The 115,343-nt window shown below is 40.3% G+C and carries 115 protein-coding genes, 2 pseudogenes and 1 riboswitch (2 of these 118 only partly in view); of the genes and pseudogenes, 81 read left to right on the top strand and 36 right to left on the bottom strand.

Annotated elements, in window-relative coordinates; genetic code table 11:
* A protein-coding gene (locus EIZ39_RS15980; RefSeq protein ID WP_129200977.1) for a DMT family transporter crosses the window boundary here: on the top strand, positions 1-8 show its 3' portion. The gene continues 961 nt to the left of window position 1, outside the view; only the last 8 of its 969 coding nucleotides appear in the window; its start codon lies off the left edge, out of view; its stop codon occupies positions 6-8.
* A 243-nt stretch (positions 9-251) separates the two neighbouring features.
* Here the strand turns inward: EIZ39_RS15980 and EIZ39_RS27095 are convergent, their stop codons facing one another.
* Positions 252-641: a hypothetical protein gene (locus EIZ39_RS27095; protein ID WP_205668569.1), complete on the bottom strand. Its 390-nt coding sequence runs from the start codon at positions 639-641 to the stop codon at positions 252-254.
* Between the two features lie 136 nt (positions 642-777).
* Between EIZ39_RS27095 and EIZ39_RS15970 the strand changes: the two genes are divergently transcribed.
* The gene (locus EIZ39_RS15970) at positions 778-1,428 is read left to right on the top strand and encodes a DUF429 domain-containing protein (RefSeq protein WP_129200976.1); all 651 of its coding nucleotides are present in this window, start codon (positions 778-780) and stop codon (positions 1,426-1,428) included.
* Between the two features lie 32 nt (positions 1,429-1,460).
* On the opposite strand, the gene EIZ39_RS15965 is transcribed toward EIZ39_RS15970, so the two are convergent.
* On the bottom strand, positions 1,461-2,363 hold the full coding sequence (locus tag EIZ39_RS15965; protein WP_129200975.1) for a LysR family transcriptional regulator: 903 nt from the start codon (positions 2,361-2,363) through the stop codon (positions 1,461-1,463).
* Between the two features lie 135 nt (positions 2,364-2,498).
* On the opposite strand from EIZ39_RS15965, the gene dat reads away from it, so the two are divergent.
* The 8 genes from dat (at position 2,499) to EIZ39_RS15925 (ending at position 11,014) form a co-directional block, all read left to right on the top strand.
* Positions 2,499-3,392 carry a D-amino-acid transaminase gene (dat, locus tag EIZ39_RS15960; RefSeq protein ID WP_240675831.1) on the top strand — a complete coding sequence of 298 codons (894 nt, stop codon included), beginning with the start codon at positions 2,499-2,501 and terminating at the stop codon, positions 3,390-3,392.
* A 49-nt stretch (positions 3,393-3,441) separates the two neighbouring features.
* Positions 3,442-5,022: an ABC transporter substrate-binding protein gene (locus EIZ39_RS15955; RefSeq protein ID WP_164985128.1), complete on the top strand. Its 1,581-nt coding sequence runs from the start codon at positions 3,442-3,444 to the stop codon at positions 5,020-5,022.
* A 32-nt stretch (positions 5,023-5,054) separates the two neighbouring features.
* Positions 5,055-5,975 carry an ABC transporter permease gene (locus EIZ39_RS15950; RefSeq protein ID WP_129200973.1) on the top strand — a complete coding sequence of 307 codons (921 nt, stop codon included), beginning with the start codon at positions 5,055-5,057 and terminating at the stop codon, positions 5,973-5,975.
* 146 nt (positions 5,976-6,121) lie between these two features.
* Positions 6,122-6,982 carry an ABC transporter permease gene (locus EIZ39_RS15945; RefSeq protein WP_483296044.1) on the top strand — a complete coding sequence of 287 codons (861 nt, stop codon included), beginning with the start codon at positions 6,122-6,124 and terminating at the stop codon, positions 6,980-6,982.
* 20 nt (positions 6,983-7,002) lie between these two features.
* The gene (locus tag EIZ39_RS15940) at positions 7,003-7,893 is read left to right on the top strand and encodes a serine hydrolase (protein WP_129200971.1); all 891 of its coding nucleotides are present in this window, start codon (positions 7,003-7,005) and stop codon (positions 7,891-7,893) included.
* Positions 7,894-7,940: 47 nt separating this feature from the next.
* The gene (locus tag EIZ39_RS15935; RefSeq protein ID WP_129200970.1) at positions 7,941-8,942 is read left to right on the top strand and encodes an ABC transporter ATP-binding protein; all 1,002 of its coding nucleotides are present in this window, start codon (positions 7,941-7,943) and stop codon (positions 8,940-8,942) included.
* Positions 8,939-9,922: an ABC transporter ATP-binding protein gene (locus EIZ39_RS15930; protein WP_129200969.1), complete on the top strand. Its 984-nt coding sequence runs from the start codon at positions 8,939-8,941 to the stop codon at positions 9,920-9,922. The genes EIZ39_RS15935 and EIZ39_RS15930 overlap by 4 nt, the downstream gene beginning before the upstream one ends.
* A 135-nt stretch (positions 9,923-10,057) precedes the next feature.
* A complete protein-coding gene (locus EIZ39_RS15925; protein ID WP_129200968.1) occupies positions 10,058-11,014 on the top strand; it encodes an MBL fold metallo-hydrolase in 957 nt (318 codons plus the stop codon).
* A 75-nt stretch (positions 11,015-11,089) separates the two neighbouring features.
* Here the strand turns inward: EIZ39_RS15925 and EIZ39_RS15920 are convergent, their stop codons facing one another.
* Positions 11,090-11,329, bottom strand: a complete 240-nt coding sequence (locus EIZ39_RS15920; RefSeq protein WP_129200967.1) for an HPr family phosphocarrier protein — start codon at positions 11,327-11,329, stop codon at positions 11,090-11,092.
* A 225-nt stretch (positions 11,330-11,554) separates the two neighbouring features.
* Positions 11,555-12,505 carry a transporter substrate-binding domain-containing protein gene (locus tag EIZ39_RS15915; RefSeq protein WP_240675830.1) on the bottom strand — a complete coding sequence of 317 codons (951 nt, stop codon included), beginning with the start codon at positions 12,503-12,505 and terminating at the stop codon, positions 11,555-11,557.
* Between the two features lie 360 nt (positions 12,506-12,865).
* Between EIZ39_RS15915 and EIZ39_RS15910 the strand changes: the two genes are divergently transcribed.
* Together EIZ39_RS15910 and EIZ39_RS15905 are read left to right on the top strand one after the other, a co-directional pair.
* Positions 12,866-13,561: a YfjL-like protein gene (locus EIZ39_RS15910; protein ID WP_129200966.1), complete on the top strand. Its 696-nt coding sequence runs from the start codon at positions 12,866-12,868 to the stop codon at positions 13,559-13,561.
* Positions 13,562-13,869: 308 nt separating this feature from the next.
* The gene (locus EIZ39_RS15905) at positions 13,870-15,018 is read left to right on the top strand and encodes a metallophosphoesterase (protein ID WP_129200965.1); all 1,149 of its coding nucleotides are present in this window, start codon (positions 13,870-13,872) and stop codon (positions 15,016-15,018) included.
* 48 nt (positions 15,019-15,066) lie between these two features.
* Here EIZ39_RS15905 and EIZ39_RS15900 read toward each other — a convergent pair whose 3' ends face one another.
* Positions 15,067-16,398: an aspartate aminotransferase family protein gene (locus tag EIZ39_RS15900; protein WP_129200964.1), complete on the bottom strand. Its 1,332-nt coding sequence runs from the start codon at positions 16,396-16,398 to the stop codon at positions 15,067-15,069.
* Positions 16,399-16,410: 12 nt separating this feature from the next.
* Complete coding sequence (locus EIZ39_RS15895; RefSeq protein ID WP_129200963.1) at positions 16,411-18,162, bottom strand: sigma 54-interacting transcriptional regulator; 1,752 nt, start codon at positions 18,160-18,162, stop codon at positions 16,411-16,413.
* A gap of 290 nt (positions 18,163-18,452) precedes the next feature.
* On the opposite strand from EIZ39_RS15895, the gene EIZ39_RS15890 reads away from it, so the two are divergent.
* The 7 genes from EIZ39_RS15890 to EIZ39_RS15860 all read left to right on the top strand — a co-directional run bounded on the left by EIZ39_RS15890 (position 18,453) and on the right by EIZ39_RS15860 (position 25,084).
* Positions 18,453-19,625: an amidohydrolase family protein gene (locus tag EIZ39_RS15890; RefSeq protein WP_129200962.1), complete on the top strand. Its 1,173-nt coding sequence runs from the start codon at positions 18,453-18,455 to the stop codon at positions 19,623-19,625.
* Positions 19,622-20,980 (top strand): APC family permease, encoded by a 1,359-nt coding sequence (locus EIZ39_RS15885; RefSeq protein WP_129200961.1) that lies wholly within the window; start codon positions 19,622-19,624, stop codon positions 20,978-20,980. Before EIZ39_RS15890 ends, EIZ39_RS15885 begins: the two co-directional genes overlap by 4 nt.
* A gap of 12 nt (positions 20,981-20,992) precedes the next feature.
* Positions 20,993-22,180, top strand: a complete 1,188-nt coding sequence (locus tag EIZ39_RS15880; protein ID WP_129200960.1) for a M20 metallopeptidase family protein — start codon at positions 20,993-20,995, stop codon at positions 22,178-22,180.
* On the top strand, positions 22,181-23,527 hold the full coding sequence (locus tag EIZ39_RS15875; protein WP_129200959.1) for a glutamine synthetase family protein: 1,347 nt from the start codon (positions 22,181-22,183) through the stop codon (positions 23,525-23,527).
* 17 nt (positions 23,528-23,544) lie between these two features.
* Positions 23,545-24,246 carry a type 1 glutamine amidotransferase gene (locus EIZ39_RS15870; protein ID WP_129200958.1) on the top strand — a complete coding sequence of 234 codons (702 nt, stop codon included), beginning with the start codon at positions 23,545-23,547 and terminating at the stop codon, positions 24,244-24,246.
* Between the two features lie 269 nt (positions 24,247-24,515).
* Positions 24,516-24,809, top strand: coding sequence for a Dabb family protein (locus EIZ39_RS15865; RefSeq protein ID WP_129200957.1), 294 nt, complete (start codon positions 24,516-24,518; stop codon positions 24,807-24,809).
* A gap of 167 nt (positions 24,810-24,976) precedes the next feature.
* The gene (locus EIZ39_RS15860; RefSeq protein WP_129200956.1) at positions 24,977-25,084 is read left to right on the top strand and encodes a sporulation protein YjcZ; all 108 of its coding nucleotides are present in this window, start codon (positions 24,977-24,979) and stop codon (positions 25,082-25,084) included.
* Positions 25,085-25,139: 55 nt separating this feature from the next.
* Here EIZ39_RS15860 and EIZ39_RS15855 read toward each other — a convergent pair whose 3' ends face one another.
* Positions 25,140-25,829: a Na-translocating system protein MpsC family protein gene (locus EIZ39_RS15855; RefSeq protein ID WP_129200955.1), complete on the bottom strand. Its 690-nt coding sequence runs from the start codon at positions 25,827-25,829 to the stop codon at positions 25,140-25,142.
* A 307-nt stretch (positions 25,830-26,136) separates the two neighbouring features.
* Between EIZ39_RS15855 and EIZ39_RS15850 the strand changes: the two genes are divergently transcribed.
* The 9 genes from EIZ39_RS15850 (at position 26,137) to EIZ39_RS15810 (ending at position 35,348) form a co-directional block, all read left to right on the top strand.
* Positions 26,137-27,447: a sensor histidine kinase gene (locus EIZ39_RS15850; protein WP_129200954.1), complete on the top strand. Its 1,311-nt coding sequence runs from the start codon at positions 26,137-26,139 to the stop codon at positions 27,445-27,447.
* Between the two features lie 19 nt (positions 27,448-27,466).
* On the top strand, positions 27,467-28,396 hold the full coding sequence (locus EIZ39_RS15845) for an ATP-dependent DNA ligase (RefSeq protein WP_129200953.1): 930 nt from the start codon (positions 27,467-27,469) through the stop codon (positions 28,394-28,396).
* A gap of 151 nt (positions 28,397-28,547) precedes the next feature.
* Positions 28,548-29,237 carry a M15 family metallopeptidase gene (locus EIZ39_RS15840; RefSeq protein ID WP_129200952.1) on the top strand — a complete coding sequence of 230 codons (690 nt, stop codon included), beginning with the start codon at positions 28,548-28,550 and terminating at the stop codon, positions 29,235-29,237.
* 108 nt (positions 29,238-29,345) lie between these two features.
* Positions 29,346-30,974, top strand: coding sequence for an ABC transporter substrate-binding protein (locus tag EIZ39_RS15835; protein WP_129200951.1), 1,629 nt, complete (start codon positions 29,346-29,348; stop codon positions 30,972-30,974).
* A gap of 21 nt (positions 30,975-30,995) precedes the next feature.
* Positions 30,996-32,000, top strand: coding sequence for an ABC transporter permease (locus EIZ39_RS15830; RefSeq protein ID WP_129200950.1), 1,005 nt, complete (start codon positions 30,996-30,998; stop codon positions 31,998-32,000).
* Between the two features lie 12 nt (positions 32,001-32,012).
* A complete protein-coding gene (locus EIZ39_RS15825) occupies positions 32,013-32,882 on the top strand; it encodes an ABC transporter permease (protein ID WP_129200949.1) in 870 nt (289 codons plus the stop codon).
* 13 nt (positions 32,883-32,895) lie between these two features.
* A complete protein-coding gene (locus EIZ39_RS15820; protein ID WP_205668568.1) occupies positions 32,896-33,876 on the top strand; it encodes an ABC transporter ATP-binding protein in 981 nt (326 codons plus the stop codon).
* Positions 33,869-34,846, top strand: a complete 978-nt coding sequence (locus EIZ39_RS15815; RefSeq protein WP_240675829.1) for an oligopeptide/dipeptide ABC transporter ATP-binding protein — start codon at positions 33,869-33,871, stop codon at positions 34,844-34,846. Before EIZ39_RS15820 ends, EIZ39_RS15815 begins: the two co-directional genes overlap by 8 nt.
* On the top strand, positions 34,821-35,348 hold the full coding sequence (locus EIZ39_RS15810) for a helix-turn-helix domain-containing protein (RefSeq protein ID WP_129200948.1): 528 nt from the start codon (positions 34,821-34,823) through the stop codon (positions 35,346-35,348). Before EIZ39_RS15815 ends, EIZ39_RS15810 begins: the two co-directional genes overlap by 26 nt.
* Before the next feature lie 77 nt (positions 35,349-35,425).
* On the opposite strand, the gene EIZ39_RS15805 is transcribed toward EIZ39_RS15810, so the two are convergent.
* Positions 35,426-36,091 (bottom strand): PspA/IM30 family protein, encoded by a 666-nt coding sequence (locus tag EIZ39_RS15805; protein ID WP_129200947.1) that lies wholly within the window; start codon positions 36,089-36,091, stop codon positions 35,426-35,428.
* Between the two features lie 136 nt (positions 36,092-36,227).
* Between EIZ39_RS15805 and EIZ39_RS27760 the strand changes: the two genes are divergently transcribed.
* The 7 genes and pseudogenes from EIZ39_RS27760 (at position 36,228) to adhP (ending at position 40,053) form a co-directional block, all read left to right on the top strand.
* Positions 36,228-36,740 (top strand): CBO0543 family protein, encoded by a 513-nt coding sequence (locus tag EIZ39_RS27760; RefSeq protein WP_368666326.1) that lies wholly within the window; start codon positions 36,228-36,230, stop codon positions 36,738-36,740.
* 105 nt (positions 36,741-36,845) lie between these two features.
* Positions 36,846-37,232 carry a PilZ domain-containing protein gene (locus EIZ39_RS15800; RefSeq protein WP_129200946.1) on the top strand — a complete coding sequence of 129 codons (387 nt, stop codon included), beginning with the start codon at positions 36,846-36,848 and terminating at the stop codon, positions 37,230-37,232.
* Positions 37,233-37,409: 177 nt separating this feature from the next.
* On the top strand, positions 37,410-37,769 hold the full coding sequence (locus tag EIZ39_RS15795; protein ID WP_129200945.1) for a phage holin family protein: 360 nt from the start codon (positions 37,410-37,412) through the stop codon (positions 37,767-37,769).
* Positions 37,770-37,986: 217 nt separating this feature from the next.
* Positions 37,987-38,211, top strand: coding sequence for a hypothetical protein (locus EIZ39_RS26710; protein ID WP_164985127.1), 225 nt, complete (start codon positions 37,987-37,989; stop codon positions 38,209-38,211).
* A gap of 270 nt (positions 38,212-38,481) precedes the next feature.
* Positions 38,482-38,721 (top strand): PAS domain-containing protein, encoded by a 240-nt coding sequence (locus tag EIZ39_RS15790; RefSeq protein ID WP_129200944.1) that lies wholly within the window; start codon positions 38,482-38,484, stop codon positions 38,719-38,721.
* Positions 38,702-38,899, top strand: a pseudogene (locus tag EIZ39_RS15785) (acyl-CoA dehydrogenase family protein); the annotation flags it as partial. The gene EIZ39_RS15790 and the pseudogene EIZ39_RS15785, both read left to right, overlap by 20 nt.
* 140 nt (positions 38,900-39,039) lie before the next feature.
* Positions 39,040-40,053: an alcohol dehydrogenase AdhP gene (gene adhP / locus EIZ39_RS15780; protein WP_129200942.1), complete on the top strand. Its 1,014-nt coding sequence runs from the start codon at positions 39,040-39,042 to the stop codon at positions 40,051-40,053.
* A gap of 35 nt (positions 40,054-40,088) precedes the next feature.
* Here the strand turns inward: adhP and EIZ39_RS26705 are convergent, their stop codons facing one another.
* The 3 genes from EIZ39_RS26705 to pdxR form a co-directional block, all read right to left on the bottom strand.
* Positions 40,089-40,232, bottom strand: coding sequence for a hypothetical protein (locus tag EIZ39_RS26705; RefSeq protein WP_164985126.1), 144 nt, complete (start codon positions 40,230-40,232; stop codon positions 40,089-40,091).
* A gap of 105 nt (positions 40,233-40,337) precedes the next feature.
* Positions 40,338-40,502, bottom strand: coding sequence for a hypothetical protein (locus EIZ39_RS26700; protein WP_164985125.1), 165 nt, complete (start codon positions 40,500-40,502; stop codon positions 40,338-40,340).
* Positions 40,503-40,655: 153 nt separating this feature from the next.
* Positions 40,656-42,104 carry a MocR-like pyridoxine biosynthesis transcription factor PdxR gene (gene pdxR / locus EIZ39_RS15775; RefSeq protein ID WP_368666325.1) on the bottom strand — a complete coding sequence of 483 codons (1,449 nt, stop codon included), beginning with the start codon at positions 42,102-42,104 and terminating at the stop codon, positions 40,656-40,658.
* Positions 42,105-42,251: 147 nt separating this feature from the next.
* Here pdxR and EIZ39_RS15770 point away from each other — a divergent pair, with 147 nt between their 5' ends.
* The 5 genes from EIZ39_RS15770 to EIZ39_RS15750 all read left to right on the top strand — a co-directional run bounded on the left by EIZ39_RS15770 (position 42,252) and on the right by EIZ39_RS15750 (position 49,888).
* A complete protein-coding gene (locus EIZ39_RS15770; RefSeq protein ID WP_129200941.1) occupies positions 42,252-42,860 on the top strand; it encodes a LysE/ArgO family amino acid transporter in 609 nt (202 codons plus the stop codon).
* 106 nt (positions 42,861-42,966) lie between these two features.
* Positions 42,967-44,580 (top strand): glycoside hydrolase family 13 protein, encoded by a 1,614-nt coding sequence (locus tag EIZ39_RS15765; RefSeq protein WP_129200940.1) that lies wholly within the window; start codon positions 42,967-42,969, stop codon positions 44,578-44,580.
* Positions 44,581-44,726: 146 nt separating this feature from the next.
* On the top strand, positions 44,727-46,697 hold the full coding sequence (locus tag EIZ39_RS15760; RefSeq protein ID WP_129200939.1) for a methyl-accepting chemotaxis protein: 1,971 nt from the start codon (positions 44,727-44,729) through the stop codon (positions 46,695-46,697).
* Between the two features lie 130 nt (positions 46,698-46,827).
* Positions 46,828-49,437: an ATP-dependent chaperone ClpB gene (gene clpB / locus EIZ39_RS15755; protein WP_129200938.1), complete on the top strand. Its 2,610-nt coding sequence runs from the start codon at positions 46,828-46,830 to the stop codon at positions 49,435-49,437.
* Between the two features lie 67 nt (positions 49,438-49,504).
* The gene (locus EIZ39_RS15750; protein WP_129200937.1) at positions 49,505-49,888 is read left to right on the top strand and encodes a gamma-glutamylcyclotransferase family protein; all 384 of its coding nucleotides are present in this window, start codon (positions 49,505-49,507) and stop codon (positions 49,886-49,888) included.
* Between the two features lie 79 nt (positions 49,889-49,967).
* On the opposite strand, the gene EIZ39_RS15745 is transcribed toward EIZ39_RS15750, so the two are convergent.
* Positions 49,968-50,990 carry a DUF1646 family protein gene (locus EIZ39_RS15745; protein ID WP_129200936.1) on the bottom strand — a complete coding sequence of 341 codons (1,023 nt, stop codon included), beginning with the start codon at positions 50,988-50,990 and terminating at the stop codon, positions 49,968-49,970.
* A 166-nt stretch (positions 50,991-51,156) separates the two neighbouring features.
* Between EIZ39_RS15745 and EIZ39_RS15740 the strand changes: the two genes are divergently transcribed.
* Complete coding sequence (locus tag EIZ39_RS15740; RefSeq protein WP_129200935.1) at positions 51,157-51,486, top strand: DUF1904 family protein; 330 nt, start codon at positions 51,157-51,159, stop codon at positions 51,484-51,486.
* A 108-nt stretch (positions 51,487-51,594) separates the two neighbouring features.
* On the opposite strand, the gene EIZ39_RS15735 is transcribed toward EIZ39_RS15740, so the two are convergent.
* Both EIZ39_RS15735 and EIZ39_RS15730 read right to left on the bottom strand, forming a co-directional pair.
* Positions 51,595-52,515, bottom strand: coding sequence for an aldo/keto reductase (locus EIZ39_RS15735; protein ID WP_129200934.1), 921 nt, complete (start codon positions 52,513-52,515; stop codon positions 51,595-51,597).
* Between the two features lie 142 nt (positions 52,516-52,657).
* Complete coding sequence (locus EIZ39_RS15730; RefSeq protein WP_129200933.1) at positions 52,658-52,849, bottom strand: YjfB family protein; 192 nt, start codon at positions 52,847-52,849, stop codon at positions 52,658-52,660.
* A gap of 171 nt (positions 52,850-53,020) precedes the next feature.
* Here EIZ39_RS15730 and EIZ39_RS15725 point away from each other — a divergent pair, with 171 nt between their 5' ends.
* Positions 53,021-54,085: an ABC transporter substrate-binding protein gene (locus EIZ39_RS15725; protein ID WP_129200932.1), complete on the top strand. Its 1,065-nt coding sequence runs from the start codon at positions 53,021-53,023 to the stop codon at positions 54,083-54,085.
* Between the two features lie 37 nt (positions 54,086-54,122).
* Here EIZ39_RS15725 and EIZ39_RS15720 read toward each other — a convergent pair whose 3' ends face one another.
* The 8 genes from EIZ39_RS15720 to EIZ39_RS27755 form a co-directional block, all read right to left on the bottom strand.
* A complete protein-coding gene (locus EIZ39_RS15720) occupies positions 54,123-55,247 on the bottom strand; it encodes a histidine kinase N-terminal domain-containing protein (RefSeq protein WP_129200931.1) in 1,125 nt (374 codons plus the stop codon).
* A gap of 148 nt (positions 55,248-55,395) precedes the next feature.
* On the bottom strand, positions 55,396-56,064 hold the full coding sequence (locus tag EIZ39_RS15715) for an aspartate/glutamate racemase family protein (RefSeq protein WP_129200930.1): 669 nt from the start codon (positions 56,062-56,064) through the stop codon (positions 55,396-55,398).
* 21 nt (positions 56,065-56,085) lie between these two features.
* A complete protein-coding gene (locus EIZ39_RS15710) occupies positions 56,086-57,438 on the bottom strand; it encodes a TRAP transporter large permease subunit (protein ID WP_129200929.1) in 1,353 nt (450 codons plus the stop codon).
* A 45-nt stretch (positions 57,439-57,483) separates the two neighbouring features.
* Positions 57,484-58,656, bottom strand: coding sequence for an NAD(P)/FAD-dependent oxidoreductase (locus EIZ39_RS15705; protein WP_129200928.1), 1,173 nt, complete (start codon positions 58,654-58,656; stop codon positions 57,484-57,486).
* 25 nt (positions 58,657-58,681) lie between these two features.
* Positions 58,682-60,367 carry a sigma-54 interaction domain-containing protein gene (locus EIZ39_RS15700; protein ID WP_129200927.1) on the bottom strand — a complete coding sequence of 562 codons (1,686 nt, stop codon included), beginning with the start codon at positions 60,365-60,367 and terminating at the stop codon, positions 58,682-58,684.
* Positions 60,368-60,458: 91 nt separating this feature from the next.
* Entirely contained in the window at positions 60,459-61,676 is a 1,218-nt protein-coding gene (locus tag EIZ39_RS15695) for an NAD(P)/FAD-dependent oxidoreductase (protein WP_129200926.1), read from the bottom strand.
* Positions 61,673-61,975, bottom strand: coding sequence for a (2Fe-2S)-binding protein (locus tag EIZ39_RS15690; protein WP_129200925.1), 303 nt, complete (start codon positions 61,973-61,975; stop codon positions 61,673-61,675). Before EIZ39_RS15690 ends, EIZ39_RS15695 begins: the two co-directional genes overlap by 4 nt.
* Positions 61,972-62,250, bottom strand: a complete 279-nt coding sequence (locus EIZ39_RS27755) for a (2Fe-2S)-binding protein (protein ID WP_129200924.1) — start codon at positions 62,248-62,250, stop codon at positions 61,972-61,974. The genes EIZ39_RS15690 and EIZ39_RS27755 overlap by 4 nt, the downstream gene beginning before the upstream one ends.
* Before the next feature lie 261 nt (positions 62,251-62,511).
* On the opposite strand from EIZ39_RS27755, the gene EIZ39_RS15680 reads away from it, so the two are divergent.
* Positions 62,512-63,507 carry an NAD(P)/FAD-dependent oxidoreductase gene (locus EIZ39_RS15680; RefSeq protein WP_129200923.1) on the top strand — a complete coding sequence of 332 codons (996 nt, stop codon included), beginning with the start codon at positions 62,512-62,514 and terminating at the stop codon, positions 63,505-63,507.
* 62 nt (positions 63,508-63,569) lie between these two features.
* On the top strand, positions 63,570-64,955 hold the full coding sequence (locus tag EIZ39_RS15675; RefSeq protein WP_129200922.1) for a protoporphyrinogen oxidase: 1,386 nt from the start codon (positions 63,570-63,572) through the stop codon (positions 64,953-64,955).
* Between the two features lie 63 nt (positions 64,956-65,018).
* Here EIZ39_RS15675 and EIZ39_RS15670 read toward each other — a convergent pair whose 3' ends face one another.
* The 5 genes and pseudogenes from EIZ39_RS15670 to EIZ39_RS15650 all read right to left on the bottom strand — a co-directional run.
* Complete coding sequence (locus tag EIZ39_RS15670; RefSeq protein WP_129200921.1) at positions 65,019-65,777, bottom strand: SDR family NAD(P)-dependent oxidoreductase; 759 nt, start codon at positions 65,775-65,777, stop codon at positions 65,019-65,021.
* A gap of 181 nt (positions 65,778-65,958) precedes the next feature.
* A complete protein-coding gene (locus EIZ39_RS15665) occupies positions 65,959-66,447 on the bottom strand; it encodes a GNAT family N-acetyltransferase (protein ID WP_129200920.1) in 489 nt (162 codons plus the stop codon).
* 41 nt (positions 66,448-66,488) lie between these two features.
* Entirely contained in the window at positions 66,489-67,082 is a 594-nt protein-coding gene (locus EIZ39_RS15660) for a hypothetical protein (protein WP_129200919.1), read from the bottom strand.
* Between the two features lie 55 nt (positions 67,083-67,137).
* Complete coding sequence (locus tag EIZ39_RS15655; protein WP_129200918.1) at positions 67,138-68,115, bottom strand: quinone oxidoreductase family protein; 978 nt, start codon at positions 68,113-68,115, stop codon at positions 67,138-67,140.
* A gap of 86 nt (positions 68,116-68,201) precedes the next feature.
* A pseudogene (locus tag EIZ39_RS15650) lies at positions 68,202-68,339 on the bottom strand (EAL domain-containing protein); the annotation flags it as partial.
* A 202-nt stretch (positions 68,340-68,541) separates the two neighbouring features.
* Here EIZ39_RS15650 and EIZ39_RS15645 point away from each other — a divergent pair.
* Genes EIZ39_RS15645 through EIZ39_RS15635 form a run of 3 tightly spaced genes read left to right on the top strand, consistent with a single transcriptional unit; the run spans position 68,542 to position 70,674 of the window.
* The gene (locus EIZ39_RS15645) at positions 68,542-69,174 is read left to right on the top strand and encodes a 5-bromo-4-chloroindolyl phosphate hydrolysis family protein (RefSeq protein WP_129200917.1); all 633 of its coding nucleotides are present in this window, start codon (positions 68,542-68,544) and stop codon (positions 69,172-69,174) included.
* Between the two features lie 8 nt (positions 69,175-69,182).
* Positions 69,183-70,337, top strand: coding sequence for a toxic anion resistance protein (locus EIZ39_RS15640; protein ID WP_129200916.1), 1,155 nt, complete (start codon positions 69,183-69,185; stop codon positions 70,335-70,337).
* A gap of 25 nt (positions 70,338-70,362) precedes the next feature.
* Positions 70,363-70,674: a hypothetical protein gene (locus EIZ39_RS15635; protein ID WP_129200915.1), complete on the top strand. Its 312-nt coding sequence runs from the start codon at positions 70,363-70,365 to the stop codon at positions 70,672-70,674.
* Here the strand turns inward: EIZ39_RS15635 and EIZ39_RS15630 are convergent.
* Positions 70,574-71,782 (bottom strand): S-layer homology domain-containing protein, encoded by a 1,209-nt coding sequence (locus EIZ39_RS15630; protein WP_129200914.1) that lies wholly within the window; start codon positions 71,780-71,782, stop codon positions 70,574-70,576. The two genes, EIZ39_RS15635 and EIZ39_RS15630, sit on opposite strands and share 101 nt — an antisense overlap.
* Before the next feature lie 134 nt (positions 71,783-71,916).
* On the bottom strand, positions 71,917-73,206 hold the full coding sequence (locus tag EIZ39_RS15625) for a Na+/H+ antiporter family protein (RefSeq protein WP_255433974.1): 1,290 nt from the start codon (positions 73,204-73,206) through the stop codon (positions 71,917-71,919).
* A 394-nt stretch (positions 73,207-73,600) separates the two neighbouring features.
* Here EIZ39_RS15625 and EIZ39_RS15620 point away from each other — a divergent pair, with 394 nt between their 5' ends.
* Entirely contained in the window at positions 73,601-74,617 is a 1,017-nt protein-coding gene (locus EIZ39_RS15620; RefSeq protein WP_164985124.1) for a GGDEF domain-containing protein, read from the top strand.
* A gap of 81 nt (positions 74,618-74,698) precedes the next feature.
* Here EIZ39_RS15620 and EIZ39_RS15615 read toward each other — a convergent pair whose 3' ends face one another.
* Positions 74,699-75,310: an AmiS/UreI family transporter gene (locus tag EIZ39_RS15615; RefSeq protein WP_240675828.1), complete on the bottom strand. Its 612-nt coding sequence runs from the start codon at positions 75,308-75,310 to the stop codon at positions 74,699-74,701.
* 116 nt (positions 75,311-75,426) lie between these two features.
* On the opposite strand from EIZ39_RS15615, the gene EIZ39_RS15610 reads away from it, so the two are divergent.
* Positions 75,427-77,535 carry a transporter substrate-binding protein gene (locus tag EIZ39_RS15610; protein ID WP_129200912.1) on the top strand — a complete coding sequence of 703 codons (2,109 nt, stop codon included), beginning with the start codon at positions 75,427-75,429 and terminating at the stop codon, positions 77,533-77,535.
* Positions 77,536-77,573: 38 nt separating this feature from the next.
* Here the strand turns inward: EIZ39_RS15610 and EIZ39_RS15605 are convergent, their stop codons facing one another.
* Together EIZ39_RS15605 and fmdA are read right to left on the bottom strand one after the other, a co-directional pair.
* Positions 77,574-77,873 carry an FmdB family zinc ribbon protein gene (locus EIZ39_RS15605; RefSeq protein ID WP_129200911.1) on the bottom strand — a complete coding sequence of 100 codons (300 nt, stop codon included), beginning with the start codon at positions 77,871-77,873 and terminating at the stop codon, positions 77,574-77,576.
* Positions 77,874-77,929: 56 nt separating this feature from the next.
* Positions 77,930-79,120: a formamidase gene (gene fmdA / locus EIZ39_RS15600; RefSeq protein ID WP_129200910.1), complete on the bottom strand. Its 1,191-nt coding sequence runs from the start codon at positions 79,118-79,120 to the stop codon at positions 77,930-77,932.
* Positions 79,121-79,420: 300 nt separating this feature from the next.
* Here fmdA and EIZ39_RS15595 point away from each other — a divergent pair, with 300 nt between their 5' ends.
* From EIZ39_RS15595 to EIZ39_RS15570, 6 genes are all read left to right on the top strand, one after another.
* Complete coding sequence (locus tag EIZ39_RS15595; RefSeq protein ID WP_129200909.1) at positions 79,421-81,856, top strand: WG repeat-containing protein; 2,436 nt, start codon at positions 79,421-79,423, stop codon at positions 81,854-81,856.
* A 171-nt stretch (positions 81,857-82,027) separates the two neighbouring features.
* Positions 82,028-82,714 carry a response regulator transcription factor gene (locus tag EIZ39_RS15590; protein WP_129200908.1) on the top strand — a complete coding sequence of 229 codons (687 nt, stop codon included), beginning with the start codon at positions 82,028-82,030 and terminating at the stop codon, positions 82,712-82,714.
* Positions 82,715-83,662: a sensor histidine kinase gene (locus EIZ39_RS15585; protein WP_129200907.1), complete on the top strand. Its 948-nt coding sequence runs from the start codon at positions 82,715-82,717 to the stop codon at positions 83,660-83,662.
* A 141-nt stretch (positions 83,663-83,803) separates the two neighbouring features.
* Positions 83,804-84,334: a helix-turn-helix domain-containing protein gene (locus EIZ39_RS15580; protein WP_129200906.1), complete on the top strand. Its 531-nt coding sequence runs from the start codon at positions 83,804-83,806 to the stop codon at positions 84,332-84,334.
* Between the two features lie 5 nt (positions 84,335-84,339).
* Entirely contained in the window at positions 84,340-85,296 is a 957-nt protein-coding gene (locus tag EIZ39_RS15575; RefSeq protein ID WP_164985123.1) for an alpha/beta hydrolase family protein, read from the top strand.
* Positions 85,297-85,351: 55 nt separating this feature from the next.
* Complete coding sequence (locus EIZ39_RS15570) at positions 85,352-85,639, top strand: hypothetical protein (protein ID WP_129200904.1); 288 nt, start codon at positions 85,352-85,354, stop codon at positions 85,637-85,639.
* 74 nt (positions 85,640-85,713) lie between these two features.
* On the opposite strand, the gene EIZ39_RS15565 is transcribed toward EIZ39_RS15570, so the two are convergent.
* Positions 85,714-86,964, bottom strand: coding sequence for a cysteine desulfurase-like protein (locus EIZ39_RS15565; protein WP_129200903.1), 1,251 nt, complete (start codon positions 86,962-86,964; stop codon positions 85,714-85,716).
* A gap of 34 nt (positions 86,965-86,998) precedes the next feature.
* Positions 86,999-87,874, bottom strand: coding sequence for an alpha/beta hydrolase (locus EIZ39_RS15560; protein WP_129200902.1), 876 nt, complete (start codon positions 87,872-87,874; stop codon positions 86,999-87,001).
* Positions 87,875-87,995: 121 nt separating this feature from the next.
* Between EIZ39_RS15560 and EIZ39_RS15555 the strand changes: the two genes are divergently transcribed.
* Positions 87,996-88,886, top strand: a complete 891-nt coding sequence (locus tag EIZ39_RS15555) for a metallophosphoesterase (protein WP_129200901.1) — start codon at positions 87,996-87,998, stop codon at positions 88,884-88,886.
* 97 nt (positions 88,887-88,983) lie between these two features.
* On the opposite strand, the gene EIZ39_RS15550 is transcribed toward EIZ39_RS15555, so the two are convergent.
* Positions 88,984-89,805 carry a methyl-accepting chemotaxis protein gene (locus EIZ39_RS15550; protein WP_129200900.1) on the bottom strand — a complete coding sequence of 274 codons (822 nt, stop codon included), beginning with the start codon at positions 89,803-89,805 and terminating at the stop codon, positions 88,984-88,986.
* A gap of 212 nt (positions 89,806-90,017) precedes the next feature.
* Between EIZ39_RS15550 and EIZ39_RS15545 the strand changes: the two genes are divergently transcribed.
* The 15 genes from EIZ39_RS15545 (at position 90,018) to EIZ39_RS15475 (ending at position 104,201) form a co-directional block, all read left to right on the top strand.
* Complete coding sequence (locus EIZ39_RS15545) at positions 90,018-90,875, top strand: MurR/RpiR family transcriptional regulator (protein WP_129200899.1); 858 nt, start codon at positions 90,018-90,020, stop codon at positions 90,873-90,875.
* 25 nt (positions 90,876-90,900) lie between these two features.
* Complete coding sequence (locus tag EIZ39_RS15540; protein WP_240675827.1) at positions 90,901-91,722, top strand: GNAT family N-acetyltransferase; 822 nt, start codon at positions 90,901-90,903, stop codon at positions 91,720-91,722.
* 12 nt (positions 91,723-91,734) lie between these two features.
* Complete coding sequence (gene menC / locus EIZ39_RS15535) at positions 91,735-92,844, top strand: o-succinylbenzoate synthase (RefSeq protein ID WP_129200897.1); 1,110 nt, start codon at positions 91,735-91,737, stop codon at positions 92,842-92,844.
* 43 nt (positions 92,845-92,887) lie between these two features.
* Positions 92,888-94,003 carry an o-succinylbenzoate synthase gene (menC, locus tag EIZ39_RS15530; RefSeq protein WP_129200896.1) on the top strand — a complete coding sequence of 372 codons (1,116 nt, stop codon included), beginning with the start codon at positions 92,888-92,890 and terminating at the stop codon, positions 94,001-94,003.
* 30 nt (positions 94,004-94,033) lie between these two features.
* Positions 94,034-95,158 carry a M20 peptidase aminoacylase family protein gene (locus tag EIZ39_RS15525; RefSeq protein WP_129200895.1) on the top strand — a complete coding sequence of 375 codons (1,125 nt, stop codon included), beginning with the start codon at positions 94,034-94,036 and terminating at the stop codon, positions 95,156-95,158.
* A gap of 166 nt (positions 95,159-95,324) precedes the next feature.
* On the top strand, positions 95,325-96,065 hold the full coding sequence (locus EIZ39_RS15520; RefSeq protein WP_129200894.1) for an SDR family oxidoreductase: 741 nt from the start codon (positions 95,325-95,327) through the stop codon (positions 96,063-96,065).
* 114 nt (positions 96,066-96,179) lie between these two features.
* Complete coding sequence (locus EIZ39_RS15515) at positions 96,180-96,380, top strand: cold-shock protein (protein ID WP_129200893.1); 201 nt, start codon at positions 96,180-96,182, stop codon at positions 96,378-96,380.
* Positions 96,381-96,515: 135 nt separating this feature from the next.
* Positions 96,516-97,988, top strand: coding sequence for a SpoIIE family protein phosphatase (locus tag EIZ39_RS15510; protein WP_164985122.1), 1,473 nt, complete (start codon positions 96,516-96,518; stop codon positions 97,986-97,988).
* Complete coding sequence (locus tag EIZ39_RS15505; protein ID WP_129200891.1) at positions 97,985-98,392, top strand: ATP-binding protein; 408 nt, start codon at positions 97,985-97,987, stop codon at positions 98,390-98,392. The genes EIZ39_RS15510 and EIZ39_RS15505 overlap by 4 nt, the downstream gene beginning before the upstream one ends.
* Positions 98,393-98,525: 133 nt before the next feature.
* A complete protein-coding gene (locus EIZ39_RS15500) occupies positions 98,526-98,966 on the top strand; it encodes a universal stress protein (protein WP_129200890.1) in 441 nt (146 codons plus the stop codon).
* Positions 98,967-99,221: 255 nt separating this feature from the next.
* Positions 99,222-99,896, top strand: a complete 675-nt coding sequence (locus EIZ39_RS15495) for a YheC/YheD family protein (RefSeq protein ID WP_129200889.1) — start codon at positions 99,222-99,224, stop codon at positions 99,894-99,896.
* Between the two features lie 69 nt (positions 99,897-99,965).
* Positions 99,966-100,165, top strand: a riboswitch (cobalamin riboswitch).
* A gap of 152 nt (positions 100,166-100,317) precedes the next feature.
* The gene (locus EIZ39_RS15490) at positions 100,318-101,007 is read left to right on the top strand and encodes a DUF4430 domain-containing protein (protein ID WP_129200888.1); all 690 of its coding nucleotides are present in this window, start codon (positions 100,318-100,320) and stop codon (positions 101,005-101,007) included.
* Positions 101,008-101,011: 4 nt separating this feature from the next.
* On the top strand, positions 101,012-101,896 hold the full coding sequence (locus EIZ39_RS15485; protein ID WP_164985121.1) for an energy-coupling factor transporter transmembrane component T: 885 nt from the start codon (positions 101,012-101,014) through the stop codon (positions 101,894-101,896).
* Positions 101,869-103,530 (top strand): ABC transporter ATP-binding protein, encoded by a 1,662-nt coding sequence (locus EIZ39_RS15480; RefSeq protein ID WP_129200886.1) that lies wholly within the window; start codon positions 101,869-101,871, stop codon positions 103,528-103,530. The genes EIZ39_RS15485 and EIZ39_RS15480 overlap by 28 nt, the downstream gene beginning before the upstream one ends.
* Positions 103,512-104,201: an ECF transporter S component gene (locus EIZ39_RS15475; protein WP_368666324.1), complete on the top strand. Its 690-nt coding sequence runs from the start codon at positions 103,512-103,514 to the stop codon at positions 104,199-104,201. Before EIZ39_RS15480 ends, EIZ39_RS15475 begins: the two co-directional genes overlap by 19 nt.
* A gap of 42 nt (positions 104,202-104,243) precedes the next feature.
* Here EIZ39_RS15475 and EIZ39_RS15470 read toward each other — a convergent pair whose 3' ends face one another.
* Complete coding sequence (locus EIZ39_RS15470) at positions 104,244-105,002, bottom strand: hypothetical protein (RefSeq protein WP_129200885.1); 759 nt, start codon at positions 105,000-105,002, stop codon at positions 104,244-104,246.
* 156 nt (positions 105,003-105,158) lie between these two features.
* Between EIZ39_RS15470 and EIZ39_RS15465 the strand changes: the two genes are divergently transcribed.
* From EIZ39_RS15465 to EIZ39_RS15420, 10 genes are all read left to right on the top strand, one after another.
* On the top strand, positions 105,159-105,536 hold the full coding sequence (locus EIZ39_RS15465; protein WP_129200884.1) for a co-chaperone DjlA: 378 nt from the start codon (positions 105,159-105,161) through the stop codon (positions 105,534-105,536).
* A 153-nt stretch (positions 105,537-105,689) separates the two neighbouring features.
* Positions 105,690-106,598, top strand: coding sequence for a DMT family transporter (locus EIZ39_RS15460; protein ID WP_129200883.1), 909 nt, complete (start codon positions 105,690-105,692; stop codon positions 106,596-106,598).
* A gap of 174 nt (positions 106,599-106,772) precedes the next feature.
* On the top strand, positions 106,773-107,681 hold the full coding sequence (hprK, locus tag EIZ39_RS15455) for an HPr(Ser) kinase/phosphatase (protein WP_129200882.1): 909 nt from the start codon (positions 106,773-106,775) through the stop codon (positions 107,679-107,681).
* Positions 107,682-107,727: 46 nt separating this feature from the next.
* On the top strand, positions 107,728-108,087 hold the full coding sequence (locus tag EIZ39_RS15450; protein WP_129200881.1) for a Lin0512 family protein: 360 nt from the start codon (positions 107,728-107,730) through the stop codon (positions 108,085-108,087).
* A gap of 86 nt (positions 108,088-108,173) precedes the next feature.
* Positions 108,174-111,098: a SpoIIE family protein phosphatase gene (locus tag EIZ39_RS15445; RefSeq protein WP_164985120.1), complete on the top strand. Its 2,925-nt coding sequence runs from the start codon at positions 108,174-108,176 to the stop codon at positions 111,096-111,098.
* A 40-nt stretch (positions 111,099-111,138) separates the two neighbouring features.
* Entirely contained in the window at positions 111,139-111,687 is a 549-nt protein-coding gene (locus tag EIZ39_RS15440; RefSeq protein ID WP_129200879.1) for a SiaB family protein kinase, read from the top strand.
* Positions 111,688-111,714: 27 nt separating this feature from the next.
* The gene (locus EIZ39_RS15435; protein ID WP_129200878.1) at positions 111,715-112,104 is read left to right on the top strand and encodes a DUF1987 domain-containing protein; all 390 of its coding nucleotides are present in this window, start codon (positions 111,715-111,717) and stop codon (positions 112,102-112,104) included.
* Between the two features lie 434 nt (positions 112,105-112,538).
* On the top strand, positions 112,539-114,080 hold the full coding sequence (locus tag EIZ39_RS15430) for an alkaline phosphatase family protein (RefSeq protein WP_129200877.1): 1,542 nt from the start codon (positions 112,539-112,541) through the stop codon (positions 114,078-114,080).
* A gap of 82 nt (positions 114,081-114,162) precedes the next feature.
* Complete coding sequence (locus tag EIZ39_RS15425) at positions 114,163-115,131, top strand: helix-turn-helix transcriptional regulator (RefSeq protein ID WP_240675826.1); 969 nt, start codon at positions 114,163-114,165, stop codon at positions 115,129-115,131.
* A 21-nt stretch (positions 115,132-115,152) separates the two neighbouring features.
* Positions 115,153-115,343, top strand: the 5' end (the start) of a protein-coding gene (locus EIZ39_RS15420) for an ABC transporter substrate-binding protein (protein ID WP_240675825.1). The gene runs 655 nt beyond the window's last position; only the first 191 of its 846 coding nucleotides appear in the window; it begins with the start codon at positions 115,153-115,155; its stop codon lies beyond the right edge, outside the window.

The raw sequence follows: 115,343 nt of genomic DNA, 5'->3' as shown, positions 1-115,343 counted from the left end.
ATGGATAGACTAGACTCGGTTAGAATAGGCGTTAAGCGGAGAATTTCCGCTTATTTTTAAGAAAGCCATAGAAATCATTCTGATAGCGGGAATCTTTTCCGCTATTTGCTGTTGATGCCCTCAATTTAGGAGCTTTTGTACATATAGCGGAATTACATCCGCTTATTTGGTTCGTTTTTAGCACAAAATTAGAAATAGGCGGAATTTCTCCGCCTATGTAGCCGGGTAATGTGCGGCTATTATTATATAAATTAATATTCTTCTTCATCTAAGTAATCAGTTCTTGGGGTACCGGGTAACTGTCCCCATCCAGGCATCCCGGGTTGTTGTCCCCATCCAGGCATCCCGAGTTGCTGCCCCCATCCAGGCATCCCGGGTTGTTGCCCCCATCCAGGCATTCCGGGTTGTTGCCCCCATCCTGTCATCCCAGGTTGTTGCCCCCACCCGGTCATTCCAGGCTGTTGCCCCCACCCAGGCATTCCGGGTTGTTGCCCCCATCCGGTCATTCCAGGTTGTTGCCCCCAATTAGGGATTCCGGGTTGTTGTCCTGCTCCGGGGACACCAGGTTGTTGCCCCCAACCCGGAAATCCAGGCATCTGCCATGGGTTTGTAGGGACTTGTCGATTAAAATGATCGTTCAACACGATTCCTCCTCTGGGTATTTGTTTAAGAAACAATACATCGTATTATGTCTGATGGATCTATGTGAGCAAAATGGGCTTTAGCCTTCTTTGTAATAACAATTGCTAAACAAAAGTTAAAAAAAGGAGTTATTGTATGAGGGTAATAGGAATTGATTTAGCAGGACCGGCTAATCATCAGGATACCGTGATGACAATTTTTAGAGAGAGTGAAGAGGGTTTGTACTTTGAACAACAATGGAAAAAGGTCTCCGATGATCAAATCATTCGTATCATAACAGAGCTTAGTGCTGAACAAACCCTTTACATTGGATTAGATGCTCCGCTTTCTTATCAAGATGGAGGGGGTCTTCGTGCACAAGACCGCGAGCTTCAGATAGCAATAGGCGATGTAGGTATGAGAAAAAGTTCGATTATGCCACCTACCTTTACAAAGATGGTGTACTTAACGTTAAGAGGTGTTACACTCACAAGAACGTTGTTATCCTTACCTACAAGGAATAGGATCCGAATCGCGGAAGTTCATCCAGGAGCCGTGTTTGGAATGCGAATGACGGACAAGATTGATGTTGTTTTAAATTATAAAACCGATTTTGAGGATAGGAGTAGCATCTTAACTCATTTCCCAATATGGAAAGTTTATGATGTGCCACAAGAAGTGGCACTAGAATCCCACACTCTTGATTCATGTGGAGCAGCACTTGGTGTTTGGAATTGGAGCCGTGGAGAGGCGAAGTGGGAATATCAAGCTTGTCCACCTTATCACCCGTTTCCGGTCGTCTGTTAGTGGGATAAAGGATCTTCATCCTTCATTGTTTTTTATTTGCTGCGTTTTCCTTCTTTTATTGCTTTAATTAAAAATTCCTTAAACAGTTTTGTATTTTCATCGAAGGTTGATTCTTTTAAATAGATGAGTTCAAACGGACGGTTGATTTTAGGAATGTTTGAGATTACTACCTCGCGAAGTTCATTTGACTTTAGCTCCTCTTCTACAGCAAATTTGGGAAGGATAGCGATCCCTGTTTTCTTACTGACTACCTTCTTTGCTACTTCAATGCTATCTACCTCCATAATGACATTCGGCTTGATAGCTAAACGTTTAAAGGCACTATGGATCAGCGTCCAATCGAGGGAGCCACGGTTAAATAAAATAAGCGGCTCAGTTGCAACTTCTTCAATGGATATGGTGTCTCTGCTAGAGTAGTGGTGCTGCGGGTAAACGACAAGAATCATTTCGTCATCTATTAAATGCATGGACTCAATAAGAGGATGACTAATGGAACGTGCGATGCCTAGCGGTACTTGGCGTTCAAGAACCATGTTTAGTATATCCTTGGAGTGACCTGTATGAATGGTCGTTTTGATTTGTGGGTAAAGATAATGGAACTGATGAATAATATCGGGAATAATATAGTTCGCAGCTATTAATACACTAGAAAAAGACAATTCACCCTTATAGTGGTTTTTTACGTTGTCAACGGATAGCATTCCTTCTTGTTGATATTGTAATAATTTTTGAGCATACGGCAGGAATGTCTCTCCAGCAATAGTTAACGAAATCCCTTGTGAAGAACGATTAAATAAGGAACAACCCATCTGATCCTCAAGTGATTTTACCCTTGAGCTTACTGAGGGCTGGGATAAGAAGAGGATGTCTCCCGCTTTACTGAAACTTCTTGTTTCGGCTACATAGATAAAAGCCTCAAGTTGTTCAAAATTCATTTCACACGTGCCCTCCCCAATACCCGTATAGATATTTTTTATACATATATAAAGAATTGCTATTTGATTATCAATAATTTTAATATTAAGATTTTATTAATAATAACATAAATTTCCCTAAACTTGTAGCTGTAAATGATAAATAGACAGGGGGTATTTAAAATTAGTATAGGTTTTATCAACGGTAGATTTATTTCTATTGAAGAAGAAGTTATTCCAATTGATGAGAGAGGACACCAATTTGGCGATGGCGTATATGAAGTGATTCGAGTCTATAACTCGATGCCATTCATGGCAGATGAACACCTAGAGCGCCTAATGCGCAGCGCTGAAGCCGTTCAAATTGAACCCAATCAATCACTAGACCAGCTTAAAGAAATCATTAACCAGGGAATAGAGATTTCTGGATTGACCGATGCAGAGGTTTACATTCAGGTCACACGGGGGATATCCCCTAGGCAACATCATTTTCCTCAATGCCCCGCTTCCCTCAGTATGACGATTCGGCCTGTGAGACTAGTCTCAGAAGAACTTAGAAGAAATGGCGCTTCTGTAACTTTAATGGATGATGAACGTTGGGCTAACTGTTATATTAAATCACTAAATCTACTGCCTAATGTCTTAGCAAAACAAGCCGCTTACTCTGCTGGACATTATGAAGCTGTTTTTATCAGGGATGGGCTGATTACTGAAGGTTCTAGTAGCAACGTATTTGTAGTGAAAGGTCAAGTAGTCTACACGACGCCCCTAAGTAAAAAGATTTTGTCAGGGATAACCCGTCAGGCAGTTATTGGCTTGTGCAAAGAATTAGGCATCGCATTGGAAGAAAAGGAAATGACGACAGAATTTTTTATGGATAGCGATGAAATCTTTATTACAAGTACAACTACAGAACTGTTGCCCATTTGTTCTGTTGATGGTCAAACTATCGGAGATGGTAAGCCAGGTTCGATCACTCAAAGACTCTATACGGCTTACCAGGTATTGTATAAGGGAACAAAGAATAGACAAAACAGGGTTATCTTGTAACTTAAATATACCGAATATTCAAATAAAACGGAAGAGGGGTATGCAATTTATGAGGAAGATAACGAACATCTCTATTGTCTTGACTTTACTTTTCTCGGTTGTTCTTTCTGGATGCGGTTCAACGGATCAAACTTCCACAGATTCAAAAGATAGTCCTTCGAATCGAGAGATTGTCGTTGCGATGGTTACAGAACCAGATTCAGTGGATGTTCATAAGACCTCTTCCATTGAAGATGCTACTGAACCCTTGTATGAAACGTTATTTAAAAGGGATAAAGACGGAAATATCGTGCCGAATTTAGTAGAGGAATACAGCATGTCTTCAGATGGTAAAGAAGGTACATTTAAATTAAAAACAGGGCTGGAATTTCACTCAGGAAAACCAGTTAATGCAGAAGCTGTAAAAAAATCTTTTGAACGAATGATGGCAATTTCTCCCTTTAACTCTAATCTGGGTACGGTAGAGGGCATAGATGTTGTGGATGAAAATACTTTCAAGATCCGATGGGCTGAGCCTTATGCCCCATTTTTCAGTAATGCAACCTCAGAGTTTTTAGCTCCCTTGGATGTTTCCGTGTTAGATAGACAAGGAGAAGGATTTGAGAAAAATCCTAGCGCATCAGGTCCTTTGGAGTTAGTTGAGATTAAGAGGGGAGATTCCTTGGTTTATAAGCCAAATGAAAAAGCGGATTGGGGAGAGAAGGGTGCACCAGGCTTTGATAAGGTGACCTTCAGATTTATCCCAGATGATGAAACGAGATTATTGGAATTTAAGAAGGGGACGGTGAATGTTTTGCTGAATGTCCCCATTCAATATGTGGAAGAACTTGAGAAGGAACCTGGAGTCACGCTCGAGCGGGTGCCAGACTATGTACTCAATTATTTAGGCTGGAATAATAAACTCCCGATATTCCAAGATGTTAGGGTAAGACAAGCAATAGCATTGGCGGTTGACCGTGAACCGATCATTCAGACAACGATGAGAGGGGAAGCTAAACCCGTATTTGGTCCGCTTCCTAGTGTAGTATTTGGGTATAGTCAGACAATTGAGGATAAAGCAAAAGAGAAATATGCTCACAACGTCGAAAAAGCAAAACAACTGCTTGCTGAAGCAGGCTGGAGTGAAACGAATGCGAACGGAATTGTGATGAAAGATGGGAAGCCCTTCTCAGTTGATTTATGGGTCACCAACGAGCCGGCTAAGCAACGTGCAGCACAGATTATTCAGAATCAGTTAAAAGAAGTTGGAATCGAAGTCAAAATAGCGGTTAAAGAATCTGCAGCAATTATTGAGCAAACGCCAAAAGGTGCACACCAGATGATTCTATGGACCTACGGCTGGTTTGACGCTGATGTGATGTACTTCCTATTATTCGGTAAGGGAAGATCGACTAGATTACACTATGAGGTTGATGAATTGGATCATATCTTGCAGCGAGCTAGAGTTGAAACAGACACAAAAGCCCGCCTCAAGCTATATGAGGAAGCACAAGAGTTCCTGCTTGAGCAAACTCCGTTTGTACCTTTATTTGTAAGGGAAAGCATTACTGCCACTCGAGGACTCGAGAAGTTTGAGATGCATCCGATCTCCAATGCCATTCAATGGAAAGAGGTAGAAGTAGGACAGTAATCAACTAGTTGCCAGATTGAGGAGGGATTGCGGTGACAAATTATTTCCTTAAGAGATTACTCGCCATGGTCATGACCTTAATTGGTGTCTCTCTAATCGTATTTATGATGGTCCATTTAATTCCAGGCAATCCTGTAACTTATATACTAGGGGACTTCGCAACGGAAGAAATGGTCAAAGAATTAGAAAGTCGGTTAGGGCTGGATAAGCCCTTACCGATCCAATATTTAAGCTATATGTCTGGAGTGATGCAGGGAGACTTTGGGACCTCATATATTACAGGATATAGTGTCATGGAAGAGATTCTGAATCGAATTCCGATAACTGCGCAACTGGCTATTTATAGTGTTTTATTCGGGTCATTTGTAGGGATTCTCATGGGTACGATTGCTGCAGTTAAACATAACACGATATTCGATCGACTGGCCATGCTAGTTTCTCTGATTGGTATATCTGCTCCTAGCTTTTGGATTGCTCTGTTTTTAATTTTAATATTTTCTTATCACTTGAGCGTTTTTCCTATATCAGGGTACACCGGTTTTTACTCCCTCATACTTCCATCGATTACCCTTGGGCTAGGTTCAGCCGGAAACATTGCTAGGATGACACGTTCTAGTATGCTGGAAGTGATTAAGCAGGATTACATTCGGACAGCGCAGGCTAAAGGAGCAAATTTGTACCGACTGGTGTTTCATCACTGCTTGCAGAATGCTTTGATCCCCGTCATTACATTGATAGGAATGCAATTCGGATACTTATTGGCAGGAGCAGTCGTTACCGAAACGGTTTTTGCTTTGCCTGGCATAGGCAGCCTTGTTGTTTCCTCCATTGCAACTAGAGACATTCCAACGGTACAGGGGTTAATCCTGTTCATGGCTTTTATGTTCATTCTCGTGAATTTAATAGTAGATCTTCTTTATACCAAATTAGATCCGCGAATCCAATTTGACTAACAATGTCACTTCACGGAGACAAGCTGTTGACCTCTGGACACAGAAACAATCCCTAAGGCAGATAGCTTATCTCCCTCATCACACGTTCCGAGGGGAGGGTCACCTTCATGGCACACGTAAAATTGGAAAACGATTCACCGGTCATCATGTCCGAGGAAGTAGAACCGAGATCGCAATCTTTTTTTTACATGGCATGGAAAAAACTTAGACGAAACAAAAGTGCCATGTTTGGAGGTTTCATTCTTTTATTTTTTATCGTAATCTCGGTATTTGCACCTTATATTGCTACCCATCCAGTAAATGAAATGAGATTTGAGGATAGTTTGCAGGCACCTAGCTCTGAACATTGGTTGGGTACAGATGAATTCGGAAGAGATATATTCACCCGCATTCTATATGGAGGAAGGGTCTCTTTGCTTATGGGACTTGTTGCGGTCTCAATTGCAGGGAGTGTCGGAATCCTTATAGGTGTGATCGCGGGCTATTATCGGAAAGTTGATGTCTATATTATGCAGTTCATGGATATCCTTATGTCTTTCCCATCCTTACTTATGGCTATCGTGATCGTGGCTATCCTTGGTGTCGGGCTAACAAATGCCATGTTAGCTGTCGCTATCGCAATTATTCCATCCTTTGTACGGGTAGTGAGAGGATCGGTGCTGGCTGTTCGTGAGAAGGAATACATTGCTTCCGCTGTGGCATTAGGAGTAAGAGATTGCAAGATTATCGTTAAGCACATTCTGCCTAATATCGCTTCTCCAGTGGTCGTGCTAGCAACGCTCGAGTTCGGCGTGAGTATTTTAGCAGCTGCGTCCTTAAGTTTTCTTGGACTTGGCGCACAGCCGCCAAACCCAGAATGGGGTGCATTAGTTTATGTCGGTAAGGCATTCTTAACCCAAGCATGGTGGATGACACTATTCCCTGGTATGGCCATTATGTTGGTCGTGTTAGGCTTCAATTTATTAGGTGATGGATTGCGGGATGCCTTAGATTCAAGATTAAAATAAATGAATTAAAAGGAGTGATTATGATGAGTTTACAGCAGAAGATAGAATCCATTGCAAGTGAAGCTGTGGGGATGTTTGGCGTATCCATTAAACATTTAAATACCCAGGAAGAGGTCAATATAAACGAAAACCGACTATTTCAAACAGCGAGTGTAGTGAAGATTCCGATCCTTGCTGCCCTTATGGAAGAGGCGTATAAAGGGAATATCGACTTGCACAAACGTATGCCTATAAGAGAAGAAGACTTCGTCCCCGGTTCAGGTGTGTTGAAGGAATTTGAAATTGGAGTGGAAGTCACAATTAAAGATATGGCAACGATGATGATCATCGTAAGTGATAATTTGGCAACGGATAAAGTTCTGGGTTTACTAGGAGCAGATCATGTCCAAAGAAGAATGCATGAATCAGGGATGCAAAATATGTACATCAAGCACTCCATTTGGGAACTTTTAAGCCATTGTGTTGGCATCCCTCCAAAATCGTATAACAAGGAAGACTTTAACGAAATTACTCGTCGCTTGAATACTAGCCAATATGATATGGACAATATTGTTTACCAAGAATCTACCGAAAACAACGTAAGCACTCCAAAGGACATGACAAGATTACTAGAAATGATAGCCAAAGGAGAATTCGTCTCTAAAGATTGTTCGGACGACATCATTGACATTCTTTTAAAGCAACAGCTTCGGCAGCGTATCCCGCGTTTAATCCCTTATGGGACAAAGATTGCAAATAAAACCGGAAGCTTGGCAACAATTGTCAACGACGCAGGTATTGTCTACATGCCAGAGAACAAAGGGGCATTTGTCATGAGCGTGTTTTCTAAAGGTGTGGCCTCTTCTTATGACGCAGAAAGAACAATCGTTCAAATGGCTCAAACCGCGTACCAACATTTTTTGGGCGAATAGAAAAGCAGGGTGATATAGAGAAATACCACCGAGAGGAGGAGTGAAAGATGGAACTCAAGACAAGGCAAAAAGAGCTGCTGAGAGTGGAAAACATGAATATTAGATTCAAGGGAGAAGGTGGGAAGCTTATTCCTGCTGTAAGAGACCTGAATTTTTGCATTAATGAAGGAGAAACGGTGGGTCTCGTAGGTGAGTCCGGATGCGGGAAAAGTGTGACCTCTCTTTCACTCATGAGACTCATTCCTCCTCATTCCGGTTTAGCTGAGGGGAAGATTATACTCCAAGATCAAGACATCAATCAATTGTCAGAAAGAGAAATGCGCTCACTACGAGGGAATAGGGTGTCCATGATCTTTCAAGAGCCTATGACTTCCTTGAACCCTGTTCAAAAGATCGGAAAACAAATTGGAGAAGTTATATATCTTCACTCTAGTCTAAGCAAAGAAGAGATCCAGCAGAAATCAATAGAAATGCTAAAAAAAGTAGGAATCCCGAGGGCTGAAAAAATAATAAACGATTATCCACATCAATTGTCCGGGGGCATGAGGCAACGAGTGGTCATCGCGATGGCCATGGCATGCAATCCTAAACTACTTATTGCTGACGAACCGACTACAGCCCTCGACGTAACGATTCAGGCTCAGATACTAGAGCTTATGAATGAATTAAAAGAACAATACAACACATCCATATTGCTTATCACGCACGACCTGGGTGTCATTGCAGAGATGGCTGATCGCGTGATGGTTATGTATTACGGTCAAATTGTAGAACAGGCTGATGTGCGTACACTTTTCAAACATCCTAAGCATCCCTATACCATTGGTCTTTTAAATTCTGTTCCTGATATAGATGATGAAAGTAATGATCCACTAAAACCGATAGAAGGGAATGTTCCAACTCTTGGTATGATCAAGGCAGGGTGTGCGTTTAGGGACAGGTGTCAACATTCGTTTCAGAAGTGTCACGAGCAAAACCCACCACTTTTCAATCATCAAGGTCAATTGGTTAGGTGCTGGCTTTATGAGGGACAGGAGGTAATCTCATGAGTCAAACTTTATTATCCGTTGATCATTTAAAAACCTACTTTCCAACTGGGAAAGGTCTGTTCCAAAGGAACAAGGGTTTTATTAAAGCGGTCGACGATATTTCATTCCAAGTCAATCGTGGCGAGACACTTGGCATTGTAGGTGAGAGTGGATGCGGGAAGTCAACCATGGGCAGAAGTATTCTCCGTTTGATTGAGCCAAGTGCTGGATCTGTCAAGTTTAATGGAATTGAAGTAACCCATTTAAATCAAAATGAACTAAGAAAATTACGAAGTAAGATGCAAATTGTTTTTCAAGATCCCTATGCTTCTCTGAATCCACAAATGACGGTTGGATCAATCTTAAATGAGGCTTTAATTACGCATCACATCGGTGAGACAGATCAAGAGAGAAAAGAGAAGATAGCAGAGCTGTTGATGACCGTTGGGTTAAGGCCTAAGCACGCAAGCTTCTATCCACATGAGTTCAGTGGTGGTCAGCGGCAAAGAATTGGGATTGCCAGAGCGATAGCCGTGAATCCATCGCTTATTATTGCTGATGAACCGGTTTCTGCTCTGGATGTATCCGTTCAAGCCCAAATTCTTAACCTATTTCAAAACTTAAAGGAAGCATACGGTTTAACATATATTTTTATTGCACATGATCTCAGTGTGGTTAAACATGTGAGTGACCGTATCGGGGTTATGTATTTAGGGAAAATAGTAGAGCTGGCCGATAAAAAGCAATTATTTAAGAAACCTCTACATCCATACACACAGGCCCTGATGTCTGCAGTCCCTTCATTAGATCCGGATGTTAAAAAAGAGAGAATTATTCTTCAGGGGGACTTGCCCAGTCCAGCATCCCCACCGGAAGGCTGTTCCTTCCATACTCGATGCAGCTATAGAATGGATGTCTGTAAGACGGTGAAGCCCAGAGAAACCGTCGTTGACAACGGTTTTGTGAGTTGTCACTTGTATGATGATCAGTATAAATCGTAAAGTTTTTGAAGTGTTGCCAGGGGGGTTCCCCTGGTTTTTTCTAGTTAAGGTTACGGAATTACGAAGTTGATTCACCCAAAATGGAAGAGATAAGTTTATAGATTATGGTAATATAGAGGGAAAAGGAGGAGACTCATGGAGAAATATGGTTTATATCAAATAACGATCCCGCTTCCTTTTCGACTTAATCATGTTCACTGTTATCTGGCTCGTCAAGGGAATCGATGGAAGATCATAGATACAGGTTTGAATCGGAAGGAGACGGAGAATGTATGGCAAGAGGCGTTTGAGACGAATGGAATTAATGTGGCGGAGGATATTGATGATATCATTCTGACTCATCATCACCCTGATCATCTTGGGTTTGCAGGTCGAATGGAGGAATGGACCCAAGCTCCAGTTAAGATTAGTAAACTTGCAGGCTATTGGGCGCAATATGTTTGGCAAGACTCAACGTATTCAAAGACTCGCGAGTTTTTTGAAAACAACGGGTTACCAGCTGATTTACTAGTGGATATGGCAGAGTATGATCAAAAATTTCACTCTTACCTCATGCCTTTGCCTAAGCGGTTGGAGACATTTGAAGAAGGTGAATATCTGCAAATTGGGGAATTGAAATATGAAGCTATATCAACACCAGGACATGCGGATGGTCACATGTGCTTTTATAATTTAGAGGAAAAGGTCTTGCTAGGCGGAGATCACATCCTAAAGAAAATCACTCCCAATATCTCTTATTATGGATATGGAGAGGAGAACCCTCTGAAGGCTTATATAGAATCGCTGAATCGAATTCAGAGTCTAGAAATTTCGCTCATACTACCTGGTCATGGGCCAATCATTACGGATGTGGGTGAACGTATCAATGAAATTCTAAAACACCATGAAGAACGATTGGCACAGGTTTTAGACGATGTAATTGGGGAAGAGACCGCCTATGATATCTGCAATCGCTTGTTTAAAAGAGAACTCACTGTTCATGAACAGCGATTTGCTATGGGTGAAACACTAGCGCATTTGAATTATCTAGTAGGGTTAGGTGAAATACAAAAAAGCGTGGATGATGGTGGAAACGTTTTATTTAAAAAATAGTACAAAAGATAAAAGAAGCTTTTCTTATCATGAAGAGAGCCTATGAAGGCAGAAAAGCTTCTTTAGAAATTCTTCTTAATTTAGCAACTTAACAATCTTTTCCTGTGCTTCGTTTGAATCGGTTCCCTCGATGATCAGAAATAGATGGTCAAAGGGGTGCAGGGACAGCGTTATCAAATCTATAAGATTCTTGGCGTTTGCTTTGAAATTTCCCTTCATGAGATAGATCTCCGATTCGAAAGCGGAGCTTTGCACAGCAATCTCCTCTAATAAACGGTATGGCGCTGATTTCTGAAGAATGATGTCAGTAGTCATGTGTTCCACTTCCTTTTCGGTTTGTTATTGTTACTATAAGCGCTGGGAAGATCGAAGGTGTAATGTATGTAATGTTTTCTTACAGTGAAAATCGAAAGGCGTAGCCGATGAAACGGGTGCATGAATCAATGGTCAAATGTGGGGAGATTTTCTGATATCAATAGAAAATAAAACATATACGAAAGCGAACAAAAAAAGGTCGCAAATCTGCGACCTATCTTAGCACTAGTCTAGCCATTTCTTTTCAAGTTTTGTAAATTCACCTTTAAGTTTCATCTCTTGCATCCAAAGATCAACCCAATTCGAGAAGATCGAGTCTCCACGGTGCATTAGGTATCCCATCTGGCTTTTGGTGAATGTACGATCGGCCAAGGCTGCGTAGAGGCGAGGGTTATCTTTTCCATAACGGATAGCTTCAATACTATCCGTGATCATGACGTCCACTTTACCATCTGCAACCATATCAGGAATCTCTAAGTTATTCTCAACGACAATAACTTCAGCTTTCTTTATATGTTCATTTACGAACTTTTGATTCGTACCGCCAGGATTTACCCCAATCTTAACTCCAGGTTGATCGATAGCATCAAGGCTTGTAAACTTATCCTTATCTTCAGGACGAATCAACGGAGATTTTCCATAGTCTAGATATGGAGTAGTTAATTGAGCTTTCTTTTGACGCTCCAAGGTGCGAGAGATCCCACCCATTGCTATATCAAATTTATCTGCCAAGAGATCATCCATCAGTCTTCTCCAAGAAGTTTGTACAAATTCTACTTCTACGCCTAAATCCTTAGCTAGCTGCTTTGCCGTATCAATATCATGTCCTTCATATGTATTGGTTTCTGGATTAAGGTAAGTAAACGGTTTGTAATCCCCTGTTGTTCCAATTCGAATGACTCCTCTTTTAATAATGGTATCCAACCGCGATTCAATCTGCACTGTGTTTTCTTTTGAATCCCAAGTTACGACACGACCGAGAGCATCGGCCATCGCACGAGCAGATACTACCGCATGACCCTCAACCAATTGCCCCGTCACTCCTTTTCCATCAACAATTACCTTTACAGACTGGTCTGAATTAGCATTAGCATAAGGAGTAGCAGCAGCTGCAAAATAACCAGACGCAAATAGAGATAAGGCTAACACTCCTTTTAATAATCTACTTTTATTCATAAAAGCCCTCCTATTTATTGAATTATGGCATATTATTTGGTATTTTATCACATCTTGTTGAGAAATGTAACACAAATCAGAAAAAAGTAAAAACTCTTGATTGGGTTAATGGTACCAATAAAAGTTAGTACTATGTCGTTACGATCGGAGGGGGTAGAATGAACTTATTAAATAACCGATGGCTTCTGAGAATGAAAAGAAATGAATTTCGTCTAAAGGACGTGAGTAAAAGCGCTAAAGAAAAGAGGAATACTTACAACGTTTGTTATGGGTGTCGTATTCATTGGAATTTATCTCCAAGAAGCCAGTGAAGAAGAGAATCGGATTATATGGGAAAATATTCGCTAAGGAGTGAAGAGGGTGAAAGTGAGAAGAAAGAAGTTTATATGGTTGACGATAATAACAATCATTTTGGTGATTTCCGCACTGTTGTACTCTTCCTTGTTCGGACTCCCTTGGAAAAAGGTATCTGTTTCTAAGGATTTAATAAGCTACTTAGATGAACGATATAAAGAGGAATTTAACGTAAAAAAGATGATATACAACTTCAAAGATGGAAAATATGGAATCATTGTCTCACCTCTGCAAAATCAAGAAATAGAATTTCATGCAACACAAGGATATGGACAGTACCTTTATGTTGACAATTACCCCGAACGAACATGGGAATATGAAATGAAGCGAGACTTTGAAACTGAGGTCAAGAAGGTATTTCCAGACCTCATTTATTTTGGGGTAAGTACTGTGCAGGGGGAGAGCCTAGATCAAGTGAAAGAGGCAAGGTTTCCAACTTATCGAGAAACAGATTCTTTGTTATCTGCCAGTGTGAGAATGAACAAGACGTTTGACGATACCGAGGAGATTTGGGAACAGATCTATGCGTTCAGTAAGGTCGTTCAGGAAAACGTCAAAAACGGAGAAGTCTTAATTTTCTTCGATCCAACGGGAGAAGATGGACAAGTGTTCATAAGTTGCGAAATAAAGAATAACGTCTTGGTTAATAAGGAGGAGATCAGGAATATCTGTGAGGTAACGGAGTTTCCCAAAGGGAATTGAGATGGCTCATAAAAAATAAGCGGAGCAATCCCGCTTATTTTTGTAGATGGTACTGATATTGCCCGAATAGACGGATTTTTTTTCGTTATTCAATAAAAATGCCTCAAATTAAGGAAGATTTGATGATTTAGCGGAAAAAAATCCGCTTATTAGGCCGCTTTTTAGTTGTTCATGATCAATAGCGGAAAACTCTCCGCTTATTTGTTCCACCTTGTGAGTACGAATAGCATTTGGGTTAATCTAATGGATAGTTCTTGCTTTCTATTTCTTTTTATTTTAATCTCGGACATAGAAAGGAGATACGAACAATGTGGGGAATAATTACTACAGTATTTTTAGGTTTATATGGTCTAATGAGTTATTACATAGGGAGCAGGGGGTGGTATACCCTTGGCAAACAGGCGCCACGTCCCTACCAGATACTCTATTGGATCTTTTTTCTTTTACTCATTTTATCCTTCCCCCTAGCTGAGCTAGGGGAGGAAGTGTTGCCTATTACCATTGCTCCGGTTCTTACCATCTGGGGAGGGTACTCCATGGTGGCGGTTTCCTATCTATTTTTGCTGCTTCTGGTTACTGATTTAATAAGGTTATTGGATAAAAGGATTGCCTTTTTACCAGTCATAATCAGAGATCATAAAAAAACTCCACTGACCTTAGGTTTTTTGCTTGTGTGCCTCGTGTTAATTGTAGTAGTTTACGGCAGTTGGAATGCTCGAAATCCCATAGTGAAAGAGTATGACTTAACCGTATATAAGAATGCAGGACCACTTGATCAACTACACATTGCATTGGTTTCCGATCTACATTATGGCCCTATTATAGATACGAAGAGAATTGAACGAATGGTGGAAATGGTTAAGGATCTACAACCAGACATCATTTTACTTGCTGGGGATATTACGGATGGGAGTCTTCTACCGGAACAAGGAGCGAAATTGGCTGCTGTATTAGCGCGACTGCAATCCCCAATGGGAACATACATTGTTCCTGGCAATCATGACCGCGACCTCCGGGATGACCAAAGTGAACTTATGAATGAGTTAATAGAATCGGGTATTACTGTGTTAAAGGATAATTATATTACTATAGGAGACCATTTTCACCTAATAGGTAGAGATGATCCTAATCGGCGTAGGGGAGTTGATCGGATGGAACTAGAGGAACTGCTTGTGGGAACAGATCCGTCAAAACCTTTGATCTTATTAGATCATCAGCCACTAGATCTCTCCCGGGCTCAGGAGCTTGGGATTGACTTGCAACTTTCTGGTCATACCCACAGGGGACAGATCTTTCCAGCGAATCTGATCACAGGGCAAATCTATGAAATAGATTGGGGTTTACTTAAAAAGGATGCCTATCATCTAATTGTATCTTCAGGTTTTGGCACTTGGGGTCCGCCTTTAAGAATAGGAAATCGACCGGAAGTTGTAAGTATAAAGATTGATTTTCATTAAACAGAATAGAACAAAAGAGCCAACTAATGGCTCTTCTTCCATGCACATTTAGCTACCATCCTGCGAACTTTTTACCAAATCCATATCAATCTTTCCATAAGCCAGGTCGGTAAAGGCTTGTTCTAACACGGATACAGCATGCTCGATTTCCTCCTTAGTGATGGTAAGAGGAGGAGTGATCTCGATCACATTGCTGTGAATGCCAACATAAAAGACTAGCAAACCAAGCTCATAGCATCGGTAGCAGATTGCGGCTGTTTTCTCCGTTGCTGGGGTTTTTGTGATGCGATCTTCTACTAATTCGATACCGATAGCAAGGCCATGTCCTCGAACGTCTCCTATCCACTCTACCTTCGTTTGAAGTTCTTTTAACAACTTCATAAAATAGTCGCCATTTTCTTGTGCTTGTTTCAGTAAGAACTCTTCTTCAAGGATTGCTATATTCTCTAGGGCTGCGCGACTACAAACAGGATTGCCACTAGTTGTGAACATATGAATACCTGATCCGACATCAAGGATTTCTTGCCTAGCCACAACGGCACTAAGGGGAAGCCCGGCACCAAGAGACTTGCCTAAGACGGTAGCGTCCGGCGTAACACCTGTATGCTCATAAGAGAACCATTTCCCTGTTCGGCCCATACCAACTTTGACTTCATCAAAGATCAAAGCGATGTCATAGTGCTTGCATAGTTTTTCAAGTCGTGGAAGAAAATCATCGGGTGGAACAATTAACCCACCGTCACTTTGAATTCCTTCTATTATCAGCCCAGCAGTCTGTTCTGGCGGACATACAGTACGGAAAACTTCGTCTTCAAGATACTGTAGGACTTGATCAGTCAATCGATTGGTTTCTCCAAATGGAGGTCGATAAGGATTCGGATAAGGAATTTTGATAACGTTTCCACTTCCGATAAACATGGATTGGGCAGGGTGTCCGGATAAGGAGAGCGACCCCATGGTTTGACCGTGATAAGAACCCATAAAGGAGATCATACGTGATCGTTTTTTAGCCAGTGGAACCAGTTTTGCAATACAGTCATTCGCGTCTGAACCGGAATGCCCAAACCATACCTTTTTAGAGAAATTTCCTGGAGTGATTTCTACTAATTTGTTAGCTAAGGCCACCATGGTTTGTTCAGGTGCCGACAATTGTGACGTAAAAGACAAGGTATCGTACTGTTCTTTGATAACCTGACTTATTCGTTGATGACTATAGCCAATTCCGGCAACCGCCCACCCAGCAGTCAAGTCTAAATATTCTTTACCATTGGGATCTGTTAATCTCGTACCTTTTGCAGATTGAACCGTGATAGGGAAGAAACGGATCTTTAGTGCGTTAGCAATAAGTTGATCTTCCATAACTAGAAATGGGTTAGACATGAATCTTCCTCCTTATGATTGGAAGTGAAATTTTTTCAACTTGTAATTCAAATTCTGTCTAGAAATCCCAAGCTGTTCACTCGCTTTGGTTACATTTCCTCTGGAGTCCTTTAATGCTCTGTCAATGATCAGACGTTCTAGTTTTTCTAGTTGTTCTGGCAAGGTACCGTTCGATGGCTCAATGTCTTGTCTTGTGTCAGGCAATGTTTGCTGAAGCATTTTTGTTTTGAGACCAGGGGGAAGGTGGTCATAGCCAATTCTACTTTCGTCATAGATGAGATTTAAACATCCCTCAATAACGTGTTCTAGCTGACGAACATTACCTGGCCAGGAATAATGTAGAAGAAAATGAAAAACATCATCTTCCATGCCATCTACCACAACGTCTAAAGTAGGAGCATGCTTAGCGAGAAAATGGTCGATTAGTATGGGAATGTCATCCTTACGATTACGTAAAGGTGGAATAACAATATTCACAACACCTAGTCTATAATACAGATCCTCGCGCAAGCGCTGGTGGGAAATAGCCTGCATAGGATCTTCATTCATCGTTGCAATAACGCGAACGTCAATATCCAAGATTTTTGATGAGCCTAAACGTTGGATTTTTCGCTCTTGAAGAACGCGGAGCAGTTTTGCTTGCAAATCTGGACTCATGGAGTTAATTTCATCAAGGAGAAGTGTTCCTCCTTGGGCTTGTTCTAACAAACCTGCTCGATCAACTGCGCCAGTGAAACTCCCTGCTGTTGTGCCCAAAAGCAACCCTTCCAGGAGGGTTTCAGGTAGGGCTGCACAATTTTGTGCAATAAATGGCTTGTTCTTTCTTGGACTCTCATTGTGAATGCTCTGAGCAAAAAGTTCTTTACCCGTTCCGGTCTCTCCAACAATCAGGATATTAGACGCCGAGCGTGCGGAGCGACGAGCCTGCTCTACGGTTTGCCTCATTTCTCTGCTAGAGTACTTAATACTTTCAAAGTGAAATCTAGTATTGTTTTTTTCTGACAGAGTTCGGGGGACGGATACCGAATCCTCTTTTGAACCTCGTTTTTGCATTTGCATAATAGTTTCCGTGAGTTGTTTTTGTTCTGTAATATCTTTTGAAATCTCTAGTGCCCCAAGTTTTTTATTCTCTATATAAATTGGGATGGTTTTAGTTAGCGTAGTGACAGCTTTCCCATTGGTGGTGAAATGAGTCTCGCGTTGATTGAGGATACGTCCCGTTCGAAGACAGGTCAGAAGAGTACTGTTTGATTCCTCTACGTTCCAAATCTCTTGTATTCTCCTTGTTCTTACCGATTCTGGTTCAAGCATATCAATTTCGCCCATCTTTCGATTGTAGAAAATGACCGTTCCATGGGGGTCGACCGCACAAATGCCTTCTTCCAAATGATCTAGAATCATATCGAAAGCTTGTTTTTGCTCGTTTGCTTCCATTAGCTGATGTTGGAGCTGATGAACTTGTGTCATGTTTTTAAGTACAAGTAGGTAATACCCAGACTCTAAAAAGGAAAGGTTGCCTACATGTTGTTGGGTGCCGAGAGAAATTGGAATTCCGGTCACGGTAGACTTTTTTAGAAGACTTCTTCTCAACTCCTCTGATGGTATAAGTTCCAATATAGAGGAGCCTATAAGCGATTGCTGCCCCCCTGTAAAAAGACGGCTAGCGGGTCGGTTGAGAGAGTGGACGACTCCTTCCTCAGTGAGAAAAAGGATGCTGTCGAACAAGGAATTCCACATCTCCTGTAAAGATAGGGTAGAGTCCATACTTCACCTCATGTGTAAATAAATTTGCTGAAAAATATTTTTCAGTAATTTTTGTCGCAGGTTGAAAGGTGGAAATTATATCTTCTAAATCATACCAAAACCCATAATAAATTTGGAAGATTTTTTATTATTTTATAATAAGAAAAATAATTTGCTGAAAAAAATTGAGCAATAGCAAAATTATTTTCTCTTATGAATAGGGGAATGAGCGGAATTGTCTGAATCGACACGCAGTTTGTGTTGGCATATATCTTGCAAATAGAGAATTAACATACAAAAGGAGGTATAAAATGTCAAAATCTAGAGTGTCTCTCGCTCATTGTCAGGCTGTAGATGTTCATGCACATCCTTACATTGCCAATCCAGAACCATTTACACCGGAGGAATTTGTTCGAAAGCTCTCACTAGCTGTCATACCAAATGAGATTCCAAAGGATTATCATCGTACTCCAAATCAGCCTTTTCCAGGGAGTAATATGTGGGTGCAAATTCTTATTCAACGGCTTGCCCAATATTTTTCATGCAAGCCATTGCTAGAAGAAGTGGTGGAGCATCGGAATAATAGAGCCATTAACTTTCCCTCGTATACTCGTGAGCTATTTCAAGATGCGAAACTGACTGGAATTGTTGCGGACTTTGGTTATCCACAGCCTATGTTAAACAAAAAAGAGTATGCTGAACTGTGTGGATCAAGACTCTGGGAGGTCTATCGGATTGAGCCTGTTATGGTACGTCTTCGTCAAGAATGTGCTAGTTTCGGTGAATTTCTAGAACAATATCGGGCAGATCTGAATACCACATTGCAAAGGGAAGGTGTGATAGGGCTAAAATCCATTATTGCTTACCGGAGTGGTCTCGAGATTAGTCCAATGGATGAGCAGGCTGCGGCTGAACAATATACGGAATTCCAAGTTAATGAACGAGCGAAGGTAAAGGCTTTACGAGATTACTGTCTACACATTGCTATGGAAGAGTGTACGAAATCTGATAAAGTGATGCACATTCATACGGGTATCGGGGATGGTGATGTTGTACTACCTAAAGCAAGTCCTAGTTTTCTCCTCGATTTCTTACGAGAATATCAGGATACGAAGGTTCATCTTGTGCATGGGGGTTATCCTTGGGTAGAAGAAGCTGCGTTTATTGTAAGTATTCTTCCCAAAGTATATATGGATATCTCACTGCAGAATCCATTCAGTGGGCATGGAGTTCAAAGAATTTTATCACAGGTGTTTGAATTTGCCCCATTTGATAAGGTTATGTATGGATCGGATGCCTTCACCGTTCCAGAAATGAACTGGTTAGGCGTGCATCTGTTTAAAGAGTGTTTTGAAAACGTTTTAACCTCATGGGTGGAATCGAATTATATGGACAGTGCAACGGCTCAGGTTATTGGCGAAATGGTTCTGTACAGAAACTTTGAAAATGTGTACCAAAAACAATTAAAGGAGGCCTTCGCATGAGTCAATCGACGACATTAGAGCTAGCTCCGGAAAGAAAGCTAGGATATTGGCACATTTGGGCACTAGGAGTTGGGGCGGTTATAGGGGATGGAATATTCCTCTTGATGGGTCAAGGAATTGCAACAGCGGGTCCAGGGGCCATTATGGCCTATTTGGTTGCCGGTCTTTCACAGCTATTCCTGATGGTAGCCCTAAGCGAATTGGCTGTGGGGATGCCGAATTCGGGAGCGATGTCTCTGTGGGTTGAGAGATTTATGGGGAAATGGTGGGGCTTTCTAGCAGGATTTACGTTTGCTGTGGGGTGGGTGATTGCGGGTGGTAGTGTAGGGCTAGCACTCGGTCAGATTACCATGTGGTTTTTCCCGCAATTAGAAGGAAGTTACTGGTCTATTATATTTGCTATTTTCTTTATTTCTATCTTTGCACTCCTTAATATCCTAGGTACACAAATTGCAGCGAAGACACAGCTTGTTCTTGTTTTAATTATGACAGGAGTAATGGCCCTTTTCTCTCTTATCGGCTTAAAAGACATCAACACGGAGCATTTTACTCCTTTTCTTCCGAATGGTATTGATGGCTTTTGGGCGGCAGTTCCCCTTGGAACCTATGCTTATCTAGGTGCAGTTACTCTAGCTACGGCAGGTGGAGAATGTAGGAATCCAAGGGATTTACCTAAGGCTCTTATTTGGTCAAGTATGACATTTATCGTATTGTATTCCTTCGCACAAGTCGTTTTACAGGGGTTGATTCCTTGGGATCAGGTATCGATGGACCATTCCCCGTTTACCGCTGCTGCTGAGCAGGTATTTGGTTTTGCAGGTGCCTTCATCATGAATATTGCAGCTTGGATTGCTGCAGCGACATGTATTTTGATGGGGACTTTATACTCCGCCTCTCGAATCTTTTATTCTCAGGCTCGTCGGGGATATTTACCCGCTTTTTTTGGTCATCTTCATCCGAAAACTGGAACTCCTGTGTACGGTATTATTGCGGTTTGGGCTGCATCCGTCGGGTTAGTCTTACTGGGAGCAGTAAATCCAGATTTCTTATACGTTGAACTTTCTACTCAATTGGTTCTGGCCTGGATGGTTTCATGGACCCTAGCGTTAATCGCTGGTGTTTTATACCGGAAAAATAACATGGATGAGGTCAGTCAATTGTCATGGAAACAGCCGTTGTATCCCTTGTTCCCCATTCTTGGTTTTGTTGGGATCGGTATTGTTTGTTATGGAACTTTTGTAGGTTCGCCTATGACCCTTGTACGCGGTGCAATCTGGATGGGTGTTCTCTATGTACTCTTTAAGATGTTTCATAAATCTAAGGATGTAGGAGAATCTCAACAACAAGTGATGTAAGGAGTAGAAGTTATGCTTAGAAAAGAAGTAGAGGTAGCCCCTGAACTAGAGAGGAAGCTCAAGGAGATACGGCACTATCTTCATCAATACCCAGAGCTTTCATTTCAAGAATTTCAAACCTCCGAATTTATTGCATCTTGTCTGGATGATTGGGGCATTGCCTATCGCAGGGTAGGAGAAACGGGAATTGTAGTAGATATAATCGGTGGAAAGGGAGAAGGGCCACATATTGCCATTCGTGCAGATATAGACGCCCTACCCATTGAAGAGAAAACCGGTCTTTCCTTTGCGTCATGTCATCCTGGTGTCATGCATGCGTGTGGTCATGATGGACACACGACGATCTTACTAGGTGTGATTTATCAACTACATCAACATAGAGGACAATGGAATGGTCGTGTAAGAGGGATCTTTCAACCGGGAGAGGAAGCCGATGGCGCAGCACTTCGGATGATTGAGCAAGGTGTGTTGGAACAACCTCGAGTGGATCAGATGTTGGCCCTTCATCTGTGGCCCCATTTGCCTCATGGAACAATTGGTGTTAGGTATGGTGCTGTAACAGCTTCCTGTGACGATTTTGAATTTGAAATCCAAGGGAAGGGAGGGCATAGTGCACGACCTCATCAAAGTATAGACGCCATCATGATCTCGGCTCAGATCCTTCAAGCTCTTTCCTTTTATGTTACAAAAGCTAATAATCCAGTTGACCCGGTAGTGGTTCATGTAGGTGTCATTGAGGGAGGTTCAGCTAGCAATGTGGTGGCAGACCGGGTGGTATTAAAGGGGACCGTTCGTTCGGTATCACAGGCAACTCGCACAAAGATAAAGAAAGAGCTTACCCAATTGGTAGAAAATGTAGCAAAAACGCATGGTGGGAATGCTTGTGTGACTTTTACTGATGGGCACCCACCTGTAATTAATGACGAAGAAATCACAAAAACCCTCGAGAAAAGCGCAAGAGAATGGCTAGGCGAGTCCGTCCATATTCTCAAAGAGCCATCCATGGGGGCAGATGACTTTGGCGCTTTTGCTGAGCGCGTTCCTAGTACTTATTTTCGCTTAGGCGTGGGAAAGGCGGGGTCTCCGGTGGTGGATTTACACCACCCTGGTTTTCAATTCGATGATACGATTATCCCAATTGGAGTCACCCTTGTCACCCGGACTGTTTTAAAACTAATAAATAATGAGGAGAGAGCTTAGATGATGACTGTAGATAAAGTGCTTGAAATCGTAGAGAAAGAACAGGTTGAATTTATTCGGGTAGAGTTCTTAGATTATGCAGGGGTTACACGCGGTCGGACCTTACGCCCGAAGCAATTAAGGGATGCTATGGAAAAAGGGGTTAACTTTAGTACAGCCATTATGTGTTTTGACGTATTTGATGAATATATTCCAAACCCAACTTATGGTCCGAACGATGGTGATTTCTTTGCGGTACCGGATCCGACTACCTTTGCCATCCTACCTTATCGTAAAAATACAGCACGCATGCTCTGTGATCTTGTGGATGTTAATGGTGATCCTTGGCCGGGTTGTCCAAGGAACGCACTAAAGAGGTTGTTGAATGAAGTGGAAACCTTATTGGGCGGCAAGATGTTCATGGCATTTGAACAGGAAGCGTATTTATTAAAGGAAGTGAACGGTGTACTTGAGCCTGCTGATCAAAGTCATTGTTTCTCGTCTGAAGGAACCGATATTCAAGAAGATTTCATCCAAGAATTTGTTTATTCACTAGAGGCGATGGGAGTGGAAACCGAACAGATCTCAAGTGAATTTGGGCCTGGTCAATTAGAGATCAATTTAAAATATGCTCCTGCCCTTAAAGCTGCTGATGATCAAGTGACCTTCTCTCATTTATATAAACAAATAGCACGTGATAAAGGAATGGTTGGTACACTTATGCCGAAGCCTTTTCCGCATCTTGCAGGAAGTGGGTTGCATGTGCATATTAGCCTATATGATCAAGCAGGTGAAAATCTGTTTGAGGATTTAACCGATCAACGCGGATTAGACATGTCGGATAAAGCTTACCATTTCATCGGCGGATTATTAAAGCATGGTCCTTCTCTTATCGCGATTGGTGCCCCAAGTATCAACTCCTATAAAAGAATGCAACCAGGTTCGTGGGCCCCTGCACATGTATGCTATGGAGCTGGGAATCGTTCCGTTCTCGTAAGAATACCAGAGAAGAGAAGAGCACGTCGTTTTGAATATCGTGGAGCCGATGGTACCTGCAACCCTTATCTGTTGGCTGCTTGCCTTGTTGCCGCTGGACTACATGGTGTGCAAAATCAGATGAATCCAGGTGAGCCTGCAGATCTTGATGTAAGTAAGTTAAGTGAAGGACAATTGAAGGAAAGAGGAATTACTTGGGTTCCCCGCAGTCTAAGCCAAGCCGTAGACTATCTTTCTCATGATACGATACTAGCAGAAACCATTGGACGTTCAATCTGGGAGGAATATATTAAAATCAAGAGAACGGAATGGGACAAATACTCTCGGTACGTAAGTGACTGGGAACGAAAGGTCTTTACGTCCAGGTTCTAAGTAGGGGTGAAGAATTAATGAATATTCATTACATCCAAAACGACCCACTAGCTACGCCTGGCTTTATCAAGGATTGGGTTAAAGAGAGAGGGTATACATTAACAGGTACTCAATTCTATAATAGGGATCCTTTACCTATACTTGAGCATGTAGATTTACTCATCATACTCGGGGGAAGAATGGGGGCTTATGAGGAGGAGAAGTATCCTTGGCTGAGGGAGGAAAAAGAATTCATCCGCCAGGCGGTCCAACAGAAAAAAGGGGTCCTTGGCATCTGTTTAGGTGCACAAATGATAGCTGATGCCTTGGGAGGTCGAGCCTATCCCCATGTCCATAGCGAAATTGGCTGGTGGCCGCTTGAATTTACGGAGGAGGTTAGAAATAATCCTTTTCCTCAGGAATTCTGTTCCTCTTTGAACATGTTTCAATTTCATAGCGATACGTTTGACTTGCCAGACGGGGCTGTCCAATTGGCAACGAGTACCGCATGTAAGAATCAGGCTTTCGTCTATGGTGAGCGGGTCGTAGGATTACAGTTTCATCCCGAATTTACATTGGAGATGATTCGTTCCCTTGCTCAACTATTCCGTGATGCACTGCCTAATGGTCCATTCATTCAAAGTCCTGAACAATGGGAGGAGAGAGGGAGTGAACTCGAACAGGCACGATCGTTCTTATTTGGTTTGTTGGATCGAATGGTAAAAAAACAGGAGCGATGACCTTTCAAGTAAACAGCAAGTTTATGTAAAGCTTGCCGTGCGTACCAGCAAGCCCCGTCCATCCCATTGAACGTAAGGTAAGGATAAAAGGAGGTAAATCCTTACCTTATACTATAGTAAATGCAACATCTTCTGAATTTGAATAGATGAATGAAGGGCGAAATATGCGGATTTTTCGTTCTGTGTTATGGGTCTATTATTATTGTTAAAGGTAAGATTATGAATTAAAATGAGCAGTGAAGTTAAAATAGGAGAAGAGAGGTCCCAGCATGATTCATCGTATCGTATTAGTTAAATTTGCAGAAGAGACAACAAAAGAGCAGTTACAGGAAGTTATCGACCGTTTTAAAGCATTGAAAAATCACTTAACTGGTATTGTAGAGATTCAGGCGGGGTTTAATATCGCAGAGAAGAGTAAAGAATACCAGGTGGTTTTGAGTGTCCGATTTGAAGATCAAGCTGCTCTGGATGCTTATGTCACAAATCCGGAACATCAAGCAGTTGCTGCATATATAAGAGAAGTTGGCAGAGTCGATAGCATTGGTGTAGACTTTCAGTTGTAAGAAGGTCATATCTAGAAAAGCTTTATCCATAATAAGGATAAAGCTTTTTTATTTTTACACCGAAGGATAGGCAAGAGTGCAATTCCTATATTCTGGGCTACCGTACAGGCAATTTACCTCATCTTTAATATTATATAGTAATCACTAAGGAAAGGGGGCAGTTCAATATGAGTGTACCTTTCGCTGGTGGGGCTGGATTAGGTGGCGGCTTAGCGTTCATTCTAGTTCTCTATATCCTGCTTGTCATTATTGCTCGTCCAGGATTCGTGGTTTAAGCAAGAAGATGAACGGTGAGGGACTCCAAGTGGGGTCCCTTTTTTACCTCCTCCCTTATTTGAGTACGATACACATAAGGCTGTTATCATCGTTTAGATTCCAGTCGATAAAGATATCAGATAATCTTTGATTGAAAATTTCTTGAAAAGGGCCACTCCTATGAAAAAAACCTTTTTCCAAGTCATCTTTTGTAACGAGAAGAGTTTGTTGAAACCCTTTAGCGATTAAGGCTTTCTCTAAAGTAATTAAAATTCCCACGCGTAGAACTAAATAAATCGAAGGAGTGATTTGATAGGCTTCTGTCCGATCTGGAACTTTCTGAACCATCTCGCTAATTCGATTAACCTCATCAAGTAGGGGAGTCTGTTCTAGAAAGGGTTCAAAGTTATCACCAGGAAGAATATCTTGTTCAAACACGATCATAATTACACCTGTATTTCTTGTATAATTCCAATCATGGTAAAAGTCCTGTACATCCTGTTGAAACTCAAGTTCAAGGACTCCTCTTAACTGAGCAAGTACATTATTCATAACAATACCACGCGAAATATCAATGTCATCTACATTTCCATGTTCAAGTAAAATGGATTCCATAGGCGAGAGAAAGCCACGAATGGTAATAACAAGATATCGATATTTAAGATAGGCTTGGCACGATTCCGGTCCTCGCCCAAAGCTTTTTCGTAACATTCTGCTAGTTAAGCTACTGATCTCTAGTAGCTTTTGTTGGATCTCTGGCGACATGCCCCATTGTCCCTCCTGTCATAATGGCTAGCCAGTCGTTTGTTTTGTTTATTTTGTCCTCAAGTTGTTGATATTATTTTCCATTTGAAGTAATATTGAAATTGGATACATGGATGGAAGCCATGATCTAACCTATTTATACAAAATTAAGTAAACTAATTTACCTACAAACACATACAATTGGGGAAGATGGTATAGACAATCAATATTGAGCTCATCCATATAGCCAAAATAGAATCTTTATGGTTCTATTTTGGCTTTTTTATTTTTTGTAAAAATAATAGCTAGTCAAGAAAGGGAAAGAACTATGAAAGACCTAATCGTGCAATTATTTAGCATCTTGTTTCCCATACTTCTTTACCAAATGTTCTGGGAGAAAGAAATCCATACCCTTCAAGAGAGTAGGAAAAAACTGGTAATTGGTGTCACGTGTGCTATATCCATTATTCTTTGTATGACATTTCCTGTAACCCTTTTAGATGGGCACAGGTACGATCTACGTGATGTTCCATTGCTCATAGGCATACTGTATGGAGGCATTGAGGTGGGCCTATTACTCACAGGATTAATGATCTTTTACCGATATGTCCTTGGTGGTGATGGGTTATACTTAACGATACTCACTCATGCGATAGTACTCCCGTTCGTCTTTTACGGGATCCATCGGTTTGAGCAATATTCTAGGAATAAAAGGATGAGGATTGCTGCGATACTCTGTTTTCTTCTATCCATTACGATCATGATAGCCTCTCTAGTATATTTCCACCTTAAAACAGGCTTAGAGATAACAAAGGATCAAGTGTTTTTCTTTCTTGGCTTCATCCTTTTTAATACCCTAGGTATTAGTATTGTCGTCTTTCTTATAGAGAAAAGTCGAGAGAATGCTTCTATTACTTTTGAATTACAGGAATCTGAAAAAATGCGTGTGGTGAGTCATCTGGCTGCGGCCATAGCGCATGAAGTGCGAAACCCACTTACCGTTATTCGAGGCTTTATACAACTTTTGGCAAAAGATGAGATTGATGCTGATAAGAAACAAACCTATGCCGAGATGATGCTAAATGAGCTAGACCGAGCCCAGACGATTATTACGGATTATCTAACTTTTGCTCGCCCTGAATCTGAAATAGGTGAACTGGAATTAGTCGATGTTAAGAGCCATATCTTAAAAGCGGTTAATGTCCTGTTTCCTTACGCACTTGCCCAAGGCGTAGCTATTGAGACTACGGTTCAAGAGGCTTTATATGTCAAAGCAGAGAAAACTAAAATAACGCAAATAATGGTAAATTTACTTAAAAACGCCATTGAATCCATGCCAAAAGGGGGGATCATGCAAGTACGTGCTGACGTACTGGATAACCATGTTATAATTGATGTGATTGATCAAGGTATAGGCATGACACAGGAACAAGTAGATAGATTGGGAAGTCCCTTTTTTACAACGAAGGAAAAAGGTACAGGTCTTGGCATTATGGTTTGTTACCGAATTGTGGAAGCTTTAGAGGGAACGATACAAGTGAAGAGTGAGATCGGGAAAGGAACTCATTTTCAAGTCGCAATCCCAAGAGATTCAAATAAGGAGAAAGAAAACGCTAGGGATGTAATGGGGATGATCTAACAGTTTGGAGGGTGAGACAATGGTCAGTGAGGTGAAAGCCATGCTGTTTACACCAATTAAACCGATGCTTGTATCGATTGGCGGTCAAGCCTTTGATCACGATAACTTCATATTTGAACCCAAAATGGATGGATGGAGGATTCTCCTTCATAAGCAAGGAGATAGAATTGAAGCTTATACACGCAATGGTAAATGTGTTACGGGTAAATTTCCGGAACTAAAGGAGATCACTTCAGCTATCAAACCGAAAACAGCCATTCTCGATAGTGAGGGAGTAGTAATTCGAGAAGGACGAACGATTTTTGATGATTTTAGTTTTCGCGGTCGATTGACCGACGCCCGCAAGATAGCCGCAGCACAGGTTTCACACCCAGCTAGCTTTGTAGTATTTGATGTCCTGGCCACCACTCAAGAACATATGAGTGAACCATTAACTGTTCGAAAACAAAGACTTCAAGAGATCTTAGATCCTCATCCATCTCTGATGTCGACGATGTTTGTTGAAGGAGAAGGAAAAGCTTTGAGCGCTTTATCTATAAAGCATAACTTAGAAGGGATCGTGGCCAAACGGAAGGATTCTACATATAAACTGGGGATCCGTTCTGAAGATTGGGTGAAAATTAAGAACTACAAGGAGATTGATACGGTTATTCTTGGTTATCGAACGATTCCCGAATTTTCTCTTGTTGTAGGTTTGAACTTTCCTACGGTGAAGAATAAGCCAGTGGCAACGGTTCATATCGGGATGAGCCCTGAAGAGAAAACAGCCTTTCTACAAATTGCCCAACAAATACTAGGTAAAAAGGATCGAAATACACAATGGATAGAACCACGGATTTGTTGTCGAATAGAATATCTGGAACGAACGGATTTGCATTATTTGCGACACGTTTCGTTTAAGGAATTCTTGTTTGATAAACGTCCTGAAGATTGTATATGGGTTAGCTAATGTTTCACTTCGATTTGTTCGGAGTGATTTTTTTGCGTGCAACAGTCACAAACATTATATTTCTGTATATTAAAATTAAATTAAGTTTACTAAATTATTTAGATGATATAGAATAGTGATAAATTTACTATGTTTATTTGGGAGGTGTTTTATGTTAAAACAATCCAATGAAACAGAGAAAGGAGGACATCGTATTATTTCTATTCAAGACTGTGGAGAACCACTTGTTACATTAGAAGGGATTTCTCCAAGAATTAAAACGTACCCCTATTATTACTTGCATCAAGTTCCTCATGCCTTAGAGCAATGCTTTCTTCGAGAGGGCGCTGCGAAGCGTCTAGTTGAAGCGGCTAACTATCTGCCAGAAGGAATAGATCTATTAGTACTGGATGCTTGGCGTCCTTTTGAAGTACAACATGCGCTATATGAGATGATTCGAGAAGAACTTCGGCAGCAAGAAGGAATGACCGAGGAGAAATTAGTGTCGGAACTCTCTAAGTTTGTGGCTCGACCTTCAGAGGATGTAGAACGTCCTTCACCACATATGACTGGTGGTGCCGTAGATGTAACTCTCGTTAATTCAAGTGGATGGCTGAATATGGGGACACAGTTTGATGAGTTTTCAGAGAAAGCGAGAGCAGATTATTACGAGAATCTAGGCACTCTTAGCGATGAGGAGATTACCATTAAGCAAAATAGGCAACTTTTGCAATCGGTAATGAACCAAGTTGGATTTACAGGCTATGAAGAAGAATGGTGGCACTTCAATTTTGGGAATCCCAGTTGGGCAAGAAAAACGAATTCGATTGCGATTTATAAAGGAATAAGAAAAACATCTTGAAATGATTCCTTTAATACAATATATTGAATATAGGTTTAATATAGTGAAAATTCTAAGTACAACAAAGAGTTACATAACTACTAAACTTCATTTAACAGGGGGGTAAACATGAAGAAAGTGAAATGGTTATCAGTCGTTTCAAGTCTTGTTCTAGCCATTGCTTTAACCGGCTGTGGTCAGAATGCAAACAGTCCTCAGGTTCAAACACCTTCAGAACAGAAGCCGGCGGATAGTGCAGGCTCCGGAGAGACTCAAACTACAGAGAGTCCTAATGGGAAGGATACTCTTGTTGTAGCTATGACTGCCGATCAAGGCACATTAGATCCGGGAGTATCGATGGACAATTCGGCGTGGAAGATTACTTACCCGACATATGAGAGACTAGTTGAATATGATGGGGCTAGTACTGAGGTAAAGGCCGGCTTAGCGAAGGAATGGAAAATCAGTGATGATGGTCTTACTTGGACTTTTATCCTCAATGAGGGACATAAGTTTGCGGATGGAACTCCAGTTGATGCCGAAGCGGTCAAGTTTACTTTTGATCGTATCTTGAAAATTGCTAAGGGACCTTCGGATGTCTATGGAGTTATCTCTGAAGTTAAGGTTGAGAATCCAAACACGGTTGTGTTCGTTCTCAAAGAGAATTTTCCGCCGTTCTTGTCAACTTTGGCAGCGAACTATGGAGGAATCGTTAATCCTAAGGTATTAGATCATGAGCAAAATGGAGATTTAGGACAAAACTATCTAGCCTCTAATACGGCCGGAAGCGGAGCCTATCACCTAACAGAATGGAAAAAGGGAGAATACTTTAAACTTGAACAAAATTCACATTCATCCGTTCAACCATCATTGAAAACGATTTATTTCAGAATCGTGGGCGATCCTTCTGCTCAGCGACTTCAATTAGAAAAAGGTGAGATTGATATTGCTGAGGGTATACCAGTAGATCAGATTGAGTCAGTTAAGGCATTCTCGAATGTTGAGCTTATTCAACAACCGAGTTTGGCGGTAGATTATTTATACGTTAATACAAGTCAAGGAAATCCGGCTCTTCAGAACGCTAAGGTTCGACAAGCTATTAGTTATGCTTTGGATTATCAAGGCATCATCGACGCTACACAGCAAGGTTATGCCACGCAGATGCGCGGTCCGATTCCGAAAGGCTTATGGGGCCATGACGAGCAGGCGATGCAATATAGTTATGACCCGAATAAAGCTAAGGAATTATTAGCTGAAGCGGGAGTTAAAGATCTGACCTTGGATTTCCTTTATTCGGACAACAAGCCATTCTGGGAAACGACAGCCCTCATGGCACAAGCTAACCTGGCGGAAGTAGGCATTAAACTTAACCTGAAGAAGGTTGCCTACGCTACGATGAGAGAAATGATTGATAAAGGGGAGTTCGATCTTTGTACGGGGGTATGGAGCCCAGACTTTGCGGATCCGTTTATGTTTATGAATTATTGGTTTGATTCTAATAGTTTTGGTTTAGCTGGAAACCGCGCCTTCTATAAAAATGATGAAGTAGACCAGATGATTCGTAAGGCAGCTTCTATTAATAATATTGATGAGAGAAAGAACCTATACCAACAAGCACAGAATATCGTTATTGAAGATGCCGCTTATATTTACCTTGACCAGAAGGATTTTCTACTCCCGATGAGCAAGGAAGTGAAGGGATTTACTTATAACCCGATGTTAGAGGGTATCTATAACTTAGCAACCATGTCGAAATAACCGATACAGGAGTGTTCGTCCATGAAGAGAATCATTATGAAGCGTTTAGCTCTCCTTCTCCTAGTGGTCTTCGGTGTCACGCTAACGACGTTCATGATTTCTCATATTATACCGGGAGATCCTGCAAGAATGATCGTTGGACAACGGGCAACGGAAGAAACACTCCAGCAGGTAAGAAAACAATTGGGCCTAGACCAACCGGTCTGGGTCCAATATTTTCACTACATGAAAGATTTACTTGCTGGAGATCTAGGAACCTCCATCCGCACACAAAAGCCTGTTGTGGATGACTTAATTGCATTTTTTCCAGCTACTTTAGAACTTGCTCTGTTAGCTTTTTTCTTCGCTATCATCATAGGTGTTCCACTTGGGATTCTCGCAGCAGTAAAAAAAGATACATTCTGGGATCATAGCAGCCGAGTGTTTGCGATTTCAGGAGTCTCCACACCCGTGTTTTGGAGTGGTTTAGTTATGATTCTTATTTTCTATGGTTATCTTAATTGGTTCCCAGCAACGGGGCGTCTGGATATAGGCATTAACCCTCCAACTAGAATTACGGGTCTATACTTAGTAGATAGTATACTTACACTCGATTGGATTGCCTTTAAGAATAGTCTATGGCATATTATCATTCCTGCCATTACACTTTCCTACGCTCAACTCGCTACAGTCACTCGTCAAGTTCGTGCTAGTATGATCGAGGTCTTGGGACAAGAATATATTCGTACAGCCGTGGCTAATGGAATCAGCGGACCTTTCCTTCTTTTCGGCTATGCATTACGCAATGCTCTGATTCCTACGATTACGGTTGTAGGGTTATCCTTCGGTTCTCTTTTAGGGGGAGCTGTCGTGACAGAAACCATTTTTGGCTGGCCTGGTATGGGGAAATATGTAGTAGAATCAATCGCTTATCTAGATTTCCCTGCTATGATGGGCTTCACATTGGTCATTGCCTGTGGATATGTACTCATTAATTTAATAGTGGACTTGACTTATTATATGTTGGATCCACAGATCAAGGAATAGGGGGAGTGATGCATGCAAGTACAAACCCAAACGGTTCTCCCGAAAAGAGATATTAATCCTGTCTGGTATAAATTAAAAAGTAATAAGATGACCTTAGTAGGTATGGGGATTTTAGGCTTTATTGTATTAATCTCTCTTCTTGCCCCGTTGCTTTCTCCCTATGATCCTACAAAGATTAATATTGCTGAACGTTTTCAGCCTCCATCTTCATCCCACTGGTTCGGAACGGATGAGGTAGGCAGAGACATCTTAACTAGGATCTTATATGGAGCCCAGCTCTCCCTCGGTATTGGGGCGGCTGTCGTTTTAGCCGCAGGAATGATTGGGACCATCCTTGGAACTATATCTGGATATTTCGGCGGTAAAATAGATCAGGTGATTATGAGATTAATGGATATGGTTCTAGCTTTTCCTACACTCATTTTAGCTATGGCATTAGCTGCTGCCTTAGGACCTAACCTGCAGAATGCGATGATTGCCATCGCCATCGTCAAGATTCCGGTGTATGTTCGACTTGCTCGGGGTGAAACCCTTGCCTTAAGAGAAAGGCTCTTTGTTAAGGCAGCAATCACTTTTGGGATTCGACCATGGAGAATAATAAGCAAGCACATCATCCCAAACGCAGTATCTCCTATTGTTATTCAAATTACTCTCGACATAGGAGATGCTATTCTGCTAGTGGCAACACTTGGTTTCCTTGGTCTCGGAGCCCAGCCCCCAACACCTGAATGGGGGGCCATGATTAGTGTCGGTTGGAAGTATCTCTTAGATTATTGGTGGTATCCTACCTTCCCTGGACTGGCTCTTTTCTTAGCTTCTGGTGCACTGAATTTGATTGGAGATGGGATTCGTGATGTTCTTGATCCAAAATCCAGTCGTTGAGGGGGTTGAATAAATGATACTTGAGATCAAAGACTTGACGGTAAAATTTAAAGGGATGAGAGGGACGGTTGAAGCTTTAAAAAATGTCAGTTTCTCCATTGGTAAAGGTGAAATCCTTGGTGTGGTAGGAGAGTCTGGTTCTGGTAAATCAGTAACGGCGTTATCTGTTTTAGGTCTGCTTGAGAAGAATGCTATGATCACAAGCGGTGAAATATTGTATGCAGGAAGAAACCTGATAACGTTAGATAAGAAAGAAAGACAAAATATCCGTGGGAAACAGATCGGTATGGTGTTCCAGGAACCGATGACCGCCTTACATCCCACGATGAAAGTAGGAAAACAGCTAGCCGAGGTCATCAAACGTCACCGAGGAGTGTCGAAGAAAGAAGCTTATCAATTAGCCGTTAAGGCTTTTGAGGAGGTGCACATTCACGAACCCCATCTTGTGGCAGACAAATACCCATTTGAACTAAGTGGAGGGATGCGACAAAGGGTCGTGATCGCCTTGGCCATGGCAGCTCCACCAGATTTATTAATTGCGGATGAGCCTACTACAGCTCTCGATGTAACTATTCAATATGAGATTCTCAAATTGATGAAAGAGCTCTCAGAGAAACGAGGAACCTCTGTATTACTTATTACCCATGATCTGGGTGTTGTTTCCGAAATATGTCAACGGGTAGTTGTCATGTATGCAGGAGAAGTCATCGAGATGGGGAAGACAGAGAGCGTATTACGGGCACCGAAGCACCCTTATACAAAGGCGCTTCTGCATGCTCTTCCGGACTTGGCTGATCCTGATGAGCCATTACACGCCATACCAGGGGAGGTTCCTGATCTGCGGAATCGACCCATCGGGTGTGCATTTGCCTCCCGCTGTGATCGTGTGATGGGAATCTGCCATGAGAAGCCTCCTGTTATGAACGTGGTCCAGGAACGTCACGCTGTATCCTGTTGGGCAGCAGAACAAGACGGAGGTGATTCAATTGACTGATATCCCTTTAATGGACTTTAACCAAGTGAGCAAACAGTTTGGTGAGGGCAAGAGAGTTGTTCATGCAGTAACCGGCGCTAATATGGGGATTAGAAAAGGTGAGGCTTTTGGCTTGGTTGGTGAATCAGGGTCTGGAAAAAGCACATTAGGAAAAATGTTAATCGGTCTAGAATATCCAAGTCAAGGAATCATTCGATACCAAGGAGAATCGCTTTGGAATGCAAAGGGGAGGTTTAATAGTCCTAGACCTGGTGAAATACAAATTGTATTCCAGGATCCTCAATCGTCCTTGAATCCGCGTATGACGGTAAGAGATATTATCGTAGAGCCCCTATATGCCTTAAGTTCACAGGAGCGCAAAGAAAAAGGAAAAGAAGAAAGATTAAATGCCTTGATTAAGAGAGTGGGCCTAAAGGAAGAACATCTTTCACGGTATCCTCACGAATTTAGTGGTGGACAAAGACAGAGAATTGCGATTGCACGTGCATTGATCACGGATCCATCCTTTATCGTCCTAGATGAACCGACTTCCGCTTTAGATGTTTCTGTTCAGGCGCAGGTTTTGAATCTGTTAAAGGAATTAAAAAGGGAGCGCAATCTTACCTATCTTTTCATCTCACATAACATGTCGGTTATCCGTTATATGTGTGATAGGATCGCTGTCATGTATAAAGGAAAAATAGTTGAAATAGGCACTGCCAAAACGTTGTTTGAGAAGCCTGGTCATCCATATACTAAGATTTTGTTATCTTCGTTACCAAGTGTATTTGATGATCCCAAGGAAAACGTTGGTTTTGCTGCACCTCAAGATTCAGGTGGAGATAGATCATGTATTTTTTATGATAAGTGTCCAAGTCGTATGGACCAATGTCACCAACCCCCTCCCTTTGAGGAATGGGACGTGAATCATTACGTTGCATGTCATGTCAAAGAGGTGAGCTCAGATGTTTCAAGGAGAACGGGTACGTGATAGTCGAAGGCTGAAGAATTTAACACTTAAGGAATTAGCGGAGCTAACGGGGTTAAGTGCTAGTTTACTCTCCCAGATCGAAAGAGGTCTTGTAGATCCAACGGTAGGTACGTTCTGGAAGATTTGTAATGCATTAGACATTCCCATTCACCAATTTTTCCAGGAAATGCAGGCGGAACAATTGGTCGTACGTAGAGCACAACGAAGGATGATGGAATTGTCTAATGCAAATGTAAAATATCATTATTTATCACAGAACCAAGCAGGTAAGATTCAGTTCTTGCTTGTAGAGATTCAACCAGGTGAAATGAAAGAGCAGGAGCTTGTCTCACATTCTGGAGAAGAATGTGGATTAGTTTTACAAGGTGAACTTACCGTTATCTATGGCAATCAAGAAATTCACTTAGGGGAGGGCGATAGTATTCATTTCACGAGTACAATCCCTCACCGTTATATCAATCCAGGTAATGTGCCATCTCTTTCTGTCTGGGCTATGGCTTAAACTTAAAAAGAATCATATAAAAAAGACGAACACAACCGCCTATGTGTTCGTCTTTTATGCAATCACTACCTGATAAATTAGGACTCATACTTCTTCAATAGCTCTGTTAATTCTTCTTCGATTTCGTTGTTTTTTTCTAGATTAGCAAACTCCTCATCAAGAGACTTCTCACGCTTGTTCATATCATGACTTGCTTCAGCTTCGGCTTCTAGTTGCAATACTTTGTCTTGCATACGGTTTAAGCCATTCACGGCACTACTTGAACTGATACTAGTCATCGCTTTATTGATCCCTTTTTGTGCTTTTGCTGCATTAGCACGAGCCACGAGTGCCTCTCGTTTACTCTTTAGTTGAGTAATCTGGTTACGCATATCCGCTAACTTTTCTCTAAGGGTATCTGCTGCAGTCTTGTTTAGTTCATAGCTTGCTAGGTATTCTTGCTTTTTTTGTTCGGCTATTTTTTTCTCTTCTAACGCTCTACGGGCTAGATCGATATTTTTGGCTTGTGCAGCTAGGTGAGCCTGTTCATCTCGCTTTGTTACTAGTGCTTCCTGCTCTTCATAAAGCTGTTTGAATTTCTTTTCGATTGCGATCTGGGTGGCCACAGCTTTTTCAGCTTCCTCTATATCTGCCTGCATATTACGAAGATATTGATCCGTCATTTTGATTGGGTCTTCGGCTTTATCTATGAATGAATAAATATTGGATAAAGTTAAATTACGTAATCTGTGAAATAGGGACACGATGAAACCTCCTCTTATTCAATAGTAATTACTTCCATATACGTAAGTCATTAGAAAAAAGTTTCAAGAGTTGAACATATTAGGTAAACTCATGATGCAAACTATTGTTAATATATGAAAAGAAGTAGGGAATAAAATGCACGTTTTAACAGCCGTTCTATTTATTGGATTTGTATGGAGATGGGGAGATATAAGAAATTGGACGATCTATTATTCAACCCTCCTTTATGTTGCCATATGTAATTTGCTCTATAATTTCCTCTGCCATCATTACCCTTTGTGGCGATGGGTTCCTGATTGGTTGTCTAATCATAGTTTGACCGACTTATTGTATATTTTCATCATTGTACCTGCCATATCGTTCCTATATTTGTCACGTTATCCGAATCAGAGCCCCTTTAAAACAAAGCTCCTATATTTTTTCCTTTGGGTGGCAGCTTTCACCTTGATTGAGTGCGTTTGGGTATGGTTTGGGAAAATAAAATATTATCATGGTTGGAAAGTCAGTTGGTCATTTGTTTTTTATAACATTATGTTTATACTGATTCGTGTTCATCTCAAAAAACCTTTATTAGCTATTTTTTTTACGGTATTGGTTACCATGTTTCTTATTTTGGTATTTAATGTCCCCTTAAATAATAAACACTGAAGTATGGCGATATTAAGTCTTTCTAAAATTTAACAGGAATTCAGGACGTGGAACTTTTTCCTTATTATAATAGTGGTAATGAGTATAAGGTGAGGGGGAAGTTACATGAGTTCTGATGGAATATATCGGCGACAGGAGGGATTCCGTTTTGTTTTTAATCCGCCCATTATAGGTTCTTTTCAACTGACTCACATACAGGGAGTCGAAACGAACTCAGACAAATGGGGTTTTATGTCTGTTCTCGATATTAGTTTGAGTGGTGCTAAATTAGCAACAGATTTGGATTTTCCTCATTTAAAAAGCAAGATCGTTGCAAAACTAAAGATTCATGAACATGAATTGAACCTAATTGGAGATATTGTTTGGAAAAAAAAGGGTGTACCTCATTGTCTATACGGAATTAAATTCACTGATGCCAGCTATAAGGAAAGAATCTTCACAGAGCTAAAAGGTTATCGTGCTGAAAAAAAGAATAAACATCTTGTAATATAAAAAAGTCGCTAAGTTTAGCGATTTTTTCCGTTCAAGAGGAATTCATCAGACTAATCTTTATTACATCTTTCTTTTTCATTGTGAGAGTATCTCATTAGGTTTTGAGTTTTTTTATCAATTACATAAAATTTGAGCTGTTGGATATAACAAAATTACACTCGAAAGGAGGGATAAGAGATGACACTCTTACGTCATTTCATTCGATTCGCTGTTACAGCGATCGTATTGTTATTGGTAGGTTGGATCGTTCCAGGATTTCAAGTAGTTGGATTTTGGACAGCCTTCTTAGCGGCCATTATTATTGCTGCTATTGGTTGGGGAATTGAAGCTTTTATGGGGCCAAGATTATCACCCTATAGTCGTGGGTTTATCGGCTTTATTGTAAGTGCGGTCGTGATTTACTTTACTCAATTCTTTCTTGCTGGTCTCCGCGTGACATTGATTGGTGCGATATTGGCGGCGATTGTGATAGGAATTGCCGATCTGTTTGTTCCCGCAAAGCCGCGTTTTGCGGGTGGAGAGTTAGGAGATCGTTAGACATTAGAAGAGGGTGTCTCAAAGGATCCTTCGGAAAATAATCCGATTTCGAAGTCATGCACCAGGGACTTTGAAGCCCTTACCCACACCCTGGTGACTATCTTTGGGACACCCTTCTTTTTCTCCACATAAACATCAGGGTATGGGGTAATACTATAAAATCCTATATACTATCCTTAAGGGATATCTTATTCATTTTAGTGGAGGAAAACGCAGAATGAACAAAACTCTAAGGATCAGAACTCGTCTTGTTGCCTTATTTACGATCATTCTCACGGTTTTAGTATGTACGACTTTCTATATCTTTACCGTAAATAAAAATAATGAATATATTAGCTTATTGATGTTTTTAACTCTTTTATTTGCAGGATTAACAGCGGGAAACATAATGGTATTGTTAATTCTTGTTAGGAATAAGAAAAACAATAAGTCTGTCGATTAATCAGAGTTGTGAATTGCTTCAATCTAAATGAACGGTACCCCCATCAACTTTATCCTCAAAATAATGCTAATTGAACCCCAACAAAAATCATGGTTTGTTCCCTTAATTGTTATTGTAAACGTGGTTTCCATGCTTTATCCTGAGAAGTGGACAGGAGCATAGTGTTTCTTACTATTTAACAGCGGTATGCGCACTTTATACAGCCTTATGAAAAGCAATGTAGTAAAACAATATCTCAACTATAAAGGTGATAAGTAAAGGAGCAACGGAATGAATCCAGTATGGTTTGAAGCGATTGTGAACCATCTCTCAGAAGGCGTGGTGGTGATGGATGCAGATCGTATCATTCACTACTTAAACCCGCTTGCAGCCAATATGACAGGGTGGGTAGTAGGTGCAAGAGTTCCGTATTGCTCTTACTGTCAGATGCGTTATGTAGAGCATGGAGAAGAGCGTTGTATTTTGGCAAGGGAAGACCGCATTCCTGTTTTCCAAGAAAGTTGCGACTAATAGCGCCATTCGTATACTTGACTTGGCTATGCGTGTTGTTGGTGGATCCAGTCTTTCTCGAACCTTGCCATTGGAGAGATGGTACCGTGACGTAAGAGCCGGACTTCATAATCCACCAATGGATGATTCAGTTACCAAACTCTTAGCCAAGCGAGCTTTAGATGAAGGAAAGTTATAATACTCTGCTGCTTTCAACATTCTGTAACAAATTAGCAGGATTTGGTGATCACTGTTAAGTTTGTCACAACTATGATTTTCTCCCAAGGCTACAATGAAGTTGTCAAGCTAGAATACTGATTAGTCAAAGGAGAATGTGAGATGAAAGCAGCCATTGTTAAATCCTTTAAAGAACCCCTTGTCGTTGAAGAAACTCTTAAGCCTGAGATTTCATATAATGAAGTTCTTGTTCGTATAACAGCGTGTGGTGTGTGTCACACGGATCTTCATGCCGCTCATGGAGACTGGCCTGTAAAGCCTAAACTTCCATTAATCCCTGGTCACGAAGGAGTAGGAGTAATAGAGCAAGTAGGACCAGGAGTAACCCATCTAAAAGTAGGAGATAGAGTAGGTATACCTTGGTTATATACAGCGTGTGGGCACTGTGAATATTGCTTAACTGGACGTGAGACTTTATGCCATGACCAGTTAAACTCTGGTTATTCTGTAGATGGTGGTTACGCGGAGTATTGTAAAGCGGACGCTAACTATGTTGTAAAAGTCCCAGAAAACCTGAGTTCAGTGGAAGCTGCACCTATTTTTTGCGCAGGTGTAACAACGTATAAAGCTCTTAAAGTTTCTAAGGCAAAACCAGGAGAATGGGTTTCGATTTTTGGAATAGGCGGGCTCGGTCATGTTGCCATACAATATGCTAAAGCCATGGGTTTAAAAGTGGTTGCCGTGGATACAGGCAATGAGAAATTAGAGCTAGCCAAATCATTGGGAGCAGATCTTGTCATCAATCCTATTGACGAAGACGCAGGCGAATGGATTCATCGTGAGGTTGGTGGAGTACATGGATCCATTTGCACAGCGGTAAGTAAACAGGCTTTTGGTCAATCTTATCGTTCTGTTCGTCGTGGTGGGGTATGCGTAGCAGTAGGACTACCACCAGAAGAAATGTCGATTCCTATTTTTGATACCGTATTGAACGGGGTCGAGGTAGTAGGATCGATCGTTGGTACACGTAAGGACTTACAGGAAGCCTTACAGTTTGCAGCTGAAGGAAAAGTTAAAACGATTGTGGAAGTTAGACCGCTGGAAGATATTAATGAAGTGTTTGATGATATGATTCATGGCAAAATCAATGGTAGAGTCGTTTTATCCTTTGAATAATTCGAAAAGAGTGATCCTGTTGTGGGATCACTCTTTTATTTATCCTCTTGTAGATCTTCTTTTGAATAGCCCTGAGATTGCAGATGTCGCATAAAAATTTCGTTCACTTCCTGTTGGGTGATCGTAGCTCTCTGAAACTGAGCCAACTCGTTAATCAGTGAATCTTTATCGAGTTCCATTTCCATCTATCTCCTTTGCACATATGGTTAACAAATAATCATGACGAAAGGGCTTGAGCCCAAAAGATGAACTTTCTTTTAGGTCAGCCCCTTCCGAATTAATCCCTATTGCTCGTTCCGTTGTGCATTGCCCTGTGCTTGTTTAGCGTTAAAAACATTTGCAGCTTGTTCAGCAGAAAACTCTGTATCAGCTTGACCAGGAACTGGCATCTGGTTTAACTGTGTGGACTGAACATCCGCTTTTGAAGCGCGATTTCTTTGTTTAGCCATGTTGAAGACACCTCCCTTATATAGGATTAACAACAAAATTTAGGCTTCCATGAAAAACAATTTTTTATCCATATGCACATGGAATGTAGAAGTAGGATCATAGCCACATACGTCTGGTATGCACAGGAAGGATCCCTATCTCGTTTGTTATCATTATTGCTTTATCAATTCTTTTACGATATGTGAAAGATTCATAATTCCTTGTTGCAGATCCAGTGGCTCGACATAGGAATAAGAGAGACGAATAGTCGTGGTTTCGTACGAACCATATATACTGCCTGGATTGATAAGCAGTCCATGGTGGAGGCATTGCTCGAATAAAACAGTTGGCGAGATAGAATGAGTGAGTTCTAACCAAATATAGTACCCGCCTGTCGGAGTGTTCCAACGCGCTATACCCGAAAAAAATTTCTCAAGTGCATTTAATGCTATATCCCTTCTCCTTTTTAGCTCATCACGAATGCGTTCTAAATGAATGGTATACATTCCGCTTGCAAGCCACTCCTCGGCCGCCCTTTGGGATATAGAACTGCTTCCGTAGTCTGTTTGCATTTTGATGTCAGCTAACCGGTCTATGACGGTCTCAGGTCCAATCAACCACCCGATACGCAAACCTGGAGATAAAGTCTTGGACAAGCTTCCCAGATATAATACTTGGCCCGTACGATCGTGAGACTTTAAAGGAAGTGGAGCTGGGGAATCAAACCAAAGATCTCCATATACATCATCTTCTATGATGGGTAGACTCTCTCGTTCGCAGGTGTTAAGAATATCTGTTCTTCTCTTTTGCGACATGGTTAGACCAGTAGGATTGTGAAAAGAAGGGATGGTATATAAAATAGCAGCATTGGTTTTCCTTCTTTCTCCAATCATCATCTTCACATCTAGGCCTTCAGAATCCATAGGAATACCTTGTAGGTTCATTCCTGCTGATTGAAAGACATGAAGCGAATAGAGATAGGAAGGTCTCTCATGTAAGATGGTAGAGCCTTTCTTAAGAATACCGATTGCGATCAGCTGTATGGCTTGCAAAGCGCCAGATACGATGAGAACCGATGATGGATCAACGTTCAATCCCTTGGTTGCCAGGTATCGAGAAATTTCCTTCCTCAGTCCAAGAGAACCCTTTGGTTCTTCGTAGCCTAAGGAAGTGACTTGTTGGGAGACAGTTTGCAAGATTTGTTTCATCATAGCTGAAGGAAAAAGGCTAGGGGACATTTCACCTGTGCCCAACCGTTGTATGTGCGGCTGAAATTCAAGCTGGTTTATTTTTTGAATGGTAGATAGATTGGGGTAATGAATTCCGTTATCTACATAGACACTCCAGTTTGGTGGACGCAATGCAGAAAGCAGAGACCATGAATTATTAGCCACTCTTGTACCACTTCCGCTTTTTCCTTCCAATAAACCCTCACCGATCAGTTCCTCAATTGCGGTAACTACTGTACTTCGATTGACACCATATTTTTCAGCTAAATATCTCTGAGTAGGTATTTTCATTCCTACAGTCCATCGGCCATTTTCAATGTTGGTTCTTATATATTCCTTAATTTGTATGTAAAGAGGTACAGAAGAGGTTTTATCCGGTATCCAATCCAACAAAAGTATGCAACTCCTTATTCTTTCCATCACTACGAGCTATTATACTATTTGGTTGGTATATGAGCCAACCAATTGGATGGAGACAAAGAGATCTCAACGTTATAAGATCAAATGAGAAAAAAGCAAAACATAATGGAGGTATTTCACGTGATACAATCAGCAATACATGGCTTTATTCTGGCGTTAGGTCTCATCCTTCCATTAGGGGTTCAGAATGTGTTTATTTTCAATCAGGGAGTATTACAAAGACCAGTAGTTCGAGCGATGCCTGCTGTTCTAACAGCTTCTCTTTGTGACACACTGCTTATCGTATTAGCGGTCACAGGTGTATCTTTGCTCGTTTTAAATGTTATATGGTTTAAGTATATACTTCTCGTTGGAGGTACGCTCTTTTTAGTGTATATGGGGTGGGCAACTTGGAATAGTACCCCACAAGCTGAAGGCGGGGGTCAACAGACATTCACAGCGAGAAAACAAATGATGTTTGCTATGTCGGTATCGTTGCTAAATCCCCACGCTATACTTGATACAATTGGAGTGATTGGAACTAGCTCTCTACAATATATAGGTAGTGAGAAGTGGGTGTTTACTGTATCGTGTATCCTTGTTTCATGGTTATGGTTTATTAGTTTGGCGATGGCCGGACGTCTAATAGGAACAGTAGACAAATCGGGAAAGTTGCTTAAGTGGCTGAGTAAGGTATCTGCTATCGTGATGTGGGGAGCAGCCATTTATTTAATTACCTCGTTAGTCTAGTGATGGAAGACTTCTTATTCGTAAGAGGTATGGAAAATCAACTCATAGTAAATCCTTTAATGAACTGATTTTAAAGTGCGGTAGTTCAATTAAGGAGGAATACCAAGTGAAGAGAGCCTGGTGGAAAGAATCTATCGTTTATCAAGTCTATTGGCGCAGTTTTTTGGACTCTGATGGGGATGGTTTTGGTGACTTGCAAGGGGTCCTCGCTAAGTTAGATTATATCCAAAATCTCGGTGTCGACGTGATATGGTTGAATCCATGTTATGAATCTCCTGATGTAGACAACGGATATGATATTTCTGATTACTATGGTATCATGCCGAAAGCAGGATCCATGAATGATTTTGATGAATTATTAGATGAGGTACATAAACGGGGGATGAAGCTCATTTTGGATCTGGTCGTGAACCATACCTCTAATCAACATCCGTGGTTCATTGAATCTAGGGCATCATTAAATAATCCAAAGCGAGATTGGTACATATGGCGAGATGGAAAAGGAGATCAACCACCTAATAATTGGCGATCCTATTTTGCCCCATCGACATGGGAATATGACTCCAGAACAGGTCAGTATTATTTCCATTCATTTGCTGTAGAACAGCCCGATCTGAATTGGGAGAATACCGAAGTCCGCGAAGAGATCTATAAGATGATGCGTTATTGGTTAGACAAGGGAATTGATGGTTTCCGCATGGATGTTATCAATTTATTAGCGAAGATAGACGACTTTCCGGACGCTCAGTATCCAGACAAGATCGATTATCTTGGGAATAATCCAGGCATCCATGAGTATTTAAAGGAAATGCATGATAAGGTTTTGAGGGATTATGATATTTTTACCGTCGGAGAGATCCCCTTTGTTACCCCGGAAGATGGATTGCTCTATGTAGGGGAAGATAGAGATGAGCTTCATACCTTATTTCATTTTGAAGTGGCTGACGATATGCCGACTTGGGATATGAAGAGGTTTAAGGAAATTCAACAGCGTTGGTATGACGGTTTATGGGGAAGGGGCTGGAATTCGCAGTTTCTGAATAACCATGACCATACTCGTCTCGTAACACGTTACGGAAATGATGAAGAATACCGTATCGAGTGTGCTAAGTTATTTGCTACTATGCTCCATACCTTACCAGGCATGCCGTATATATATCAAGGGGAAGAAATTGGGATGACTGGTGTTCGATTCAACTCGATTGAGGACTATCATGATATTGCTATGAAAAACAAGTATAGGGAAGAAGTGTCCAAAGGCCGTAATCCAAGAGAAGTATTGGAAGGTCTCCAGTTACTTAGCCGAGACAATTCTCGTACACCGATGCAATGGAATCGGGGGAGTAACGCAGGATTTACACAAGGTATTCCATGGATAACAGTCAATCCCAATTATGTAGACATTAATGTTGAACAGGCAGTACAGGATCCAGAATCCGTGTATTATTACTACCGAACGCTCATTCACCTTCGGAAAGAGAATTTAGTCATGGTTTACGGATCGTATCACGATTTAACGAAAGATGACCCACACATTTACGCGTATGAACGAGAGTTAGAGGACGAGAAGATTTTGGTTATCCTAAACATCTCTAACGCTGCGAACAGTTTTAAGATTCCACATGATGTGGGAGAACTACTCATTCATAACTATCCTATAGAAGAAGGGGATAAACAACACCTCCTCCGTCCTTGGGAAGCAAGAATCTACAGAGTTTAAGCAACTCATAAAGCAAAGTACACATGTGCTTTGCTTTTTTTGATTTTGTATAAATTGTTTACACTTCAAAATTTAGGAATATGGTACTATGACTTGTATCTTTGAGACTAGGTAGAATGAATAATTTTTGAAGGGATGTATTGTTCATGAAAAGTATGAAAACGAAGATACTCATTTTAGTATCTAGTTTGCTGTTATCGAGTCTTCTTCTGTTAGCTGGTGTAAATCATTACAATTCTGCAAGAATTCTAGAAGAACAGTTAAGGCAAGAAAGTAGTTTAGAAGCAACCAATGTTGCGGTTGAATTAGAGAAATTTTTATATACCAAGCAAAGTGTAATGGATACCCTTGCTGCTACGGCTAGTACATATTATGGCGATAATGAGAAGGTGTTAGCATTTATCAAACAAGCTCAATCTCAATTAAGCTTCCTCACAGCCATCATTTATTCACCAGATCTTCTTGGAGCAAATTCCTTTACTCATCAGGGCAATGCAGTGGATATTTCTTCACGCCCGTTTATTAAGGATTTATCAGCTGGAAAATCTATTATTTCGGACCCTGTGGTATCAAAAGCAGATGGCAGCCTAGCCGTTATTATAGGTGCCCCTATCGTTAAAGATGGGAAAACTGTCGCTCATTTAACAGCTTCAATCAATTTAGAAGAGGCTACAAAACTACTGTCCACTGTTAAAGTAAGAGAAACAGGATACGCAACATTGCTAGATACACAGGGGACCATCATTTATCATCCTGACTCTGAGTTAATTATGAAGAAGAATATCGAAGAGTTTGGGGTTGAAGAGCTCACGAATTCTTTCCAACAAGCAAAAGAAGGAGTGAACACATTTACGAACTATGAGTTAGAGGATGGCATAGAAAGGTTTGGTTCTTTTGTTTTAACTCAAAATGGTTGGGTCGTGTTAGTGACGGCTCCGATACAAGAGTTATACCTCCCCTTAAACAATCTAACTAAAGCAAATGTAGTTATTGTTCTCCTTATGATTTTAGTGGGGATGGCTATATCTTACTTGTTGGCTAGTTACCTCATACGTCCGATCGTTACCTTACGTGCTGCTGTTCAAGATGTTGCAAGCGGAAATCTGACAAAAGAGGTACATATTCAAGGAAGAGACGAACTCGCTCAACTCGCAAGTGACTTTAATAGAATGACACAAAACCTAAAGGAATTAGTTATTCGTGTAGGAAATAGCGTTGAAGGTGTAAATGATTCAACGATCAAACTCGTTGAGCAGTCTGATCTTAATCGTCAAAGTATGGAAGAAATAACGCATGCTGTACGGATGGTTGCGGCAGGTTCTGATGAACAGTTTTCCAAATCTTATGACGCAGAACAGGTGGTAAATGAAATTTCTAAAGGTATCGATCAAGTGGCACACTCCATACAGACAGTTGCGGATCAAACGGTGACAGCTAGCCAACAGGTGGCAAACGGAAACCATGTCGTTAAAGGAACGATCGATCATATGAAACTAGTATATGAGAAGGTAGAAGTAACGAGCCAAATTATTAACCATCTTGGAAGCAAGTCTAAAGAAATAAGTCAGATTGTATCGTTGATTACCGATATTGCTAATCAAACTAATCTCTTAGCTCTCAATGCAGCTATAGAAGCGGCTCGAGCGGGAGAACATGGAAGAGGGTTCGCTGTGGTTGCTGATGAAGTTCGGAAGTTGGCAGAACAATCGGGCCAATCAGCTGGGAAAATTAACACCTTAATCCAAGATATCCAACAAGAGGCTATGAGTGCCGTTGGTTCTATGAGTGAAGGATCAGTGGCTATGAAGGAAGGTATGGAACAGGTCCATCAAACAGGTGAGGCCTTCCAAGTGATTGCAAGAGTCGTAGAAGAGGTAGCGAGTCAGTCCCAGGAAGTTTCAGCAATTGTAGAAGAAGTCAATGCGAGCATGGCTAGCATGCTTGAAATGATGAATGGCATTTCACAAATTTCGGAACAAGCGAAAGTCGCTAGTGAACAAGTGGCAACAACTACAGAAAATCAAGTGGAGACAATGAACGAAGTTTGGTTGGCAGTAAATCACTTGCAGCAGTTGTCAACAGAGTTACAAGAAGGGATTAAAAAGTTTAAGGCCTAAAAGATATCGAAAGGCTTTGGGTTTGTTCCCGCTTCCGCCTACAGCTGGTTTTATAATAAAATAAATATTGGTAATCAATAAGGATAGTTCCTTTACATAAGTATAGGAAATTACAAGGGAGGAATGACCAATGGATATGGATCGTTTTACGGTAAAGTCCCTTGAAGCGATTCAGCAGGCAGAAACAATAGCAGCCCGCTATGGTCACGCCGAAATAGATTTGGAACACTTGCTATCGGCACTGGTTGAACAGCAGGACGGGTTAATTCCAAGTCTATTGGAGAAGATGGGTGTTTCTGTTAAGTCCATCTCACAGGGATTGGCCCAAATTTTGGAACGGAAAGCTAGGGTGTCAGGACCCGGTCGAGAAATGGGTAAGGTATACATTAGCGGTTTATCTAGACAAGCGTTGCTTGAGGCGGAAGAAGAAGCTAAAAAAATGAATGATGAGTATATTTCAGTCGAGCACCTTTTCCTTGGTTTAATCTCTCAAGCCGAGAAGACAAGTTTAGGTTCTTACTTAAAGAATGAGAGAATAACTCGAGACTTTTTCTTACATTCATTATTTCAAGTTCGGGGGAATCAACGAGTGACAAGCAATCACCCAGAGGCGACTTATGAAGCTCTAGAGAAGTATGGGCAAGACCTGGTCTTAGCGGCCCGTACCAATAAACTCGACCCAGTTATCGGTCGCGATGCAGAGATCCGCAGAATTATTCAGATATTATCCCGCAAAACCAAGAATAATCCGGTACTAATGGGGGAACCGGGAGTAGGGAAAACAGCCATTGTGGAAGGACTTGCTCACCGTATTGTGCGGGGAGATGTTCCCGAAGGACTAAGGAGTAAAAGAGTATTTTCCCTCGATATGGGGGCTCTAGTGGCAGGGGCGAAGTTTCGAGGAGAATTTGAGGAAAGATTGAAGGCAGTCTTACAGGAAGTTAAAAAGAGTGAAGGACAGATCCTGCTCTTCATTGATGAGATTCATACCATTGTTGGCGCTGGAAAAGCGGAAGGGGCTATGGACGCAGGAAATATGCTCAAACCCATGCTGGCAAGAGGAGAACTACATTGCATAGGAGCTACGACACTTGATGAATATCGTAAATATATTGAAAAAGATGCTGCATTGGAACGGAGATTTCAGCCTGTTATCGTTCAAGAACCTACGGTTGAGGACACCATCTCCATTTTAAGAGGACTAAAAGAAAGGTTTGAAATTTTTCACGGGGTTAAAATCCATGACCAAGCTCTTGTGGCAGCAGCTATACTATCAAACCGCTATATTACCGACCGTTTTCTCCCGGACAAAGCCATAGATCTTATGGATGAAGCTTGTGCTCTCATTCGCACCGAAATTGATTCGATGCCGTCCGAGCTTGACGAAATATGCAGAAAAGTGATGAAGCTAGAGGTAGAAGAAGCCGCACTGAAAAAGGAAACCGATCGAGCGAGTCAGGAGCGTTTAGTACAACTTCAAAAAGAACTAGCAGAGCATAAGGAGATTCTTCACCGTTTAAGAGCACAGTGGGAACATGAGAAAGAATCTCTACTATCTATCCAAAAAATAAGGGAAGACATCGAGCGCCTCCAGCAACAAATGCTCTCGGCTGAAAGGGAGTATGATTTAAATAAGGCTGCTGAAATAAAGTACGGATCCTTGCCAAATCTTGAAAAAAAGCTGCGAGAAGAAGAAAGCAAGATGTCAGAAAAAAGAGGGAGCGAGACAACTCTTCTTCGTGAAGAAGTAACAGAGGATGAAATTACGAGAATCATAGCTAGATGGACAGGCATCCCTATAGCTAAACTTATCGAAGGTGAGCGAGAAAAATTACTAAAACTAGATCAGGTGCTACATCAGCGAGTGATCGGACAGGAAGAGGCCGTTCAAGGAGTTGCTGATGCGATAATACGTGCGAGAGCTGGGATCAAGGATCCAAGAAGACCCATTGGCTCCTTTTTATTCCTAGGCCCAACCGGAGTAGGGAAAACGGAACTGGCGAAAACACTAGCCGAGGCTCTCCTTGACTCAGAAGATCATCTCATTCGATTCGATATGAGTGAATATATGGAAAAGCATGCGGTATCAAGATTACTAGGCGCTCCTCCTGGATACGTAGGTTATGAGGAAGGTGGCCAACTGACCGAGGCTGTCAGAAGGAAGCCTTACTGTGTTATCCTTTTTGATGAAATGGAGAAAGCTCATTATGACGTATTTAATATTCTATTGCAAATACTTGATGATGGGAGAGTCACGGATTCACAAGGTAGGGTAGTTGATTTTAAGAATACTGTCATCATTATGACATCCAATATTGGTTCCGGGCATCTGTTAGAAGGGATTAACCAACAAGGGAGTATCACAGAAGAGGCGAAAGAAGCCGTCCTATATGAATTAAAGAGACACTTCCGCCCGGAATTTTTAAATCGGATAGATGACTTGATTCTGTTTAAACCGTTGACCGAACAGGAAATTATCAGAATCATAGATCTTCTGTGGAACGATCTTACGGATCGACTGAGAGATCAGGGAATTAAACTAGAGATAACCAATCAAGCAAGGGGATACATTGCCTGTGAAGCGTATGACCCGGTCTATGGTGCTCGACCACTAAAGCGCTTTATGCAGCGACATGTGGAAACGCCTATTGCGAGAACCTTATTAGGAGGACAAGTGGTAAGCGGGGCAAGTTTAAAGGTCGATTATGAAGATGGACAGCTTAAAGTAGAGATCTTATAGTAATCCAACCTGCCCTTTCTTAGGGCAGGTTCCAGAAAGAGTAAACGAGAACGAGAGGTGAAAGATTATGACCAAGCATCTGGTATTTGTCTATGGAACCTTATTATCCGGTCAATCTAATCATCATTGGCTTGATGGTGCGCGGTGTATGGCAAGTGAAGCTTGGACGTTTGGAGAATTGGTGGATGTTGGTGCCTATCCTGCCCTTGTTCTAGGTGGAACCAAAAAAGTTACTGGAGAACTGTATCAGGTTGATGGTGAGAAATTAAAACAGCTCGATATCCTAGAAGATTATCAAGTTGAGGGTCAGGAAAATGAGTACGAAAGAATCCGTGAAACTGTTTATACTGATCAAGGGACACAAGAGGCTTGGGTATACGTGTATACTGAGGAAAGGGCGACTTCTTGCCCTGCCATCGATGGGGGAGATTGGCGAAAACATTTGCGTTGATGGAATCAGTGTTCGAAAAAATCGATATGGGACAAAAAAAGCCGATTTCTCACCAAGTAGAGGTGGAAACCGGCTTAAATTATCTAGACGTTAAGAGAAAAGCAAAGAAAAAAACAAGCATCATAACAAGTCCTAAGGGGAATCCAAACATGGCCCATTCTTTACTAGATATTTGCAATTTATTAGCAGCAATGATGTTCGGAATATTACCTGGAATCATCATCCCTCCGCTCATAAGTAAACCAATTAAGATGGAACGAATGGTGATATGATTCATGGCTGGACTAACTTCCGCAGCCGTAAGTGTGGCATTATCTAATACTGCTGAAATCATATTAATCCAGTATAGGAACTTAGAATTTAGATCTAGAAAATATTGATTAATTAATGGCTCAAAGCCTGCCCCAAGAAAAGTAAGACCAGCTATAAAGAAGTAAATCTTTAGGGAACGAACAAGGATTTCTTCATAAGTTTCACTGCTTCGCTCAACACGCATTGTTCTTTTTCCTATTTTAGGTGGACTTACGAGTAAGGCAGCTAGCGTACCGAAGATTAAGAGTGCGGCGAAAACCTCAGGCCCGATTAATCTTACTAGGAAGAAAAAGTCTTCATTTAATTTACTAATAGCAATAGTAGATAGAGGTTCTCCTAGTGGTGTTAAGGCAGCACCTAAACCAATGGAAAAACAGGACAAGATGACAAACCGAATTTCTGACTGGCGATCTAGATGCAATGTGGTAACAATAAGGACCAATACAAGGGCAGCAATTATAGCTGTAATGACACTCGATACTAAGCCTAATACAATGGTTACCGAACCAATAAAAATGGGATAGGGCATTTTACGACTAAGGCTTCTTATTGATTTCTCTAGAGGTTCTTGATACCACCTAAATAACAAACCAGCTAGTAAGACGGTAAGCGAAATGTAGATTGGATCCATTGCCGCTTTGACAAATAAGCTTGTATTCCACACGCCGCTAATGATGGCAGCAAGGAATCCCATAATAAACAAAAACATCTCAAGATTTTTCTCTACAGGTTTCAACAGTAAAGGCAAGAAAAAAACGAGAAGCAAGATGCTAACGAGTCCTATGATCATGTTCAACCTTCTTCACTTTCATATTTCCTTACGATATCATCACTGATAATTGGATATTTCATTTATATGAGCCTATGCGGACAATCTTTCCTCTTTCCCTCATTTGTGATAATATTTCGTACAGAAACTTGCGTGATCACTTATTTCTATAGAAAGGAATATATGTATGCCGTTCCTCCGATTTTCTGGATTTCTAAAAGAGGATTTAGCTCCACTCATCCCTGACATCGTTCGCAATTTTGCCAAGGAGGCCGAGGTAGAGGAGGAGATCGTAAAAGTAGAGCTTGTATCATCAACTTACTTAACAGATATGCCTTCCTATGTAGAAATCCTTATGTTTCAAAGGGTTCAGGAAAAACATGATCGCATTGTAACCACACTTGACGCTCTACTTGTAGAAAATGGCTTTGAACAAGTCCATATATATTTCGTTATTCTATCCCCGCATCTTTACTACAAAAAAGGGAAGCCGTTAACAGGCTATCTGATTAAGTAAAATAGAATAACGACAGTGAAAAAGAGGGTCCCCCGGCAGTCTGTATTAGACTCCCTGGGGAACCCTCTATAAGTTTATCATGATATATCTAAGTAGCCCGAAATTCGATTACAATTCTGCAGTTTGCGGATGATTCAAATGGACTAGTTCAGTAGCCTTTGCATTAGCGATTACCTGCTCTGGACTTTTACACCCTGGAATAACCATGGTGACTGCAGGATGACGTAAACACCAGGATAAGGCCCATTGTGACATGTCTATTCCTTCTGGAACTTCTGTTTTCTTTATGATTTCAACCTCTTCTAACTTTCGCTTAACATCTTCTGGATTATGCCTTATTCGAACATCATTTTCGCCGAAAGTAGTACCAGGTGCATATTTGCCACTTAAGTACCCACTAGCAAGGGGCACTCTTGCCAATACCCCCAAATCGTACTCTATACATAAAGGCAATGCTCGGTCTTCTGGTTCAAGAGTTAATCGATTGTATTCCAATTGTACAGTTTCGACCGGTAAAGTACGTGATAACTTAATCTGGTACTCATGGTCAAACGTTTTTCCTATCGATATTCCAAGATGTTTGATCTTTCCGGCTTGTACTTGTTTATCTAATGCTGTCCATAATTCATCATTTGTAAGAGCGTCATCAGGCCCAGAATGGAATTGATAAAGGTCGATATAGTCGGTCTGTAGAGCTTTTAATGAAGCTTCTAATTGCTCAATAGTACCTTTAGCCGAATAGTCCCCAGTTCGGTTCATCATTCCGTGAAAGTGATGTCCAAATTTCGTGGCAAGAATCCAGTCTGTTCGATCCTTCTTAATAGATTGTCCTATTAATTTTTCGGAGAGGTGATCCCCGTAGCATTCTGCAGTATCAATAAAATTAATTCCAGCCTCTTTACTCGTCTCTAAGATCTCATCTACTTCCTTTTGGGAAAAATCTTTTCCCCATTCGCCACCAAACTGCCATGTGCCAAGTCCTACTATAGAAACTTTTAAGCCGGTTTTACCTAATCTTCTATATTTCATCCGTGCCCCTCCATTCCATCTAAATTATAAGATAAGCTTATCCTCTTCTTTAATCGAACGCAAACTCGCTAGAACAGACAAAAACCTGACAAATGCTATTGCCAGGTTTTTTCTTAAGACTTGTCTCGGTCAATGTTCGGTATTAGATTGAAATATCAAGCTTTGAACCAAGATGAGGGTGGGTAGCAGCTGGAACCTGAGAGTCTTTCAACATATCAATGATTTGTGCTGTATTCTCATTCTGGGTGCCAATGGCTTGCTTCATTAATGCCAGACTAACATTTTGCTTTAACTGAGATTGGTTCATTGCCATGGATAGACCTGGAATATCCATATGTAACCTCCTTGACCAACTTTAGTATTATTTTACCATAAAAAGTCCGCGTAAGTGGAATGGATAAATATACTGAAAATATAAAGTTTTGTGGATAAATATATTGTTAATATTGTTAATTATTGATATTCTTAAGGTGGCAGTAGAAAAATATTTCCAGGGGGTAAGACGATGAGTCGAAAAGGTATATGGAGTAAGGCTTTTACAGGTTTATTTGGCATTCTCTTAGCGACATCGCTAACGGCTTGTGGCGGGAGTACCACTCAAGAACCCGCTGCGCCAACAACTACGGAACCACAAAAAACAGAAACCGCTGCACCAGCACCAGCTGAACCTGCGAAGACATTCAAGATTGGAGTTACCCAAATTGTGGAACATCCGGCGCTCGATGCAGCGAGGAAGGGATTTGTCGACTACTTAAATGAAAATGGATTCAAGGAAGGCGAGCAAGTGACGTACGATTTCCAAAGTGCACAGGGAAGTCAAGATACGGCTATGACGATTTCACAGAAGTTCGTTGCGGATAAAGTGGACATGATTTTGGCGATTGCAACTCCAACGGCCCAATCAGCAGCTCAAGCAACTAAAGATATTCCAATCCTGATTACAGCAGTTACGGATCCCGTTTCTGCAAAAATTGTAGCATCAAGTGAAAAGCCTGGTGCCAATGTAACAGGGACTTCTGACATGAATCCAATTAAAGAACAATTAGAACTTATAAAGGAAGTTGTTCCAACTGCAAAAAAGGTGGGAGTACTATATAATTCTGGTGAGGCTAACTCAGTAGTACAAGTGGATATTGCGAAGAGTATTGCTCCAGACCTAGGACTTGAATTAGTTGAACGAGCTGTAACGAATAGTTCTGAAGTGAAGCAAGCGGCAGAGTCGTTCTCAGGGATTGATGCCATCTATGTTCCGGGTGACAATACCGTTGTATCTGCGATTGACACCGTCTTGATGGTAGGTGAGCAGACGAAAATTCCCGTATTTGCAGCTGAAGGGGAATCCGTGAAGAATGGAGCATTAATGACTTATGGCCTTGATTATTATCACTTGGGACGTCAGACGGGAGAGATGGCTGTAAAGATTTTAAAGGGTGAAGCTAAGCCTGGTGATATGCCAATTGAAACCCAAAAAGACTTACAATTGATTCTTAACTTAAAGGCAGCAGAGCGCTTCGGTGTCGAGATTCCTGCATCCGTTTTGGAGCGTGCTAATGAGAAAATCGATAAATAAAGGTAAAAAACCCCACGTCATGTGGGGTTTTTGGTGTTTAATTAGTAACGTTTCTTATGGGTATCATCATACGAAAATGAGTCCAGTTTTGATTCGATTCACAATGAAGAGTACCGTTATGTTCCTCGATAATTTTACGGCAGATATATAATCCAATCCCAGTTCCTAATTTTTTGGTAGAATAGAAAGGCTCAAATATAGAATGAATGGAGTGGGAAGGAATCATAGGGCCATTGTTTGAGATGGTTATAATTACCCTATCTTGTTCAATGTGTGATGCGATGTAGATCTTTTTTATGGACTGGTGTGATTCACTTAACGCATCTAAAGAGTTAATGAGAATGTTTATTAGTACTTGTCTGAATTCGTCACGATAACCGTAGAGATAAGAGTCGTCTACGATATCGCTCTCGATGGTCACGTCCGTACTAACGAGAATGGGGTAGATGAAATCCAATGTTTCCTCACATAGGTTCGGAATATGGATGTATTCCTTCTCTTTTTCCTTGGATTCTTTTCTTGAAGTAAGTAGAAACTGAGATATTCGGTACTTTAGTTGATCGAGTTCACTATCAATAATGTCTAGGTATTCAATTGTACCGTATTTTTCCCGGAGAAGCTTAATGAAACCAATAACCGAAGTAAGAGGGTTGCGAAATTCATGAACAAAGCTCGAGGACATTTGACCTAATATGGTTAAACGATCCTTGTGCGTCTGTTCTATAAAAAAGGATTGTTCCTCTAAACGTTTATCTTTTAATTCTGTGTAACGTTGTACAGCTAGGTGCAAGAATTTATCGAAGTAAAAATTGATCTTATTCATCATGGGATGAAGTTCTTCAATTGACAACCCTGTCTGGGGAAGGGTATTAAGTATTTCGCTACGACCTAGACTGACATTATAAACGAAATCGCCAATATTTACATTCGCTTCAAGCCGTTCACTAGCAACCTTAAAGGCAAGTAGTTTTATTTCATCTTCATTTGTTTGGTTGTTTAAACAAGACAATATTAGGTAGAGCATTGAGAAACCGTTGCTTTTGACCTCTTCTTTATATGGATCATGAATAGAGACAACTACTTTCTCCATCCAATGATTAATGATTAGATCTTGGTTCAGTCGTATGTAAGAAATAACACGATCTTCTAGAGGATTGGACATAAACCATACCTCCTTCTTTACAGATTATACGAATATATTATTATAGGGATTCATAAAAAGATAGTATACATTTATTGACAAATTTTGCGGAATAAATCAAAAGCAAAAATAAGGGAGAAACCTCCCTTATTTCTTACTAGAAACGTAATTAAGGTAATGACTCATAAACATACTTTGTAAGTGTAACGATATCAAACACTGGCAAACCAGTAGCTTTCTTTACAGATTCGCGATAGGGGGGCATATTGGTGCACTCGAAGACGTAGGCTTTGATCTCAGGATGATTTTGTTTAAGAGTTAAGGCTTGCATTACCATTTCTCGTTCAATAGTTTGGCTATTATATTTACTAGATTCCTCCAGGATAGCGTTACGAAAAGCGGGCATCGCTTCCATTCCTTCAACGAAGACCGGAATGTGTGCTGCACATACGGCCTCAAAGTGTTTACGGGTTAAAGAAGATTTTGTAGCCGTTAACACACCGATTGGACCTCCTACAATAGAATGGACCAGTGGAATCTGCATTAGGCTGGATGAATAGAATGGGATCTCTACTTGCAGTGAGATTTCCTTTTGAAATAGGGATAAAAAGCCACAGCTGGTCGTGACAGCTTTAACACCTTGGCCTTGCATTTCTTTTATCCCCTTAATGAAGGGATCAATGAGCCGTGGATCGCCGTCATGTACAACTCTTTGTATACTAGCTCCCTTAATTTTTTTATATTGGACAAGGAACGGAAACGTACCTGGGTTCCCAATATCTCCATGAGGTCTGGTGATATCGATGTCTAACATTAACACGCCAATTTTTGGGTACATGACTCACTATTTCCCTCCACCTTAAATGAATAAAGCAATGAAACCTGCGATAAGAAAGTAAACGGAATTAGGAAGCGCTAAGAACATGACTTTCACAGGATCGACCTTTGTACTCAAGATCCCTCCAATTAATCCACAAACAACGAAGGCGGTTAGTCCCACAGGTGGCATATTTTGCCCTGCTGCAGCAATGTGGGACGCGCCAATTGCAATGTTAACCGGATTTACACCAAGATTCTCTAGAATCGGACCGAAGAAGGTTACGATGGTTGTTTGGGCTGCTGTTTGGGATCCGGTTAGCATACCGATAAGAGCCGTGGCTAAACCGCCCCCAATCTTTAATGTGGTCCCATGCAAGCCTTCAGCATAGGTTTTGACAATGTCAATAGCTCCTGTGGCATAAAAGATACCAATCATAAAACCAGCACTTAACTGGATTTGTACGGTTTGTTTGACTTTACCCAGTCCACCTGTAAATACTCCCTGTGTGTCTTTTCGGAAGACTAAGAATAGGTAACTGACGAAAGTAGCAACGAGTATAGCCATAACCACTTTAAATGTAAGTCCTTTTAGAATAGGTATATCTTTCAACGTATCAACAATAATAGCAAAAAATGGCCATTCACTAAAAATATCATATTTAAAACCGGAGTTAGCTACGATAATGAAAACAAGTACGAGAAGAGGAACTAAGGTATACCATTTTTGCTTCATGATTTGTAGGAAGGTCTTATCCGGGAGTAATTCAGCAGGGAGTTTTTTTCCTTTTACAAAACGAAAAGACTCAACAATAGCAAAAATTACACCTAGTCCTACCGTAAAATAGGCTACTTGAAGAACAGGACCAGGGTCTGTGTTTATTAAGGAGGCGGAAAGGAAGATTCCTTGAGAGATAGGTGGCATAATAGAACCTAGGGAGGCGCCTACGAGAATAATCATCCCAATTTGCTCCGGTTTTACCTTGAGCTCATGTAAGGAATTGATGACTAGAAATCCAATAACGGTCGCAGCAGCTATAGCGTCGCCAAGTAGTGAACCCGCAAGTACAAGGGTAAGGATAATAGCTGCGATTAACCCATTACTGGATTTGCCAAATACTGATCTCAAACTTAACAGTGTAGTATCCATCGTTCCAAGCTTCACTTGGGTTTCTGCATAAATACTGCCAAATATGGATAGCATGATGACCCACGCTAGGCGATCAATCCCGTCTATAGTCGCTTTGAGTATTTCTATTGGTCCAAGGCCACCAAGTATCGCTGCTACAAGACCTGCTGCAATCAGGCCAATCCGAATCTCACCCCCAATCTTGGGGATTTTAGGGATTAAAACAATAGCAAAAAGGATTAACATTGGAATAATAATGGTTAACATGTACTTCCTCCTTTTATTGTTCCATTTTTTTAAAACTTCAGTTAATTAGTTTGCCACTACAGGTTGAAATCGACTGAGTCTTAGATGGTCTAATAAATGGTTATAAGGGCCACCTCCGTCTAGTAAACAGCTTACCAAGTGTCCTGTGATGGGGGACAAAGCGATTCCATCACCTTCATGTCCAGCTGCGATATAGTATCCTGCTATTTCTGGGGCTCGATCAATAATGGGAAGGCCATCGCCTGTGAAAGGTCGGAAACCGACCATCGTACGGATGAGGCGAATGCTGCCAAGGGATGGAAAGATTCGACATGCATGTTGTGCGATACTTTCAAGTAACACTGGACCAACTTCTCGATTAAATCCCTTAAACTCTCTACTGCCTCCAATAAGCAGGTTTCCTGATTCTGTTTGTCCCAAGGAAAGTCCGATACCATAGGGATTGTCGTTCACGTTTGCCTCTTTGTGGAGATGCTTAGCTGTTATATATTGTGCGCAAAGGACGTTTCCTTTTAGGAAGGGGGCTACCTTCTCTGTAATAAGAATGACCCCGCGACGAGGTTGTATGGGGAGATCAATACCGACCATCTCGCTGATTTTCGGTGCAAAGGGTCCCCCTGCATTAATAACAGCTGCTGTAGCAATATCACCTTGAGTCGTGTGGACACAAGAAACCTGACCGTTTATTGTTGCGATCCCGGTTACTTCCGTATGGCTTATGATTTCTGCTCCGTTACTTTTAGCGGCTTTTACAAAGGCATAACTGAGCAGTAGGGGATTCACCTCTGCATCTTCACTTCCCCATGTTGCCCCAAGAATGTGGGGGGAGAGGTTCGGTTGCAAGGTAAGTGCTTCTTTTCGACTGAGAAGCTCGATAGGGATGTTTGCCTGTTGTTGTTCCTTCACGAACTTTTGCATAAATTCTAGCTGAGCCTCTGTTTCTATAACAATCATACCGCCACACTTTTGAAATTCGAAGGGGGTTTGCAATTCTTCCTCCAAGTTTTCGTAAACTTCACGACTAGCTTTGGCTAGCTCTAGATGAAACCCTGGTTTCTTCGATTGCAGAAAGACGGCTTTATCACAAGAACCAGAGGTGGCGGCACCGATTGCTCCTTTCTCAATGAGTATGGTTTTTCTTCCTTGTTGAGCAAGTCGAAAGGCGATAGAGGTCCCGATAACCCCACCCCCTATAACGACAACGTCTGCACTTTTCATATTTAGTCTCCTTGCTTAACGAAATTTAAGAATATTCTTTAAGTTTGTTATAAAGCGTTGCTAATGAGATACCGAGGGCACGAGCAGCCTTCTTCTTGCCTTCTAATGTTCTCCCGAACGTATCCAACGCCTTTATAAGATATAGTCTTTCAATATCACGAAGCGGCAAGATATCCGTTTCGGTTAAAGAGGAAGGAAGCCCATCTTCTAGATCATCGTGAAAAAAAGATCTATTAGGTAAATGTCTCTCAATTAAGGAGTCGGGGATCACGGACGAATTACTTTCATTCATCAAGCGTTCTAAAAAGTTTTCAAGCTCACGAATATTGCCCGGCCAGTGATATTTCGATAAGAGTTCTATTCCTTTTCGTGTAATCGTCATGGGACTTAGACCGACCCGTTGGCTTATTCGAACCAACAATCGCTCAACGAGTAGAGAAAGGTCTTGAATACGTTCCCGTAAAGGGGGGACTTCAATTCTAACTACGTTAAGTCGGTAGTACAAATCTTCGCGGAACCTTCCTTCTGCTACGAGTTTTTGCATATCTTGATTGGTCGCAGCGATCACTCGGACTTGAACTTGTATAGGGTCTAATCCTCCCACTCTCTCAAATTCCCTTGATTGAATAACACGTAACAACTTAGCTTGTAAGGGAAGGCTCATATCACCGATTTCGTCGAGAAAGAGAGTTCCTTCATGAGCGAGCTCAATTTTGCCTATTTTTTGTTTTACTGCGTGAGTAAAGGCCCCTTTTTCATAGCCAAATAATTCGCTTTCTAGGAGAGCTTCTGGTATGGCAGCACAATTGACGATGACGAAAGGCTTCTGATTAAAATCACTATGAGTATGAATAGAATGGGCAATGAGTTCTTTTCCTGTTCCGCTTTCACCTGTAATCAGGACAGTTGAACGAGTCCGTGAAGCTTTTTTTGCTGTTTCTATCATTTTGTTAACGGGCTTAGCTTCTCCCACAATATCTTGAAAGGAATAATGAGGAGCATGAAGGTTCCTTAGTTGATCATGAAGCTTCATGATCTCTTGATCACGATCTTTAATCTGCTGTGACAAATGTTTAATCTCAGTGACATCCTGAAAGGTGGTGATCGCACCTATAAGATTTCCGTCTACGAAAATGGGAGCGGCGTTAGAGATAACTTCTACGCCAGAACCTTGAACATTCGTTCGGTATCCTATCACTTCAGTCTGTGTACGCAGGGTTTGAACTAAAGCCCCATCAGGTGAGACGTCGAAAATACTCTTTCCAATTCTTTGTTCAGCAGATATGTTAGTGATTCTGGAGAAGGCAGGATTAATATATTGAACAGTCCCCTGTGCGTCAACGAATTGAACCCCTTCATGAGAGTACTTTAACATGGTCTGGAACCATTGTTTTTCCTGGAATGCAGTCTGTTGCTGCTGTTCTTGATCCATTAGCCGCTCAAGCACCCAGAACTGTTCGGGATGGATGACCATCGTATTCGTTTGCTGGTATACCTTGATAAAGGGTTCTAATGTAGTTTCCGTTAAGAGGATAACATCTAGTTTCTCTGTGAGGTTCGATGGAAGAGTTTGATGACCCACTTGGCGGTCATCACTGGGTGTCCATTCCCCTGTAATAGTGATAAATCCTTCTTTTGCCCATTTATTGAGCTGATCTGAGAATGGTTGATGGTGGCCCATAATCCATAGAGACAAAGGTTTCTTATTCATATTCACGTCCTCCAAGTAGCATTCCTATCCATTTATAGCAATGATAGTATAGTTATACTTGGAAATCTACTATGGACAAGTGATGATTCTTTCAGACCTGTATAAGATTTAACTGCCTCCATATTTCATCCATCTTTTTTCGTCCTTTCCCAATTTCTTTTAGAAACTGAATACTTGAGGCATCACGAACTTGGAGAACATGCTTCTTTGCCCGTTTTATCATTTCCTCTGACTCGTTACCGAGTAACCCAAGCTGAGAGGCGATAACAGTACCTGCTAATTCCCCCTGTGCCATGGCCACTTTAGCCCCTTCAATCCCTGTTATATTTCCAGCCACATACACACCTGGTTTAGTCGTTTCTAATAGAGAGCTATGTATAGGGACGTGACCTCCTAATTCAGGTAGATAGGTGAACTCGCATCCTACAGTAGCAGCTAATTCTGCTAGAGGATATAACCCTCCAGAGAGGCAAACGGCGTCTACTTCAATTTCTTCATAAGAATGATTAATTATTTTCCCATCTGGTGTGAGCTGAGCCAATTTTACCTTTTGAACACCATTCTCTCCTTCAATTTCAACTGCTGCCTTGCGTAAGAGGAGAGGGATATCCCAGACCTTCATTCCTTGTTTAGGGAAGAGGGTTGCTCCTAATCGTTGCATGGATTCATTAAATACTAATGACCCGGTGAATCTTAATAGAGGCGAGGGCGCTAAATGTGCTAACCGGCTAAGGTACCCGATCATTTCTGCAGGATGAGACTTTTCCTGGCTCAAGTCAGTTGGTGGAGAAAGGACGATTCCAACAACCTCTGCACCCGCCATTTTCATCTCCCTAGCAACAGTTAGGGACAGGACGTCTACTCCCACGACAAGTACCTTACTGCCGGGTTTAACTCGATAGTAATTTGTCATTAACTGTGCGGCTCCGATAGCCATTACCCCTGGAAGAGTCCATCCTGGGATAGGAATAGCGCGTTCTGCAGCACCGGTGGCCAATAACAAATAAGGGGCTTGGATCTCTCCGTATTTATTTGTTTGAACTCTCCATTGAGGGTAGACGCCCCATACCTCTGTTTGATTCATGACAGTTACACCTAGATTCAATGCCTTGTTAATCATATCTGATGCAATCTGTTTCCCAATCCACCATCCATGCTTAGGTTCTTCGTGTAGCTGACCCAATAATTTGCCACCAGCTATAGGATTTTCGTCAATGACAGTGACTTTGGCACCGAGTGAACTGGCTTTTATCGCGGCACTAAGACCAGCCGGTCCTGCTCCAATCACAATTATGTCTGTTTTTTTCATCGCAAGTTCGTTCCTTGGGAAGTTATTTTCATATTTTCTTCAACAGAAGTAATACAAGCTCGAACACTTGGCACTTCATCTACAGTGACCCGACATTCGTAGCAATGCCCAATCCCACAGTAGATTCCACGGGGTTCAAGATTTTTCTCTGAATATCGTAGAGTGCGTATGTTATTTGCGAGTAAAGCGGCTGCAATGGAGTCTCCTTTTAAGGCGGAGTATACATTACCGTCAAATTGAAAATAAACCTCCTCTTCGTTATTCAGGCGACCCAGTACAGGATGATCAACGATTCTCATTTTTCTCCCTCCTTGGATATCTGGCATAAATCTGCTAGCCTTATAGGACGAGTGGGGGATTGATGAGTTAAATGACTAAAATTTGGTACGGGTTGTTTAGTATGTATGGACGTAAGCGAGTCAATTAATGGTCTACAGGTACGACCTTGACAAATTCCCATTCCTGCGCGAGTCCATAGTTTTATTTCCTTTGAAGTTCTTGCACCATCTTGTATCGCATTCATTATAGATGTGTAATTTACTTCTTCGCACCGACAGATGGTGTGATCTCTCATACTAATACGCCCTTTCCCTTGATATTCATGAATTGTTCACTTATCTTTTAAGCAAGGTTCGTGCCATAATAGCAATAGCTTAATTGGACTAGGATGCTCGGGTTTTGGTTGGAATAAGGGATTGTGATTTATTCTAAAATTTAGAACTCTGTCGTTTACTAGGAATTATATACTTGAGGACGCACCATAGGAACGAATTATTCTCAAATTCTAAAAGTTATAACATTCTAAAAATTAGAATGTTATTTTAGGGGGTTGAAAATGAAGATTCAGTCTTATTCCATCGTGATTGTTGGTGCAGGTTTGTCGGGTATGATGGCTGCCCGTACATTGCAAGCACAAGGATTTGAAGACTTGCTTCTTTTGGAATCTGCTTCTGTTGTCGGAGGGCGTATGGCTTCTAAAACAGTGGGAGAAGGTAAGTTTGATTATGGGGCACAATTTTTTACTATTCGTTCTATGCTTCTGAAAGAGCAGGCAAATGAATGGCTGAAAAAAGGGTGGATTAAACATTGGTTCGGTGAACCCTATGGTAGATACACCAGTGTAGATGGAATGTGCAACTTAGCTGTAAGGATATCGGAAGGTTTACCGATAAAGTTTGAAGCAGAGGTTTGCTCGATAGCCAAAATAAAGACCGGGTTTGAACTCACATTGTCATCGGGTCAAGTAATCATAGCGAAATCTCTTATACTTACAGCTCCCGCTCCTCAATTAAAGGTTATGTTAGAGAAGGAAATTGCTTTGGACTATGGTGAACTACCTTACTTATTAACACAAAGATTTTATCCGAGTTTAATTGCGGTCTTTCAATTAAAAAATCCTACAAGATGGGAATCTTCAGGTCACCTAGACGATGGTTTGCCAATAAACATTGAACGAATGGTGGATCACCAGCTTAAAGGGATTTCATCCATACCTACAGTTAGTGTGTATATGCGAGGCCCATGGTCAGAGGAATATTATGATAAGGCAGATGATGTGATCTGGCCAAGAATAATGGAACAAGTAGGTAAGCATATTCACCTTGAGGATATTATAAAAAAAGAGTTGATTAGATGGCGTTATGCAGAAGCTGCTAGTGTAGTAAGAAAGCCGTTTCTTGACGCTGGGCTTATCCATCCCTTACTGATTGCAGGTGACGCTTATCTTTCGCCTCAGGATCAAGCTGGTCGAACACGATTAGAGAGTGCTTTTTTGTCTGGGATCGCAGCGGGAGAGGAATTAGGGAGAAGGCTTCAAGACACGGTTGAGTAGAGTGAACAGTCCAGGTATATGTTATAGTCGAATAATGAAATGAAAATTGAGGTGTAGTTACTTTGAAAACTGTCGTCGTTATCGGTGGGGGAATCACCGGATTATCCACTATGTATTATTTGCAAAAGACGTTGAAAGCTCAAGCCTTAAAGGCTAGGTTAATCCTTATTGAATCCTGCGAGAGATTAGGTGGAAAAATCAAGACCGTACAAGAGGGAGAATTTATGATGGAGACGGGAGCCGACTCCATTGTCTCACGAAAGTCAAACGTGGCTCCTTTCTTAGAAGAGCTCAACCTTCAAGAAGACGTCGTCTATAATGCAACAGGTGTGTCTTTTATCCATGCGGATGGGGGCCTAAAGCAAATTCCTGAGGATAGTGTGTTTGGAATTCCATTAAGCATTGAATCTTTAGCAAAGAGTAACTTGGTTTCAGCGGAAGGAAAGGTTGAGGCATTAAAAGATTTTTATATAACGAATGATCGTTTTACCAAGAATGATTCCATTGGATTATTTTTGGAGAGCTTTCTTGGGAAGGAGCTCGTTGAGAAGCAAATTGCACCTGTGATATCTGGTGTTTACTCAGGAAAATTGGAGGATTTGACCATCGCTTCGACACTACCGTATTTATTGGATTATAAAAACGAATATGGGAGTATCATTCGGGGTCTCTCTGAGAATAAGAAAATATTCAAAGGGTCAGGGGATAAAAAGTTTTTATCTTTTAAACATGGTGTTTCCTCCCTCATAGATCGCTTAGAGGATGAGCTTTCCGAAGTAGAAATTTATAAAGGGGTAAAAGCAGAAGGCTTAGAAAAGGTAGGAAGTCATTATCGAATATCGTTAGATGATGAAAGGCAGTTAGATGCCGACTTCGTCGTCCTTAGCACCCTACATTCGGCCGCACAATCTCTTCTGCGTGATGAGGAGCTTGACAAGGATTTTAATCAACTAACGAATAGCTCCTTAATTAGTATTTACCTTGGTTTTGACATCCCTGACAGTCAGCTGCCAACAGACGGTACCGGCTTTATCGTTGCAGATAACAGTGACTTAGTTTGTAACGCCTGTACGTGGACAAGCCGGAAGTGGGAGCACACGTCCGAAAACCATCATTTGCTAGTCCGACTTTTTTATAAAAGCTCCATTCCTACTTACGGAGAGATGCAACAGATGACGCAAGAGGAACTTCTCCAAGTGGCTTTACAAGATATCAAAAAGAGCTTAGGCATTACAGGTAAACCGATAAAGTATGATGTAACCAAATGGCACGACACCATGCCTAACTACCACATTAAACATTATGAAATCGTTCAATCATTAGAAAAGAAAATGGCTGAGCGATATCCCCAGGTTATGTTGGCAGGTTGTTCGTATTACGGTGTAGGAATACCAGATTGTATTGCTAACGGTGAAAGAACGGCTCAAGAGATCGCAAAGTATCTTTAGCTCATAAGAAGTGCCGATCCAGAAAAAGCACAATCAAGTGCTGTTAGGATCGGCATTCTCTTTCTAAAAGTTACTCTTAGATTGACCACCATCAACGTTAAGTGTGGCTCCGATAATCCAGGAAGCTTTATCTGAAGCTAGGAATACGGCGACATTAGCTACTTCTTCTACGGTTCCAAAGCGTCCTGCGGGAATTTCTTCTTCTACGAATTTTAAAATTTGTTCAGGATTTTGGTCTAGACGCTTCTGCCAATTCCCTGAGGGATGTAGAATCGATCCAGGGGCGATCCCGTTAACTCGTATGCCATCAGATATCATCTCATTTGCAAAAGCCTTAGTAAAACTAATTAAGGCGGCCTTACTGTTGTTGTACGTAATTTTTCCTCCTGATTCTCGTCCAAAAATAGAGGATATATTGATGATGGAGCCTCCGCCAGTTTTTCTCATTTCCTGTGCTGCAAGTTGGCTGAAATGAACAGCGGAAAAATAATTTAATTGCATGGACTGTTCAAATAATGCCATATCTGTTTCCATAGCAGGTCCGCCATTGCTCCCCCCAACATTATTGATGAGGATATCCAGTCGTCCATAATCCTTTAAAACTGAATGGAAAACTTGCTCTCTATTAGAGGCCAGTGTAAGGTCACCCTGATAGATCCGAATATAGCCTAACTCAGTCTTTGCTATTTCAAGGTCTTGCAAGGATCGTGCTGCAATAGCCACAAGAGCTCCTTCTTCTAAAAAACTACGTGCAATCGCTTTCCCTATTCCCCTAGAACCTCCAGTGATGAGTACGACTTTCCCCGTTAATCCTAATTCCAATTGTAGAACCTCCTTTTTCGTAATGGATTCCTTTATTTTAACAAAAAAACCCATCATAATATAATGAAATTAACGTGTAAAAAGGAAGGATCCTATGCTTTAAGTAGAATAGGCTGTCCCGAAGTCAGCAATACCGATTGTAGGGTCAGCTTCCACTTAGGGTCAATAATTGCATTACAACCTATATTGGTAGATGAAGCACATACTGCTCACCAATTTCTCCCATTTTTCTACCTCCTCGGTCCGTAAAACCTGCCTTTAGATATAGCTGTTGTGCTGTTGTATTTTTACCGTTGACGACCAAGACAATTTCGTCAATCTCCGTAAAGTTTTTTATCACGAAGAGAGGCAGGGACAAAAGTGCAAGTTTGGCATAACCTTTTCCTTGTTCATTGTAGTTAATGGAGAATGCGGTTAAGAGTAATGCTCTAGGATTATCAGTATACTCCAGTACTCGTGGACCTGATTGTAATGCGAACATACCGACAGGTCTTCCTTGATCAAGAATAACAATAGGAATGCGAGTAGTGTCTTCCCTAGCTAATTGGAGTAAAACCTCCGGTAAGGCAGTAAACATCACTTGTTCTTTTGGTAGAGTAAAGGATAGTAGGGCAGGAAGATACGCCTCACAATAAAAGTCTAAATTAACGGTTGAGTTGATAACGGTCATTCAATACCTCATGGTTTTTATTTACAGTATATCTCTTTCTATTATCTTTGATAAGCTTCCCACTCTAAATCTACCATTAGATTTTTCCAGTAGGGATGTATTGTCCCTGACTTCAAGTATCTGTTCCAATATTGTTCATCCATTCCCTCAGGGGTTGCTCCTATCACATGCTTGCCTACAGTCAGGGCATAACGGTTTATACGATTGTGAAGGCGGTGTAGGTCTTCAAGTTGGGTATAATCTAGTAGGATAATATCCCCGACTGCATGATCCCTAACTATCCCCTCGAAAAAGACCTTATCTCGAACAGCTTCTAAACTAACTTTATTACTTAGCTGCGGCGAAAAAGAGTTCAGTGTTCCGCCTAGATACAACAAATCTTGTGATTCAACTGCGATATGGCGAAGGCAGTAATTTATTTCTTCTGCTTGTTCGTACGATATACTTTTCTTCTCCAAAACGTCCTCTAGTATTATCTTGCTCTTTAGGATCGAGGAGGATAAGGGTGATACCTTGTTGGCAATGTGATCTGCTAAGTAGCGTTCATAGGACCTGTTTTCAAGGTATAGGTAACCGTTTAAAAATAAACTGCCTACCATGAGAGTAGTGACAATGTATAACCATCTTCTATGCATAATATGGACTCCTTCTTAGGTGAAGACGATGGTTAAAGGAGAAAGCTTTACAAGTTTAGTCTATGTTTAATATTATCTTTCCTATATTTAACCTGTTTTCCATGAGATAATGTGCTTGAGCTGCTTCCGAAAGAGGAAATTCATGACCAACCTTTATCTTTAATTGCTTGCTGCTTAAGAAGGGGAGGATCTGTTCAGCGGTTTCTTTTAGTAAATAAGGTTTAAGCTTTCTCGTTGTCCCGAGACTAAAACCTAGAACAGAACGACAGGTTGAATGTAGTTCAGTAGTTTTTATGGTTCCGATGTCTCCGCTCGAATTTCCAAAATGAACGAGACGACCATATGGCGCAAGGCAATCTAAACTATTTTCCGTAACCTTCCCTGAGACAGAATCTAGAATAATATTCGCTCCTTTGCCCTCGGTTATTTCATTGACCTTTTGTGCAAAATCTTCCTGTTCATAACATATGACATAATCAGCTCCGCTTTCTTCTGCAATGACTCTCTTATTTTCACTGCCCACTGTTCCAATTACGAGGCTTGCTCCTAATAGTTTAGCTAGTTGCGTTGCAGTAGAACCTACTCCTCCGGCGGCAGCATGAATTAAAACGACATCACCAACTTCTATTCTTGCAACGTTAACTAGAAGCCTATGAGATAAAAAAGAAACAATAGGACATGCAGCAGCAGTGAGAAAATCAATATTATCAGGAATGGGAAACACAAGATCCGGTGAAGCAACAATGTATTCAGCATAAGAACCATTCATAGGAAAAGCGATGACGCGCTGTCCAGTGTAAAGACTCTCAACTTCTGAACCTAACTCATCAATATAGCCTGTAGCATCTAATCCAGGAATGAAAGGGAAGGAGGCTGCACCTTTCTTACCCATTCTAGACTTTATATCTGCAAAGTTTACACTGGTCTTTATTACTCGTATTCGCACCTCCTTAGGACCAACGGAGGGCATAGCAACCTCGCGATATTGCAATACCTCTGGTCCACCGGATTGTGTAATGACAACAGCTTTCATTTTTTCCCTCCTCATATCAATATGTTCAATTGTACTATAGATCACTTTATTTAGGAGATTTATCCATTACGGAAAGAGTATTAATACGTTTCAACCCCTTCAGCAATCAGATAAAGATTAAGGTTTTGTGCCATGTTGATAATTGTGGATACAATCGCCGCATTTTTTGGACAAGTTATATGTGTTATGAAGGAACGATCTATTTTAAGCCTATTTACTGTAAGATCCCCTTACAGATCCTTTGTTTTAAGCAAAACTCCATCTCAAGACTTAGATAAGCTAATTCCTTGGGCCATAGAAGGTATAGAGGTTTTAATGTATTGTTAGACTGAGTAAAAAATCATCTGTTTTTCACTGAATTTGAAACTTTAATTTTGTACCTCTCGTATAAAGAATTATTATGAATGAGTCAGGAGTAGATGGAAGATGCAATCATTGTTATCCTTTATTGCCCGCATATTAATCGCCATCCCTGTTGCAACGATAGCGTGGTTGATTAGTTTTTTGACTTTTGACTACACTTTTTGGATTTCTACAGCTATATCTGCTGGCGCAGGGTTGAGTTCTTATTGGCTTGGTTCCATGTACTTTCATTATCGTTTTTTAAAAAAACATCAAATATCACGAAAAGAATACCAATATATATCTAAGAATTTGGATGATGCAAAACGAAAAATTTATCGATTGCATAAAGCACTACTGTCCATTCGACATCTTCCGTCTTTTACGCAACGTATTGAGCTGTCACGGCTGACAAGAAAAATATATGGTTTAACAAAAAAAGAACCCAGACGATTTTATAAAGCTGAGCGTTTCTATTTCTCCTATTTGGATTCAGCTGTTGAGCTTTCTGAGAAATATGCCCTACTATCCAACCAGCCCAAGAGAAATCGGGAAGTGGAAGAAGCCTTAATTGAAACACGTCATATGTTAGGAGAAGTCAACCGATTAGTCGAAGAAAATTTATATCATGTTTTATCAGATGACATCGATCAGCTTCAATTTGAAATTGATGTGGCAAAACAAATGGTCAATAGAGACTCAACGAATAAGAGGTGAAAGTAGGAATGAATATGGATAATAAGAAATCCCTAAATATTATGGATGATTTATTAGCTGATCCGTTTGGCGAACAGGCAACAACTCCGTCTAGCCCATCCATACAGGAAAATAAACGAACAAGACTTATTGACGTAATCCCAGAAGAAAACCGAGCTAAGGTTTACCAACTTGCCGAACAGATTGATCCTCGTAATCATCAGGCTATGATCACTTATGGAACGCCGGCACAATCTAAGCTATTAGCATTCTCTGATACCATGCTCGAACATGTGCAAAAGAAGGATGTGGGTGAGATCGGAGAAATTATCAAAGATTTAATGAAAAGATTTAACGAAGTGAACCCTGATGATCTCAAACCTGAAAAACGTTCCTTTCTTTCTAGAGTTTTTGGTAAGCTTTCTGGATCCGTACAAGAGGTATTATCAAAATATCAGAAGACAGGGGCACAGATTGACCGAATCAGTGTAAAATTGGACCGTAGTAAAAAAGCATTGCTTTCTGATATTGATATGTTAGAGAAGCTATACGACAATAATAAAGAATACTTTCATACTTTAAATATTTATATTGCTGCAGGAGAATTAAAGCTGGATGAATTACATGAAAAAGTAATTCCTGCCTTAAAGAAGGAAGCAGAGACTTCAAAGGATGAAATGAAATTTCAAGAAGTTAAAGATATGCTTCAGTTTGCAGATCGACTGGATAAAAGGCTGTATGATCTTAAGTTGAGCAGGGAAATCACCGTACAAAGTGCTCCACAAATTAGATTAATTCAACACACAAACCAAGCCCTTGTGGAGAAGATTCAATCATCCATTATGACCGCTATACCACTGTGGAAAAATCAGATGGGCATTGCCTTAACTTTAGTCAGACAGAGGCACGCTGTCGAAGCACAGAAACAAGTTTCCAAAACAACCAATGAGTTGCTTCTGAAAAATGCAGAGATGCTCAAGACGAATACCATTGAAATTGCAAAAGAAAACGAACGCGGTCTAGTCGATATTGAGACTTTAAAAAAGACTCAAGAAAGTATCATTGCAACGCTAGAGGAGACGATTAGAATCCAAGAAGAAGGGCGAAACAAACGCCGGGATGCAGAAAATGAACTAGCTTCGATGGGCAACGACCTAAGGAACAAGTTATTGGAACTGAAATAAGATTTGCAGGCTTACGGAGGTAGAAATGAAGCAAGATATGCTGTTGGCACTAGATGAGTTATCTAAACAATGGGAAAGAAACCAACGTACTTCTATACTTGAAAATGCGGAAGATGAAGCGACCTATCTAGAACATAAATTTTATAAGTTTATTGATTGTTTTAAGATTTGGTTTCTTCAAGAACTCATGCCTATTTCTTTCGATGCTGCTCTTGAACATCCCGATATTCAATACATTATTGATCAACTTCCAAGTCCACTGTATCTTCCTTTTGAGAATGAACTAGATTTGCTTGTTGATGGTGTAGTCCAAGAGAATGATGAAAAGTATGATTAAAAGGAAATTGTACAAAAGAAAAAAGCGCCAAGAAGCGCTTTTTTCTTTTGTATTCGGGTTTATACCCTATTGTAATTTCTAGAATGTCATCAAATACAGGTCGTTTTAGAACGAAATATCGCTCATCATAGACCTTACTATAATAACGATCTAGTTTAGGATGTTTGTCAATGAGAGACCATGGAATAAAACGCAGATACATATCATGAATGGCTTCCTGATGAGAAGAAGGATAAAAATAGGTTAATACTTGTTCGGCTGCTTTGGTCTCCGCCTCAGTCTCCTTATAGAAGCGTAACGTCCATGTTCCATTCGGGACAATCTGCAATACCAAAGTCACATCTTCCGGTTTATCTGTTCCATAAGGATTAATGAAGATGGTTCTTGCTCCAAGATCCAGTAGGGCCTTTCCATTAAATTCAGGGGAGCTAACTAAAGCTTGGTGGGCTCTCTGAACAAATGGGTTAAGAATAGATTCTGTAACAGGCAAAGGTTGCAGGTTCCCTAAAGGTGAAATAGATTTGGGTCTTTGTTGCAATTCCTTAAGCCCTTTTTCCTTAGCATTTTTTAAAAATTGAACAGCTTCAGCCCGTGTAAGAGTATCGTCCCCACGGAATGATTCAAGATTTCTCACTCCTGCTTGCTTCCCATGTGCTAAGTTAATCGTTAATAGATATTGTACCGCTTGATCTCCTTGATAATGAACACCTTGGGAAGCGGCCAAGAACTCTGCGACTTGTCTTCTGTTAGGGTAGTTACTAAGAACATAGCCGGGGTAACCTAGCTCAGTAGCTTGTATGAGATACCCCATGGGCCATGGTTTACGTTCAATTGCACTCCAGTCTAATAATGGACTATCCTTCATCGTACGAAATAGCATCGTAATAAATTCACGTTCACGAAGGGTTTGATTCGGTCGGAATGTTCCATCCGGAAACCCTTTTACAATATCTTCTCTAACAGCCCAATCAATCGTTTCTTTTGCCCAATGATCCATCGTATCTGTAAAAGCAGATTGACTCTCTGCATGCCCAGTGGGGGAAAAGGGAAGCGATGTGAAAAGTACTGCAATGACAAGAATAGATTTCCATGACGATAGAAAATGCATTGTATTATATCTCCTTTAATAGAATTGATTTTATTGTATCACACGATTAAGAGAGAGATAGGGAGGGAGCTTTTGGGAAACATAAGAAAAAATAAGCGGAGAAAGAGATCCGCTTATTTTTCATTAGTTGTAAGTTACAAAAGAACGGCGGCTAACCAGCCAAACACAATTAAGGGAATATTATAATGAACAAATGTAGGTACACATGTGTCCCAGATGTGGTTATGCAACCCATCGACGTTTAAACCTGATGTAGGTCCTAGAGTGGAATCGGATGCCGGGGAGCCTGCATCTCCAAGCGCACCAGCGGTCCCTATGATGGCGGCAGTTGCTAATGGGGGAAAACCAAAAGCGGCACATAAAGGTACAAATAACGTAGCTAGAATGGGAATGGTCCCAAAAGAAGTTCCTATTCCCATCGTAATAAATAATCCGACAAGTAGCATGATTAACGCGGCTAGAGCCCGTTGATCACCGATGAGCTGTACAGCGGATGAAACAAGGTCATCAACAGCTCCAGTAGTTTTAATGACTTCTGAGTAGCCAGAAGCAGCAAGCATAACAAAACTAATAAAAGCCATCATTTTAACCCCTTGGAGAAACAGTTCATCTATGTCCCTCCACCGTATAACAGCTCCAATATACATGACAAGAAGCCCGGAGAGTGCTCCGAAGACCATGGAGTCCGTCCACAATTGAATTACCAATGCAATTACGATTGCTATCAAGGCCATCAGATGTTTTGAGGTAAAACGAATAGAATCCTCGTTATTCTCCGTTTGAATACTCCCACTGTACACTCGTGGTTTCCGATAAGTAAAGAAGAGGGCAAGGATTAGACCAACAACCATTCCTACGGCCGGAAGGATCATCGCTATTGGGATCATCGCTATTTCTATCTCCATACCGTTGGTTTTCATTTGCTCAGCGATAATCTGATGAAAAATGAGTCCAAATCCGATTGGAAGAGCGATATAGGGTGCTTTTAAGCCAAATGTCAAGGCCGATGCAACTGCTCTGCGATCAAGATTCAACCGATTAAATAAGGGTAGTAAGGGTGGTATAAGTAAAGGGATGAAAGCAATATGAACAGGTACGATGTTCTGTGAGGCTGATGCAATAGCAGCAAGAGCTATAAGAATAAAGCTTCGTTTACCGTTCAATAGGGTCAAAAGTTTGCTAACTAGCCATTGCGTAATCCCCGTTTGGGCGATTGTGACCGCTAGAGCTCCTAACAAGATATAACTTAAGGCAACGGAACCATTTCCACCCATTCCCTTTATAAACAAATCCAGCGTTTCCTGGACTCCCATTCCGGATAGTATTCCTCCGGTAAGTGCCGCGAACAGAAGTGCTAGAATGACATTAACCCTAAGCAAACAAAGGCTAAGCATTAAAATAACTGATATAACCAGTTCGTTCACAAGTTTTCCTCCTAGTAATTCTCGTTAACTCTCTACCACTTTAATTAATTAAAATGGCCAAGAAGAATTTTACTAGAGAGAAAATAGTTTGTCAACAAAACAAACAACAGATATAATAGGCACTCAATTCAGATGATTTTCTATAAGTATGTATTTTTTTGTTAGCTTTACTAGTGACAATTTAGGGAATTATTAGGATTATAACTAGAATGTCAGAATGAATAAGAATATAATAATGGATAGTTTACAAGTGTTTGTTTTACAAAGAAGAGATTCCCTTAATAGAGAGGTTAACATGAGTAATATCATTCAATCCTGTTTGTCAAATATAGCAATAATCTTCCTCATGCATTTGTGTATAACCACGTGGCTTAATAGAAATAGTAATACATCCATGAAACACACACAAATGGGTGTGATCGCCATTGTGTCGTTAGCTGTCATTGCCATGTTTTATTTGCCAATCCAGTATGGTGAATATCGCTTTGATCTTAGATTAATTCCATTAGTGTTCTTAGCACTAAGATGGGGCTTGCGTGTAGGTCTGACAGTATTATTCATTACAAGTGCTTGGCGATTGGCTTTAGGTGGAGAAGGGTCCATGCCAGGGGTTGTTTTCGGGATGATTCTCCCGGTTTGTTTCGCCATCTTATACTCTTCTCTAACCCAATATAAAGGAAAAGCAAAATCACTCATGTTCATATTTACCGTGTGTTGGCTAATCTCAGATTTGCCGATTATTGTATTTGTACCAGATGGATGGACTGTCTTTAAAGAAATTTTTATAATACGCTATGTAACTTTTATAATCATTGTATACGTCTTATATTTATTTATTGTTGATTCTGAAAGACAAATCCAATTCAAGGAAAAGCTTCAATATCTCGCAGAACATGACGATCTCACGGGCTTATATAATATGCGCTGTTTTGTTGAGAAGATTCAACAGTATAGGCGTAACGCAAAACAAACCCCTTATCTCGTGATGGTTGACGTAGATTATTTTAAGGCCATCAATGATACATACGGTCATTTAAACGGTGATCTGATTTTAAAAGGGGTAGCAGAATTAATTCGCAATAAGTTGTTAAACAACATCAATATAACAGTAGAACTAGGAAGATATGGTGGGGAGGAGTTTATTCTATTTATATCTGGAATGGAGTCCGAGGTGAACATTCTGAGAGTCCTAGAAGAACTCCGCCAAGAAATTGAAAAAAACCACTTTTATTCCCTTAATCAAAAAGAAGCAATTAGAGTGACCGTTTCTATGGGAGTATCTAAGATTAAGAATTGGGATAATATATACCAAACGGTAGAAGCTGCTGATCAATCGCTTTATATTTCTAAGGAACATGGGCGAAACCGGATTTGTTTAGAGGAAAGCTTGCGATTTCAACCTAGTATGTGAAAATATAATATTTAAATAAAAAGAAGGTCCTACGCTCTTTAATTCGGAAGCGGACCTTCTTTTTTGTTTATGATTAACAAGTCAATAACTAGCTTGCTTACTATTATTTCTCGATGTAGTACGCTGATAAAGAAATATAAACGATAGCAGAACGACTACTGTGACAATCCCCGTCATCATACCATTTACGTGTTCCCATAATCCTATTAACGATAAGAAGGCTGGAATGGTGGCGGTAGTCCATGATTGTATGATAGCTACCCAGCCAGTGTAAGTTCCAATGTCTTTTCCCAACGCTAGCTGTAGAAAGAATAAAAACCACAGATAGGACCATAATAGCCAGATGATCCCAAACTTAAAATCTCCAAACTGACTAAAGTTAATGAGGGAATAGGCTATGGCCATGATGGCTACCCACAACGAATACCATCCTAAAGCAGTTCCACTGTATCCCTTCAAGTTGCAGATGCCAACTAATAAGTAAGTAAAACCAAAAAGAAATATACCAGAGGCTTGAAAGATTGTGGATTGGTCTTGAGCTGTTATGAGGGCATAAAAAGGAAACAGTACCTGCATCACTCCTACAAACAAATTAAAGATACCTGCACTTTTGGTTTCCACGCGACCCAAGAGCATTAGTCCGTTGATAAAAAGGACAGCACCAACATAAAGCAATCCCACATTTCCCATCATGCAACCTCCCATTCAAATGTAAGAATTTGTATTTTAATCCAGCTTAATTTTGTGTATAATTTTGAATTGACAGGTAAATCTGTGTTCCTTAATTCAGCTCAATAAGGAGTAATGATATGGCACCTATTAGGATAGGTTTATTATTTTCGTTGACAGGACCTACAGCGGCGACAGAACGAAGGCAACTCCAAGCTGCCCTATTTGCGAAGGCCGAATATGAATTGGAACATACAAATTCAACATGTCAATTTGAATTAATCATTAGAGATATTTGTTCCGAACCTAACGAGGCGATTAAACAAGTGCTAGATTTAGGCGAGAATGGTGTGAAACTCGTTGTTGGGTGTTATACCTCAGCATGTAGGAAGGCCATTCTGCCCATCTTAGAACAATACCAGATGCTTTTGGTTTATCCAACGCCCTACGAAGGAAATGAAAATCATCCACACGTTTTTTATACGGGAGAAGTACCAAATCAGCAAATCATTCCGATTCTGCGCTATATTAAGGATACAATTGGGACGAAAATCTACCTTATAGGAAGCGATTATATTTATCCGCATCTTATCAATCAACAAATTTATTCCTATATTGATCAACTAGAGGGAGAAGTAGTAGGGGAATATTACATTCCCTTTGCGCAACCACCACTGTTTAATATCTTTAAAAGTATTATATCTTCTAAGCCGGATGCTATCTTATCTACAGTTGTCGGAAACAATATAACAACGTTCTACCAAGCTTATCGCGAAATAGGACTAAATCCTTGTGAAATACCTATATTTAGTCCTATTACAACTGAAGTTGAGATCATGGCAATGGGAAATCAAGCGGCTACCGGTCACTATAGTTGCATGAGCTACTTTCAATCTAGTGAATGTAAGTCTAATAAAGATTTCGTTAAGAAGTTTAAGGCTCAATATGGAGGTCCAGTATCATCTGTTATGACGAACACCTGGCTTGGTCTAACACTACTTCTTGAGTCGGTCGAATTAATACAGTCCACGCATTATAGTGAAATAAAGCTTTCTTTAAAACATCGTACAAGGATTACACCTTGGGACGAGATAGAAGTTGATACCAATTATCATTTGTGCCGTTCCATTCGCATTGGAAAAGTGTTGCCTGACGGCCAATTTAAACAGGTCTGGAAATCGTCAGGACATGTTTCACCTGATCCTTTCTGGAGCAGTAAAGGGATAGGTGATACGATTCCAGTCAATCATTGTAGAAAGGATAGATCCGAGCTACCAAGTGTTTGCCCTGAAAAGAGCAGCTTAGAAGTGTACCAATTTCATGAAATCTATACGAATAGCTTACGTTATAGACAACAATTAGAAGTTGCAAAAATAGCAGCACAATCTCACTCTAATGTACTAATCTTAGGAGAGACAGGCGCAGGAAAAGAAATGCTGGCCCGGGCCATACATATGGAAAGCAGTCGACGTCATGGCCCATTTGTTGCGGTAAATGTTGGTGCAATTCCACGAGAGTTAATTGCCAGTGAATTATTTGGTTATGCTGAAGGTGCCTTTACCGGTGCAAAAAAAGGTGGTTCACTAGGAAAATTTGAAGTTGCTCACCAAGGTACCCTCTTCCTAGATGAAATCGGTGATATGCCACTTGAGCTACAGGTAAATTTACTACGTGTTCTTGAAACTCGTAAGGTGGTTCGTGTTGGCGACCACATTGAAAGACCAGTTGATGTGAGAATCATAGCTGCGACGCACCGCAATCTTAAAGAAGAAGCAGCTTATCAAGGTGCCTTTCGCTCAGATCTTTATTTCCGATTAAATGTCTTCACGATTACCATTCCATCATTGAATGAGCGAACGGAAGATATTCCTCCACTTGCCAAGTATTTTCTTCGAGAACTTTACAACACTTATGGACAAGGACCTACAAGAATATCAAGCAGAGCGATGCAAGTGTTGGAAAATTACCTTTGGCCGGGCAATGTTCGTGAGCTTAGAAATGTTATGGAAAGAACTTTTTTTATAGCCTACACGGAACAAGAAATAAAAGCTAATCATTTACCTGAGGATCTACATCCTTTAAGTAGAACCATATCCAATCAATCTCTTAGGTTAATGGAACGACAAACTATTGAAGACATGCTACATTCCTGCACTACAGTTGGAGAAGCTGCAAAACGCTTAGGAATAGCCCGGAGTACACTCTATAGAAAAATGGATGCTTTAAATATTCATCGGCCACCAAAGTAAAAAACAGCTCTTAGTAGAAAGCTGTTTTATCTTATTAGTTAATGACCAATCTGCCATGGACGTTGTGGCTGTTTCTTGTGATCGTGGTGATGATGGTGGTTATGGTGATGATAAGGAGTTTTTTTGTCCAGTTCACTTTTAGAAACCAACTTAGGTTCTGCACCATACTCCATACGCTTGCGTATAGCGTTAGGAACCATACTTAAACCCGGAGCTGTAAAGATTCTAGAAGCGTGTTCGGAGCAGTTTGGACAATAAACAGGATTACTAACATCAGCTAACTTTATCCATTGCTGAAAATCTCCACATTCATTACAACGAAATCCATATAAGGGCATCTTCAATACTCCTTTCAAGAGTTCATATACGGGGGCCTGTTGGCCCCCATTAAAAATTAGCCTCGATTAATCTTAGGAACAATGTTTTTATCAAAGATGGCAGTTGGAATTGCGACGGTACAACAAGCATTAGGGATATCAACAATCCCACCAATATGTCCTTCTACTGGCGCAGTACCTAGAATCATATAGGCTTGTTCTCCGGTAAAACCCATTGTTTTTAAGTAATCAATAGCATTCAAACAAGCACGACGATAAGCAATGTGGGCATCTAAGTAATGGTTGTTTCCGGTAAACTCATCTACAGATATTCCTTCAAATACAAGATAATCCGAGTAACGTGGTTCTACCGGTCCTGGTTGGAACATTGGGTTATTAATGATGTTATACTTAGACATTCCTCCTTTAATTACATCAACATGGATATCCACCCATCCTGCCATTTCAATCCCACCGCAGAATGTGATCTCACCATCTCCTTGGGAGAAGTGAAGATCTCCTAAAGAGAGCTTGGCGCCCTCGACAAAAACAGGGAAGTATATGCGAGATCCTTTTGATAGATTTTTAATATCACAGTTCCCGCCATTCTCACGAGGGGGAACCGTACGAGCTGCTTCCCTTGCAACACGGTCAAATTCAGCCCCTTTTAAGGATCCTAATACAGCACTGTCTGGATTAGGGAGAGTAGCTAGAGCAGGAACACGACTAGGATTCGTATCAAATAGTTTTTTCTCACGTTTGTTCCAACGGTCAAGCAATTCGTGAGATGGGGCTGTACCAATTAAACCTGGGTGGATAATCCCTGCAAATTTTACGCCTGGAATATGGCGAGAAGTTGTATATATTCCCTGGAAATCCCAAATAGATTTAATCGCTTCAGGATAATGTTCAGTTAGGAAGCTACCACCATTATTTTTATCAAAGACTCCGTTAAATCCCCACTCAGACCCCTGAATAGCTCCGATGTCAAGGAGGTCAACAACAAGTAGATCACCTGGTTCAACGCCGTTCACCCATATCGGCCCACTCAGGACATGAACACGGTTTAGATTGACATCTCGAATGTCTGACGGGTCATCATTATTAGAAATCTGACCATCCGTCCAATCCTTACATTCAATACGGAAAATGTCTCCCGGATTGACTGATACTGTAGCTGGAATATCTGGATGCCAACGATTATGTCCCGGAGTGGCTTGCTCATCCATTGGTTTGTTTAGGTCAATACGAAACAGTACTTCAGGCATAAAGTCTCCTCCTTATGTTTTAATGATAACGATTACATTCATAAGTGACCTAGTAACTCGTTACATAATTTAATATAAGCAAGTAACATGCCAATAGGAGAATGGGTATTTCTAGAAGGATAAGGAAGCAATAAGTGTCTAATTTTCGGACAATGTCTCATTATGGGACGAAACCACAAAAATACATAAATTGTCATTCAACCTGTCGAAGCCTGCGCTTGCCTAGGAAATACTAAATATAGGCACCACTTCAGGGGAATTCCATAAGATAAAAAAAGCAACGAAGAGGAGTTTTTACTGATGTGGAGTGAACAGACAATAAAGAGCTTGCTTAGTCGTTACCTTCCAGGCCAAGCTAGAGTGATTGCCATTCGTACAGCGGATTTAGATGGAGACGGTGTGTTAGAAATCCTTGGGATATACCAATGGGAGGGACAGAATTATTTTGTTGTACTAAAGCATGATTCGAGAGGATGGGGTATAGCATGTAATTTTAAGGGGACAGGTTATAACATAACGTATTTTCGAGTAGCCAATTTAAAAAGTGAAAACCGAAGCAGTGTGATCATCGGGTGGCAGATCGGTGCGCAATGGTCTAAACTCGCCATCTATGAATGGTCAGATAATGGTCTTGAAAATAAAATAAAAAAAGATCTGTCCTTTAGTTTACTAGATACTGAAGATCTAGACAAAGACGGGAAATCAGAACTTGCCTTATGGTTTCATGACACAGGAGAAGCTTATCAGGTACAGGTGTACCAATGGAAGGAGGGGAAGTTAGTCGAGATACCGGAACTTTATCCTGTGTATTTTCAGAAAGTCTCAACTTATTACAAGCATCTCACAAATAAGTTCCCTACTTATCCTTTTTATTGGTATTATCTTGCCGACGCGGAGTTAATGGTAGGGAATAGCGGGGAGGCTCTTAAAGCAATAGATAAAGGACTTGCATTAAAACCTGATTACCCTGCTCCGGAACAGTGGAATGAATTAAAAGATCGCATTGAATCTCTTGCTAGGAAGCCAAATACTTTACACCCCGCCAGAATAAAGTCCATATTTGGAGTAAAATGGGGATATATAGACGATCGTGGTGAATTCGCCATCCGTCCAACGTTTGACTTTGCCCAACCTTTTCAGATGCAAGGAATGGCAATTGTAGGGTTGAATAATAAAAATACCTTGATAAATACCTCGGGTCAGCAGATAACGAATAAAGCATATGATTATATTGGGGATTTTTCAGAGGGACGTTCAGTCGTAAGTGATCAAGATGGTTTTAAGGTTATTAATGAGAAGGGGAAGATTATCACCAGCAAATCTTATGATTTTATTGATAGCTACAAGGAAGGTAGAGCTCTCTTCTCCATCAATGAATCAGGCGGCCACATAAAATATGGTTATTTAGATCTTAATGGAAATGAAGTCATACCTGCCCAATATAAAAGTGCTTTACCCTATAAAGAAGAGACTGCCGTGGTGCAACTTGATGAGAAGGAATTTGCCTTGATAGATACTATGGGTAAACCTCTTCATATGTATTCTTTGGCTTATGTCGGGCAAAAGGGAGAAGGCTTGCTTTCCTTCAAATATGACTCAGATGGCAGGTTTGGTTATATCAATCAAAATGGTAAAGTGATGATTGCACCAACTTTTTCAAGTGTTGAACCTTTTCAAGATGGAAGGGCAATAGTCAAGGCCTCTGACAGTTACTCTAGTAATCAATGCGGTCTTATTAATAAAAAAGGGAACTATATTATTCCTCCAACCTACAATGCAATGGTAAGACTTGGTGAAAAACGATATGCTGTAGGCAAGCCCATACTTGAAGGTAAGCCACACTTTGGATCAAAATATGCTATCGTGAATCAAGACGGAAAGTTTTTAACGGATTTTATTTACTATGATGTATTGCCATACTGCAAAGGGATTGCATCCGTTCACGATGGAAAACAGACGTTTTTTATAAATCGGAGTGGCAAACAAGAAAAAAGTCTTCCTATTGTTGAAGGAACGGGATCTCTTGCCGTAGAAGGGAACTTGATTAGAGCCACAATTAATCAGCGTGATTCTTATTATGATCTGAACAGCGAATTAGTGTGGAAACAAAACTCTGTAATAAAGCTAGATGAAAATTATAAGATTTATGAAAAACACTATCATCCAAATAAGGATTACTACGTATATTACCCTCAGCTTGATGGAATGAAGAATCAGGTACTGCAAAAAAGACTAAATGAACAACTCAAAGAACTCTCGGGTGTAAAGAACATCCCAAGTGATACACAGTTGGATGCCAGTTTTGCTGGTGATTTCTCTATAAAATTTTTCAAAAAAGTGCTCCTCATATTAGAACTCACAGCCTATGAATATCCATTTGGTGCAGCACATGGGATGCCGGTCCAAACGGAGGTCCCAGTGAATCTTGTGACAGGAGCAGTTTATCAGTTGAAGGATCTATTTCAACCCGATAGTAACTACATTACAGTTCTAAGTGAGCTGATCAAACAACAAATTCAATCCAACCCTGAATATTCGTACGTATTTCCTGACAGTTATAAAGGTATTAAAGAAGATCAATCTTTTTACGTGACAGATGATGCTTTATTTCTCTACTTTAATCCCTATGATATCGCACCATACGCAGCCGGCTTCCCTACCTTTAAAATTCCATTCTCAGAAATTATGCCTCTTATCGATGATCAAGGAGAGTTTTGGAGATCATTCCATGATTAAGCTAGAGTCTTCAATCAAAGACTGCTTCTTTATAGGGAGCAGTTTTCTTTCTTATTGTTTTTCTTGCATATAGAAGTGTGGAAACGTATCATAAATTTAATAAGTAGCCTTTTAATAAAGGTTCTCTGACCGAATAACTTATCTAAGCCATAATAGAGGTGGTGAGAATCGATGGAAAATAAGATTTTACTCATTGAAGATGATGCAGATATTGCTGGATTAATTGAGATTTATTTAAGAAAAAGTGGTTATGAAGTTGTACAAACAGATCATGTGGAGGAAGCTATACTTCTTTATGATTCAGAGCATCCTGATTTGATTATATCGGATATCCAACTACCAGGAAAACTATCCGGTTACGACCTATGTAAAATCATTCGTGATAAATCTCAAACGCCCTTTATTTTTATAAGCTGCAAAGGTGAAATCGAGGAAATTATCGACGGAATTGAGTTGGGGGCGGATGATTATCTACCAAAGCCTTTCGACCCTTTAGAATTAATGGTAAGGGTGAAAGCCAGATTGCGTTATAAGACAAAGAAAGAGCTTCTTAAGTTTGATCAATTAGAGATTAACTTAAACAACTTACAGGTTAAGAAAGATGGAAACGAGATTGTATTAGCAAGGAAAGAAAGAGAAATACTCTTGTTACTATGTCAGAATCCTAATAAGGTATTCGAATCAGAAGAAATCTATAAACATGTTTGGAAGCAGGATAGCATGGGGGATTATCGATCACTGTTGGTTCACATAAGTAACTTGCGCAAGAAGATTGAGAACGATCCTAATCATCCAGTCTATATTAAGACCATAAGAGGAGTAGGATATCAATTTGAGACCCCAAGTGGAGGTAATTAAGTGAAGGATGAGAAACACCTACTTTTTAAAGAAGAAGCTCTATACCTTAAAGAAGCGAAACAAACATTAAAACAAGCTGAAGGGGATAGCACGGGACTAATCTATAGTTATAAAGAATTAATAGATCACTATGAACGATTACTAAAAATTACGAGTAAAGTCTTTAAGATTAGTGATATACAGAGTAAAGCCTTAATTGAGCGTGAGTTACAGCTGCAAGATGCCCACAGGAACCTAGAAAAGATGGAGGATTCACGCAGACAACTGATTTCAGACATTTCACACGAAATTGGAACACCGATGACATCGATACAAGGTTATCTTAAAGCAATGTTAGATCAAGTGATTGAACCAGACGAGAACTACATTCGTTTGATTTATCAAAAAGCGTTACTAGTTAACCAACTTATTGAGGATCTCTACGATTTGTCACACATTGAATACAGTCAAAATAAGCTTAAATTTCAATATGTATGCATAAAAGATTTAGATAAATTATTATTGAGCAAATATAAAATTGACGTTGAGAGTAAAGAACTCAACTACGAATTTACATCCTCTATACCGCAGGATATTAAGTTAAGAAACGTTTACATTGATCCTATTCGGATTGAACAGATACTAACGAATCTCATCCATAACGCAGTAAAATTCACTCCTAAAGGAGGCAATATCAAACTTGACGTTTCTATCCAGATTAAAAAGGATAGGGAGAAGCAGGAACTAATTATTCATGTTTCGGATACAGGAATAGGAATTTCTGAAGATGCTCTTCCACGGATATTTGACCGTTTTTATAAAACGAAAGGGAGTCTTAATAAGGATGGTACAGGGTTGGGATTAGCCATATCAAAGGAAATTGTTGTTAAACATCAGGGTGAGATCGGGGTAGAAAGCTTAGTAGGAAAAGGAAGTACATTTTATTTTACACTCCCAATACATGATTAAAAGGTAATGATAACCGATATCTTTAACCACGGAGATATGGTTTTTTTTATTTTTTTATTATCATTATTGATAATGATAATAAAATGAGGTATATTAATATTGTAAGATTCTTATTTGATTGGAGAAGAAGGTGAATTTCCTATGAAAAATAAAGCTGATATCATCCTTCACCCTAAGCGAATGAAGATTATTCAAACTTTAGGTGGAGGAAAAAAACTTAGTATCCAAGAGATCGGAAGTATACTATCTGATATCCCTCAAGCCACATTGTATCGGCATATTAATACATTGATTGAACACAAAATTATACAAATCGTTCAAGAAAACCAAGTTCGGGGAGCGGTAGAAAAGATACTTGCCATTAACGAAGCGGAATTGAGAAATAATGAGAATCTATCAAGTGAGGATCATATTGAACTATTTACTACCTTTATGACCAACCTTCTTGGTGAATTTACTCAATATGCAACAGGACCGGAGTTTGAACCTCTTCGTGATGGAGCAACCTACCGTCAAGCGATGATTCACCTCAACGACGAGGAATGGAAGGCGTTTATTGCTGAATACAGCAAACTTTTGCAGAGTGCGCTAGGAAAGGAACCAAGAGAAGACAGAAAAACACGCACCCTATCCACGATCATCATTCCTCAAAAGAATACGAGAAAGAAGTGATGGAAATGTTAAAGTTTACAGAAGAAGAAGTGAAATTCACGACAAGGGTAGATGTTTACGGTACCCTTACGATCCCTGATAACTCAATAGAGAAGCTTCCAGCTGTCATTCTTGTATCAGGAAGTGGCCCTATAGATAGAGATGGAACCGTTAGTCATGGAAAATTCAAAACAGATTTATATAAGGACATAGCACACTTGATTACCCAAGAAGGATTTATCACTCTTCGTTATGACAAGCGTGGAACAGGCAAGAGTGGAGGCGAATGGCTCAAAACAGGGATGTGGGATTTAGTTGAGGACCTTGAGGGGGCCTATCGATTTATACAAGAACATCCACGAGTTGACAATGGCAAAATTGTTCTTGCTGGTCATAGCGAAGGGACGATCATCGTAACGGCCGTAGTGGAGAGACATTCTGAGATTGCCGGCATGATGCTCTTAAGTGGGGGAGTAGATAACCTGGATGAAGCTTTAGTACATCAACGGAAGTTGTCCTATAATGAATTGAGAAATAAGAAAGGAATTTCGGGTTGGATTTTTAGGAAAGTCATTAATGGAACGAAACAAGAGGAAAAAGTAAAAAAACAAATGAAACCGATCTTAGAATCGACACAGGACATTGTGAAGGTTCAATTATTTATCAAGCAGCCTGCTAAATGGTATCGTGAACATTTTTCTTATAATACTAGAGAAGCTCTTAAGAACATCTCTTGCCCTGTATTCGCTATACAGGGGGATAAAGACCCATTAGTAGAAAATGAAGTGTTGAAAGAACTACCAGATCTTGTTCAAGGGGCTTGCGAGTTTCATATTATACCAAACATGGAGCATGCTTTGAAGGAACAAACAGAACCTAGAACCATATTAAACTACAAAAAAGTGATCAAATCGACGATAGGCAAACCCATTCATCCTATTGCACAGGAGAAAATTTTAAACTGGTTGAAAGCATATATCTAATTGGCATGGTAAGATAAAGAGATAAGATTTTGTTGGAAAAAGGAGAGGGAAGATCATGCCTTATGTTTTAAAAAAGAAAGAGAATGCACAGATATTTACTATGTTTATGAAAAATTCTTATGGACTTGAGTATTATGGAACACCTTCTTGGGAAAATCGCAAAGAACTTGAAGGAAACTGGACGGAAATACTTACTCAGTTAGGGATACGAGAAGGACAATGGGAAATAGTAGAGGTTGATCAATCTCAGGTTCGCCTATTTAACGTAAAGTTGAACAATGATCCAAGAAAACGATTGTACATGGATATTGCTACGGGTAAATCATTTACGGAGTTGTCCTAAGGTCTTTTATGACGGGTGCCCCCTAGGAGTCGGTTTTACCGACCTGTTGGGAGACACCCTCTCTCATGTCATAGTTATTCATACATACTGGCTATCATGCGAACCCCGTGAACCAGTCGCTCGGCTTCTTCTTCTGTATTATAGGGAGCTAAACCGGCACGGACCCACCCTCCGTTTTCACGTATTCCCAATCTTTCTGCCAATGTCATCGCATAAAAATCACCATCGGCTACGAAAATACTCTGTTCTTCACACAGCTTCTCGCATATTTCTCTAGGAGATACTCCTTCCAGTCGAAATGCAATAGTCGGGGTCTTTAAAACACTTTCATTCGCCTGGAAAATCTTAATTCCCCTGATATTGCTTAAACCATCCCTAATCTTACGTGCGAGAGCTTGTTCGTGTTCTTCAATTTGTTCAAATCCTGAGCGAAGTCGTTCTCTTCTCGTTGTTCCCTCGATGGCAAGACTTGCAATAAAATCAATCGCTGGTTCGATACCTGCAATTCCTTCATGATTTTGGGTGCCCGTTTCTAACTTATCTGGTATGTAAGCCGGTGCAGGTGCAAGTTTATAAGGCAAGAGGGATTCAAATAGCTCTTCCTTTATTACAGCAATTCCCACATGGGGTCCAAAGAACTTATATGCTGAACAAAGGAGGATATCCGCACCAAGTTCATCTCTGTCTATAAAGAGGTGTGGAGCAGCATGGACAGCATCGACCACAACAACTGCACCCATGCGATGAGCATGTTTAGCAATGTTAGAAATACTATTTATTGTACCAACAGCATTGGAGGCAAGACCTACGGCAACTAACTTGGTTTTTTCAGTGATAACGCTTTCTAAGCAACTTTCATCTAGTGTTAAAGTGTCCGGGTTAACTTTTATCCAACGGACCGTAACTCCTTTGTCTTCAGCCATTGTAATCCATGGGTCTACATTCGCACGATGGTCTAGCTCTGTAACGACAATTTCATCCCCCTTATTCCATGTTTTCCCCATTGCACGTGCGATGGAAAGGGCAAGAGTCGTCATATTTGCTCCAAAAGCAACTTCGTTTGGAGTTGCTCCTACAAAATCTGCTACGGCTTGTTTCGCTTGAAGTATGATTTCTTCAGTCTCAACACTAGATGGAAAACATCCGTGAAGATTGGCGCCACCGCTCATCATATAGGCAGAGATTGCGTCAATCGAGGCCTTTACAACCTGTGATCCACCCGGACCATCAAAATAGCCAACTGACTTCCCATGATACATTCTTCGTAATGCCGGGAATTGATCACGTACTCGTTGAATTGGAAAAGTATAAGCAGCTTTACTCATTAATAATCCTCCCTTATATAGGTTAATCTAAACTCTAGACTAATTCTTTTAATCTACTAATTTGGGCGGAAGAGAAATTTCCAAGTTCTGTTTCTATTAGCTCTTTCTTTAGATACTCCAGAACAGCAGGGGCTGCTTTAGTGTTTGGGTAATCGTGTAAACTTCCGCCATCAATACCAGGTAATAAATTAAACCAAAAATGACCATGTTTTGGAAAAATGAGTGTACTTACGGGAACGCCGGCTTCTTTAAGACGACTGGCAAAATGAATAGATTGGGAAGGGTGAACCACTTGATCTTGCTCTCCCCATACGAGAAAAAAACTCGTATCAAAAATAGGGCTTTCCACGATTTTCTCCACGTAATTAATAGGTGAGACCTCTCGATATACTTCAGGTGCATCTTTCAAGTTTTGCCCCACTAATCGTTTTATGATGGTTTCCTCTCTGCTAGAACGAAGATCTAGCATATCGTATAAACCATAAACTCCTACGACGGCACGAATCTTATAACTGGAAACGTGGGAATGAAAAGCCAGTAAACTAGCAAGGGTAGCTCCAGCTGAGTCTCCTACAACTCCAATTCTTAGCGGTTCAATATTCCATTCATGAGACTTACTGACTATCCAGTTTATAGCTTGTCGGACATCAGATAAAACGTCTGGCCATATTGGATTCGATGGTGTTGCAAGTCGGTAGTTAATAGCTACCGCGACCATACCTTCCCTCGCTAAATAATGTCCCCATTCCCTATACATTTCCTTGGAACCGGATTGAAAAGCTCCACCATGAATAAGAAGAATAGCAGGGAAATTCTCACCCTCTAGAGGACGATAGACATCTGCCGTTAAATATTCTTTATCCGTTTGCCCAAAAACTAAGTTTCGTAGAACTTGAATATCTCGTTTCATTAGGTCCTCCATTCTCTCTAGCCAACATGAATACTATTATAAATATTTGGACAAATAAAACGAAATTCCTTTATTGGTTTACTCTGTGTAACTTTTCGCTTGATTCATCGTATAAATTGATATGAAAACAACTACCTTTACAAGACGAAAGCTAATAACTAAAGGTTTTAAGTTCTTTGCCGGTTTATTAGGATTAATTAGTATTCCATCTGTTTACACGGTCTGGGGTGAACGATTCTGGTTTAAAGTTAATGAAGTAACTCTCACATTTCCTGATCTTCCGAAGCCTATAGATGGTTTAAGGATTGTTCATTTTAGTGATCTCCATGTAGACCATTTCTTTTCTTCCTCGCATATTGAAGCTCTGGTTGAACTGATTCAACAACAGAAAGCAGACCTCATCTGTTTTACAGGTGACCTTATGGATGAGGATGGAAGTAATTTGCTTCCAAGCGTTGCGGCGCTAGCTGACCTCGAAGCACCACTAGGGAAGTTTGCCGTTGTCGGTAACCATGATTATAGAACCGATATAAGCGAAGTAATGAAAGCTTTGGAACATACCCATTTCCAAGTCCTAATGAATCAGCATCATCTTTTTGAAGTTCATGGACAGAAGTTTGCTCTCGCAGGGGTGGATGACGCCCTAAGAGGACGACCAGACCTCGCACAAGCTCTAGATGGTCTTGATTCTAATGTGTTTACGATCTTACTTTCCCATGTTCCTGACTATGCTTTAATAACAAAGGAGTACCCAGTTCACTTGCAGCTTTCGGGGCATAGTCATGGGGGACAGATACGACTTCCTTTTATCGGGCCGGTCCTTACACCAAGAGGAGCCAAATACTTTGTAGATGGTCATGTCCACGTACCGGAATCCCATTTACAACTGTACGTAAATCGTGGAGTAGGAACGACGATTTTGCCCGTTCGCTTTCTCTGCCGGCCAGAGGTTACCGTATTAAACCTAAGAAGAGGGGAAACCGCTTCCGGAAGCTTCCTTGGTCGAATTTGAGCAGTTCTAGGTTGTTTCTACTGTTTTGAAATCTCAATATGTAAACCCAAATAAAGAAAGGTTTCTTCGTTGGAAGAAGCCCTTCTTTGTGTTTTCATTATTGCGACATTCTCTTAATATACATGTTCATATTATTTGAAATCTCATGGAGTAACTCAATCATCTTCGTCATTTCTTCCACCGATTGGCTCTGTTCATGGTAAGATTGGGTAATTCCTTCTAATCCATAGACCATCTCTCTCATACTAGCCTTTACATTTTCTAAATATCCACCAACTTCTACGGTAGCATTTGCTGAATCACCGGATAGTTTCCGAATTTCTTTAGCGACTACAGAAAAGGTTGCCCCATGTTGGCCCGCTCGTGCCGCCTCAATCGCTGCATTTAATCCAAGTAGATTCGTTTGTTCAGCAATGCCTTTAATAAAGGATAAAACCTTATCTGTCTGATTAGATCGCTCCATGGTTAAAGAGGAATTCTTCTGCATCGTCTCACTTGTTGCTGCATGTTCCTCAGCATGGGCAGCAATAGTATGTACTCGGTCTGTTAGTCTATCAATGATGGAATTTAACTTTTCCATGGATTCTTCAAGCAGTACTTGATCTTGGATGTTGTATCCTATACCGAAAGCCCCTACAACTTCATTGCCTACTTTGACGGGGATAGTTTTACCATAAAAAGGAACACCGTAAGCTTCAACAGGAGTTCTTCCTGCTCCTGGAATGCCCTTCAGGGCATTCTGGAAGTTCACATCATGGGGAGGAATGGGATCACCTGCCTTCACACCAAGATCAATCGCAGTGCTTGGGATGTAACAAAGAAAGCGCTCTCGATCTACAATACCAATCATGACGTCATCCTTCATGGTACCTAGTAAAAATGGAGTAGAGTCAACTAGCGACTTAAGAATCTGGTGCATAAATTGTTTCTCCTTCACTTCAGTAATTTAGATAATTATACTACTTTAGTACTATTCTAAAAAGTATAAAAGTTTTAATTAAAGTAAAAATCACTCAACTCCAAAAAATTCCTTTAAATATACACAAAAGTATGATAAAAATATTATATACGAAGTATATGCTTCGTAAATTAAACCAAATGGAAGTGTAAACTTCACTTTGAGGTGCTGACATGAATAGCTTAGAGAACTTAATAAAGGAAAAGTATAGCAAGTTATCTCCAGGACAAAAGAGAGTCGCTGAATACTTAATCCAGAATAGGGATGAGTTTGCGTTTAACACCGCCTCACAGATTGGCCGCAAGGTTGATGTTAGTGAAACCACGGTTATTCGTTTTTCCTATGCTATAGGATTTAACGGATTTAGTGAGATGCAATCTCATATCCAACAATGGGTACTTAGTCATAGCCAAGGAGCGCAGCCTCCAACGGAGATTTCTAATGCGGAGCAGGGAACGAGTGAGATTTCAACTCTATTTGCCCGCACAATGGAGAAGGAAGTTGTTTCTATGCGACAGACCTTGAAGCAACTAAACCAAGAAGAGGTGTGGAAGGTAATAGGTAAACTAATAGAAGCTGACCGTGTGTTAGTTGTGGGTATGCGGGCTTCCTTTGCTGCAGCTTATTGGTTTTCTCTTCAACTTCATACTTTGAGGGATCAAGTCTACCTGAGTCCAACTGCAGGAAACGTGTATGAACAACTGAGTGACTTAACGGAGCATTCAGCTGTCGTTATCCTTTCGTTTCCACGCTATTTGAAGGAAACCCTTCATTTAGCTGAAAGCGTGAAGTCTCAAGGGATCCCGATCATCTGTTTAACGGATCGTTTGTTGTCTCCAGTAGGTCGAATAGCCGATTTTACTCTTACAACAGAAGAAAATGTAGAATCCGATTCACCTTCTATCCATCCAGTCATCAGTGTAATCGATATGATTATCTCAGGTATAGCAATGAAGGACCAAGAACGGGTTCAAATGCGTCAGCAGAAATTAGAAGAAGTCTATTCCACCCATGGTGTATTTATCGAGTAAGCAAGGCAAGGAAGGAGAGTTTTTAGTGAGTAAAGATAACTTACAAGAGTTAATCATCCGAACGGTTAGCTCAACCGAAGAATTAACCTTAGTTAGAGATTTAGAAAAGATGGTGTGGGCAAGTGATGATCCTGTGCCGGTTCATCAAACCCTAACCGTCGTAAAGAACGGCGGGATGGTCATAGGAGCTTTTCTTAATAATCAACTGATAGGATTCCAATATAGCTTTCCAGGGTTTGATGGAAGAAAAGTGTATCTTTGTTCTCATAGCATGGGGATCCATCCAGATTATAGGAAGTTAGGCATAGGTGAAAAATTGAAGCTAAAACAGCGGGAAGAGGCTCGCAGATTAGGGTATAAATTAATCACTTGGACTTACGATCCTCTAGAAACAGTAAATGGTTATCTAAACTTGACCAAGCTAGGAGCCTTCTGCAGAACTTATGTGGAGAATTGTTACGGAGACATGCCCGACATCTTAAATGCAGGACTACCTTCAGACCGATTCTTGGTAGAATGGAACCCTGAACAGGAACGATCTGAGAGAGCGCTTATGGAGATGGGACAGAATGATCCTGTTACGATTCAGGTTGATACGGAATCCTATGTTTTTCCTGTCCCTAAGAATCTCATATTAAACGAGAATTTCTCCTCTTTCATTTGGGTACCTGTTCCTAGTGCATTCCAAAAGATTAAATTGCAGGACATGAAGTTGGCACTGGATTGGAGATTAAAAACAAGAGAAGTTTTTACTTTTTACCTCAACCGAGGATGGGTAGTCACACAATTAACCAAGGGTAATGGACCAGACATCTACTATTATGGGTTAAAAAGAGTTTATAACTAAGGGGGACTGGAATTGGAAATTCAACGAATTGTTTTGCGACATATGAAGATGCAGCTTTTACATCCTTTTACAACGAGTGTGGGAACGGAATATGACAAGGATTTTATCTTAGTCGAGGTGAGAGATAAGGATGGGATCTCTGGCTGGGCTGAGTCCGTGGCGGCAGGAGACCCCTTCTATAAAGAAGAAACGGTAAAAACAAACTGGCACATCATGAGTGATTTTTTAATTCCTATGTTACAAAAGAGTCCTATTTCACATCCCGATGATGTCTCTAAGTGTTTTTCTCCTATACGTGGGAACTTCATGGCTAAGTCAGCCATTGAAGGAGCTATATGGGATCTGTATGCGAAGAAACAAGGGATATCGCTGGCAACCGCACTAGGTGGAATGAGAAAGAAGATTGATGTTGGAATAAGCATTGGAATTCAAGACCACGTCGAGCAAGTATTAGACATTATTGATGAATATGTTGGTAAAGGCTATAAACGAATGAAAGTGAAGATTCAACCGGGTTGGGATATAAATGTCCTAAAACAAATTCGTAAGAAGTACCCAGACGTCCCTCTCATGGCTGATGCAAACTGTGCGTATTCACTAAAGGACATTGATACTTTAAAAGCCATGGATGACTTTAATTTGACCATGATTGAACAACCACTTGGTTTTGACGACATTGTCGACCACGCACAACTTCAAGCTCAAATGAAAACTCCCATATGTTTAGATGAGAGTATTCATTCGGCAGAAGACGTACGTAAAGCTCTCTACTTAGGAAGTTGTAAGGTGATTAACATAAAGATTGGACGCGTCGGTGGCTTGACCGAATCAAAGAAAATCCACGATTTGTGTGAAGAAAACAATATTCCTGTTTGGTGTGGAGGTATGCTTGAAGCAGGCATTGGCAGAGCACACAATGTAGCTCTTACCAGTTTATCCAACTTTACACTCCCGGGAGATACAGCAGCATCCTCGAGATATTGGAAGGAAGACATCATTGATCCAGAAGTTACAGTGGAAGATGGTATGATTTCCGTTCCTGATAAACCCGGAATTGGGTACGAACCGAATAGAGATCGAATTGAAAAATACATATTGTATAGTCATACTTTTCATTTTTAGTCAAACAAATCTAAGTTCCATTAAATAAGGGGAGATCCATAACATGAAAATCAACAATTTCGTACTTAGAAAGATGAAGCTAGAATTAAAGGCCCCTTTCCAAACCAGCTTTGGAACACAAACAGATCGTGAATTCATCCTGGTAGAAGCACATAGTGGTGATGAGGTAGGATATGGGGAATGCGTCGCCATGAGTCAACCAATCTATAATGAAGAAACAGTTAAAACAGCGTGGCATGTAATGGAGGATTTTTTGATTCCGATGCTTTATGCTAAAGGATCTATCGAGCACCCGGATCAAGTAAGTGAAATCTTCGCTCCTATCAGAAGAAATAATATGGCTAAAGCTGCTATTGAAGGAGCCGTATGGGATCTCTATGCTAAGCAAAATAACGTCCCTCTAGCAAAAGCATTAGGTGGATCAAAAACCGAGATTGGTGTGGGCGTAAGTATTGGCATACAAGAAAGTGTAGAGGATCTTCTAGCCGTCGTTGAAGGTTTTCTCAATGAAGGGTATCAACGGATGAAAATAAAAATTCAACCAGGTAAAGATGTGGAAATGATTCGAGCAGTGAGAGAAAAATTTCCGAATGTGCCCGTAATGGCTGATGCCAATTCCGCGTATACCCTTGACGATGTTGAAGTATTTAGAGCTCTTGATGATTATAATCTCATGATGATCGAGCAACCATTAGCGCATGATGATATTATTGATCACGCAAAGCTTCAGGCACAGATCAAGACCCCGATTTGTCTAGACGAGAGCATCCATTCGTTGGAAGATACCAAGAAAGCTATAGAACTTGGAAGCTGCAAAATTATCAACATCAAAATTGGACGCGTGGGTGGATTGACCGAATCTAAAAGAATTCATGATTATTGCCTAAGTAAAGACATACCGTTGTGGTGTGGAGGAATGCTAGAGTCCGGAATTGGTAGAGCCCACAATATTGCGATTACAAGTCTAGCTAATTTCGTCATGCCAGGGGATACTTCAGGATCCTCAAGATATTGGCATGAAGATATCATTTCTCCAGAAGTAGTGGTTACTTCAAAGGGAACAATTGACGTACCATCCAGCCCAGGAATTGGATACCAGCCCGTACCCGCGCTAATGGATAAATACACCTTAGAATGGAAAGGAATTATTAGACCCTAATAGGAATACCAAGAAAGGAGGATCCCGTGAATGAAAGAAACATTGCAAGAACTAAGACCATTTGTACTTGAAATCTTTGAATATCTCCATGGAAACCCGGAAGTAAGCTGGAGGGAATACAATACAACGAAATATATCTCTAGTAAGTTAAAAGAAATAGGTTGTAGTGTAACCACTTTTGATGATTGCACTGGCGTAATCGGTGAGATAGGATCAGGCCCTCTGACAGTTGCGTTACGTGCTGATCTTGATGCCTTATGGCAAGAGGTAAATGGGGAGTTTCGAGCAAACCATTCCTGTGGACATGACGCTCATATGACACTGGTTTTAGGTGCTTTAATGCTGATAAAAGAAATTGGCTATGAGCCGAAAGGTAAGCTGAAGTTGATTTTCCAGCCGGCAGAAGAGAAAGGGACAGGCGCATTAAAGTTAGTTGAAAAGGGAGTTATAGATGATGTCGATTATTTATATGGCGTTCATCTTAGACCCTTCCAGGAAGTTGAGAATGGTAAAGCTGCTCCAGCTATCATCAATGGGGCAGGTCAGTTCATAAAGGGGGAAATTCGCGGGGCAGATGCGCATGGAGCAAGACCTCACTTAAATGTTAATGCTATTGAAGTTGGCGCTGCCATCGTTCATGAGCTCAACCGAATTCACCTCAACCCGATGGTACCTTATTCAGCTAAGATGACTAGGTTTGTAGCGGGTGGCGATAACAGTAATACCATTCCAGGAAATGCGAAATTCTCTATTGATCTAAGGGCTCAATCAAATAAGGTGATGGAGGAGCTTGTAGCTAGAGTAGAGCACATGATCTTCGCTTTAGGGAAGCTATATGATACTGAAATTCACATTTCTTATGAATCTAAAGTGGGGGCAGCTGAAGTAGATGAACAAGCTAAAAGAATAATGGCGGACGCAATTACTTCGGTTCTTGGCTCTGAAAATCTTGTAAATCCTGTAATTACACCTGGGGGTGAAGATTTCCATTACTATACAATTAAACGCCCACATGTCAAGGCTACGATGTTAGGCTTAGGCTGTGATTTAAGACCAGGGCTTCACCACCCGCATATGACGTTTAATAGGGAAGCCCTTTTAAATGGTATTGAAATCTTGGCTAAAACGGTTATGTTGACATTCGAAGAAATATAAATTATTAGCGTCCAAGGTGTCTGCAAGAAGTAGAAGCTCGAAAAAAAGAATACTTACAACCATTGACAGGGTGTCCAAGAGATGATTACTTTTTGGACACACTGTTATTTAATAATGGTATAGTAATAGTTACATACATAAGGTAACTTAGGGAAGGATGGGGAAGATGTCACTAACAAATAAAGTAGTTATTATTACAGGAGCAAGCAGCGGAATTGGTGAAGCAACAGCTTACGAGCTGGCCAAATATGGAGCAAAAGTCGTATTGGCAGCACGTAGAGAAGATCGATTAATCCAAATAAAACAAAACATAGAGAAGCTTGGTGGAACAGCTATCTACCAAGTTACAGATGTCACCAAGAGAACAGACATGGAGAAGGTAGCACAAACTGCCATACAGCAATATGGGAATATTGATGCGCTTATAAACAATGCAGGAGTCATGCCTCTCTCATTTATGAATAAGCTGAAAGTGGATGAGTGGGATCGGATGATTGACGTAAATATTAAAGGAGTTCTCTATGGAATTGCCGCTGTACTTCCTCATATGGAGGAAAGAAAACAAGGTCATATTGTAAGTATTTCATCTGTTGCAGGACATGAAGTGCATGTTGGTGGTGCAGTTTATTCAGGTACGAAGTATGCTGTTAGAGCCATTACCGAGGGGCTTCGTAAGGAACAAGCCCATAACAACATACGAACGACGATCATCTCCCCAGGGGCCGTTGTGACAGAATTAACTGAGACCATTACGGATATCAAAATAAAAGAGTTACTAAGGAAACGATTTGAAGATACTCAATCCATGGAAGGCGAGGATATTGCTCGAGCAATTCGCTATTGCTTAGAACAACCTGATCATGTTTCGGTGAATGAAATTATCGTGCGTCCTACACAACAGAAGTAATGAATAAACAAAAAATTAAAGAATAAGAGTATATTAATCACGATACCGGAAAAGCTAAGTAAGCAAGATAAAATTTAGATTCATGTAGTTGTTACATGTAGGAGGCACACGTAAATGGAACAAGGTAAAGTAAAATGGTTTAACAGTGAAAAAGGTTTTGGTTTTATTGAGCGTGAAGGTGGAGAAGATGTATTCGTGCACTTCTCAGCGATTCAAGGAGACGGTTATAGATCATTAGATGAAGGACAAGCGGTAACATTCGACATCGAACAAGGTCAGCGTGGACCACAGGCTACAAACGTTCGTAAAGTATAATGGAGTAATAAATAAAACAGACGCCTTTTGGTGTCTGTTTTTTGATTTTTCATTGCTTAGTGTGAAAAAAATCACTTTAAATTTTGGAAGAGATAGGTATAATGGACGGTATTAAAAAAGACGATGGGTGAAACTATGTATGAAAATCGTAATAACCTCTCTGACCTAACATTTAACAATCGTGAAAGCTCAAAAGTGCTTTGGGATATGAAGTATGCATTGGATGCATCTGCTATCGTAGCTATTACAGATAGAAAAGGAATTATTACTTATGTAAATGAGAAGTTTTGTATTTTATCCCAATATACCTCAGATGAGCTAATAGGACGAACACATGCTGTAGTCAATTCTGGATATCATCCCAGAACGTTTTTTTCTGATATGTGGAGGAGCATCTCAAAAGGTGAGATATGGGAAGGTGATATTCAAAATAAAGCAAAAGATGGGAGTTTATATTGGGTTTCTACGGTTATAGTACCTCTGCTAGGCGAAGACAAGATCCCTTATCAATATATTTCCTTTCGTAGGGATATTACAGAAAAAAAAAATTTAGAAATCACGTTACAGCTCGCCTACAAAGTTTACCAGAATATGGATCAAGGGATCATTATCACTGACCCAACGGGCACTATTCTTAATGTCAATAAAGCATACTGCACAATTACAGGTTATTCACCAAAAGAGTTGCTTGGCCAAAATCCCAAAATTTTAAAATCTGACTTGCATGATCAGTCTTTTTACTATGAAGTGTGGAAGAACTTAAAAGAAAAAGGAAGATGGACAGGGGAGATCTGGAATCGCCATAAGAACGGTCATTTATATCTCCAAAAATTATCCCTTACTGCAATAAGAGACGAGAGGGATCACATTATTCACTACTTAGGAGTCTCAACCGATATCTCTGAGAAGGAAAAACTGCGAAAAGACATTATTGCAACAGGCAAACTCCAAAGAACACTACTCCCACCTCCCATTGATAACCAGTGGATTCTCGTAGACTCGGTCTATGCACCTGCTAATTACGTAAGTGGAGATTTTTATGACTATTACTGGGATGAAGAACAAGGCGTACTCTCAGGATATCTAATGGATATTATGGGGCATGGGCTAACAGCAGCCCTTCAAAATTCCGTTCTAAGGGTCCTGTTTAGACAAACTCTAAACCATACGAAGAATCTAGTCGAAGTATTATCAGTCATTAATAAGGACTCTATGAATTACTTTCTTGAGGGTACCTTTGCAGCAGCATTGACCTTTCGATTAGATGTTAAGAGGAGAACGTTTACTTTTGCTTGCGCAGGACTGAATAAATTCCTCAGGCTGAATACAAAAGGTGAAATCATTGTTGAGAAACAAGGTGGACCATACTTGGGAATTCTTGAGGATGTCATCTTTGAAGAGCGGACTATTGTCATTAATCCTGGAGAAGCATTCTATTTATTAACAGATGGATTTATGGATCTCTTTGAAATAGATCTACCCTCTTTCTCCTCAGAGGTTTTCAAGGAGAATATGGAGATGCTAAGAAACATAGGAACTCAAGGCCTAAATGATGACGCAACGGCTATTGGGATTATGAGTTACCCATATGGAGAAATGATGACATGATAGATATGAAGACAACCTTTGAAACCTATGAAGAATATCGTCAGGTCCGAAGTGAGATCCAGAAAGAAATCCAATCCATTCTTGGAGACAATCAAGCGTTTATGATGGAAGTTGCTATTAATGAAGGGCTGACAAACGCTCTTCGAAGTACGAGAGGCAAGGGTCCAATCACACTTTGTGTACGAGTCACACAAGGAAAGCGCCTAATTATTCGAATTCGAGATTCGGGTCCAGGGTTTAATGCCAAAGAAATGTTAACCAAGATTTCAAGTCCATCTGATGATCTATTTCAGGAAAAGTTAGAGGATGATTCAGGAAGAGGATTAGTATTAATGAAACATGCATCTGACAAAATGATCTACAATCGGACAGGAAATGAACTACTTTTAATGAAATATTTATAAAAACAGTACAAGGGAAGTTCACAATATTGACATCAAAAATTGGCAACATATGTGATATTTTATACACCCTTCTTTTTTCTTCTTTGCTAAACTGAATGTAACAAGAAGAAGTTAAATTAAGGGGGATAAAATCATGTTTTCACTTTATTCTAAAATCGTAGTAGCATATGACCATTCCGAATTAGGAAAAAAAGCCTTATCAACAGCGATGTTAATGGCCTCTCAGGATGAGCGTATTGACCTTGATGTCCTTACAGTCGTAAGCATTCCTACTTCTGCTTTCTACACAGCATCTGCATATAGTGTAGACCCAATTCGTGAGGCTCACCTTGCAGTGGCGAAAGAGGCCCTAGAAGAAGTAACAGAAAAACTCAAAACCATTCCTAATAAAACGAGAACATTCGTTATGGAAGGGAATCCTGCTCAAGCCATCTTAGATTTCTCCAAGGAAAATAACGCTAGTTTAATTGTCATGGGAAGTCGTGGTTTAAGTGGGGTTAAGGAGTTGTTCTTAGGCAGTGTGAGTCATTATGTTGTACAACAATCCACTTGTCCAGTATATATTGTTAAATAGTTCTGTTGTTCATTACGTTCGCCGACATCTATAACGATGTCGGTTTGTTTTTTTTTTGATCCAATCTACAACAGTTTAAACAGTGTTTTTCTTCCTTTATCTGTTATAGTGAAAACAATAGTTACATTCAGTATGGATACATTTAATCAATTTTAACCCTTCTCATTTAAACTTTTAATATTGACGGGACAAACATATAGGAGAACGCTAACGAAGTTGAATATATTATAGGATTAATGAGCAAGGAGGTTTTTCATGTTTACTATTCCGGGAGCGAGAAGAGTTGCGGATAAGTGGAGCAAAACAAATGCCCTATTAAGTGACGGAAGAGTTACCAAATATATTCCGGAGACCAAGAAATACAATAAATCTTGTTTACAAGAGATGTTGACTAAGTATCGTAGGGTTGTATTAAAACCAAGTATAGGTACTGGCGGGAATGGCTTGATTCAAGTCTTAAGGGACGGTAAACAGTTTCGATACTTTTACCAGCAAAAAATAATAAACTTCTCGAAGTTTAACTCTTTAATATTAGAGATTGATAAAGTTAGAAAGGGACGAATCTATATAGTGCAACGTGGGATCGAGCTTGCGACAATATACGGTAGACCGATAGATTATCGTGTAAAGATTCAAAAACCAGAACAAGCGTGGATCATCACGGGCATGGTTGGACGATTAGCACCTAAAGGTTCTTTTGTTACAAATCTATGTCGAGGTGGTGACCAGCTAACATTACGCGATGGTATACTGCGCTCATTCACAAAAGTAGACTTTAAGAAGAAAAGGTTGGAGTTGAGAAAAATAACAAAATTATGTACGACTATACTTGAAAAAAAATATCCAGGGGTTCGTCAACTTGGATTTGATTTTGGAATAGATAAAAGTAAAGACATCTGGATCTTTGAGGTGAATACGAAGCCTCACTAGTTATACCGTGTAAGTCATCCATTTAAATATGGACGTTCCGTAAACAGTCTGATATGATGATTCCTATATTCAAATAATGAAGGAATAGGTGTCTAGTAAAAGATAATTACATTTTACAGACTTAATAGAGAAGATCGGTGAAATTCCGACGCGGTCCCGCCACTGTAATTGGGAGCAAGCCTACGATATGCCACTGTTTTAAGTAAACGGGAAGGTGTAGGGGAGCAATGACCAAGAGCCAGGAGAACTGCCTATTTTATATTCATACAGACCTACGAGGAATGGGGATGTGATCATAGGTTGATATGAATCAGTCTGTTTTCATTTTCCTTTCGAAAAGTACTTCCTCTTCTGCAGGAAGTACTTTTTCTGTTCATCCCGTCTTTTTATCAGTGATTGAAGTGTATAAAAGGAGGAAAATATGTTACGTTGGACAACAAGATTATGGCCACTCCTTACTGTGGTTTGCCTATCGTTGGGCTTAGCAGGATGCCAGTCATCCACTGAAAGTATAAGCACAACAAACCGTCTTTCTCAAGAAGCAGACCAGCAACAGAATGAAAAACTGGAAGAAGAATCGAAGTCAGCTGAACTACCTGTTCAGGCAACTGACGAAACAGTAGTACGTAATGAGAATACAGATACACCGAAGGAGACAACCACCGCTCAAGCACCCAAACCATCAACAGATCCAAAACCAAACACTGAAAAGATTCCTACAAGTACAAACCCATCGGCCCCTATGACCTCTGAGCAAGTTGTGGATTCCAAGAAGCAAATGGTGATGATCTCCATTAAGGGGGATGAAGAAGTAGGGATCATATTAGCCGCCACAGAGGTTACGTTTGAGAGCGGAGAGAGTGTTCTAGATATCTTAAAGAAGGTTACAAAAGAGAAGAAAATACAAATGGAGTACAGAGGTACGGGGCCCATTGCTTATGTTGAAGGAATTGATAACCTCTACGAATTTGATCGAGGTCCAAAAAGTGGCTGGATGTACCGGGTGAACGGGTCGTTTGGGAAAAAGAGTGCTGGTGATGTCCAAATTAAGCCAAATGATCAGATCGAATGGATCTACACCCTCGACTTAGGTAAGGATGTGCAGGAATAGCAGGATGGACCGAGGATTCCATCGTTATCACCCCGCTACCTGTATGATCTATTATATTGGCTACTTCATCCTATGTATGCTTTTACACCATCCCTTATTTTTGATAGCTTCTCTTATTGGCATTATCATTTTTAATCAATTGCAAGATGGTGGCAGGCAGTTGAGATCTTACTTTGTTATGTATCTTGTACTTGCATTATCTATTTTAGTGTTGAATCCCCTATTTACTCGTAGAGGAAGAGAAATTCTATTTTATCTGTGGGACCAACCAGTAACCCTTGAAGCAATCACTTCTGGATGGAACATGGCTCTATCGATGCTTTGTATTTTATTTGGATTTGTATCGTTTAACCTTACTATAACTTCGGGAAAATTCTTATATATCTATGCGAGATTCTTGCCTAAGTCAGCATTGGTTTTAATGTTAGCCGTTCGCTTTGTCCCGTTATTAAAAAGAAGGCTATATGAAATATCAACAGTACAACGCACCAAAGGGGTAGACGTCTCAACTGGTCGATATTGGAAACGAGCAAAAGATGGGATGCTTCTCCTACAGACCCTTTTGACTTGGTGTTTAGAGGAAGCACTGCAAACCGCTGATTCTATGCAATCCAGGGGTTATGGATTGGTGCGCCAAAGAACTTCTTATCAGCGATATTTGATGAGAAAAGAAGACTATCTTCTAATTCTGCAATTATCGGTACTGTTCATTCTATGTGCCGTGGGGTGGAGCTTGGGGTATGGTAAGTTACAGATCTATCCTGTTCTAGAATCTATTGCTTTTTCATCAACTGAGTGGTGGTTCTTTCTTGCCTGGATCATTTATATTGTTACACCAATCCTCATCGAAGGGAGAGACGAATGGAGATGGGGCTCGTTATCGAAGTAAAGGATTTATCATTTCAATATCCTGATCAAGCTGTAATGGCGCTCTCTCAAATTGATTTGAAAATAAATGACGGGGAGTTTGTGGTAATCTGTGGCCCTTCTGGTTGTGGCAAGTCCACCCTTCTTCGCTTATTAAAGCAGGAGACCCAACCTTATGGGTCTATTAAGGGTGAAATACGATATAACAATGTATTGCTTCATCAGGTTAGTGCACTGGATGCAGTACAACAAGTTGCACTGGTCTGGCAAGATCCAGAAAACCAAATTGTCATGGAACAGGTGCAAGAAGAACTGGTTTTCGCTTTGGAAAATTTAGGTTATCCTTCGGAGGTTATTCGAAAGAGGTTAGCCGAAATGGTCCAATTCTTTGGTCTTGAGGCCTTGTTATCCCAAAGGACAGATGAGCTTTCAGGAGGACAAAAGCAGTTGCTAAACTTGGCTTCGGTTTTGCTCCTCCAGCCCAAGGTTTTGTTGCTAGATGAGCCAACTGCACAGCTAGACCCTGTATCAGGTAGAGAATTTATTCAGATTTTAAAGAGGATCAACGAAGAGTTTGGAATGACGATTGTGTTAGTAGAGCATCGTTTAGATGAGGTTTTTTCCGTAGCGGACCGCGTCATTATGATGGACGCTGCAGAGATACATTATGAAGGCAGACCTGAAAACGTAATATACAAAGTTTGGAAGTTGAGAGATAAGCGATTTCTTCCCTATATTCCCTCTATTGCACGTATTTATTTGCATTTCACTGAGGAATATCTAGCGGATGAGATCCCCTTCAGTGTGAAAGATGGTAGAAGATGGTTGTCAAAGCAAGGAGTAAGGGCAATGGGGCATGGTGATAAACCAGAACAATTGAGGAAACATCCTATTATCCACATCCAATCTGCTGATTTTCGGTACGCCAAGGAAAGTCCATTGATCCTTAAGGATTTAGACATGCAAGTTTATTCCGGAGATTTCCTAGCTATAGTAGGGGGCAATGGAACAGGAAAATCCACATTGCTCAAACTCTTAGGTGGTCTATTAACCCCTCAAACAGGCCGAGTTTTAGTGAATGGTAATAACGTAAAAAAGTGGAAGAAAGAAGAGTTATATCGCAAGGTAGGGTATTTGCCGCAAAATCCTCTTGTGTACTTTAGCTACGATACGGTCAAACAAGAACTTGAATTTGCTGCTAACCGCTTTTCAAATCAAGACAAATTGGACCAAATGATTAAACAATTAGAGCTTACGCACTTACTGCATCGTCATCCACATGATTGCAGCGGTGGAGAAAGGCAAAAAGTAGTATTAGCTTGTATTTTGCTAGGGAACCCAGAAGTACTCTTGCTTGATGAGCCTACCAAGGGTATGGATCCTGTATTACAAAAAACCTTTGCAAATATGATAGAAGACCTTCACAAACAAGGAGTGACCATCGTGATGGTCACTCATCATGTGGAGTTTGCAGCTAGATACGTAAGTCGATGTGCAATGTTGTTTGATGGGAAGATTACAACAGAAGGCCCTCCTTCTACTTTTTTCTCCAATAACTTTTTCTACACGACAAACGTGAATCGAATGAGTAGGGAATGGTTTCCTAACTCTCTTACGGATGAGGAGGTCATAAAACTTTGGCCCGTACTCGGTTAATCATATTTGCTGTCTTATTTATTGATCTCTTATTACTCGGCTTAGGCTCTTTCTATTTCCAAGATCAATATTTGATCTTAAGTTTCGTTTTCGTCATTTCTGCCTTGGTTCCCTTTCTAGTAAGATTTGAGGCACGAAAAATGGAGGGAAGGGAAGTGGTGTTAATCGCCATACTTGCTGCCATTGCTGCTGTAAGTCGGATTCCCTTTGCACCAATTCCAAGTGTTCAACCGACTTCTTTTATTATCATGATGACGGCTTATGTCTTCGGAGCAGAGACGGGATTCATGGTGGGAGCTCTTGCTGCTTTAGTTTCTAATATGTTTCTTGGTCAAGGCCCGTGGACACCTTGGCAAATGCTAGCTTGGGGGATGATCGGATTTAGCACAGGGATGTTAAAAGACACTTGGTTAATGAAAAAAATGATTGGCAAGATTCTATTTGGTTTTTTATGGGGATTTTTATTTGGTTGGATGATGAATGTCACGTTTATTTTTTCTTTTCTCGATGACTTTTCGTGGTCAATCCTGCTAACCACCTATATGGCAAGCGTTTTATTTGACTTCATGCATGCTATATCTAATGTTGTCTTTCTTTTACTATTTTCAACTGCTTGGATTAAGATACTAGAACGATTTAAACGGAAATATGGTTTATTAAGTATGAGATAGTGTTCACCACCTCTATCCCCTATTAGTGAAGAGGTGGTTTTTTTAATCCTTGCTCCAATGAACTACAAACTGCCCATAGCTAACTCTTTTGGCTGTTAAGACGATTTTGTAGGTTCCATCCTCTGGCGCTATCAACTTGAAAGTGTTGTCTCCTAATTCCTCCATCCCTACTGGCTTGCCTGAAGGACCTTCAACGTAATGACCTGTACTTCCATCTTGCCAGTAGTTCCACTTTATTTTGAATGTGATTTGTTCTCCTTTATCTGCGATAATAGGAATGACATGTTCTCCGTGAAAATAATCAAAGGAGGCTTCATAATAGTTATCAGTTTGGTGTTCGCGCCAACCGTCCACCTTATCAAACTCCCATCTAAAAACAAAGATTTGCATCATTATAATTAAGAATAAGGGACCCAGGACGGCCAGGTATCTGTTTACTTTAACATTACGAAAAAAGAGAGTACATAAGTAGAAACTTAACGCAATTCCAGCTCCAATTGCCATAAATCCAAGGTACGCTCCCATTTCTTGCATACGGATGACAAACTGAAATAAGGGAATAAAAAATAGGGCGCCTGTAAGACTATAAAGAAAAGCAATAAGTACTTTATTTTTCAATCGATAACGGTTTGATACCCAGTCCAATGCGTAAGAGGAACATATTCCATAAACATACGTAATGGGCGACGCCCAGATTAGCATGACCAATATATCGTGTGGGTTCCAATATCCAAATAGTAAAAAAAACAAAACTAAGGGCATAGTTGCAGATACCCATTTATTCAAAAAGTTAGGATTCAAGGGTGACCTCCATGTCTGAATTTATTTGAATTATATATATTTGACGTTCAATATACAGACAAAATTACAAGTGAACGCAACCATTAGAATTGAGTTTCGTATAAAGTATTAAAAGTCAAACGTAGAATAATTAACTATAGAGAGTAGGTCGTTTCATTGTTTTTATCGGAATTGCAACATGAGGAAAAAATAGCTTTCATAGAATTGGCTCACCGAGTGGCTTCTGTAGATGGTTGTTTAACCCCCGCCAAGGAGATCATTCTTGAAGAATATGCCACTGAAATGAATATAGAAGATTATCAATTACAGCACCTATTAATGGAAGAGGCCTTAGCGTATTTTGGTTGCGAAAGATCAAAGCATATTGCTCTTACGGAACTTTTACGTTTAATTTTTGCTGATGGGGTATATCGTACTGGAGAACGTAACTCCGTAGAATTAATTAAAAAATACTTTGATATGGATGCTAATGAGTATAATAGTTTTAGAGATTGGATCGCAAAAATTAAAGAGCTTCAAAACACGAACGATTAAACTTACTAACATACTTTCCTTAATCTCTCTTTATTCAAATCTAAGATGCTTTAGCCTAGATCCATTCCAACCTTATACAAGTGTACTATGACCTCGTACACGATCTATGCTATAGTGAGAAAAAATTAGATATCAGCTAAAGAGGAGACAGGAATGAAACGGCAGACCCTAGTTTTTTTGGTGCTGGCTAACTTGTTTTGGGCAGGAAATTATGTGTTAGGGAAGTACGTCGTAGCAGAAGTTTCTCCCATTCAAATTACTTTCGTGCGCTGGTTAATGGCCTTATGTTTTTTATACCCTATGGCGCAGTTTATCGAGAGACCTAATTGGAGAAGTATCTGGACACATTGGAAGATTCTTGGAGCTATGAGTATTCTTGGAGTGATTGGTTATAATATGCTCCTTTATCAAGCGCTTCGATACACAAGTCCCTTGAATGCTTCTCTTGTGAATGCTCTAAATCCCGCTGTCATTGTTATTTTTTCAGTCCTATTACTAAAAGAAAAACTAAGTAAATTAAACTTATTGGGATTTGTGATTTCCTTATTCGGCGTACTCTTGATTCTAACTCAAGGTAAGCTGTTTGAACTCTTTCATATTGAGTATAATGCAGGGGACTTGCTTATGGTAGCCGCCATATTAGTCTGGACCTTTTACTCCATTATAGGAAGAAAGATTAGTAACATACCTCCTATCTCAGCTACTGTTATAACAGTTTGTATTGGACTTCTTCTAACTCTTCCTTTTGCCTTGTATGCATGGAGTCCTGTCGCAGAGTGGAATGATGCAGCAAAGTGGGGCATTGTTTATATGGGACTATTTCCTACTGTTGGATCATTTTTGCTTTGGAATTTAGCCGTGCGAGATATTGGTCCAAGTCGAAGTGGGATCTTTCTCAATTTGATCACTGTTTTTACTGCTATATTCAGTGTCATCTTAGGCGAAAAAATTAGCATCATCCAAATTGTTGGCGGATTATCTGTATTTGTAGGTGTTTATCTCACAAGTAAACAAACGAAGGTAAGTCGTGTTAAAGAGACGAGCCAGGCAGAAGCTATATAATAAGTGACTATGCGATTCCTCTACTGGACTATTATAGACCAGAAAAAGGAATCGTTTTTGTATTTAATCATGCAAGATCTTGTTATAGCGAAATTAAATCTAGACATGAGTGCTAAACTACCTTACTTTAGATAATAGGCACAAAGTTTTAAGTACAAGGATGGAACCACTTAAATGAAAAAGATACGTGTAAGTGACCTAGTAACCCGATTCCAACTCGAGGTATTAGCGGGAGAAGCAGGATTAGATAGGCAATTAACGGAGGATGATATCCATCGTCCTGGCTTGGAGTTTACAGGGTTTATAGAATACTTTCCTAGTAATCGAATACAACTTCTTGGAAGACAAGAGGTGGATTATTTACATTCTTTATCGAAGAAAGAAAGAGATGAGCGAATTGGGAATGTGGTTAGACTGCATCCCCCCTGTTTTATTATTACGCGTGGACAAGATGGGTTGACATATTTTGAGAAACATTGTAAAGAGGAAGGCATTCCACTACTACGTACTAGTCAGAAAACGACGAAGTTCATATCTAAAGTGAATAACTTTTTAGAAAAGTCATTAGCTAAAGAAATAGGCGTCCATGGAGTATGTCTTAATGTCTTTGGTGTAGGCATATTACTTCGAGGTGAAAGTGGAATTGGGAAAAGTGAAGCAGCATTAGCCCTTGTAGAAAGGGGACACCGATTGGTCTCCGATGATCTGGTTATCCTAAAACAGATAGATCCTGATACCATTATCGGCACTCACAACCAAAGTAATAGCGGATTTCTGTCCCTAAGGGGAATCGGATTGGTTGACGTACCGAGAATGCATGGGTCAGGAGCGGTTCAAGAAGAAACGGAAATTAATCTTGATATTCTTCTTTCTCCTTGGAAAGAAAAACATCATTATGATGCGTTAGGGTTTGAAAAGCATACGGTGACCTATCTAGATGTGACGATTCGTCATATAGAGATTCCTGTTAGACCTGGGCGTGATGTTGCTGGCCTTATTACCACCGCGGCAAAAAATTGGAGACTTCAGCAGCAAGGGTATGATGCTCTAGCTGAGTTTGAGAGTAGACTTAACATGAGTTAATGAAAATACAATAACCTATCTAAATATTATGAGGAGGAGATATGAAATGGATAAAGTGATGTTTATTGAGATCGGGATGGGAATTGATTTACACGGACAAAATGTTACAAAGGCTGCTGTAAGAGCGGTTCAAAATGCCATCCATCATAATTCCATGCCAGGACTTCGATCCGTTCTACCGAATAACGATATCCACAACATGAAGGTAAATGTTCGACTTGCAGTTCCCACTGATAAGGATAAGGTAGACCTTAATACAGTTAAAGCGGAATTACCCTATGGTGAGGTCACCTTTGAAGTCATCGATGGGGGAATGCTGACATCAAGTGGTGTCGTTCTTGCTGACAAAGATGACATCAATGATCTGGCTTATATTGTCATTGCTTCGGTTGAAGTAGGCTATTAGTTGGATTACTTTTTTCATAACTAGTATTTCTTAGTCTAGATTTTATGACTATAATAGGAATATATAAATACCTGGATGAGAGGATCATGATGGTGATATCGGAGAGATCATTTATTCAACAGGTCATTGACGAATTCATTTTAGAACAAGAGCAAGGGACAAGTCGCGAACAACTTCAGCGAATATTAGACAAGATTTGTCTCAATGATGTTCGCAGCCTTTTTGGTGCAATCTTTGTACTCAAGGATACTGGATTAAGTTTGATGGCCCATACATCTCAATCAGTGATTAGATCCTATTCCTATGAACTAGAAAAAGGTCTTATCGAACACATCGAATCTGAGAAAAATAATAACATAAGCCTTTATAAGGATAGTCTCGTAATTCCACTGAAGAATGCAAAAGAACAAGTTGGGTTTTGTATAATTGGAGGCTCACCACAAGTATATGTTTGGCAACAAGATCACCAAGCCTCACTAGCACAACTGCAATACATTATGTCGCTTTTATTACAGAATGTACAATTGACGGAAAGAATAGAAGAGAAGGAAGTATTTCACCAACATTTTGTTCGATTGCTCGAAGGCTCGGAGAGGGCAATTACGCAATTTGATCTTTCTTTTCTCTCCACTATTCTACATGAAGTGATGAAAGTCGTCCCAGAGGCTGACTACGGAAGCATCTCTATTATAAGGGGGGATAAGTGGGAGTTTGTTGATGCGATAGGCCACAATATTGAATTGTTAAAAAGCATACCCTTGAGGTATGAATATGAGTCAATCAATTATGATCTGAATTCAGAAGATGATTCTCCCATTTATATTGTTAATAGAATCCTTGATATTCAGAATAATAGCCTAATCGTGCCCTCTGAGGTAAAAGATTCCTTTCTAGAAGCTTCAAAGCCTATTAAAGAAACGCTGATGGTCAAAATGAGTTTCGGTGGGAGATTATTAGGTCAGATTTCATTGGATATTGCAGAAGGTAGTTCAAAGGCCTTCTCAAAAGAATCTAAAGAGAAATTAGTCCCATATAAACAGTTGACTTCGATTTTTCTAATGTTTTATGAAGCTTATACTACGGGAGGAAAATATCAGGAAATTATTAACTTATCCTCTGGAATTCTAACTTCAGCGGAAAATCAGTTTGACTCAAACGCGTTCTTATCAAAGCTACTCAAAATTGCTCTTCAGGAGATACCTGAAGCAGATTGTGGAAGCATCTCCATCGTTGAGGATAATGTTTGGACTTTTGTTGATGCAATGGGTCATGATATCCATAAGTTACGAGAATTAAAATTGACTTCGGAATATATGGCGAATCGATTGACTTATCAAGACCAGGTCACAGAAGTGGAGAAGAACGTTTATATTATACAGAATACGCTTCTTAGAGGAGATGGCAACATCCCCGACGAATTAGTAGATCGCTTTACCCAAGCATCCCGTCCAATAAAGGAATCCATGCAGGTCAATATCTTCTACGCTGATCAGCTCCGAGGAATGATTAGTCTAGATATTGAAAAAGGTAATAATAAATCATTCTCAAAAAAATATGTAAAGATGCTTCAGATGATCGGTGAAATCGGTTCAATCTTCCTTGCTTACAAACAATCCTATGACATGATTGGTAAATTTGAAAAGCTAACAGGTCTTGCTACAAAACTTGTCGTGTCTGGAACGAACAATGATATGGGCTTCTTACAAGAACTATTGAAGGTTGCCTTAGAGCAAATTACGGAAGCAGATTATGGGAGTATCTCCATAGTGGATGGAGAAGATTGGAAGTTTGTTGATGCAGTGGGACATGACTTAGCAAAACTACAAGCACTTCCGTTAAAGAAAGAGTACTTAATAGATATATGCGATATTAACAATTATGAGGTGGATGGCCCAGTACACATCGGCATCATCCATAGCTATGAAGACTTGCACACCACAACCATGCCGGATGATTTGTATGAACCATTCTTTGAGGCGAGTAAACCGATGAAGTCTTCGATGCTTATCGAATATATATTGGATGGGGAAGTTCTTGGAACCTTATCGATCGATATAGCAAAGGACAGCCTAAAAGTATTCTCCCTCCACTCCTACCGGTTGTTTAAAGCAATAGGAAATTTAGCTTTTGCCTTTGTTGCTTTTACCCAGTTTACGAAGAAGCAACAGGAAGCTCAAGAAGAAATTGAACGATGGAATCAACAACTAGAATTTGAAGTAGAAGAGAGAACTTCAGAATTAACTCAAGCTAACCAGAAGATGATTGCAAGTCTAAAATATGCCAAACGAATTCAAGATTCGATTCTACCCACTGAAAGTCACTTGCGAAGAGTATTAGACCATCATTTTATTCTTTGGATGCCAAGAGATATTGTTGGTGGCGATTTTTATTGGATGAAGGAATTAGAGGATGGATATCTCATTGGTATAGGTGATTGTACAGGACATGGGGTTCCTGGTGCTTTAATGTCCATGGTATCGGTTTCTATTCTAAATCAATTGGTAGAAGTAGAGAACCTAAAGCAGCCTAATGATATTCTTAGCAGATTAAATAAAATGCTGAAGCGAACATTAAATCAAGAAACAGAGTATGGTATGACAGACGACGGATTAGACATCGGAATCTGCTTTGTAAAACCTAATGAAAATCTACTCTACTATTCTGGTGCTAAATGTAATCTTTATACTATAAATGGTGGAAACCTATCTATGATTAAAGGGAATAGAAAAAGCATTGGATACCGCAGAACAAGTGCGGATTACTCATTTGATAACATCACTATACCGATTAAAGCCAATCAGTCCTATTATCTTACAACTGACGGCTATATAGACCAAAATGGAGGCCCTAAAGATCTTTCATTTGGCCGCCACAAATTCGAAGCATTGATTCAGAAGGTTTATGCTCTACCCTTATCTTCCCAGCAAGACGCCTTTTTGAGCGAACTACATGCTTATATGGGGAAAGAAAGACAGAGAGACGATATTACCGTACTAGGCTTTAGACCCTAGATCAGGGCTGTATTTGTTTAATATAAAGGAGGAGGTATCATTGGTAGGAACCAATTTATTGGACATTCAAAATCGCTTAAGGGAAAATGGATTGCTCATTAGTTTTTCTGGTCGCTTTTCTCAGGCAATCATTGAAGAACTAGGAGAGGCAGTTAAAAAATACCTTGAGTTGGAGCAGAGCCCTGCAAATAATATTCATAACATATTCTCTATCTTCATTGAACAGACACAAAATATTAAAAACTATTGTGAAAGCAAGGATAATACAGAGGGTTATCATAAAATATCAAATTCTTGTATTGTTACAATAGGTAAAGTTGAAGAACTAAACTATATTTGCTCTGGGAACCTAATAGCTTCGGAAGATATTCCTATATTAGTTGAGAAGCTAGATCATATCCTCAGACTTGATAAAGTGGAGCTAAAGAAACTATATAAAGAAGTATTAAGAAGAGAAATGGCCCCTGGGAGTAAAGGTGCAGGAATGGGTCTAATCGACATGGCAAGAAAGGCAACCGTTCCCTTAGAATATTCTATAACAAGATTGGACAACGACTATTCATTTCTAACAATTAAGGCTGTCGTGTAAATTCGGCAAGTGGAGGTGAGATTGTATATGCAAAATTTGATTATAGAAGGGACGAAGAGTACACCAACCGTTCATTTCGATCAATTGAATAACATTTTAACTCTAAAAGGACAATCTTATCCTGAAAATTCCTTTGAATTTTATGAACCTATTTTTCAATGGGTAGAAGAATATTTTGCGCAACTAGAAGGAGAAACAACGGTTTCCGTTGACTTTATCTTGCCGTACATTAATACAAGTAGTTCGAAGTGTATAATGATGTTATTAGAAACCTTTGATAAGGCTTATTTGGACGGGAAGAAAGTGAATTTAAACTGGTACTATAATATCGAGAGCCCAAGTGAACTAGAATGCGCAGAGGAATTTTGTGAGGATCTAAATCTACCTTTTAATCTTATTGCTCGAGAAACGGAATAATATATGTCATAAACTCCCTCTTCCTTAATCTATTGATTAGGCAAGAGGTTTTTTTGTAAAGGATTCTTGAACCATATTGGGGGATATTACAAATAGAAGGAAAAAGGAGGTGACGGTTTTTGAGAGGACAGGATAAATCGATACTTGCATCACTAACTGGCAGTGATCGAGAAAACGGTAATTTACCAAAATTAACATCTCGAATCAGTTGTGACAGGGTATCCACCCTTGTTGATCATAATATTATTGAGCCCTCAACTGAAAGTAATGTGGAAAATAAAACAAGACAAAAGTAATGATCAGCCCTGGAGACGATTGTTTCTGGGGCTTACCTTTATTATCAATATTCGAATCAAAATAGGGGTAATTATTCCATAATCGATAAAGAATAAGGATAACTAGAAAACGGTATAGATTTTAAGGAGCCTTGACATATGAAGAACCTTGCTCTAACCCTTTTTATTATCCTGTCTGTGTTTGTATCAAGTTGTACGAGTCACAAGGAGTTTGCTCAAATCCAATCAGAAGGTCACCTTCTTCCAGACAAGAAGGTAATTGTCATCATCATTGATTCACTAGTCGACAAACCTCTAAAAGAGCTCATAAATAACGGATCATTACCTGGGTTTGCGTTTCTAGAAGAAAAGGGATGGTATACGAACAAATTTATCAGTACCTTTCCAACTATGTCTGTTGTCATTGAAAGCAGTATGTTAACAGGATCTCACCCTAACCGACATCACATCCCCGGGTTGCGTTGGTATGACATGTCATCCGGACAACTCGTTAATTATGGTGACGGATTTACTTCATCTTTAAGAAGTGGTGTAAAAAGGGTTTTGGATAATGGGTTATATCATTTGAATAACACACATCTCAATAAAGAAGTGCTTACCATGCATGAGGCTCTCTATCAACACCAATTGTCCTCAGCCTCATTGAACGCATTAGTGTACAGAGGGTCTCAAAATCGAAAACTAAAAACACCTTTAGGCCCCAATACAGTTACCATGGCTCCTGATTACTTTGTCCTTGGAAACTTTCATCACGAATTACCCCACCTGGGGGAACAATATTTTAAAAGCTATGGGGTTAATGATGAAGTATCAACGAAGCACTTAATTCATCTTATTCAACAGGGAACATTACCTTCATTAACGATCATGTACATGCCAAACTTGGATTCAGAAGCACATAAGGAAGGAAATAACTCTGAAAAGACACTTAAGGAAATTGACCGGAAGCTACAAGACATATTAAACGCTCTCGGTAATTGGGAAGAAGCGTTACAAGATCATATTTTTATAGTGATGGGTGACAGCGGTTTTACTCAAACGATGGAAAAGAACCAGGAATCGGTCATTGACCTAGCAGAGGTATTCAACAGATTTAATATTGCTGATCCTATAGAGACTCTGTCTACGGATCATATCGCCGTAGCAGTAAACGGTAGAATGGCCTATGTGTATCCACTTCAACAAAATATTGATATTAAAAGTTTAGTTGATATTGCAAAGAACAACCCTCATTTTGACACCATTACTCGAGTAGAAGGGGAGTGGATAGAAGTAATAGAAGGAGGTACAACCAAACGATTGAGGTTTCGTCCTGGTAAGACATTTAAGGATGAATTTTCTCAAGAATGGGATGTGGAAGGAGATTGGAGTGTCCTTAATATGATTAATGATGGTAAGAGCAAACGGATACTGTTCAATGATTATCCAGATGGCTTAATGCAACTTTATGCTGCTGCTCATTCCCACAAGGGCCCGTACCTCATTCTTACAACGGAACCTGGATATGAAATGACAGGTGCCCATTCACCAACTCATCCTGGTGGTGCTAATCACGGATCATTTCATAAAAAGGATGTGGAAATTCCCTTCTTTATTGCGGGAACAGAAAAAAGACCTAAAACGCTTAGGATAGTTGATTTAAAACCGTTTATATTTAACTTGATATTCAACAGTTACTAATAAAAAACAACAAAACCAAACATGCACTAACAAAAACAAACTTAAATTATTGACGATATGGAAAAAATAGCATACGATATAAATGATTGATTCATCGTTGGAGGTGTTTATACTGATAACCGAAACGTATACACCCGAAGAAATTGCTAAGATCTTGAAGATTTCTAAGTATACGGTTTATGAACTTGTAAAGCGAGGCGAGCTTAAGGCATATAAAATAGGCAATAAGGTCCGGGTTGAAAAAGAAGACTTAGATATCTTTATCGAACAGAAAAAAGGACCATCAGTTTCATCCAGCCCCGCTATTTCCATAGTAACAACAGGACGAGATGAACATGTAACAAGGGTTCTTCGCTTAGCGGGGAGTCATGACTTCCTAGTTGAACATCTGGTTCAATACTTAAGTCAGCATTCACCTCGTCTATCTCTGCAAGCCAGTTATATTGGGAGCTTGGAAGGTCTAATGTTATTACATAAAGGATTAACTGATGTAGCAGCGATTCACTTGTTAGATCCATCATCCGGAGAATATAACATTCCGTTTATTGATCGGATTTTTTTCCAAGAGAAGATTCAAGTGCTACATTTGGCTACGCGAAACCAAGGTTTAATTGTTGCAAAGGATAATCCCAAGCAATTACAGGATTGGACAGATTTGACCCGAAGAGACATCCGTTTTATTAACCGTCAGAAGGGTTCTGGAACTCGTTTCTTGTTAGATTATCACTTAAGTAAGTTAGAAATTAATACTCGCAACATAAGCGGTTACGAGAAGGAAGAATGGAATCATCTTGCCAGTGCCTCAGCTGTTGCACGAGACGCAGCAGATGTGACCTTAGGAATAGAAAGCGCTGCGGCAAAATTAGGATTATCGTTTATCCCACTTGCCCAGGAAAGGTTCGATCTCATTGTTAAACTTACACCAGAGAATGAATCCGCTTGGGAGTCCTTCCACACCATATTACGTACAACAGAATTTATTACTAGTTTACAAGAATTAGAGGGTTATGACTTCTCCCAACTTGGAGAGATCATATATGAAAAAAACTAGAGGAAGTAGGGGGAGTAGAAAGTGAAAAGGAAAATTAGTTTGACACTCATAATGAGTATGGTATTGGTATTGCTGGTTACCAGTGCAGTTGGCGCAAATGCCAAGACGAATCCAATTTACCAAAAGGTAGCCGCCGAAAAAGAGGTAATCCTGGCAACTACAACAAGCACACAAGACTCTGGACTATTGGATTATATGCTTCCTACCTTTGA

This window comes from Ammoniphilus sp. CFH 90114 (genome assembly GCF_004123195.1).
Classification (GTDB): Bacteria; Bacillota; Bacilli; order Aneurinibacillales; family RAOX-1; genus YIM-78166.
Note: the sequence above shows the minus strand (reverse complement) of the source record. Positions and strands in the feature narration are given on the sequence as shown.

What these genes read in the sequence shown, in the direction of transcription:
- EIZ39_RS15855 (WP_129200955.1), bottom strand. Translation starts at nt 25,829, where the DNA reads ATGTCGCCAGAGATCCAACAAAAGCTACTAGAGATCAGTAGCTTAACT.
- EIZ39_RS15545 (WP_129200899.1), top strand. Translation starts at nt 90,018, where the DNA reads ATGAATAGCTTAGAGAACTTAATAAAGGAAAAGTATAGCAAGTTATCT.
- EIZ39_RS15760 (WP_129200939.1), top strand. Translation starts at nt 44,727, where the DNA reads ATGAAAAGTATGAAAACGAAGATACTCATTTTAGTATCTAGTTTGCTG.
- EIZ39_RS15425 (WP_240675826.1), top strand. Translation starts at nt 114,163, where the DNA reads ATGATTGATTCATCGTTGGAGGTGTTTATACTGATAACCGAAACGTAT.
- EIZ39_RS15550 (WP_129200900.1), bottom strand. Translation starts at nt 89,805, where the DNA reads ATGCACCAGATTCTTAAGTCGCTAGTTGACTCTACTCCATTTTTACTA.
- EIZ39_RS15615 (WP_240675828.1), bottom strand. Translation starts at nt 75,310, where the DNA reads ATGATGGGAAATGTGGGATTGCTTTATGTTGGTGCTGTCCTTTTTATC.
- EIZ39_RS15520 (WP_129200894.1), top strand. Translation starts at nt 95,325, where the DNA reads ATGTCACTAACAAATAAAGTAGTTATTATTACAGGAGCAAGCAGCGGA.
- EIZ39_RS15850 (WP_129200954.1), top strand. Translation starts at nt 26,137, where the DNA reads ATGAAAGACCTAATCGTGCAATTATTTAGCATCTTGTTTCCCATACTT.
- EIZ39_RS15930 (WP_129200969.1), top strand. Translation starts at nt 8,939, where the DNA reads ATGAGTCAAACTTTATTATCCGTTGATCATTTAAAAACCTACTTTCCA.
- EIZ39_RS15970 (WP_129200976.1), top strand. Translation starts at nt 778, where the DNA reads ATGAGGGTAATAGGAATTGATTTAGCAGGACCGGCTAATCATCAGGAT.
- EIZ39_RS15820 (WP_205668568.1), top strand. Translation starts at nt 32,896, where the DNA reads ATGATACTTGAGATCAAAGACTTGACGGTAAAATTTAAAGGGATGAGA.
- EIZ39_RS15860 (WP_129200956.1), top strand. Translation starts at nt 24,977, where the DNA reads ATGAGTGTACCTTTCGCTGGTGGGGCTGGATTAGGTGGCGGCTTAGCG.
- EIZ39_RS15890 (WP_129200962.1), top strand. Translation starts at nt 18,453, where the DNA reads ATGTCAAAATCTAGAGTGTCTCTCGCTCATTGTCAGGCTGTAGATGTT.
- EIZ39_RS15570 (WP_129200904.1), top strand. Translation starts at nt 85,352, where the DNA reads ATGCCTTATGTTTTAAAAAAGAAAGAGAATGCACAGATATTTACTATG.
- EIZ39_RS15560 (WP_129200902.1), bottom strand. Translation starts at nt 87,874, where the DNA reads ATGAAACGAGATATTCAAGTTCTACGAAACTTAGTTTTTGGGCAAACG.
- EIZ39_RS15925 (WP_129200968.1), top strand. Translation starts at nt 10,058, where the DNA reads ATGGAGAAATATGGTTTATATCAAATAACGATCCCGCTTCCTTTTCGA.
- adhP (WP_129200942.1), top strand. Translation starts at nt 39,040, where the DNA reads ATGAAAGCAGCCATTGTTAAATCCTTTAAAGAACCCCTTGTCGTTGAA.
- EIZ39_RS15515 (WP_129200893.1), top strand. Translation starts at nt 96,180, where the DNA reads ATGGAACAAGGTAAAGTAAAATGGTTTAACAGTGAAAAAGGTTTTGGT.
- EIZ39_RS15660 (WP_129200919.1), bottom strand. Translation starts at nt 67,082, where the DNA reads ATGCATAGAAGATGGTTATACATTGTCACTACTCTCATGGTAGGCAGT.
- EIZ39_RS15790 (WP_129200944.1), top strand. Translation starts at nt 38,482, where the DNA reads ATGAATCCAGTATGGTTTGAAGCGATTGTGAACCATCTCTCAGAAGGC.
- EIZ39_RS15480 (WP_129200886.1), top strand. Translation starts at nt 101,869, where the DNA reads ATGGAGATGGGGCTCGTTATCGAAGTAAAGGATTTATCATTTCAATAT.
- EIZ39_RS15895 (WP_129200963.1), bottom strand. Translation starts at nt 18,162, where the DNA reads ATGGACTCTACCCTATCTTTACAGGAGATGTGGAATTCCTTGTTCGAC.
- EIZ39_RS15875 (WP_129200959.1), top strand. Translation starts at nt 22,181, where the DNA reads ATGATGACTGTAGATAAAGTGCTTGAAATCGTAGAGAAAGAACAGGTT.
- EIZ39_RS15495 (WP_129200889.1), top strand. Translation starts at nt 99,222, where the DNA reads ATGTTTACTATTCCGGGAGCGAGAAGAGTTGCGGATAAGTGGAGCAAA.
- EIZ39_RS15460 (WP_129200883.1), top strand. Translation starts at nt 105,690, where the DNA reads ATGAAACGGCAGACCCTAGTTTTTTTGGTGCTGGCTAACTTGTTTTGG.
- EIZ39_RS15885 (WP_129200961.1), top strand. Translation starts at nt 19,622, where the DNA reads ATGAGTCAATCGACGACATTAGAGCTAGCTCCGGAAAGAAAGCTAGGA.
- EIZ39_RS15435 (WP_129200878.1), top strand. Translation starts at nt 111,715, where the DNA reads ATGCAAAATTTGATTATAGAAGGGACGAAGAGTACACCAACCGTTCAT.
- EIZ39_RS15935 (WP_129200970.1), top strand. Translation starts at nt 7,941, where the DNA reads ATGGAACTCAAGACAAGGCAAAAAGAGCTGCTGAGAGTGGAAAACATG.
- EIZ39_RS15485 (WP_164985121.1), top strand. Translation starts at nt 101,012, where the DNA reads ATGGACCGAGGATTCCATCGTTATCACCCCGCTACCTGTATGATCTAT.
- EIZ39_RS15900 (WP_129200964.1), bottom strand. Translation starts at nt 16,398, where the DNA reads ATGTCTAACCCATTTCTAGTTATGGAAGATCAACTTATTGCTAACGCA.
- EIZ39_RS15565 (WP_129200903.1), bottom strand. Translation starts at nt 86,964, where the DNA reads ATGAGTAAAGCTGCTTATACTTTTCCAATTCAACGAGTACGTGATCAA.
- EIZ39_RS15705 (WP_129200928.1), bottom strand. Translation starts at nt 58,656, where the DNA reads ATGAAAAGTGCAGACGTTGTCGTTATAGGGGGTGGGGTTATCGGGACC.
- EIZ39_RS15730 (WP_129200933.1), bottom strand. Translation starts at nt 52,849, where the DNA reads ATGGATATTCCAGGTCTATCCATGGCAATGAACCAATCTCAGTTAAAG.
- EIZ39_RS15635 (WP_129200915.1), top strand. Translation starts at nt 70,363, where the DNA reads ATGAAGCAAGATATGCTGTTGGCACTAGATGAGTTATCTAAACAATGG.
- EIZ39_RS15835 (WP_129200951.1), top strand. Translation starts at nt 29,346, where the DNA reads ATGAAGAAAGTGAAATGGTTATCAGTCGTTTCAAGTCTTGTTCTAGCC.
- hprK (WP_129200882.1), top strand. Translation starts at nt 106,773, where the DNA reads ATGAAAAAGATACGTGTAAGTGACCTAGTAACCCGATTCCAACTCGAG.
- EIZ39_RS15945 (WP_483296044.1), top strand. Translation starts at nt 6,122, where the DNA reads ATGTCCGAGGAAGTAGAACCGAGATCGCAATCTTTTTTTTACATGGCA.
- EIZ39_RS15640 (WP_129200916.1), top strand. Translation starts at nt 69,183, where the DNA reads ATGAATATGGATAATAAGAAATCCCTAAATATTATGGATGATTTATTA.
- EIZ39_RS15840 (WP_129200952.1), top strand. Translation starts at nt 28,548, where the DNA reads ATGTTAAAACAATCCAATGAAACAGAGAAAGGAGGACATCGTATTATT.
- dat (WP_240675831.1), top strand. Translation starts at nt 2,499, where the DNA reads ATGATAAATAGACAGGGGGTATTTAAAATTAGTATAGGTTTTATCAAC.
- EIZ39_RS15870 (WP_129200958.1), top strand. Translation starts at nt 23,545, where the DNA reads ATGAATATTCATTACATCCAAAACGACCCACTAGCTACGCCTGGCTTT.
- EIZ39_RS15510 (WP_164985122.1), top strand. Translation starts at nt 96,516, where the DNA reads ATGTATGAAAATCGTAATAACCTCTCTGACCTAACATTTAACAATCGT.
- EIZ39_RS15905 (WP_129200965.1), top strand. Translation starts at nt 13,870, where the DNA reads ATGTGGGGAATAATTACTACAGTATTTTTAGGTTTATATGGTCTAATG.
- EIZ39_RS15800 (WP_129200946.1), top strand. Translation starts at nt 36,846, where the DNA reads ATGAGTTCTGATGGAATATATCGGCGACAGGAGGGATTCCGTTTTGTT.
- EIZ39_RS15795 (WP_129200945.1), top strand. Translation starts at nt 37,410, where the DNA reads ATGACACTCTTACGTCATTTCATTCGATTCGCTGTTACAGCGATCGTA.
- EIZ39_RS15645 (WP_129200917.1), top strand. Translation starts at nt 68,542, where the DNA reads ATGCAATCATTGTTATCCTTTATTGCCCGCATATTAATCGCCATCCCT.
- EIZ39_RS15715 (WP_129200930.1), bottom strand. Translation starts at nt 56,064, where the DNA reads ATGTACCCAAAAATTGGCGTGTTAATGTTAGACATCGATATCACCAGA.
- EIZ39_RS15740 (WP_129200935.1), top strand. Translation starts at nt 51,157, where the DNA reads ATGCCGTTCCTCCGATTTTCTGGATTTCTAAAAGAGGATTTAGCTCCA.
- menC (WP_129200896.1), top strand. Translation starts at nt 92,888, where the DNA reads ATGAAAATCAACAATTTCGTACTTAGAAAGATGAAGCTAGAATTAAAG.
- EIZ39_RS15845 (WP_129200953.1), top strand. Translation starts at nt 27,467, where the DNA reads ATGGTCAGTGAGGTGAAAGCCATGCTGTTTACACCAATTAAACCGATG.
- EIZ39_RS15710 (WP_129200929.1), bottom strand. Translation starts at nt 57,438, where the DNA reads ATGTTAACCATTATTATTCCAATGTTAATCCTTTTTGCTATTGTTTTA.
- EIZ39_RS15830 (WP_129200950.1), top strand. Translation starts at nt 30,996, where the DNA reads ATGAAGAGAATCATTATGAAGCGTTTAGCTCTCCTTCTCCTAGTGGTC.
- EIZ39_RS15825 (WP_129200949.1), top strand. Translation starts at nt 32,013, where the DNA reads ATGCAAGTACAAACCCAAACGGTTCTCCCGAAAAGAGATATTAATCCT.
- EIZ39_RS15450 (WP_129200881.1), top strand. Translation starts at nt 107,728, where the DNA reads ATGGATAAAGTGATGTTTATTGAGATCGGGATGGGAATTGATTTACAC.
- clpB (WP_129200938.1), top strand. Translation starts at nt 46,828, where the DNA reads ATGGATATGGATCGTTTTACGGTAAAGTCCCTTGAAGCGATTCAGCAG.
- EIZ39_RS15865 (WP_129200957.1), top strand. Translation starts at nt 24,516, where the DNA reads ATGATTCATCGTATCGTATTAGTTAAATTTGCAGAAGAGACAACAAAA.
- EIZ39_RS15525 (WP_129200895.1), top strand. Translation starts at nt 94,034, where the DNA reads ATGAAAGAAACATTGCAAGAACTAAGACCATTTGTACTTGAAATCTTT.
- EIZ39_RS15620 (WP_164985124.1), top strand. Translation starts at nt 73,601, where the DNA reads ATGAAACACACACAAATGGGTGTGATCGCCATTGTGTCGTTAGCTGTC.
- EIZ39_RS15555 (WP_129200901.1), top strand. Translation starts at nt 87,996, where the DNA reads ATGAAAACAACTACCTTTACAAGACGAAAGCTAATAACTAAAGGTTTT.
- EIZ39_RS15430 (WP_129200877.1), top strand. Translation starts at nt 112,539, where the DNA reads ATGAAGAACCTTGCTCTAACCCTTTTTATTATCCTGTCTGTGTTTGTA.
- EIZ39_RS15690 (WP_129200925.1), bottom strand. Translation starts at nt 61,975, where the DNA reads ATGAGAATCGTTGATCATCCTGTACTGGGTCGCCTGAATAACGAAGAG.
- EIZ39_RS15750 (WP_129200937.1), top strand. Translation starts at nt 49,505, where the DNA reads ATGACCAAGCATCTGGTATTTGTCTATGGAACCTTATTATCCGGTCAA.
- EIZ39_RS15630 (WP_129200914.1), bottom strand. Translation starts at nt 71,782, where the DNA reads ATGCATTTTCTATCGTCATGGAAATCTATTCTTGTCATTGCAGTACTT.
- EIZ39_RS15725 (WP_129200932.1), top strand. Translation starts at nt 53,021, where the DNA reads ATGAGTCGAAAAGGTATATGGAGTAAGGCTTTTACAGGTTTATTTGGC.
- EIZ39_RS15590 (WP_129200908.1), top strand. Translation starts at nt 82,028, where the DNA reads ATGGAAAATAAGATTTTACTCATTGAAGATGATGCAGATATTGCTGGA.
- EIZ39_RS15665 (WP_129200920.1), bottom strand. Translation starts at nt 66,447, where the DNA reads ATGACCGTTATCAACTCAACCGTTAATTTAGACTTTTATTGTGAGGCG.
- EIZ39_RS27755 (WP_129200924.1), bottom strand. Translation starts at nt 62,250, where the DNA reads ATGAGAGATCACACCATCTGTCGGTGCGAAGAAGTAAATTACACATCT.
- EIZ39_RS15735 (WP_129200934.1), bottom strand. Translation starts at nt 52,515, where the DNA reads ATGAAATATAGAAGATTAGGTAAAACCGGCTTAAAAGTTTCTATAGTA.
- EIZ39_RS26700 (WP_164985125.1), bottom strand. Translation starts at nt 40,502, where the DNA reads ATGGCTAAACAAAGAAATCGCGCTTCAAAAGCGGATGTTCAGTCCACA.
- EIZ39_RS15695 (WP_129200926.1), bottom strand. Translation starts at nt 61,676, where the DNA reads ATGAAAAAAACAGACATAATTGTGATTGGAGCAGGACCGGCTGGTCTT.
- EIZ39_RS15720 (WP_129200931.1), bottom strand. Translation starts at nt 55,247, where the DNA reads ATGTCCAATCCTCTAGAAGATCGTGTTATTTCTTACATACGACTGAAC.
- EIZ39_RS15940 (WP_129200971.1), top strand. Translation starts at nt 7,003, where the DNA reads ATGATGAGTTTACAGCAGAAGATAGAATCCATTGCAAGTGAAGCTGTG.
- EIZ39_RS15595 (WP_129200909.1), top strand. Translation starts at nt 79,421, where the DNA reads ATGTGGAGTGAACAGACAATAAAGAGCTTGCTTAGTCGTTACCTTCCA.
- EIZ39_RS15700 (WP_129200927.1), bottom strand. Translation starts at nt 60,367, where the DNA reads ATGAATAAGAAACCTTTGTCTCTATGGATTATGGGCCACCATCAACCA.
- EIZ39_RS26705 (WP_164985126.1), bottom strand. Translation starts at nt 40,232, where the DNA reads ATGGAACTCGATAAAGATTCACTGATTAACGAGTTGGCTCAGTTTCAG.
- EIZ39_RS15745 (WP_129200936.1), bottom strand. Translation starts at nt 50,990, where the DNA reads ATGATCATAGGACTCGTTAGCATCTTGCTTCTCGTTTTTTTCTTGCCT.
- EIZ39_RS15575 (WP_164985123.1), top strand. Translation starts at nt 84,340, where the DNA reads ATGTTAAAGTTTACAGAAGAAGAAGTGAAATTCACGACAAGGGTAGAT.
- EIZ39_RS15580 (WP_129200906.1), top strand. Translation starts at nt 83,804, where the DNA reads ATGAAAAATAAAGCTGATATCATCCTTCACCCTAAGCGAATGAAGATT.
- EIZ39_RS15655 (WP_129200918.1), bottom strand. Translation starts at nt 68,115, where the DNA reads ATGAAAGCTGTTGTCATTACACAATCCGGTGGACCAGAGGTATTGCAA.
- EIZ39_RS15605 (WP_129200911.1), bottom strand. Translation starts at nt 77,873, where the DNA reads ATGCCCTTATATGGATTTCGTTGTAATGAATGTGGAGATTTTCAGCAA.
- EIZ39_RS15915 (WP_240675830.1), bottom strand. Translation starts at nt 12,505, where the DNA reads ATGAATAAAAGTAGATTATTAAAAGGAGTGTTAGCCTTATCTCTATTT.
- EIZ39_RS15920 (WP_129200967.1), bottom strand. Translation starts at nt 11,329, where the DNA reads ATGACTACTGACATCATTCTTCAGAAATCAGCGCCATACCGTTTATTA.
- EIZ39_RS15810 (WP_129200948.1), top strand. Translation starts at nt 34,821, where the DNA reads ATGTTTCAAGGAGAACGGGTACGTGATAGTCGAAGGCTGAAGAATTTA.
- EIZ39_RS15500 (WP_129200890.1), top strand. Translation starts at nt 98,526, where the DNA reads ATGTTTTCACTTTATTCTAAAATCGTAGTAGCATATGACCATTCCGAA.
- fmdA (WP_129200910.1), bottom strand. Translation starts at nt 79,120, where the DNA reads ATGCCTGAAGTACTGTTTCGTATTGACCTAAACAAACCAATGGATGAG.
- EIZ39_RS15445 (WP_164985120.1), top strand. Translation starts at nt 108,174, where the DNA reads ATGATGGTGATATCGGAGAGATCATTTATTCAACAGGTCATTGACGAA.
- EIZ39_RS15490 (WP_129200888.1), top strand. Translation starts at nt 100,318, where the DNA reads ATGTTACGTTGGACAACAAGATTATGGCCACTCCTTACTGTGGTTTGC.
- EIZ39_RS27760 (WP_368666326.1), top strand. Translation starts at nt 36,228, where the DNA reads ATGCACGTTTTAACAGCCGTTCTATTTATTGGATTTGTATGGAGATGG.
- EIZ39_RS15880 (WP_129200960.1), top strand. Translation starts at nt 20,993, where the DNA reads ATGCTTAGAAAAGAAGTAGAGGTAGCCCCTGAACTAGAGAGGAAGCTC.
- EIZ39_RS15680 (WP_129200923.1), top strand. Translation starts at nt 62,512, where the DNA reads ATGAAGATTCAGTCTTATTCCATCGTGATTGTTGGTGCAGGTTTGTCG.
- EIZ39_RS15955 (WP_164985128.1), top strand. Translation starts at nt 3,442, where the DNA reads ATGAGGAAGATAACGAACATCTCTATTGTCTTGACTTTACTTTTCTCG.
- EIZ39_RS15505 (WP_129200891.1), top strand. Translation starts at nt 97,985, where the DNA reads ATGATAGATATGAAGACAACCTTTGAAACCTATGAAGAATATCGTCAG.
- EIZ39_RS15965 (WP_129200975.1), bottom strand. Translation starts at nt 2,363, where the DNA reads ATGAATTTTGAACAACTTGAGGCTTTTATCTATGTAGCCGAAACAAGA.
- EIZ39_RS26710 (WP_164985127.1), top strand. Translation starts at nt 37,987, where the DNA reads ATGAACAAAACTCTAAGGATCAGAACTCGTCTTGTTGCCTTATTTACG.
- EIZ39_RS15610 (WP_129200912.1), top strand. Translation starts at nt 75,427, where the DNA reads ATGGCACCTATTAGGATAGGTTTATTATTTTCGTTGACAGGACCTACA.